Source organism: Streptomyces rhizosphaerihabitans (assembly GCF_025399795.1).
GTDB classification, from domain to species: Bacteria; Actinomycetota; Actinomycetes; order Streptomycetales; family Streptomycetaceae; genus Streptomyces; species Streptomyces rhizosphaerihabitans.
Genome location: NZ_JAODTZ010000014.1, coordinates 56,801 through 170,848, shown reverse-complemented (window position 1 = coordinate 170,848; position 114,048 = coordinate 56,801). Strand labels below are relative to the sequence as shown.

Below are 114,048 nucleotides of genomic sequence, written 5' to 3'. Positions count from 1 at the left end.
CACCACGCTCGCCTTCGCCGCCCGCCCGCCGGACCCGGCGCATGTGGGCGAGGCGATGTGGCGCGACATGTGGCTGAAGCGGCTGGAGGCGGTCGCCCCCTCTGTACACACCTGGCTGACGCACCGGACCCAGGACGCGTACTGGCGCAGCGCCTGCGTCCGCGAGGACTACGGCGCCATCCGCGCGGCGGTCCTCGCGGACGGCGGCCGGCACGACCCGTACCGCGACACGGTGCTGCGCCCGGTGGAGAACCTGCCACCGGATCGCGTAAGAGGTCTCATCGGTCCGTGGTCGCGCCGGTACCCGGACCGGGGCCTGCCGCCCGGACCGGCGATCGACTTCCTCCAGGAGACGCTGCGCTGGTGGGACCACTGGCTCCGGGACAAGAAGACGGACGTGCTCTCCGCCCCCCCTTCTGCGCTCGTACGTGATGGACGCGCACCCTCCGGCGACCGTCTACAGAGAGATCCCCGGCTGCTGGGTGGGCGACCCCGCCTGGCCCTACCCCTCGGTGACCCCGGTCGCGTACGCACTCCAGGGCGCCCCGGTGCCGGTGCGCTCCCCGCGGCACACGGGATCGACGCGGGCCGCTTCTTTCCCTTCGGCAACGACGCCGACCTGCCGCCGGACCAGCGGGAGGAGGACGCCCGGTCGGCCTGCTTCGAGTTCGAGGTGGCGGAGGAGACCTGGGTACTGGGCCGCCCACGGGTCAATCTGCGGCTGACGTCCGCGTCACCCAGGGGTCAGGTGATCGCCCGGCTGTGCGACGTGGCCCCGGACGGAGCGTCCACGCTCGTTACCCGTGGCGCCCTGAACCTGTCATCGCGCCACGGCCGCGACCAGACCGTTCCCTGGAAACCGGGCACTACGGAGAACGTGGTTTTCGACCTGCACGGCATCGGCTGCGCGTTCCCTGCGGGCCACCGCATCCGCCTGGGCGTCTCCTCCGCGTACTGGCACTGGATCTGGCCCCAGCCGGGTTCCGAGGCGGGCTTCACCCTGGACCCGATCGACAGCACCCTGGAACTCCCCGTACGGACAAGGGAGTCGGACCTCTCGATCACCTTCGGGGAGCCGGAGGAATCCGAACCTCTCGGCGTGACCGTCTCCGCGCCCCTGGACGAGCCCCGCCCGGAACGCCTGGTCCTGCGTGACGTGGCCGCGGGCACCTGGCGTCTGGAGGTGGACCCGGACCACGGCGGCACCCGCGTGTACCCCCGACGGCCTCGAATGCACGGAGGACGCACGGGAGACGTACACGATCGACGAGTCGGACCCGCTGTCCGCCCGCACCCCGACACGGACACGGACACGGACACGGATACGGATACGGATACCGGCACTGACATGCCGTCAGAACGCCGCACACCGGTGCCACGGAACGCACTTCACCCTGTCTCACCGGGACACGATCCGCGCCCACCCTGACTCGGCCCGCACTCGCCGCGGCCCGCCCCGAATCGCCCGGCCCGGCCCGCGTCCGGCCGACTCTCCAGCGTCGGACGGGCCGCACCCCCTGCGTGTCCCGCGCCACAAATCTCGCTGCGTGAGGGGCCGCCAGGCACCCTCGGGAGGCTCGGCACCCCTTGCCGCCGGAAGCGCAATGCCCGAATTACCCGGCATGCCGCCTTGATGACCCTTGGTCTCGTGAGTTGAGTCACCAGCGATCCGGGGCACCGCCTCCCGTCGCCTCCCGACCAACCCCTTCGCCAAAGGCAAGTTGAGGATCCAATTCCGCCGCAATCGGACTTTTCCCATGCGCCCTAAACAGGCGAAAGCGATCTTCGCAGCCAAATCTTGCCTTGTTCCGGACATGTGCTCTCGCATACGTTCTGGTCGATCCCGGGCAGATCGCCGAATCCTGCCGCCGCCCGGAAACCCACCCACCCACGCACGGCAGGAGCGGGGGAACCACAGGTAAGCCGCCGATCCGGACATACCGGACCGGCTAGGGGTTAAGCCGCGCCCAGAACGCGGCCGGGCATCTCCCGCCCGAACCCGACAGCTCACCTCGCAGGCGTCGGAGAGGACATTTCGTCATGCCCGTAGGCAAGCACCGCCGTACGAAGACCAACGTCATCACCCGGGGCATGATCGCCGCCGGAACGGGCGGCATCGCCCTCGCCCTCCCGCTCGTGAGCGCGACCGGCGCCCACGCCGCGACCCCGGCCCAGGCCCCCCAGCTCACGAAGGCCGCCCACACCGCGGTCATCCCCAACGTGCAGCTCATCACCTACAAGGTGATCGCGGGCGACACCCTGTCCAAGGTGGCGCAGAAGCACCCCGAGAGCGGCGGCTGGAAGAAGCTGTACACGGCGAACCGTGCGGTCATCGGCGGCAACCCCTCCCTGATCCGTCCGGGCCTGAAGCTGACCGTGGGCACGAAGAAGCTGAAGTCGACGGTCGTGAGCACGACGGCGAAGGCGACCCCGGCTGTCGCCAAGTCCACGGCGACCACCGCCACCCAGGCCTCCGTGAAGACGTACGCCAACAACCTCGACGGCTGGATCAAGCAGTCCCTGGACATCATGGCCAAGGCGGGCATACCGGGCAGCTACGACGGCATCTACCGCAACGTGATGCGCGAGTCCTCCGGCAACCCCAACGCCATCAACAACTGGGACTCAAACGCCGCCGCGGGCATCCCCTCCAAGGGCCTGCTGCAGGTCATCGACCCCACGTTCCGGGCCTTCCACGTCCCCGGCACGTCGATGGACCCCTACGACCCGGTTGCGAACATCACCGCGGCCTGCAACTACGCGGCCAAGACCTACGGCTCCATCGACAACGTCAACGGCGCCTACTGATCGCACCCTCACCTCTCGGCTTCACCCGCACCCGCCGGCGCACCCTCTCGGTGCGCCGGCGGGTGCGTTGCCGCCACTAGAAGCCGAAGAGGCGCTCCAGGACCACCGCGATTCCGTCGTCCTCGTTCGACAGGGTGACCTCGTCGGCCACCGCCTTCAGTTCCGGATGGGCGTTGGCCATCGCCACACCGCGCGCGGCCCAGTCGAACATCGGGATGTCATTGGGCATGTCACCGAAGGCGAGCGTCGCGGCCGCGGTGAGTCCGAGGTGCGCGGCCGCGAGAGCGAGTCCCGTCGCCTTGGTCACCCCGCATGGCTGGAGTTCGACGGTGCCGGGCCCGGACATGGTGACCGTCGCCAGCGAACCGACCACTCCGCGCGCCGCGGACGCCAACTCGTCGTCGGACAGAGACGGGTGACGGAGCAACACCTTGCTGATCGGCTCCGTCCAGAGGTCGTCCCGGCGCGGCACCCGCACCGCCGGCAGGGTCGGATGCGGCATCACATACCCCGGCTCGATGAGCGTCAGCCCGTCCACGCCGTCCTGGTCGACCGCCGCGTACAGCAGCCCGACCTCCGCCTCGATCTTGCCGAGCGCCGTCTCCGCCAGTTCCCTGTCCAGGGTCACCGACCACAGCATGCGGTCCGCCCCGGCGTCGTACAGTTGCGCCCCCTGCCCGCACACCGCCAGTCCCTCACCGCCGAGTTCATCGAGGAGCGGTCGCACGCGCGGTGCGGGGCGGCCCGTCACCACGAGATGCTGCGCACCCGCCTGGACCACCTTCGCCAACGCGGCGCGTGACCGGTCGGAGAGTGTGTCGTCGCCGCGCAGCAGCGTTCCGTCCAGGTCAGTGGCAATGAGTGAATATGCAGTCGGAGCGGCCATGATCCGAAGAATACGGATCGAACGACTCATCGGCCCGGCGTGAACCGGACGACGTCCGGTATCCCGTCAGCAACGCCGTTCACCGTACGGTGGTAAGCGCGTTGCGACCGCTTCGGATCACGCAAGGTCCGCTTCCGCCCACACCGACTTTCCCGCACACGACCGACCACAACACCCCAACACCGCCCCACGACAGGCCAACTCGGACACGGGCCGACTCGGTCACAGGCCGACTCAGTGACGGCGCCCACCTCGGCGGGAGTTGCCGACGAACACCGACAAGTCCGAGGAGAAACATGCCTGTTGAGTCCACCGCCTGGCTTCCTGGCCCATCCGGCGCGGTGACCCCGTTCCGGCAACATCTGCGCACCTCTGCCGAAGCCGTGATCCGGCGCTTCCCGGACTCCCTGCGGTCCGAGATCTACGTCCTCTCCTTCCGGATCTGGCGGATCGACGGCGACGAGCGCCACCCGTATGTGGCCATCGGCTACAACACCGAGACCCAGTACGGGCAGGAGGCCTGTCCGAAGGACCCGGGCGAGGCTCGCTGGAACTACGCCCTCTGGCTGCTGGACGGCTTCGAGATGCTGGGCAACATCCCCGAAGACCCCGCCGGGAGCCCGCTGTACGTGGACGAGGTCAGGGAGCTGGGGATCTGGTTCGACGGTGACTACGACTTCCTCACCATGGATCTGCCGGAGGAAAAGGAGGACGAACTGAACGCCAAGTCCGACCTTCTCCGGCTCCACTTCCACGACGCCGCCATCGGCCTTGCCCGCCGCCTCCACGCCGATGGCCTCCTCACGGAGATCTTCGGCCGCGCCCTCCCCATCGTCGTCTTCGACATGGACAGCCCCGGGTGGGAGATCGAGGCCACCGAAGCCGCCAACCCACCCGGGCCGATCGCGGACTTCACGGCCTGGCAGCGGGGTGCCATCGATGAAAGCGAGCCGAGAACCGAGGAGTCCCTCAGGGAGAAACCCTGACGGCCCGGGCGACCACCCCGACAGCCGGGCAGCGCGTCCCGAGCCGTCCCCACCCGGCAGTCAGACCCCGACCCCGACGCTCCGAAGCCGGCCCCGCCCCCGAAAGGGCAGAGCCCAGGCCCCAAGTCCGAAGAACCGCAGGCCGACCTCAGCCCGAACGGTCGGAGGCGACCCCAAGCCCCACTGGACAGAGGCAACTCCGAACCTGCCGGCGTGAGGGCGTGGACAAGGGCCAAGGCCGGAGGGGCGGAGGCCGGAGAGGCCAAGGGCCGAAGGGACCAGGGGGCGAAGGGACCAGGGGCCGGCCGACGGCACGCTCCTGGAGCACCCGGCCATGGGGCCCCACATGTCCCTCTACGGACCGGACCCACCCCGCCCGTGTCCCCCCAAAGAGCACTGAGCCGGAATTACCGTGCCCGACAGGTCAAATTCGGACATTGCAAACTCCTTAGGCCCTGCCACAGCAGGGTCACTCCCCCGTAACGTGTGCCCCGACCACATGAAACGCGTGGAACGCATGGATCACATGGCGAGTACGAATCCGAAAGCGAGGCACCAACCGATGCCCCCCTTCGATGTCCCCGAGGGCGATCCCTTCGGCCCGCACAACCTGCCGTACGGCGTGTTCTCCCTGTCCGACCCGGCCGGCGCCCCCGAACGGCGCGTCGGCGTACGGCTCGGCGACCACGTGCTCGACGCGGGCGCAGCGGCCCGGTCGCTCGGCTCCCCGTACGCCGGGCTGCTCGCGCAGCCGACCCTCGACCCGCTGCTCGCCGCGGGCCGCACCGCCTGGTCCGATGTCCGGCGCGCGCTGACGGCCTGGGTGACCGTCCCGGCCCACCGGGAGACCCTCGCTCCCCATTTCCACCCGCTCTCCGACGTGACGCTGCACCTCCCGTTCACCGTCGCGGACTACGTCGACTTCTACGCCTCCGAGAACCACGCACGGAACGTCGGCCAGATCTTCCGCCCCGACGCCGCCGACTCCCTCACGCCCAACTGGAAGCACCTGCCCATCGGCTACCACGGCCGCTCCGGCACGGTCGTGGTCTCCGGCACGGACGTCGTACGCCCGTCGGGCCAGCGCAAGGCCCCGGCGGACACCGCCCCCGTCTTCGGCCCCTCGATCCGCCTGGACATCGAGGCGGAGGTCGGCTTCGTGGTCGGCGCCCCCTCGGAACAGGGCCGGCCGGTCCGGCTGGGCGACTACCGCGACCATGTCTTCGGCCTCTGCCTCCTCAACGACTGGTCCGCGCGCGACATCCAGGCCTGGGAGTACGTCCCCCTGGGCCCCTTCCTCGGCAAGTCCTTCGCGACATCCGTGTCGGCGTGGATCACCCCGCTCGACGCCCTCGACGAGGCCCGCGTCGCACCTCCCGCCCGTACACACCCCCTCCTCCCCTATCTCGACGACGCCTCCGAGGACCCAGGCGGCTACGACCTCCGGATCTCCGTCGCCATCAACGGCCACGTCGTCTCCGAACCGCCCTTCTCCACCATGTACTGGACGGCCGCCCAGCAGCTGGCCCACATGACGGTCAACGGCGCCTCCCTGCGCACCGGTGACCTCTACGGCTCCGGAACCGTCAGCGGCCCCTCCGAGGGCGAACGCGGATCCCTGCTCGAACTCACCTGGAACGGGCGCGACGCGCTCGAACTCCCCGACGGCAAGCGCACGTTCCTGGAGGACGGCGACGAGGTCACTCTGACGGCCTGGGCCCCCGGGCCGGGCGGAACCCGGGTGGGTCTCGGCGAGGTCCGGGGCCGCATCACGCAGGCCGTCCCCCAGTAGGGGTACCGCCGGTAGGGAACACCAAGGGGAACGAGGTCCGTGTCACGGTGGCCAGGATCCTGGCCACCGTGCCGCCGCAGAGCAGGCCGGGAAGACCCCGGCGGATCGGCCGTCCGGCGCCCTTGCCCGGACCAATGAGCCGCCCGCCGTCGCGCCCGACCCGATCGGCCGGCCGCGGTACCGCCCGCCGCCGATCGGCTGCCCGCCGCCCCGCCCGGTACCGATCGGTCGCCCAGCGTCCCGCCCCGGTGTCGCTACATCCAGTCCTCGGGCTCCGGCTCCTGGTCCAGCTCGGGCCAGTCCGGGTCCGATCCCACAGCGGCCGCCGGAACCGGTGCGGCCGCGGGTCTGTTGTCGGTCGGCGGGGCCGCGGGCGTGGCACCGCCCAACGAGGCGAGCACCCCGATGACGCCTTCCCCGTACGTCGTCAGCTTCTTCTCGCCCACCCCGCTGATGCCGCCGAGGTCCTTCACCGAGGTGGGCCACACCGTGACGATCTCCCGCAGCGTGGCGTCGTGGAAGATGACGTACGCCGGGACACCCTGCTCACGCGCCTGCTCGCCGCGCCAGGAACGCAGCGCCTCGAACGCGGGGACGAGCTCGGCTGGCAGCTCGGCCGCGGCCGCCTTCGCCTTGCGCTCGCCCTTCGGTGCCGACGACCGGGACGCGGTCGGCTTCGGCGACTCCTTGCGCAGCGGCACATCGCGCTCGCGCCGCAGCACCGTTCCGCTGGCGTCGGTCAGTACCAGCGTGCCGTACTCGCCCTCGACCGCGATCAGCCCTTGGGCCAGCATCTGCCGTACGACACCCCGCCATTCGGCCTCCGCCAGCTCCTCGCCGATACCGAAGACGGACAGCTGGTCGTGGTCGAACTGGATCACCTTGGCGGTCTTGCGTCCCAGCAGGATGTCGACGATCTGGCCCGCGCCGAACTTCTGCCCCCGCTCGCGCTGGAGGCGCACCACCGTGGACAGCAGCTTCTGTGCCGCGACCGTGCCGTCCCAGGTCTCCGGGGGCGTCAGACAGGTGTCGCAGTTGGCACAGGCCGGGGTGTTCGGGTCCTGGCCGAAGTAGGCCAGCAGCTGGGAGCGCCGGCACTGGGCCGTCTCGCACAGGGCGAGCATCGAGTCCAGATGGGCGGCGGCCCGGCGTCTGAACGCCTCGTCGCCCTCCGAGCCCTGGATCATCTTGCGCTGCTGGACCACGTCCTGAAGGCCGTACGCCATCCAGGCCGTGGACGGGAGGCCGTCACGGCCGGCGCGGCCCGTCTCCTGGTAGTAGCCCTCGACCGACTTCGGCAGGTCGAGGTGGGCGACGAACCGTACGTCCGGCTTGTCGATGCCCATGCCGAAGGCGATCGTGGCGACCACCACCAGACCCTCCTCCCGCAGGAAGCGGGACTGGTGCGCGGCACGGGTGCCCGAGTCCAGGCCCGCGTGGTACGGCACCGCCTCGATGCCGTTGCGTGAGAGGAACTCGGCCGTCTTGTCCACCGAGTTGCGCGAGAGGCAGTACACGATGCCCGCGTCGCCCGCGTGCTCCTCGCGCAGGAAGGACAGCAGCTGCTTCTTCGGGTCGGCCTTGGGAACGATCCGGTACTGGATGTTGGGGCGGTCGAAGCTCGCCTCGAAGTGGCGGGCCGTGGGCATGCCCAGGCGCTGGGTGATCTCCTTGTGCGTCGCACGCGTGGCCGTGGCCGTCAGCGCGATGCGCGGGACGTCCGGCCAACGCTCGCCGAGCAGCGAGAGCGCCAGATAGTCGGGACGGAAGTCGTGGCCCCACTGGGCCACACAGTGCGCCTCGTCGATCGCGAAGACGGAGATCTTCGCGCGGGACAGCAGGTTCAGCGTGTTGTCCAGACGAAGCCGCTCCGGGGCCAGATACAGCAGGTCGAGTTCTCCGGCCAGGAACTCCGCCTCGACCACGCGCCGCTCGTCGAAGTCCTGCGTGGAGTTCATGAACCCGGCTCGCACGCCCAGCGCCCGCAGCGCGTCGACCTGGTCCTGCATGAGCGCGATGAGCGGGGAGACCACAATGCCCGTACCTGGTCTGACCAGGGAAGGAATCTGGTAGCAGAGGGACTTTCCGCCACCGGTCGGCATCAGGACGACAGCGTCACCGCCCGCCACCACATGCTCGATGATCGCTGCCTGCTCACCGCGGAAGGCGTCGTACCCGAAGACCCGGTGGAGGGTGGCCAGTGCCTCGCTCCCGCCCAGCGTCTCCGTCGCGTCCGCTTCGGTCATCACACCCGTCCCGCCCATCGTTCTGTCCCCCGTACGTCGCGCCTCGACCACTGCGTCCACGATAGGGGTCCGCGCCGACAGTCCGAGAGTTGTCCACAGGCTGCGAGGGACCGGCTTCCCTACGTACAGGGGTGCGGCGCCCGTCTCACTCCCCCGCACGGCGCGCCCAGCGCGGGTTCAACCCGTTGGCCCCGCCTGCATGGCGGCGCTTCGTGACCGAGGGCCATGCTGCTCGGGCGGGAGGAGGGGGCCCGCAGCCGACGGACCCGCGCCGTCCGTACGCCTCTCGTGTCTCTAGGAGTCTTCGCATGCCCCAGCACCCCCTCAGGACCGCCATCACCCTCATGACAGCCGCTGCCGCGTCGCTCGCCCTGTCCGCCGTGCCCGCCCCTGCCTCGGACGGCCCGGCCGACCCGAAGGAAATTCGGGACCTGACCACGGCGTACGTGGCCAGCGTCAAGTACCTCGACGAGAAGGCCGCCCTCGCCGACGGATACGTCCCCCATCAGTGCTCCACGGATCCCGCGGGACACGGCAGCATGGGCTACCACTACTTCAACGAGTCGCGCTACGGCTCGCTCGACCCGGCGAAGCCCGCGGCCCTCCTCTTCGAGGACGGGAAGGACGGGAAGCGCAAGCTGGCCGGGGTGGAGTGGATCGTGCTGGACTCGGACCAGAACATGAAGACCACCAAGGACCGGCCCTCGATGTTCGGCGGTCAGAAGTTCGAGGGTCCGATGCCGGGTCACTACCCCGGTATGCCGATCCACTACGACCTGCACGTCTGGCTCTGGAAGCACAACCCCAGCGGGCTGTTCAACCGCTGGAACCCCAGGGTGAAGTGCCCGGCCGCCCCGGCCCATTCCAGCTCGTCGGGCAAGACCCCGTCCAACTCCTCGGGCAAGACCCCGTCCGGCTCGTCGGGCACGACCCGCCCCAGCTCGTCGGGCACAGCCCACTCCGCCCACTGAGAACGGCTCGGGCCCCGCTCCCCTTGGAGGGAGCGGGGCCCGAGCCGCGCAAGGTCCTGCTCAGCGCACGAAGACCCCGGCCTGGCTCGCCAGGTTCAGGAAGTACTGCGGCGCCACGCCCAGCACCAGCGTGACCGCCACGCCCACCGCGATGGCCGTCGTGGTCAGCGGCGACGGCACGGCGACCGTCGGCCCCTCGGGCTTCGGCTCGCTGAAGAACATCAGCACGATCACGCGGATGTAGAAGAACGCCGCGATCGCCGACGAGAGCACACCGACCACGACCAGCACGCCCGCGCCGCCCTCGGCCGCCGCCTTGAACACGGCGAACTTTCCGGCGAATCCCGAGGTGAGCGGGATACCCGCGAAGGACAGCAGGAAGACCGCGAACACCGCGGCCACCAACGGGGACCTGCGTCCGAGGCCCGCCCACTTGGACAGGTGCGTGGCCTCGCCGCCCGCGTCCCGTACCAGGGTGACGACGGCGAAGGCACCGATCGTGACGAAGGAGTACGCGGCAAGGTAGAAGAGGACCGACGAGACGCCGTCCGGCGAGGTCGCGATGACACCCGCGAGGATGAACCCGGCGTGCGCGATCGACGAGTACGCCAGGAGCCGCTTGATGTCCGTCTGGGTGATCGCGACGATCGCGCCGCCCAGCATGGTGACGATCGCCACGGCCCACATGACCGGCCGCCAGTCCCAGCGCAGCCCTGGCAGGACGACGTAGAGCAGGCGCAGCAGCGCGCCGAACGCGGCCACCTTCGTCGCCGCCGCCATGAAGCCGGTGACCGGGGTCGGCGCGCCCTGGTAGACGTCCGGTGTCCACATGTGGAAGGGCACCGCGCCGACCTTGAAGAGCAGGCCCATGACGATCAGGGCCATTCCGATGAGCAGCAGTACGTCGTTGCCCATGGTGCCGGCGAGCGCCGGGTCGACGTTCGTGACCGTGCCGTCGACGACATGCGCGATCGTCGCGTACGACACCGAGCCCGCGTAGCCGTACAGCAGGGCGATGCCGAAGAGCGTGAACGCGGAGGCGAAGGCACCGAGCAGGAAGTACTTGACCGCCGCCTCCTGCGACATGAGCCGCTTGCGGCGGGCCACGGCGCACAGGAGGTACAGCGGGAGCGAGAAGACTTCCAGCGCGATGAACAGGGTCAGCAGGTCGTTGGCCGACGGGAAGACCAGCATGCCGCTGATGGCGAAGAGCAGCAGCGGGAACACCTCAGTGGTGGTGAACCCGGCCTTCACGGCGGCCTTCTCGCTGTCGCTGCCGGGCACCGACGCGGCCTGCGCGGCGAAGGAGTCGACCCGGTTTCCGTGCGCCTCGGGGTCGAGGCGCCGCTCGGCGAAGGTGAAGACGCCGAGGATTCCGGCGAGCAGGATCGTGCCCTGGAGGAACAGCGACGGTCCGTCGACCGCGATCGCGCCCATCGCCGCGATGTGTGCCTTCGTGGTGCCGTATCCGCCCGCCGCGAGCGCGACGACCGCGGCGAACGCCGCGGCCAGTGCGACGACGGCGACGAACACCTGTGCGTAGTAACGGGACTTGCGCGGCACGAAGGCCTCGACCAGAACCCCGATGACCGCCGCGCCGATGACGATCAAGGTGGGCGACAATTGCCCATATTCGATCTTCGGTGCATTGATCTTGGAGATCGGCTCGGCTGCGGTTGCCGCTGTTGTCCACAGGCTGTGGACGGCTGATGCGCTCACTTGGCCGCCTCCACCGCGGGCTGGGGGTCCGTCTTGTGTACATCTGACATGGTCTGCTTGACCGCCGGGTTGACGATGTCGGTGACCGGCTTCGGGTAGACGCCCAGGAAGATCAGCAGAGCGATCAGCGGGGCGACCACCAGGAGCTCGCGCACCCTGAGGTCCGGCATCTCGGCCACCTCGGCCTTGACCGGGCCCGTCATCGTCCGCTGGTAGAGGACGAGGGTGTAGAGCGCGGCGAGGACGATGCCGAAGGTGGCGACGACGCCGACGGCCGGGTAGCGCTCGAACGCGCCCACCAGGACCAGGAATTCACTCACGAAGGGCGCGAGGCCGGGGAGCGACAGCGTCGCGAGGCCGCCGATGAGGAAGGTGCCCGCGAGCACCGGGGCGACTTTCTGCACCCCTCCGTAGTCGGCGATCAGACGCGATCCGCGCCGCGAGATCAGGAAGCCCGCGACCAGCATCAGGGCGGCGGTCGAGATCCCGTGGTTGACCATGTAGAGCGTCGCGCCCGACTGGCCCTGACTGGTCATCGCGAAGATGCCCAGGATGATGAACCCGAAGTGCGAGATCGACGCGTAGGCGACCAGTCGCTTGATGTCCCGCTGTCCGACCGCGAGCAGCGCCCCGTAGATGATGCTGATCAGTGCCAGGACGAGGATCACGGGCGTCGCCCACTTGCTCGCCTCCGGGAAGAGCTGGAGGCAGAAGCGGAGCATCGCGAAGGTACCGACCTTGTCGACGACCGCCGTGATCAGCACGGCGACCGGCGCGGTGGCCTCACCCATGGCGTTGGGCAGCCAGGTGTGCAGCGGCCACAGGGGCGCCTTCACCGCGAAGGCGAAGAAGAAGCCGAGGAAGAGCCACCGCTCGGTGCTGGTCGCCATGTGCAGCGACCCGTTGGCCCGGGCTTGGACGATCTCCTGGAGCGAGAAGCTTCCGGCCACTACGTAGAGGCCGATCACGGCGGCCAGCATGATCAGGCCGCCGACCAGGTTGTAGAGGAGGAACTTCACGGCGGCGTACGAACGTTGGGTCGCCGCCACCGCGTCACCGTGCTCGTGGGCACGGTCCCCGAAGCCGCCGATCAGGAAGTACATCGGGATCAGCATGGCTTCGAAGAAGATGTAGAAGAGGAACACGTCGGTGGCCTCGAAGGAGATGATCACCATCGCCTCGACGGCCAGGATCAGGGCGAAGAAGCCCTGGGTCGGACGCCAGCGCCTGCTTCCGGTCTCGTGCGGGTCGGCGTCGTGCCAGCCCGCCAGGATCACGAACGGCATCAGCAGCGCGGTGAGTGCGACGAGCGCCACCCCGATCCCGTCCACGCCCAGCTGGTAACTGACCCCGAAGTCCGGGATCCAGGCGTGGGATTCCGTGAGCTGGTAACGGTCGCCGCCGGGGTCGAAACGCACCAGGGTGACCGCGGCGAGCACCAGGGTGCCGAGGGAGACCAGCAGCGCCAGCCACTTGGCGGCGACGCGCTGCGCGGCCGGCACGGCGGCCGTGGCGATCGCCCCGAGGGCCGGGAGCGCCGCCGTCGCTGTCAGGAGAGGAAAGGACATCGGTATCAGACCGCCCTCATCAGCAGGGTCGCGGCGACGATGATCGCCGCACCGCCGAACATCGAGACCGCGTAACTGCGCACATAGCCGTTCTGCAGCTTGCGCAGCCGCCCGGAGAGGCCGCCCACCGAGGCAGCCGTACCGTTGACGACTCCGTCGACCAGGGTGTGGTCGACGTACACCAGGGAGCGGGTGAGGTGCTCACCACCGCGTACCAGCACGACATGGTTGAAGTCGTCCTGGTACAGGTCGCGCCGGGCGGCGCGGGTGAGCAGGGAGCCACGCGGGGCGACGACCGGGACGGAGCTGCGGCCGTACTGGAGGTAGGCGATGCCGGCGCCGACGACCAGCAGCACCATGGTGGCCAGGGTGACCGTGAGGGCGCTGACCGGCGAGTCGCCCTCCGAATGCCCCGTGACCGGCTCCAGCCAGTGCAGGAAGCGGTCGCCGATGCTGAAGTAGGCACCCGCGAAGACCGACCCGAAAGCCAGCACGATCATCGGGATCGTCATGGACCTGGGCGACTCGTGCGGGTGCGGCTCGTGGCCGTCCGCGTCGGGCTGCCAGCGCTTCTCTCCGAAGAAGGTCATGATCATCACGCGCGTCATGTAGTACGCGGTGATCGCCGCGCCCAGCAGGGCCACGCTGCCGAGGATCCAGCCCTCGGTGCCGCCCTTGGCGAAGGCCGCCTCGATGATCTTGTCCTTGGAGAAGAAGCCGGACAGGCCAGGGAAGCCGATGATCGCGAGATAGCCGAGGCCGAAGGTCACGAACGTGATCGGCATGTACTTCCTGAGGCCGCCGAACTTCCTCATGTCGACCTCGTCGTTCATGCCGTGCATGACCGAACCGGCGCCGAGGAAGAGACCGGCCTTGAAGAAGCCGTGCGTCACCAGGTGCATGATCGCCCAGACGTAGCCGATGGGGCCGAGACCCGCAGCCAGCACCATGTAGCCGATCTGCGACATGGTCGAGCCGGCCAGCGCCTTCTTGATGTCGTCCTTCGCGCAACCGACGATCGCACCGAACAGGAGCGTGACCCCGCCCACGACGGTGACGACGAGCTGGGCGTCGGGCGCCGCGTTGAAGACGGCGGCCGAGCGCACGATCAGATACACACCCGCGGTCACCATGGTGGCGGCGTGGATGAGGGCCGAGACCGGGGTCGGGCCCTCCATCGCGTCCCCGAGCCAGGACTGCAGCGGCACCTGGGCGGACTTGCCGCAGGCGGCGAGCAGCAGCATCAGGGCGATGGCCGTGAGCTTGCCCTGGGTGGCGTCCCCGGCCACTCCCTGGTGCCCCTCGGAGCCGAGCAGGGGCCCGAAGGCGAAGGTCCCGAAGGTCGTGAACATGAGCATGATCGCGATGGACAGGCCCATGTCGCCCACGCGGTTGACCAGGAAGGCCTTCTTGGCGGCGGTGGCCGCGCTGGGCTTGTGCTGCCAGAAGCCGATCAGCAGGTACGAGGCGAGACCGACGCCCTCCCAGCCGACGTACAGCAGAAGGTAGTTGTCGGCGAGGACGAGCAGCAGCATCGCCGCCAGGAACAGGTTCAGATAGCCGAAGAAGCGGCGGCGGCGCTCGTCGTGCTCCATGTACCCGACCGAGTACAGGTGGATCAGCGAGCCGACGCCGGTGATCAGCAGGACGAACGTCATCGACAGCTGGTCGAGCTGGAAGCCGACGTCCGCCCGGAAGTCTCCGACGGCGATCCAGCTGTACAGATGCTGGGTGAAGGTCCGGTCCTCAGGACCCTTGCCCAGCATGTCGGCGAAGAGCACGGCGGCGATCACGAAGGAGGTGGCCGCGAACGCGGTGCCGATCCACTGTCCGACGGCGTCGAGCCGTCGTCCGCCGCACAGCAGGACGACCGCTCCGAGCAGAGGCGCCGCTACCAGCAGCGCAATCAGGTTCTCCACGATTCAGCGACCCCTTACAGCTTCATCAGGCTGGCGTCGTCGACCGAGGCCGAGTGGCGGGAACGGAACAGCGACACGATGATCGCGAGCCCGACCACGACCTCCGCGGCGGCGACGACCATCGTGAAGAAGGCGATGATCTGGCCGTCGAGATTGCCGTGCATCCGGGAGAAGGCGACGAAGGTGAGGTTGCAGGCGTTGAGCATGAGCTCGATGCACATGAACACCACGATCGCGTTCCGCCTGATCAGCACACCGGTGGCGCCGATCGTGAACAACAGGGCGGCGAGATAGAGGTAGTTGACCGGATTCACTTGGACGCCTCCTCCGTCTTCGTGCGCTCCAGACGCTCCTCGGCACGCTGCTCCAGCGCCTTCAGATCGTTCAGCGCTTCGGCCGACACGTCACGGATCTGCCCGCGGTCGCGCAGCGTCTTGCTGACGGTCAGCACGGAGGGAGTGCCGTCGGGGAGCAGGCCCGCGATGTCCACCGCGTTGTGCCGGGCGTAGACACCCGGCGCCGGCAGCGGCGGTACGTGCTTGCCCTCGCGCACGCGCTGCTCGGACAGCTCGCGCTGGGTCTTGGGCCGCTCGGTGCGCTCGCGGTGCGTCAGCACCATGGCGCCGACGGCGGCCGTGATGAGCAGGGCGCCGGTGATCTCGAAGGCGAACACGTACTTCGTGAAGATGAGGGCGGCGAGGCCCTCCACGTTGCCGTTCGCGTTCGCCTTCGCCAGACCGTCGAAGTCCTCGATGGAGGCGTTGCCGATACCGGCGAACAGCAGGACACCGAAGCCGAGTCCGCAGACCAGGGCCAGCCAGCGCTGCCCCTTGATGGTCTCCTCCAGCGAGTCCGCCGCGGTGACGCCGACGAGCATGACGACGAAGAGGAAGAGCATCATGATCGCGCCGGTGTAGACGACGATCTGGACGATGCCCAGGAAGTACGCGCCGTTGGCGAGGTAGAAGACCGCCAGGACAATCATGGTCCCGGCGAGGCACAGCGCGCTGTGCACAGCCTTCCTCATGAAGACGGTGCACAGGGCGCCGACCACCGCGACGGTGCCGAGGACCCAGAACTGGAAGGCCTCTCCGGTGGAGGTGGAGTAAGCGGCCAGGTCGGTCATGCTTTCTCCCCCTCTCCGGCGGCCGTACCCGAAGGCGTGGCCGAGGGGTGCAACTCGCCTTTGGAGACGGCCACCTGGCGCTCGGTACCGGGCGCGGCCTCGGTCACCAGACCCCGGTAGTAGTCCTGCTCGTCCGTGCCGGGGAAGATCGAGTGCGGTGTGTCGACCATGCCTTCCTCGAGTCCGGCGAGCAGCTGCTCCTTGGTGTAGATCAGGTTGGCGCGGCTGCTGTCGGCGAGCTCGAACTCGTTCGTCATCGTCAGCGCGCGCGTGGGGCACGCCTCGATGCACAGTCCGCACAGGATGCAGCGGGCGTAGTTGATCTGGTAGACGCGGCCGTACCGCTCGCCCGGGGAGTAGCGCTCCTCCTCGGTGTTGTCCGCGCCCTCCACATAGATGGCGTCCGCGGGGCAGGCCCAGGCGCACAACTCGCAGCCGATGCACTTCTCCAGGCCGTCCGGATGACGGTTGAGCTGGTGCCGGCCGTGGAACCGCGGCGCGGTGGTCTTCTGCTGCTCCGGGTACTGCTCGGTCAGCCGCTTCTTGAACATGGCCTTGAAGGTCACGCCGAAACCGGCGACGGGGTTCTGGAAACCCGGTTTGGTCTCCTTCGGCTCCTCAGCCATCGGACCCCTCCTTTCCGTCACGAGATCCGGTAACCGATCCATCACTCGCAGTATCGGACCCGCCACTGACAATCAGCTCCCGCTCACGGCGCGGGCGGCGCCGCGGTACCGGCGGCAGCTCCTGGCCGGGCAGCGGGGGCACGGGGAATCCACCGGCCATCGGGTCGAAGGCGGCGGGCTCGGCGGGCGTCTCCTGGGCTCCCTGCTTGTCGCGGAAGATGTCCGCCACGAACGACAGCAACAGGAGAACGAGGACGCCTCCGCCGACGTACAGGGCGATGTCCGCGAAGGCGACGTGCTCGTTGCGCAGCGTCCGTACCGTCGCGACGAGCATCAGCCAGACCACGGAGACCGGGATGAGGACCTTCCAGCCGAGCTTCATCAGCTGGTCGTAGCGCACGCGCGGCAGCGTGCCGCGCAGCCAGATGAAGAAGAACAGCAGCAGCTGTACCTTCACCACGAACCAGAGCATCGGCCACCAGCCGTGGTTGGCGCCCTCCCAGAAGCTGCTGATCGGCCACGGGGCCCGCCAGCCGCCCAGGAAGAGCGTCGTCGACACGGCCGAGACCGTCACCATGTTCACGTACTCGGCGAGCATGAAGAGCGCGAACTTGATCGACGAGTACTCGGTGTTGAAGCCGCCGACGAGGTCGCCCTCGGACTCCGGCATGTCGAAGGGGGCCCGGTTGGTCTCGGCGATCATCGTCACGATGTAGATGAGGAACGAGACCGGCAGCAGGACGATGTACCAGCGGTCGTGCTGCTGCTCGACGATCGTCGAGGTCGACATCGACCCGGAGTAGAGGAACACCGAGGCGAACGCGGCGCCCATGGCGATCTCGTACGAGATCATCTGCGCGCAGGACCGCAGACCGCCCAGCAGCGGGTAGGTGGATCCGGAACTCCAGCCGGCGAGCACGATCCCGTAGATGCCCACCGAGGCCACCGCGAGGATGTAGAGCATCGCGATCGGCAGGTCGGTGAGCTGCATCGTGGTGCGCTGGCCGAAGATCGAGACCTCGTCGTCCGCGGGCCCGAAGGGGATCACCGCGATCGCCATGAAGGCCGGGACGGCCGCGACGATCGGCGCGAGGACGTAGACCACCTTGTCCGCGCGCTTGACGATGAGGTCTTCCTTCAGCATCAGCTTGATGCCGTCGGCGAGCGACTGGAGCATCCCCCAGGGCCCGTGCCGGTTGGGGCCGATGCGCAGCTGCATCCAGGCGACGACCTTGCGCTCCCACACGATGGAGAAGAGCACGGTCACCATCAGGAAGGCGAAGCAGAACACCGCCTTGACGACGACCAGCCACCAGGGGTCGTGGCCGAACATCGAGAGGTCTTCAGCGGCGAGGTACGGCGTCATGCCTCCACCTCCTTGGGGGCCTCGGCGGCGATCGTCGCCGGGCCGATGCGGACGAGTGCGCCGGGCAGGGCGCCGGTGTCGGAGGCGACGCCCGCACCGGTCGAGTTCAGCGGGAGCCAGACCACGCGGTCGGGCATCTCGGTGATCTGCAGCGGGAGTTCGACCACTCCGGCGGGACCCGTCACGGCGAGGACGTCGCCGTTCTTGACCCCGGCCTCGGCGGCCGTGGCGGTCGACACGCGCGCGTGTGCGGCGTGCCGGGTCCCGGCGAGCGCGTTGTCGCCCTCCTGGAGGCGTCCCTGGTCGAGCAGCAGCCGGTGCCCGGCCAGTACGGCCTCACCGGCGGCCGGACGGGGCAACTGCACCCCGGTCTCCAGGGATTCGGTGGCACGCGGCCCGTCCCAGGCGCCGAGCCGGTCGAGTTCCCCGCGCGTGGTCCGCAGATCCGGCAGACCCAGGTGTACGTCCATGGCGTCGGCCAGCATCTGCAGGACGCGCGCGTCGGTGGGAGCCAGGCGCCGGGTCATCTGGTCGGGCTTGAGAGCCGCCTCGAAGGAGCGGACCCTGCCTTCCCAGTTGAGGAAGCTTCCGGCCTTCTCGGCGACCGCGGCGACCGGCAGGACGACGTCCGCGTGCTCGGTGACCTCACTGGGCCGCAGTTCGAGCGACACCAGGAAGCCCACCTCGGACAGCGCCGCACGCGTGCGTGCCGGGTCGGGAAGGTCGGTGACCTCCACGCCCGCGACCACCAGGGCCCGTAGTTCGCCGCCGGCGGCCGCCTCCACGATCTGGCCGGTGTCACGGCCGTAGCGGTGCGGCAGTTCGGAGACGCCCCAGGCCACGGCGACCTCGTCCCGCGCGCGCGGGTCGGTGGCCGGGCGTCCGCCCGGCAGCAGCGACGGAAGCGCGCCCGCCTCGATCGCGCCGCGCTCCCCTGCCCGGCGCGGGATCCACACCAGTCGGGCGCCGGTGGCGGTGGCGGCCCGCACGGCGGCGGTCAGCCCGCCCGCCACGGCGGCCAGCCGCTCACCGACGGCGATCACCGCGCCCTCGGCGCGCAGCGCCTCGGCGGCCTTGGCACCGTCGCCCTCCAGACCGACGCCGCTCGCGAGCGCGTCCAGCCACTCGGTCTCGGTGCCGGGCGCGGCCGGCAACAGCGTGCCGCCCGCCTTCTCCAGGCCGCGTGTGGCGTGCGTGGCGAGGGAGAAGGTCTTCTGCCCGTGTCCGCGCCACGCCTTGCGCAGCCGCAGGAAGACGCCGGGCGCCTCCTCCTCGGACTCGAAGCCCGCCAGCAGAACAGCGGGCGCCTTCTCCAGAGAGGTGTAGGTGACGCCCGTCCCGTCGAGGTCCCGGCCGCGTCCGGCGACCCGGGCGGCCAGGAAGTCGGCCTCCTCGGAGCTGTGCACGCGCGCGCGGAAGTCGATGTCGTTCGTGTCGAGGGCCACGCGCGCGAACTTGCTGTACGCGTAGGCGTCCTCGACAGTGAGCCGGCCGCCGGTGAGGACACCGGCCCGGCCGCGGGCCGCCGTCAGCCCCTGCGCGGCGGCTTCGAGCGCCTCCGGCCAGGAAGCGGGCTCGAGGACACCCTCGGCGTTGCGCACCAGGGGCGTGTCGAGGCGGTCGCGCTGCTGCGCGTACCGGAACCCGAACCGCCCCTTGTCACAGAGCCATTCCTCGTTGACCTCGGGGTCCGGCGCCGCGAGGCGCCGCATCACCTTGCCGCGCCGGTGGTCGGTGCGTGTCGCGCAGCCGCCGGAGCAGTGCTCGCACACGGAGTGCGAGGAGATGAGGTCGAAGGGGCGCGAGCGGAAGCGATACGCCGCCGACGTGAGCGCGCCCACCGGGCAGATCTGGATCGTGTTCCCGGAGAAGTACGACTCGAACGGGTCGCCGTCACCGGTGCCGACCTGCTGGAGCGCGCCCCGTTCGATCAGTTCGATCATGGGGTCGCCCGCGATCTGGTTGGAGAAGCGGGTGCAGCGGGCGCACAGCACGCACCGCTCGCGGTCGAGCAGCACCTGTGTGGAGATCGGGACCGGCTTCTCGTACGTCCGCTTCTTGCCCTCGAACCGGGACTCGGCCTGGCCGTGCGACATCGCCTGGTTCTGCAGGGGGCACTCGCCGCCCTTGTCGCAGACCGGGCAGTCCAGCGGGTGGTTGATGAGCAGCAGCTCCATCACACCGTGCTGTGCCTTCTCGGCCACCGGCGAGGTGAGATGAGTCTTGACGACCATCCCGTCCGTACAGGTGATCGTGCAGGACGCCATGGGCTTGCGCTGGCCCTCGACCTCGACGATGCACTGGCGGCAGGCGCCGACCGGGTCGAGGAGCGGGTGGTCGCAGAACCGGGGGATCTCGATGCCGAGTTGTTCGGCGGCCCGGATGACCAGGGTGCCCTTGGGCACGCTCATCTCGACGCCGTCGATCGTCAGCGAGACGAGATCCTCCGGCGGGACCGCCGCTTCCCCGCCTCCGGAGGGAGCGCTGGTGGTCACTGTCATGCGTTCACCTCCGTGTGCTTGTCCGCCCAGGCCGTGGACCTGGCCGGGTCGAAGGGGCAGCCGCGGCCCGTGATGTGCTGCTCGTACTCCTCGCGGAAGTACTTGAGCGAGGAGAAGATCGGCGAGGCGGCACCGTCGCCGAGGGCGCAGAAGGACTTGCCGTTGATGTTGTCGGCGATGTCGTTGAGTTTGTCGAGGTCGGACATGGCGCCCTTGCCGGCCTCGATGTCGCGCAGCAACTGCACGAGCCAGTAAGTCCCTTCACGGCATGGCGTGCACTTGCCGCAGGACTCGTGGGCGTAGAACTCGGTCCAGCGGGTGACGGCGCGGACGACACAGGTCGTCTCGTCGAAGCACTGGAGTGCTTTCGTGCCGAGCATGGAACCCGCGGCGCCCACTCCTTCGTAATCAAGAGGGACGTCGAGATGCTCGTCGGTGAACATCGGTGTCGAGGAGCCGCCCGGCGTCCAGAACTTCAGCCGGTGACCGGGACGCATCCCGCCGCTCATGTCGAGGAGTTGGCGCAGCGTGATGCCGAGCGGTGCCTCGTACTGGCCGGGACTGGCGACATGGCCGCTGAGGGAGTAGAGCGTGAAGCCCGGAGACTTCTCGCTTCCCATCGACCTGAACCATTCCTTGCCATTTTGGAGAATTGCGGGAACTGACGCGATCGACTCGACGTTATTTACAACAGTTGGACACGCATAGAGGCCCGCGACAGCAGGGAAAGGGGGACGGAGCCGCGGTTGACCACGGCGGCCTTCGAGCGAGTCGAGCAGCGCGGTCTCCTCACCGCAGATGTACGCGCCGGCGCCCGCGTGCACGGTGAGCTGGAGGTCGAGTCCGCTGCCCAGGATGTTCTCGCCGAGGTAGCCCGCCGCGTAGGCCTCACGTACGGCCTCGTGCAACCGCCGCAGTACGGGGACCACTTCACCGCGGAGATAGATGAAGGCATGCGAAGACCGGATGGCATAGCACGCGATCACAATGCCCTCGATGAGGCTGTGCGGGTTCGCGAAGAGGAGCGGGATGTCCTTGCAGGTTCCCGGCTCCGATTCGTCGGCGTTGACAACTAGATAGTGAGGTTTGCCATCTCCCTGAGGAATGAACTGCCATTTCATTCCGGTCGGGAATCCCGCACCGCCGCGGCCCCGCAGCCCGGAGTCCTTGACGTACGCGATCAGGTCGTCCGGTGACATGGCGAGTGCCTTGCGCAGGCCCTCGTACCCCTCGTGCCTTCGGTAGACGTCCAGCGACCAGGACCTGTCCTCGTCCCAGAAGGCCGACAGCACGGGTGCGAGCAGCTTTTCGGGACTCGTTTCGTTGATCTCGGCTGCCAAGGTCATCACTCCCCCTCCTCTGCCACAGGACCCGCCGGGTGGGACGGGTCGGAGGCCGACGTGTCCTGCGGCGCGTCGTGTGAGCTCGGGTGCTCGGCGGGCCGCTGGTTCTGAGGTGCCCCTCCGCCTCGCGGATGCACCACGCGCGCGGGGGCGCTCTCCCCCTTGGCCAGGCGCAGCCCCACCAGTGACGCGTGGCCCGCGCTGCCGCCGGCCTCCACCGCGCCCTCGCGCTCGTCGGGGAAGCCCGCCAGGATCCGGGCGGTGTCCTTGAAGGTGCACAGCCGGGCCCCGCGGGTCGGGTCGACGTCCACTCCCGCGCGCAGGTCGTCGACGAGACGCTTGGCCGAGTCCACGGTCTGGTTGTCGAAGAACTCCCAGTTGACCATCACGACCGGCGCGAAGTCACAGGCCGCGTTGCACTCGATGTGCTCCAGGGTGACCTTGCCGTCACCGGTGGTCTCTCCGTTGCCGACACCCAGGTGGTCCTGGAGGGCTTCGAAGATGGCGTCGCCGCCCATGACGGCACACAGAGTGTTGGTGCAGACACCCACCTGGTAGTCACCGCTCGGCTTGCGCCGGTACATCGAGTAGAAGGTCGCGACCGCGGTGACCTCGGCCGTCGTCAGACCCAGTACCTCCGCGCAGAACCGCTGTCCCGTGCGCGTGACATGGCCCTCCTGCGACTGCACGAGATGCAGCAACGGAAGGAGCGCCGAGCGGGAGTCGGGGTAGCGGGCGATGATCTCGCGCGCGTCCGCCTCCAGCCGGGCTCGGACATCGGCCGGGTAGTCGGGCGCGGGCAGTTGGGGCATGCCCAGGCTGACGCCCTCGGGGGTGGTGGTCACCGGTCGACGCCTCCCATCACGGGGTCGATGGACGCGACGGCGACGATGACGTCGGCGACCTGGCCGCCTTCGCACATGGCCGCCATGGCCTGCAGGTTGGTGAAGGACGGGTCCCGGAAGTGGACCCGGTAGGGGCGGGTGCCTCCGTCGGAGACGACGTGCACCCCGAGCTCGCCCTTGGGTGACTCGACCGTCGCGTACGCCTGTCCCGGCGGCACGCGGAAGCCCTCGGTCACCAGCTTGAAGTGGTGGATCAGGGCCTCCATGGAGGTGCCCATGATCTTCTTGATGTGGTCGAGCGAGTTGCCGAGACCGTCGGGGCCGAGCGCGAGCTGGGCGGGCCAGGCGATCTTCTTGTCGGCGACCATGACCGGGCCGGGCTGCAGCCGGTCCAGGCACTGCTCGACGATCCGCAGCGACTGGCGCATCTCCTCCAGGCGGATCAGGAAGCGCCCGTAGGAGTCGCAGGTGTCGGCGGTCGGGACCTCGAAGTCATAGGTCTCGTAGCCGCAGTACGGCTGGGACTTGCGCAGGTCGTGCGGCAGGCCCGCCGAGCGCAGGACCGGGCCGGTGGCACCGAGGGCCATGCAGCCGGCCAGGTCGAGGTAGCCGACGTCCTGCATACGGGCCTTGAAGATGGGGTTCCCGGTGGCGAGCTTGTCGTACTCGGGAAGGTTCTTCGTCATCTTCTTCACGAACTCGCGGATCTGGTCCACCGCGCCCGGGGGCAGGTCCTGGGCGAGTCCGCCGGGGCGGATGTACGCGTGGTTCATCCGCAGGCCGGTGATCAGCTCGTAGATGTCGAGAATGAGCTCACGGTCGCGGAAGCCGTAGATCATGATCGTGGTGGCGCCCAGCTCCATGCCGCCGGTGGCGATGCACACCAGGTGGGAGGAGATCCGGTTCAGCTCCATGAGGAGCACGCGGATGATCGTGGCGCGGTCGGGGATCTCGTCCGTGATGCCGAGAAGCTTCTCGACGGCGAGGCAGTACGCCGCCTCGTTGAAGAACGGCGTCAGGTAGTCCATGCGCGTCACGAACGTGGTGCCCTGGGTCCACGTGCGGAACTCGAGGTTCTTCTCGATGCCCGTGTGGAGGTAGCCGATGCCGCAGCGGGCCTCGGTGACCGTTTCGCCGTCGATCTCCAGGATGAGCCGGAGCACGCCGTGGGTGGACGGGTGCTGCGGGCCCATGTTGACGATGATGCGCTCGTCGTCGGACTTGGCCGCCGACTGGGCGATCTCGTCCCAGTCGCCGCCGGTGACCGTATATACGGTGCCCTCGGTCGTCTCGCGGGCCGAAGCGGCTGATGCCCCGGAAGGGGTCTGCGTGCTCATGAGTACGACCTCCGCTGGTCCGGAGCCGGGATCTGGGCGCCCTTGTACTCGACGGGGATGCCGCCGAGGGGGTAGTCCTTGCGCTGCGGGAACCCTTGCCAGTCGTCCGGCATCATGATCCGCGTCAGCGCCGGGTGACCGTCGAAGATCAGCCCGAAGAAGTCGTACGTCTCGCGCTCGTGCCAGTCGTTCGTCGGATAGACGGAGACGAGCGAGGGGACGTGCGGGTCCGCGTCGGGGGTGCTGACCTCCAGGCGGATCAGCCGGTTGTGGGTGATCGAGCGCAGGTGGTAGACGGCGTGCAGCTCGCGGCCCTTGTCGTGCGGATAGTGGACGCCGGAGACGCCGGTGCACAGCTCGAACCGCAGGGCCGGGTCGTCGCGCAGGGTCTGGGCGACGCGGAGCAGGTACTCGCGTTCGACGTGGAAGGTGATCTCGTCGCGGTCGACGACCGTCTTGTCGATGACGTTCTCCGGGACGAGTCCCTGTTCCTCCAGGGCGCCCTCGAGCTCGTCGGCCACTTCGTCGAACCAGCCGCCGTAGGGGCGGGTGGCCGCGCCGGGGAGCCGGATCGAGCGGACCAGGCCGCCGTATCCGGAGGTGTCGCCGCCGTTGTTGGCACCGAACATGCCGCGCTGGACGCGGATCTCCTCGCCCTTGTCGCCTCGCTGGCCGGGAAGGTTGGAGGCGCCGAGGTCCTTTTCGGGGTTGACCCCGTTGCCGTTCGCGTCGCTCACCGCAGCAGGCCCTTCATCTCGATGGTGGGAAGCGCCTTGAGCGCCGCTTCCTCCGCCTCGCGGGCCGCCTCCTCGGCGTTCACGCCGAGCTTGGAGGTCTGGATCTTCTGGTGGAGCTTGAGAATCGCGTCCATCAGCATCTCGGGCCGGGGCGGACATCCGGGCAAATAGATGTCGACCGGGACGATATGGTCGACGCCCTGCACAATGGCGTAGTTATTGAACATTCCACCTGATGACGCACAAACCCCCATGGAGATCACCCACTTGGGATTGGGCATCTGGTCGTAGACCTGTCGCAGCACCGGCGCCATCTTCTGGCTCACCCGGCCGGCCACGATCATCAGGTCGGCCTGGCGGGGTGACCCGCGGAAGACCTCCATACCGAAACGCGCCAGGTCGTAACGCCCGGCGCCGGTCGTCATCATCTCGATGGCACAGCAGGCGAGTCCGAACGTCGCGGGGAAGACGGACGCCTTGCGCACCCAGCCCGCGGCCTGCTCGACGGTGGTCAGCAGGAATCCGCTCGGCAGCTTTTCTTCGAGTCCCATGTCTTAAAGGCCCCTCAGTCCCATTCCAGGCCGCCGCGCCGCCATACGTACGCGTACGCCACGAAGACGGTGAGCACGAAGAGCAGCATCTCCACGAGCCCGAAAACACCCAGGGCGTCGAAGGTGACGGCCCAGGGGTAGAGGAAGACGATCTCGATGTCGAAGACGATGAAGAGCATCGCCGTCAGGTAGTACTTGATGGGAAAGCGCCCACCGCCGACCGGCGTGGGGGTCGGCTCGATGCCGCACTCGTACGCGTCGAGCTTGGCGCGGTTGTACCGCTTCGGACCGATCAGCGTGGCCATGACCACGGAGAAGATCGCAAAGCCTGCCCCGAGGGCTCCCAGTACGAGGATCGGCGCATACGCGTTCACGCTCCTCGCTCCTCTCAGTCGGCACTGACTGGTGGCGGTTCGGCGAGCCTGCACCCCTGCCTCGCCAGCACCGCGAACCCCGCCCGTCCTGGCGAAGATCACGGACATGTGAAGCAGGTCACAAGCCCAACTGCCTCGCATCTTATGCCCGGCGGTCTGTGATCTGCGACACGGGGTATTGCACAAGCTTTGTGATCTCCACCACCTGACGAACGATCATGAAGTCGGATGAGCGGTGATCTTCACACGCGAAGCGTCAGGTCGGTCACCAGATGTGACATTTTCGCTCATCACCGCAGGCCCAGGGGGGCATCTCAATATCAAGAGACTTCCGCTGCATGCAAATTGGTGTTGGACGCACCCTCTTGATAGAGGACTGCGTTCACACTTCAGAGGGGATCCGTGGACGGATGTGGACACGTGCACGCGTTCACGAGCGGGGGTGGCCGGGAAGCGGTCGGGGTTCACGCGCGGGACGCGACCGCCCGGGTGACCGTTCCGTGACCTGCGCCACATCTACCTATGGGTCAGATAAGCCGGGCTTGGCCATCGGCTTCAACCGGTGGTAGGTGGCGGGCAATTCGGACGTAATGCTGAAAGGCCATGATCACGGGCTTGGTGGACGGTGTCCGCAATGCCCGTTACGGCGTCAATAAAGAGTGACGCGCGACGAATTCGGCCGTCGATTGAACAACTGTGGCGCACCACACGTTTCTTGAAGGTATGAGGGAGCCCCTGGTACCGCTAGTACCCATGTCCCACACCGCACACATACGAAGCCACCGGAAGCCCCGCCGCAACGCCCCGTCGCTCGCGATGCGCGCCGGAGTTGCCGGTGGCGTCCTCAGCACGCTGGCAGTGGCCGCGGCAGCGGGCTCGGCGAGCGCCGCCGAGCCCGTGACGCAGACCATGGAACTGCCGACCCTGACGGCCGATCTGGCCACCCAGGTCGCGCAGTCCGCGGACGCCACCCAGCAGACCGCGGCCAACTACGAGTTGCAGGCGGAGCGCGACGCGGCCGCCGCCAAGGCGGCCAAGCAGGCCAAGGCCGACCTGGCCGACGCCAAGCAGAAGGCCGAGGTCAAGCAGAAGGCCGAGGCCGCACGCAAGGCCGCGGCGGCCGAGGCTGTCTCGCGTTCCTCGGCGCGGACCGTCCTGTCGACCAGCGCCTCCACGTCCACGAATGTCACCGCCCCGGCCAGCGGCAGCGTCGCGACCGTGATCGCGTTCCTCAAGGCGCAGGTCGGCGACGCGTACGTCATGGGCGGCACCGGACCCAACGCGTGGGACTGTTCCGGGCTGGTGCAGGCGGCGTTCAAGCAGGTCGGCGTCGACCTGCCGCGTGTCTCGCAGGACCAGTCGGTGTCCGGTACGCCGGTTTCGCTGTCCAATGTCCAGGTCGGCGACATCCTGTACTGGGGTTCAGCGGGTTCGGCTTACCACGTCGGTGTGTACATCGGTAACGGGCAGTACCTGGACGCGGCCAACCCCGGCAAGGGTGTCGTGATTCAGGACCTTTCGGGCTACCCGGCGACGGGCGCGGTGCGCGTGCTCTGACCCACGGGTGTCTTCCGGAGGGCCGCTTCCTGTGCGGGGAGCGGTCCTTCGGGCTGTTCGGGAGACGGTTCTCCGGGCTGTTCGGGCACGCCGCGCGACGGCATCCGCCAGGGTGGTAACCGGTGCCGGAGGGCGGCGGACCGCCGTCGGCCGCGGTGCCCGCGTACCCGAAGGAGACAGCGATGCCCCGTGTGTTCGTCCAGGGAAGCCCGGTCGACTCGTACCCGCCGCTCACGCCGGAGGCCCGGCGCGGAACCGTGCGGCGGATCACCGAGGTCGGGGAAGAGGTCCTGCACCGCCCCTGCCGGGACGTGACCGAGTTCGGTCCCGATCTCGCCGCGCTCGTCGACGACATGTTCCTGACCATGTACGTCGCCGACGGCGCCGGCCTCGCCGCGAACCAGGTCGGTGTGGATCTGCGGCTCTTCGTCTACGACTGCCCCGACGACGACGGCGTCCGGCACGTCGGCCACATCGCCAACCCGGTCCTGGAGCGGCTCGCACCCTCCGGACGCCGCCTCCTGGACGAGGGCGAGGGGTGTCTGTCCGTCCCGGGTGCCGTCGTCGACGTGCCCCGCCCCGACCGGGCCGTCGTGCGGGGCGTCGACAAGGACGGGCACCCGCTCGTCATCGAGGGCACGGGGTACTTCGCGCGCTGCCTGGAGCACGAGAGCGACCATCTCGACGGACACGTCTACCTGGACCGGCTCTCCCGGCGGGATCGCAAGGACGCCCTGCGGCAGGTGGCCGGGCGGCGCGAGCAGGTGGTGGCCCGTCGCGCCGCCAAGGAGTCGGAGCTGTCCCGGTGACCGCTCGGGCGGCCCGTCCGGTCAGGCCTTCGGGGCCACCTTCGAGAGGCCGTTGATGATGCGGTCCATCGCGTCGCCGCCCGTCGGGTCGGTGAGGTTCGCGAGCATCTTCAGCGTGAACTTCATCAGCATCGGGTGGCTCAGACCGCGCTGGGTGGCGATCTTCATGACCTTCGGGTTGCCGATGAGCTTCACGAAGGCGCGGCCGAGGGTGTAGTAGCCGCCGTAGGTGTCCTTGAGGACGCGCGGATAGCGCTGGAGGGCCAGTTCGCGCTGGCCCGGGGTGGCGCGCGCATGGGCCTGGACGATGACGTCGGCGACGATCTGGCCGGACTCCATGGCGTAGGCGATGCCCTCGCCGTTGAAGGGGTTCACCAGACCGCCGGCGTCACCCACCAGCAGCAGGCCCTTGGTGTAGTGCGGTTGACGGTTGAAGGCCATCGGGAGGGCCGCGCCGCGGATCGGGCCGGTCATGTTCTCGGGGGTGTAGCCCCAGTCCTCCGGCATCGAGGCGCACCAGGCCTTCAGGACCTCGCGCCAGTCCAGCTCCTTGAAGGAGTCGGAGGTGTTGAGGACACCGAGGCCGACGTTCGAGGTGCCGTCGCCCATGCCGAAGATCCACCCGTAGCCGGGCAGCAGACGGTCCTCGGCACCCCGGCGGTCCCACAGCTCCAGCCACGACTCCAGGTAGTCGTCCTCGTGACGCGGCGAGGTGAAGTACGTACGGACGGCGACGCCCATCGGGCGGTCCTCGCGGCGGTGCAGGCCCATCGCGAGCGACAGGCGACTGGAGTTGCCGTCCGCCGCCACCACCAGCGGCGCGTGGAAGGTCACCTCCCGCTTCTCCTTGGAGTCGGCGTCGCCCAGCTTCGCGTGCACGCCGGTGATACGGCCGGTGCGGTCGTCGACGATCGGAGCGCCGACGTTGCAGCGCTCGTACAGCCGCGCGCCCGCCTTCTGCGCCTGCCGCGCCAGCTGCTCGTCGAAGTCGTCCCGCTTCCGCACGAGTCCGTAGTCGGGGAAGGAGGCGAGATCCGGCCAGTCGAGCTGGAGGCGTACGCCGCCGCCGATGATGCGCAGGCCCTTGTTCCGGAGCCAGCCGGCTTCCTCGGAGATGTCGATGCCCATCGACACCAACTGCTTGGTGGCGCGCGGGGTCAGCCCGTCACCGCAGACCTTCTCGCGCGGGAAGGCCGTCTTCTCCAGGAGCAGGACGTCGAGTCCCGCCTTCGCCAGGTAGTACGCGGTGGTGGAACCGGCTGGCCCCGCCCCGACGACGATGACGTCGGCGGTGTTTTCGGAGAGGGGTTGGGGCTCGGTCACGGCGGGGTCTCCCCAAGACTCGAAATCAACGTGCCGACGGGCACTGGACATGGGCAGTCTATGCAGCGGTACCGATCACCCGGCTGAAGGGCTGCCCCGTGAACCGAGCTCTCCCCGATGTACGACTGCGCGTCCCCACCGACGAGGACGCTCTCGCCTGGCACCGGGTCTTCGACGACCCGGAGGTCATGGAGTTCCACGGGGGCCGCGCGGCAGAGCGGTCCGTCTACGAGGAGCTGACGGCGCGCCAGCGGCGGCACGACGCGGAGCGCGGTTTCTGCCTGTGGACGATGGTCGGCCCCGGGGACGAGGTGCTGGGCTTCACGGGCGCGCAGCCGTGGCCGCACGCCTGGGGGCCGGCCGGGCAGATCGAGATCGGCTGGCGGCTGGGGCGGGCGCACTGGGGCAAGGGGTACGTCACGGCGGCGGCACGGACCACCCTGGAGCGGGTCCGCGCGGCGGGCGTCACGGACGTCGTCGCGATGGTCGACGCGGGCAATGCCCGTTCCATCGCGGTGACGAGGCGGCTCGGCATGGAGCTCGCCGAGCGGTTCACGCTGCCCTCCTCGGCACAGGAGGGCCACCGCTACCGGCTGACCCTCTGACGGAGTCCGGGGCCGTCCCTCCGACGGGGTCCCGTATGCCTTCTCACGGAGTCCGGCAGGCCTTCTCACGGCTTCCGGCAGGCCTTCTCGCGGCTTCCGGAAGGGCGCGGGCGAGGCTTACCCTTCCGGTACCGCTGGGGGTGACGTCTGTGCGCATAACACCCAAGACACCCGAAGTGCGCGTACCGCGGCTCGTCGGTCTGATGGCCGTGGACGCGCGTGAGACGGCAGAGGCGCGAGGTGTACTGCTCGCCGCGCCCGACCGGCCCGACTTCCATCGGACGGTCGTCGACTACGTCGTACGACAATTTCCGCAGCCCGGGGCCGAAGTGCCGCGCGGAGCCGTCGTCACCGTGTGGTTCGACCTCGGGGACGCGGAGGGCGGCGCCGGAGTGCGTGAACCCCGGCCGCCCCTGCCGCCGTCGGGCGGGCTGCGCCGCGAACTCGACCAGCCCGGCGACCCGTTCGAGGTCCTCAGGTAGCAGCCGGTCCGGGCGGTCGTCCCGGCAAGGGGGCGGGCCGAGCGGTTCAGGCCTGCTTGTAGCCCCGGTGGAGGGCCACGATGCCGCCCGTCAGGTTGCGCCAGGCCACCTTCGACCAGCCGGCCTTCTGCAGCCGCTCGGCCAGTTCCGGCTGGGTCGGCCACGCTCGGATGGACTCGGCGAGATAGACGTAGGCGTCGGGGTTGGAGGAGGCGGCACGGGCGACCGGGGGCAGCGCGCGCATCAGGTACTCGGTGTAGACCGTGCGGAACGGCGCCCAGGTGGGGTGCGAGAACTCGCAGATCACGACGCGCCCGCCGGGCTTCGTCACGCGGTACAGCTCGCGGAGCGCGGTGTCGGTGTCCTGCACGTTGCGCAGCCCGAAGGAGATCGTGACGGCGTCGAACGTGTCGTCCTTGAAGGGCAGCCTGGTCGCGTCACCGGCCGTCAGCGGCAGCCAGGGATGGTTCCGCTTGCCGACGCGGAGCATCCCGAGGGAGAAGTCGCAGGGGACGACATAGGCGCCGGTGCGGGCGAAGGGCAGGGACGAGGTCGCCGTACCCGCCGCGAGGTCCAGGATCTTCTGTGCGGGGCGCGCGTCGACCGCCTTCGCGACCTCCTTGCGCCACACCCGGTCCTGGCCGAGCGACAGCAGGTCGTTCGTCAGGTCGTACCGTTCCGCCACGTCGTCGAACATCGAGGCGACTTCGTGCGGCTGCTTGTCCAGGGATGCGCGGGTCACGGTCCCATTGTGGCAGTACGGGCCGGGCGACTCTCCGGCGCCCGGCCGCAGAGGAGGGGCGCAGTCGGAAGCGCAGTCGGGGGCAGTCGAGGACACCTGCTCGGGGCGCTCCCTCCTGGTGGTTCCTCGCGCGGGATCGGAGACCGCCTTCCGCGCACGAGGAAGAGCGCCGCACCCGCCCCCGTGAACCGTGGGGAGGGTACGGCGCTGTCCGGCGGCCCTGGCGTACGCCGTCTACCTCCCGGCCGGCGAACTGGAAGCCCCCGTTGGGGGTGGCGTTGGCGGTGACCACCGAACCGGGGTCGTACGGGCCGAACTCGCTCGGCTTGACGCTGCCTCCGGCGACGGGGCTGGTGGCGAGGTCGGGAGAGACACGGTTGGTGACCGTTGAGGTGCGACAACCGGCCAGGAACTCGGCGGCCTGTGCGGCGACGGCGGCGTTGTTGTTCGCGTCACCGAGGGGCCGGCCGTTGAGCAGGTTCTCGGTGTTGGAGTACTGGTTGACGACCTGGCACGGCAGGTTGCAGGCAATGGAGCAGGCCATGATCGCGTGGTTCCGCTGGTCGGGGGTGACCCACCCGTAGTTGAAGGTACCCACGGGAGTCGTTCCCCCTGGGCCGACGCCCTCAGGTCCGGCCCCTCTGCCCGCCCTCGGGCGCTGCCCCGCTCCCGCCCTCGGGGTGGCCGTCACGGCAGAAGCCTGGGCTTCTTCCGGGCGGCCACGTCCTCGACCCAGCCGAACAGGGGGATCGCGGTCCAGATCAGCGCCCAGCCGATCGCGAACATGAACCACTGGCTCTCCAGGGGCAGCCACTTCTCGAAGGCCGGTACCTTCCAGAACTGGTCGATCAGCGGGACGGCCAGGATCAGCGCGATCTCGTGCCAGAGGTAGATCGTCACCGCACGCCCGTTGAAGATCGTCACCGTGCGGTCGAGCCGCTTGAAGCGGGCGAGCCAGGCGAAGTCGACGTCGTAGTACGCCTTGAAGTACATCAGCAGCGTCACGAAGCCCGCCGACCAGAAGGCCTGCGCGAGAGGGATCTCGTCAAGGTCGTAGGTGCCGAACTCCGCCTGGTGCGCCAGGGCGTACCAGCCGCCGTACGCGAGCGCCGCCAGCGAGGCGAGGACCACCGCGACCGGCTTCAGGCGCTGGAGCACCCCCTCGCGGTGCGCGAAGCCGACGAGCCAGCAGAAGAGATAGGTGGCGAGGTCCGTGAGGGCGCTGCCGAAGCGGTCGCCCGACGGCTGCCAGCCGTACTGGAAGACCACGATCGGGACGAGCGAGAGCAGCAGGACCGGAATCGGGGCCTTGCGGAAGGCCTTCAGGAGCAGGGGGGAGAGCAGTACGAACCAGAGGTACGTCCGCAGGTACCAGAGGATCTCCCAGGCCTGCACGCCCCACTGGCTTCCCGGCGGGTCGCCCACCGGGACGATCCAGAACACGATCTGCCAGCCCGGCATCCAGCCGTGGATCATCATCGCCATCACGACGAACAGACCCCAGAACCAGAACGGCGGCAGCAGTCGCCTCATCCGGCTTCTGACCACCTTGAGCGCGGGGCGCTCCAGGGACTTGGCCATCAGCGTGCCGGCGAGCGCGAACATCACGCCCATCGACGGGAAGACCAGGCCGGCCCAGGCCCAGCCGAAGGTGTGGTACGTGACGACGCGGACCAGGGCGACGGCGCGGAGGGCGTCGAAGTAGCGGTCGCGGCCCCCTGCTCCTTTCGCCGTCCCCGCCCCCGCCCCCGTCCCCGTCGCCGTCGCCGTCGCCGTCGCCGTCGCCGTCGGGGCAGGCTCCTCCGGTGAGTCTTCGGGAGAGTTCTCGGCAGCCGGCCGGGAAGGGGTCCGGGGAGGGTTCTCGGGACCGTACTGCCACTGTTCCTCGTACGGCACCGCCTGCTCGTACGGCATCGCCTGCTCGTACCGGACCGACCCCCCATGCTGGACCGGCTCCCCGTAGCGGACCGGTTGCTCGTAGCGGACCGGTTGCTCGTACGGGACCGGCTCCTCGTACCCGACCGGCTGCTGGTACGACACCGGCTGCTCGGGCTGCTGTCCGTACGGCACGGTCTGTCCATACGGCACGGTCTGTTCGTGCGGGCGCCCGTACCCGGGGTCGTACCCGTGTCCGGGGCCGTCCGGATACCCGTGCCCGCGCCCGTATCCTTCGTCGTACCCCTGCTGTCCCGGTTGTTCCGCGCCCCAGGTCATCTAGCTCACTCCTGCCGGGGTTCCGACCTCGCCCGTGCGCTTGAGCTTCTGCCAGCGGAGGCGGCCGCCGGTCAGGGCCGTGACGCAGGAGTGGATCAGGACCAGGTACATCATCTGGCGGTAGGCGAGTTGCTGCAGCGGCAGCATCGCGAGGTAGCGGTACTTCTCCCGGTCGAGCCGGAACGCGTAGGCCGCGCAGATCAGTTGGACCGCGAGGACGGCCAGCCAGGCGAGGAGCGCGGCCCGGAAGTCCACGAAGATCATCGAGTAGACGGTGAACACGTCGATGAGCGGCGCGAACACCGGTGTGACGATCTGGAAGAGAACCACCAGCGGCATACCCACGCGGCCGAAGCGACCCGAAGGCCCCTTGTCCGTCAGGGACTTTCGGTGCTTCCACAGCGCCTGCATGGTGCCGTAGCTCCAGCGGTAGCGCTGCGACCACAGCTGCTTGAGCGAACCGGGCGCCTCCGTCCAGGCCCTGGCGTGCTCCTGGTAGACGACCCGCCACCCCGCACGGTGCATGGCGATGGTGATGTCGGTGTCCTCGGCGAGCGTGTCCTCGCTCATGCCGCCGACCTCCAGCACCGCGTCCCGGCGGAACGCGCCGATCGCGCCGGGGATGGTGGGCATGCAGCGCAGCAGGTCGTACATGCGGCGGTCGAGGTTGAAGCCCATCACGTACTCGATGTGCTGCCAGGCGCCGATCATGGTGTTGCGGTTGCCGACCTTGGCGTTGCCCGCGACCGCCCCGATCTCCGGGTCGGCGAAGGGCTGCACGAGCTGGTGGACGGCGTCCGGCTCGAAGACGGTGTCGCCGTCCATCATCACGACGATGTCGTAACGCGCGTTGCGGACACCGTTGTTGAGCGCGGCGGGCTTGCCCGCGTTCTCCTGCCGGATGACGCGGACGTTCGGCATGCCGAGCGACTCGGCGATCTCGGACGTGTTGTCCTCGGAGCCGTCGTCGACCACGATGATCTCGATCGGATGCGTGCTCTTCGCCAGCGACTTCAGGGTGTTGGCGATGCATTCCTTCTCGTTGTACGCGGGCACGATCACGGTCACCGGCCGGGTGACCGTCGGCCCCCAGCTGAACTTGCCGCCCCGGCCGCCTCCGCGGTTGCGGTTGCGCTGCCGGTAGTGCCGGCGGGCGAGAACCAGCATCATCCCGAACCGGCCCATGACGGCGACGCCGACGACGACGAGGAACCAGGACAGCGCCGGTACGACCCATTCGGCGACCGCCACGGCGTAGACGAGCGCCTTGCCCTCGTAGAGGGTCGCGCCGGTGGCCTTCCGCTGGGCGGACTGCGCGCCGCCGCCCGCGGCGCCACCCGACGCCGAACCGGGGTCGGCCTGCTGACCGTTCGCCTGCTGCCCGTTCGCCTGCCGGCCGGGAGGGGCGGTGGAACCGGTGGCCGTTCCGCTGCCGCGGGCCTGGAACGCGGCCTGGTTCAGTTCGGCCTGGGCGCCGCTGACCGTGGTGAAGGTGTAGCCCTTCGCCTTCATCTTCTTGATGTACGCGCCGAGTGCCGCGACCGTCTGCGAGCGGTCGCCGCCCGCGTCGTGCATGAGGACGATGGCACCCTGGCTCTTCTTCGGTGTCGCCCATTGGACGATCTTCGAGACGCCCGGCTTCTTCCAGTCGTCGCTGTCGGTGTCGACGAAGACGCTGGTGTAGCCGAGGCTGCCGAGCTCCTTGTAGACGGGCCAGCTGTAGTTGTCGACGGCGCTGATCTCCGACGAGTACGGGGCCCGGAACAGCGTGGTGGTGATGCCCGCCGCGCCGGCGAGGGCCAACTGCGTCTGCTTCAGCTCACGTTGGAGGCGGGCGGTGCTCTGGTAGGAGAGGTCGACGTGGGTGAACGTGTGGATGCCGACCTCGTTGCCCTGGTCCACCAGGGTCTTCACCACGTCCGGGTAGCGGGAGATCATCGAGCCGACCATGAAGAAGGTGGCCTCGACGTCGTTCTCCTCAAGGACCTTGAGGACTTCGGGCGTCCAGCTCGCGGTCGGCCCGTCGTCGAAGGTCAGCACGATGGTCTTCTTCGGCACGGACTGGGTCTTCGCGGTGCCGTTGGCGAAGCTCAGGATGGGCCCGCCGCCGAGAATGCTGTCGGGGACCTTGTCGTAGGCCGCGCCGTCGCGGACCCGTGCGTCGTTGCCGATCTCGGAGCGCAGATAGCCGTCGAGCAGCATCACGCTGACGAGTGCCAGCAGGAGCAGCAGGGCGAGGATGACACGGGGTTTCTGCAGTGCCGCGGCCTTGCCGGCGGCCCGCTCCATCTTGGAGGGGGCGCGCCGACGGCCGCGCGTGGGCGTCGTCGTAGTCATGAGGGTGGGTGCGTCCCCGTCAGTTGGCGCCGGTGGAGGCGGACGCCCCGGCGGTTGTCGTGGGAGCGGAGGAGGGCGCGGACCCGGTGGGCGGACCCGACGGCGGGGTGCCGGTGGGCGCTCCGCCCGGGGCGCCACTGGGGGCGATGCCGCCCTGCTGCGCGCCGTAGCCTCCGCCGGGTGCGGAGCCGGCCCGGCCGCCGTCGAAGGGGAGCAGCGAGGACGGTGTCAGCGAGGTGCCCCAGCCCATGAAGGCCATGCCGAGCACGACGGCGTAGCCGAGACAGACGACGCCGACGAGCATGCCGATTCTGCTCAGCAGGCGGGCGCGGCGCCCGGAGTTGTCAACGAACACGGGGCCGTCCACGGCCCCGCTGCCGCGTTTGCGGCGGCGGCCACGCACCTGGGCACGGTTTTCGATGGCGGACTCGGATTGCATTCCCCAGACGGTAGGACGCGTTTATGTGTCAGAAACTCTGCCTTCCGTGTGAGCGGCCCATGAGGGATGCCCCAACCTGTATTTTCTCTATGAGAATCAACGAATGTCCGCACAGCTCAGGCTCGATGAGTATGGAAGATATGCGCCATTTCAAAGCCCGAATCACCCCGATTGCTGACACTATTTCCCGCGGCTCCCATACATGATCCCCATTCGGCATTCCGGTCCGGATGTGACACATTTCCAGTCGGGGAACGACCGTTTGTTTCCGTCCTGAGACAGAAATCACGAGAGCTCACGAGAGCGGGTGCGTGCACAATGCGGAGTTTCCTGAGGCCGGCCGCCGGAGTCGTCTGCCTGGTGGCCCTGGCCTGTGCGGGGTGCTCCTCGGGGGGCAAAGACGCCTCGGACGCGGCGTCCGCGCGGTCCGGCGGGACGACGGCCGCGGCACCGTCACCGAACCCGGGCGCGACACAGTCGTCGGCCACCTCGTACGCCCCGTACGTGAGCGCCACGACCGCCGCCGACACCGACTCGGCGGGCTCACCGACCACCTACAACCTGGCCTTCGTGATCTCCGACGGCAGCGGCTGCACACCGAAGTGGGACGGGATGTACGCCATCGGCGACACGGCCGTGAAGTCCCGGATATCGGCGCTCAAGAAGTCCGGGGCGAGCGTGCGGGTGTCGTTCGGCGGCGCGTCCGGCAAGGAGCTGGCGTCGACGTGCGACAACGCGGGCGACCTCGCGAAGGCCTACGGCGCGGCACTGGACGCCGCCGGCTCCGCGCAGGCGGACTTCGACATCGAGGGCACCCAGTTGAGCGACTCGGCCTCGGTCGCGCGGCGCTCCGAGGCCATCGCGCTGCTCCAGAAGAAGCGCCCCGGTCTGACGGTGTCCTTCACCCTGCCCGTGATGCCGTCCGGCCTCGACGCCGACGGCCTGGCGCTCCTGGAGTCCGCCAACGACCACTCCCTGGACGTCTCCACCGTCGACATCATGACCATGAACTACGGCAGTTCGTACGCCGACGACATGGGTGACTACGCGATCACGTCCGCCGAGGCTGCGCACGACCAGCTGAAGAAGGTGTTCGGGCTGTCGAGCGCCGACGCCTGGCAGGGGCTCGCGCTCACCTCGATGATCGGCGTCAACGACGTGGACAACGAGACGTTCGGCCTCTCGGACGCGGCGCAGGTACGGGCGTTCGCGGAGAAGGAGGGGGTGGCCTGGGTGTCGATGTGGTCGACGTTCCGGGACCGGCAGTGCGAGGAGGGCAGCGCCACGGCGGGCGGCGCGGCGACCGACTGCAGTGGCGTGAAGCAGAGTTCGGGGGCGTTCGCGAAGGCTTTCGCCGGCTGAGCCGACGACACGTGCCGTGATCAGCGGCTCCGGTACACCAGCCGCCCGCCGATCACGGTCGCCACGCAGGTTCCCGCACCGCGCCGGACCAGTTCGGCGCGGTCCGCCACGTCGAACACGGCGAACCGGGCGGGACCGCCCGGCGTCAGCCCCGGCAGCATGATCAGGGGGGTCGGGGACAGCGCCGGTGGACCCGCGAGCCGGTCCGGCCGCCGCCCCACCGCGAGACCGACCCTGCGCACCGCGTCGACCACGACTCGCGACCGCAGGTCCCCGCCCACCGCCACCGTGCCGTGCGCCAGCAACCGCTGGATCCCGCGCCGCGCGCTCGCGCCGACGCGTGCGGGATCGGCGCGGAAGATCCGCTTGGCCCGCTCCCCGCCGATGGGCTCGGTGCCGAAGCCTTCGGCCTCGCGCGGGTCCGGGTGGTACATGGCCTCCAGGAGCTCCGGGCCGTACGGGTTCAGCAGCCCCGGCGTCAGGATGCCGGGCCAGCGCCGAGCCCTCGCATCCGGGTGGGTGGCGGCCAGTTCCTCGTACGGGCCGACGGCGGCGACGGCTGCCCCGTCGACCAGGACCGAGGCCTCGGGCGACTGCTCGGCTACGTGAAGTGTCAGCACGGCGCGGCTAGTTGGAGGCCAGCAGCTTCAGCTCGGGGTGCGCCGTGCCGCCCTCGATCGCCGTCGAGGAGATGTGGGACATGACGCGCTCGTCGACCGGGTCGTTCGCCGGGTCGTCGTGGACGACGATGTGCTCGTACGTCGTGGTCCGCTGGGCGGGGACGCGGCCCGCCTTGCGGATCAGGTCGATGATCTCCATGCGGTTGGAGCGGTGCTTGGCGCCTGCGGAGGAGACGACGTTCTCCTCCAGCATGATCGAGCCGAGGTCGTCCGCGCCGTAGTGCAGCGAGAGCTGGCCGACCTCCTTGCCGGTGGTCAGCCAGGAACCCTGGATGTGGGCGACGTTGTCGAGGAAGAGGCGGGCGATCGCGATCATCCGCAGGTACTCGAAGAGCGTCGCCTGCGTGCGGCCCTTCAGGTGGTTGTTCTCGGGCTGGTAGGTGTACGGGATGAAGGCGCGGAAGCCGCCCGTCCGGTCCTGTACGTCACGGATCATCCGCAGGTGCTCGATGCGCTCGGCGTTCGTCTCGCCGGTACCCATCAGCATGGTGGACGTCGACTCGACGCCCAGCCCGTGCGCGATCTCCATGATCTCCAGCCACCGCTCGCCGCTCTCCTTGAGCGGGGCGATCGCCTTGCGGGGGCGCGCGGGGAGCAGTTCGGCGCCGGCGCCGGCGAACGAGTCGAGACCGGCCGCGTGGATCCGCTGGATGGCCTCCTCGACGCTCACCTCGGAGATCCGGGCCATGTGCTCGACCTCGGACGCGCCGAGGGAGTGGATGACCAGCTCGGGGTACGCGCCCTTGATCGCGGCGAAGTGCTTCTCGTAGTACTCGACGCCGTAGTCCGGGTGGTGACCGCCCTGGAACATGATCTGCGTCCCGCCGAGCTCGACGGTCTCCGCGCAGCGGCGCAGGATGTCGTCGAGGTCGCGGGTCCAGCCCTTGGCGGTGTCCTTGGGGGCGGCGTAGAAGGCGCAGAACTTGCACGCCGTGACACACACGTTCGTGTAGTTGATGTTGCGCTCGATGATGTACGTCGCGATGTGCTCGGTACCCGCGTACCTGCGGCGGCGTACGGCGTCGGCGGCTGCGCCGAGCGCGTGCAGCGGGGCGTCGCGGTAGAGGACGAGCGCCTCTTCCGGAGTGATCCGCCCACCCTCGGCGGCACGGTCCAGCACGGACTGAAGGTCGGCCTTCTCGATCACCGGGAGCGTCCCTTTCGTAAGGGTTGTGGACAGACTCAAACCACCCTACGCCAGCCCACCGCGCGGGCCGACGTCAGGCCGTGTAAGCCCCGATCAGAAGTCCCGCGTACGCCCCCGCGATCAGGAACGGGCCGAAGGGGATCGACGTCTTGCGCCCCGCGCGCCGCATGACGACCAGCCCCAGCCCGTACAGCCCGCCGAACAGGAACCCGGCGAAGGTTCCCAGGATCACCACGCTCCACCCGTACCAGCCGAGCACCGCGCCGAGACCGAGGGCCAGTTTCACGTCGCCGAAGCCCATGCCGTTGGGGTTGATGAGGAAGAGCACGAAGTACCCGCCCCCGAGCGCGAGCGCCCCGAACAGTGCCGTCAGCCACTCCCCCGCGTGCTCGGGCAGGGCAGCGGCCACCCCGAGCAGCGCGAGCGCCGCCACCGCGAGCGGCAGGGTCAGCGCGTCCGGCAGCCGCTGCACCCGGAAGTCGACCACGGCGAGCAGGACGCCGAGCGGCGCGAGCAGCAGCCAGACGCCCAGCTCCGGACGCGTACCCGTCGCGAGGGCGAGCCCGGCGCAGAGCAGGGTGGTGACCGGCGATACGAGGAGGACGCTCGGGCCGTACCGGGTTCCGCCCGGTGAACGAGCGAGCCCGAGCCACCCGCGCGCGGCCCCGGTGATCGGCTGCCCTTCGGGACAGCGGTCCCGCCACGGCTCGTCGGGCTCGACGGCGAAGCGGTACGCGGGCCGGGGCACCAGAAGCCCCGCCGCCGCGCCCCAGAGCGCGGCGGCGACGGTGAGCCAGAGGTCGAGATCCACGCGTTCCCCCAGGAAGATCCGTTACGACGGCCGCAGCCACAGCACCGGGCTCGGCCACGGCCGTTCGATCCCGGCCGTCCAGCACCGGCCGTCCAGCACCGGGCTCAGCCCCGGCCGGTCGGCCAAGGCCGTTCCGCCCCGGCCGATCAACCCCGGCCGTTCAGCCACCGCAGCGGGCGACCGCGTCGCCGGGGCGGCCGTGCCTCATCCCACCGCGGTCGCGCCGCTTCGCCAGGTCGGCAGCAGCTCGTCGAGCAGCGCCTCCGTCCGGGGCGGCAGCCCGCGCGCCCCGCTGCGGGCGACCAGATCGGTGGCGAGCCGCTTCAACCGGTCGCTGTCCCCCGTCGCGTGCGTCGCGCGCAGCAGCTCGTTCCAGAGCCGCTCGTCCGCCGGCGCCGAGTTCATCGACGCGTTCAGCGCCTCGATCGCCTTCTCCGCCCGGTCCTTCTCCAGATGGAACGCGGAGAGCGCGAGGCCGATGTCCGCGACGAGCAAGGGCAGCTGCGCGTCGATGATCTCGTGGGTGAGCCAGCCGTAGCGCCCTTCCGGGCGGTCGGCGAGCAGCGGGCCGCGGACCAGGACGAGCGCGTCGGTGAGCAACCGCCCGCGCACCACACGGCTGTTGACCCCCTTGCCCTGCGTCGCCTCGTGATAGAGGGAACGCAGCACGTCCAGGTCGGAGACGACGGACTTGGCGAGCGTGAGACGTCCGGTCGCGTCGGTGCCGAGGCGGGGAGTGCCGTCCGGGTCGTTGCCGAGCCAGCCGCGCAACCGCTCGACGAGCGCGTCGCGCACGTCCTCGGTGACGCCACGCGGCCACAGCGCGGCGGACAGCACGCGCGGGTGCACCCCTTCGCGGTGCAGCAGGAGCAGCGCCAGCGCCTCGTGCAGCAGCGGGCTGCGTTCGCCGTCGGGCGTCTCCAGGCCGATGATCTCGTACGGGCCCACGAGCCGCGCGTACACGGCGGGCCGCCCCTGTTCGCTGACGTCGACGAGGAACGGCGGGGAGTCCGTAGGCCCGTCGGGACCGCCCTCGGGGTCGGCCTCGACGAAGAGTTCCACGACCGCCCGCTGCTGCGCGACCGGCAGCATCTGCGCGTCGAGTTCGAGGCCGAGCAGTGGCGCGAGCAGCTTGCCCTCGCGGGTGATCTCCATCTCCCAGGCGGCGCCGGGCAGTTCGCCGGACTCGGTACCGACGAGGTAGCCGATCCCCAACCGCCCGGCGTCGGCGGCCAGTTCTGCGAGCTTGAGGGCATCCTCGGTGGAGGGTTCGGCGGCCAGCAGCACGAGGTGCGGGGCCCAACGGGTGTGCTGGGCCGGTCCGGTGCGGCCGGTGAGCACGGAGTCGTGTCCGGCGGCCCCCAGCGCGCCGCGCCGCTGCCGTGTCTCCGCCTCCATGGTCTCGACGAGCGCCTCGATGTCGTCGAGGTGGCGCAGCCGGTTGGGCGCGAGCGGCGTCAGGTCCTCACCGAAGCCGACGAGCGTGATCGTCATGCGGTCCGACCAGCCGTTGGTCGCCAACTCGGCGGCGACGGAGGCGAAGACGCCCGCACGGTCGGTCGCGCTTCCGCTCAAGGAGACCATGCCGGGCACGGACTCCAGATTGAGCAGCAGCCGCGAGTCGTCCATGGTGCCGAGGCTGACGAGGCCGGGGTAGGGGGCCGCGGTGTCGACCTCTTCGTACCGCTCGGCGTCGGCCCGTGCCAGCATCCAGAACGTCTGGTCCTGGCCGAGCTGCCACGGCGCGGGCGGCTTTCCGGCCGGCTGGGCGAGCTGGAGGTGCAGATCGCCGTTGCCGCCGAGCCAGGCCGCGTACACGGTCGGCAGCGGGCGCGACTCGGCGGCGAGAGTGGCCGCGAGTCCGCGCAGGGACAGGTCGAGGAGGCGTACGCCCTCGGGGTCGGCGCCGACGAGCAGCGCGTCCTGGGCGTCCGCGGCGGACCCGGTCGGAACCGGCGGCTCCATGCCGCGCCGCCCACCGACCGCGCCGAGCGCCGACTGCCACAGGGCCTGGCGGCGGCGTCGGCCGAGGGCACCGAGGAGGCCCGCGGCGAGGAGGGGCGCGCCGACGAGGGCCTCGGGCAGCCCGAACCCGCTCTCCCCGAAGGTCCGCGAGTCGCGCCCGTCCTGCGAGCCCTGTCCGCTCTGCTGCGTCTGTTCGCCCTGCCGGCTCTGTTCGTTCTGTTCGTTCTGCGCGTTCGATGCGGCTTCGGAGGAGGCGTGTTCCCGCTGCCGGCTGTCGTCGCCGCCGCGGTCGTCACCGACCCGCTGCTGGGGCACATGAATGTGCGCGGTGTCCCGGTCGCCCTGGTCGTTCTGCCGGTTGCTGCCGCCGGCCTGTTTGCCGCCGGCCTGCTGGTGGTCACCGGTCCTGGAGTAGTCGTGGATCTGCTGCTGGACCTGCTGCGGGATCTCGGCCGCCGCGTCGGGCATCTCGACGAGCTCGCCGCCGTGGGCGTCGCCGGGCATCTCCATGATCCAGCCGGGCCGGATGAGGCTGGCCTCGGACAGCTTGGACCCGTCGGGCTGCGTACGGTCCTTGTTGAGCTGGTAGATCTCCTTGTACCGGCGCCCGTCACCGAGGTGCCGCTGTGCGATCTCCCAGAGCGAGTCGTGGTGCCGCCCCTCGGGGGGCTGGATCCGGTAGTACTTCGTGTCGCCGTGCTGGACGGAAGCGCCGCTGTCCGCCTCGGACGCCGCTTGGGACGCGGCGTCGGCCGCCTGTTCCGCGACCGCGGCGGCGCCCGCGGCGGCCTGCTCCCGCTGCTGCCCGAACAGCCCGCCGGGGGTCTGCTGCGCGGCGGCGACGGAACCGTGCTGGTTGCCCTCCAGGCTCTGGCCGAGCTGCGAGAGGCCCGGCGTGAAGCTCGCGGCGGCGGCGCCGACGAGCAGGAGCGCCGCGACGAGCTGCCGGGCCAGCAACTGGCTCGGCCCGGCGCCCGGTACGCGGTTCGGCAGCCCGACGCCCGACAGCGCGGCCTTCATCTCGACGAGCACGCAGGCGGTGAACTGCGCCCACGCGAACCACACGATGACCGTCAGCACATGGATGAACGTGCCGACGGTGATCTCCTGCTGGAGCCAGTCCCACGAGGGCGCTCCGTGCGGCAGCGGCCACCCCACGGCGACGACCAGCGCGCCGGGCACGCCGACGAGCAGCACCAGCAGGGCGGCGAACGCCCCGAACGCCTTGACGAAGTCCCCGAACGTCCGACGACGCCGGGGCAGGGGCTGCGGCGTCCGATTCCTCGGACCAGGCGAGCCGCCCGTCGAACTGGAAGTGGTGCGTCGCGCCATGGCGGGTGTCCTGGGGTCGTATGGGAAGGGCGTGAGTTCGGGGGTGAACCGAGCCTACTGAGAGTCTAAGGAGGGTGTCGAAGGCCGGGCAGGGGGTGCCGGGCAGCAGCCGTCCCTTTCGTCACCAACCACCCCGTAGAACCGAGTTGCCGTCCCGCCCGGCGTTCCCCCGACGGCCGCCACCCTTCACAACACCCGCAGAACGATCCCCGCAATCCCTGCACATTCACCCCGTTGGCGCCCCGGGACCGTGACCGTCAACGTGCCCCTGATGACTTCGCTTCCTCTTGAACGCCCGGCACACGTGTCCCACTGAGGGGGATTCACCCCCTCACATCGACCGACCTCGGCGGCGTCGGCGGATCAGGACCGGTCGTCGGCGAACAGATCCTCCGCGGTCTCCGCGTTCACCGCACGCCTCGCCCAGGTGTTTCGAGCTGCTCCAGGTCGGTGCTCGCGTGGACGCGCTCACGGACCGCGCCCGAGACGGGATGCCGCGCCACCCGAGAATGCGCAGCGTCATCTCGGCGTGGGACTCGGCACGACCCTCCTCCCGGCCTTCCTCCCGCACCTGCTCGGCAACCGGGTGCCGGAAGAAATAGTGGATCGCGGCCATCAGGTCCCTCCAGATCTGCTTCGCCTGGGGATCGGCCAGGCACGAGTCGACGAACTGCACGAAGACCGCCATGCCAGCAGCGCGGGGCCCTTCTGGAAGATCCGGTGCAGTGCTTCGTGCGACGAGCTGACCATCGGCTCTTCCTTCTGTCCGACGTGATCAACGATTACGCCGCGGCCAGGTCACACCACACGTACTTGCCGGTGTCGCCGCCCTGACGCAGCGGATGCCAGCCCCAGTCGTCGGCGCAGGCCCGGACGAGGACGAGACCCCGGCCCGCTTCCGCCTCGCCGGAGGCCGCCTCCACGTCGTACGGCGGCGGCACCGGGTTCGCGTCCCACGCGCCGATCCGCAGCACCCCGGCCCGCCAGTGCAGCCGCAGGGCCGCCGGCCCCTTCGTATGCCGTACGGCATTGGAGACCAGCTCCGCCGCCATCAACTCGGCGACGTCCACGAGACGGATCAGCCCATGCAGGGTGAGGATCAGGCGAACGGTACGGCGGCAGACGGTGACCGCTCGGACGTCCTGCGGGATGTGCAGTGTGTAGTTCCAGGGTTCGGTTTCGGGCATGCGTGAACTCCATTCTTGACATGAGGAGTTGACCGAGGCCGGCAGTACCGGGCGGTGGCAGTGTCACAGCCGTCGTGGCAGGACGGAGTGGTGCGCTTCCGGAGCCCAGGGGTGCCACAGAGTGACCTTCGCGTCACCGACGGTAGACCTAGTTATTTAGATTTCACAAGGCGGTCGCGTAATCTGCCCCCGAACGAGTCGCGCTCACAGGCGCGTTGAGAGGGGAACTCGATGGCATTGAGGCGGGACGCAACAGCACGCCAGATGCGCCTGGCGGCCGAACTGCGCCGACTCCGGGAAGCGGCCGGCCTTGCATCGCGAGAAGCGGCCGCACTGCTCGGAGTGAGCCCCGCGCAGATCAGTCAGATCGAAGCCGGCCTCGCGGGCGTGAGCGAGAAGCGGCTACGCCGGCTCGCGGCACAGTACGTCTGCACAGACGAAGTGTTCGCGGAAGCCTTGGTCGCCATGGCCACCGACCGGACACGCGGGTGGTGGGAGCCGTACCGCGGCTTGCTGCCCACACCGTTTCTCGACCTCGCCGAGCTGGAGCACCACGCGGCATTCCTTCGGGACGTTCAGTTCCTCTACATTCCCGGCCTTCTCCAGACGGAGCAGTACGCCCGCGCGGTCTTCTCGTACCGCGTACCTGAACTTCCCGCAGAGGAGGTCATGTTGCGTGTGCGGCACCGCATGCAACGCAAGGCGCTGCTCGAAGGCCCCACGCCCAAACGGTACGACGGCGTCGTCCACGAGGCGGCACTGCGCATCATGGTCGGCGACCGTGCCACCTCAAGGGCCCAACTCGCCCATGTGCTGGACCTCTCCGAAGCCGAGCACATCACCGTGCGCGTCATCCCCTTCGACCTGGAGGGGTTCGGTGGCGCCACGAGCGCCATGACCTACGCGGGAGGACCGGTGCCCAAGCTGGACACCGTCGTGCGCGACGCTCCCCAGGGCGCCACATTCATCGACTCCGAAGCTCAGCTCAACGCCTACCGCACGCTCTTCCATAAGGTCGAGGAAGTGTCGCTGGACGCCGACCGGTCTCGCGACTTCATCCACAGGTTGGCGAAGGAGCTGTGAGAGGTACCCATGAGCACCCCTGACAACTGGCAGAAGTCGTCCTACTCGGGGCCGGGCGACGGCGACTCCTGCGTCGAGCTCGCCTCCACCCCCGTAGCGCTCCACCTCCGTGAATCCGACGCCCCCGGCACCGTCCTGACCACCACCCCCGCCCCCGTCGGCCACCTCCTCCAAGCCATACGCACCGGAACGGTCACCGCGCCCCGGACGTAACAACCCTTCGACGAAGCCTCGTTCGGCGTTCCACCAGCAACGATCAACGCGATACGTTCACACGTACGTTCTGATGCAGAGGTTGCAGGTGTTACGGGGGAACACGTGTCGAACAGGCCGGCCGACTGGCACATACTCGACCTGGATCACGACCCGACTCCGGGCGACCCGCAGCGGGTGCGCAAACTCGCGGGCTCGCTGCACGACTTCGCCGACGACGTCGCGGACATCCTGCGGGACGTCAAGGGGTTGGCGAACGACGACGCGGTTCTGAAGTGGGCGGGCAAGACGGCGGATGCCTTCGCGTCGGAGTTCGAGGACGTCCCAGGCCAGCTCAAGAAGCTCAAGAAGTCCTACGACATCGCGGGCGACGCGCTCGCCTCGTACTGGCCGGACCTGGACGACGCCCAGCAGAAGGCGGACAAGGCGCTGCGCGACGGCCGCAAGGCCCGCCAGGAACTGTCCACGGCCAGGACCGCGCTCTCGGGTGCCGACGACTGGGTGCACACGGCCACCGCGAAGGCCGACTCCTACGACCCCGACAAGCACCGCGGCAAGAACGTGCCCCCGCCGGACGAGGCCGACGTCCGGCGCGCGACGCGTGACGCCCAGCACGCCAAGGAGCGGCAGACCACCGCCCAGAAGGACGTCGACGACGCCCAGGGGCTGCTGGACGCGGCGAAGAAGCTCGCCGCCCACGCGAAGGGGCTGCGCGAGGACGCCGCCCGCCGCACGGTGAAGAAGCTTCACGAGGCGTCCGACGCCGGTATCCACAACCGCCACTGGTGGGAGGAGCCCGTCGACTGGGTCTCCGACCACTGGGACGAGATCGTCACGGTGTGCAAGTGGGTCGTGACGATCGTCGGCATCATCGTGATGATCGTGGGCGGCCCGCTGGGCTGGCTGGTCTTCGCGGCGGCCCTCGTCGTCCTCGCGGACACGATAAGAAAGATGCTCAACGGCCAAGCGGGCTGGGGCGATCTGATCTTCGCGGTCCTCGACTGCATCCCCGCCACCAAGGGCTTCACGAGCCTCGCCAAAATGGGCAAACTCTGGAAGCTGGGCGGCCTGCGCGCACTGGGCGGCGCCTTTATGAAGGGGATCGGCGGGGGGCTGCTGAAGACAGCCCGGAACCTCAGATCGGGCGAGGCCCTCCGGGGTATCTACCGGCCGTTCAAGGGGTCCACGCGCCTCTTCGGGGGCACGATCCCCTACCGCGAACTGTCCCCCAAGGCACGCCAGCTCGCCAAAGCACTGACACGCGGCCCCGTGCGCATCCACCCCAACGAAGTGAACGTCTCGCACATGGCCGAACTCCAGAAGTTCCACGGTGTCGAGCATGCCGTGGTCCAGAATCCGGCCGGTGAACTGCGACTGTTCCAAGGGACGGAATATACGACCAGGGTTCCCGATGAACTAGCCGACGACGGATACAAGTTCATCGCCCACACGCACCCCGAGGACCGAATACCCGGACCTCCGGACCATTTGGAAGCCGCACGCAACACCAGGAACAGCATGAGCCGCGACCTGGACAACAAGATGAGTTCCCACATGGAAGTCGTGATCAGCCGGGACGGAAATCTGAGATTCTTCGACAACAACGGGGTGTTGGAGCTGCCTCAAGGAACCTATCCCCCTGGCGGACCCATCAGTGACCGGGGCGGGCTTGTTCCTGTGCCCGGCATATAGTCCAAGCACTCGGTGAAGCAGGATCCCGAGACCTGACCAGCAGGAGAACCATGCCCGACATCAACCTTTGCCAGATCTGCGGTGAAGCGGCTCCCCCGATCGACGGCCAGTGCGGAGAGATCATCGGGTACCGCCTGGTTCGGGACCCCTGGTCCGGTTCTCCCTCCTTCCTCGACGGTAATCTCCACTTCTCATGCCTTGAGCAGTCGGATGAACGTGATGAGTTCCACGCGGAGTTCGTCCACCTCATTCAGGCCGGGCATGAGGAGATCCGCGGTCTGGAGCCATCGCATCCGCCCTTGACAAGGATGGGCCTGAGCATGGTTCCTGTCTTCTCGGGAGACGAGTGCGACATTTTCCAGAGCCGGCTGTCCGATCGCTGGATGCTCGTGAAGAAGACCGGTCCGTGGTTCGGCTTCGGCCTTCCTCAGCTCCGGGCCATCGGCTCGGGCGAGATTCCGGTCTCGGCTTCCGAGGTGACCCGATACCGGCTTCCCGTCGACCTTGGAGACAAGGTCGGCAGGTATGGACTTTCCGAACTTCTGGAGTCCCTCGGGGTGGCGCACCGGTACGCCGACGCGGCTGAACTGGCCCGCGTGAAATACCGTTTCCGCGACTACTACGCGCCGAAGAGGCTCATCGACTACGTAGCCGTGGCGCCCCTGCCGCTACCCGAGGAAGCCCGAACCTTCCTCGCCGCCCACGCGAAGACGTACACCCCCGTCACGTTCGACGAAGGGGACGCGTGATCGAGTACGCACACAGTGAAGGCCCTTGGGCCGAGACCGCGGTGACGCTGGTCGTCCGCAAGCAGGACCTGGACGCCGATCTCGTGACCCGGACCGTCTCGCTCCCTCCGACGTCGGTCCGGAGGCCGGGAAGCAATCACCGCGATCGGGTGTCACCGCCCCAGGACGGACTGTGGGCACTCCAGGTGCACGACAGAATGCCGGGAGGACTGAGTGATCAGCTCCGCACCCTCATGAACGTGGTCGAGCCCCGCTCCTCCTCACTGGCCGAACTGACCTCCCAGGGCTACGACATCCACCTCGACCTCTTCGGATTCGTCGGCCGTGGTGCCACGTTCGTACTGTCCCCCGAGATCATCCAGAGGGCGGCCACCCTCCGCGTTCCCGTCACGGTCACGACCAGCATCAGCGATCGGTGAGAAGCCGCCATGGAACTGTTCGCTTCATGCACGACGGACGCAGCTCCTCCCACTCGATCGGAGGGCCTCCTGGACTGGTTGCCCGCCCCGGATGGATCCCACCGAGAGCCCCGAGGGCAGGGAGGGGACGGAGGAGCTCGGACGGTTCGCCCCGTAGGGTTCTTTTCCGAACTCGCCCCGGGGTGGGGACTGCCTCTTGACGGACTCATGCGGGACTCCGTACATCCGACCGGAGAACCGGACGAGGCGAAGATCATCGCGTATCTCAGAAGTGGTACGGGGATCTGGAGTGAAATGAGCGCGGGCCCCGACGTCCTGGACCCGAATGCTCCCGACCTGTCCGGCATCGGATCGCTCTACACCGACGGAACCTGGCTGTGGCGTCAAGACCTGCCCTACTACCTCGGCGAGTATCACGTCTCCCTGCCCTCGGATTTCGTCGCGCACGTCAGGAACGCCCACCACCAAGTTACCGAAGTACCTGAAAAGCGACTTGTGGAAATCCTGACGCAGGATCTCGGAATCGACATGGACTGAGCAGTCTCCGACCATGGACCATACGAATGAAGTCACCTCCCGCCAAAGGAATCTGAACTTGACCGCGCGCTCCGACGACTTGGAAACCCTGGGCCTGTCGACGGGTTTCTCACTGGCCGTTCCGGACTCCTGGTGGGAGTTCGACATCCGCCCGGAAGGCCTGGAAGCAACCGTCCGCGGGCTCGTCGACGAGCGGGTCCGCGCTGTCCCCGAGCTCGCCGACTACCGTGCCGACCTGGCCGCCATGCTCCGCAAAATGGCCAAGGACGCGTACGACTCCGGGGCTGTGTACCTGGGCTGTATGGCGGAGAACTTCGAGGGCGTGCCGCTGTCGGCGACCGTCACCGTCTCCGTCCTGGGCGCCAAGAACAAGCAGGGCATGGTGCTGTCCACCGACCCGCGGGCCATCGCCGAGAACCTGCGGACGATCACGCCCCGCCGCGAGGGCGACGCCTGGCGCACGGTCACGACCGTCGACATTCCCGAAGTCGGTCCGGCCGCCCGGACGTTCGGCGTCGAGGACGTCCTCGTCGCGCAGGGAGACACCCGTACGCTTCGTATGGCGCTGACCCAGACGTACATCCCGGTCCCGGGAACCACCGACCAGGTCGTTCTCGTCTCCGGAGCCAGCCCGGTGCTGGATCTCGCCGAGGCGTTCCACGACATCTTCGACGCGGTGACCGGCACGTTCCGGTTCGTCTGACCGGGACTTCAGAACTCAAGGAGGGGGAACCGACATGGGCAGTGGCGGCAAGAGCGACCTCGCGCTCCCGCTGAGCGAGCTGGAGGACTACGGCGGGCGGCTGCGGGACATCAAGACCCGGCTGAACCACACCAAGAAGCTCTTCGAGTCCTACAAGGACGACCTCGGCGACCACACCGTCTACGACGCCCTGGACGACTTCGAGTCCGGCTGGGAGGACGGCCGTGAGGACATCGGCCAGGCCCTCGACGCCCTCGCGAAGATGTCCGACGCCGTCGTCCGCGAGTTCAAGAAGCTCGACGACGACTTGGCCAAGCAAGTGCGGGACGGCGTGAAGCATGAGGACGACAAGGGGGGCCAGACGGGCGGGGCCAAGTAGCGGCCGCCCTCAGCCCGCCTCGTTCTCCGCCACCGCCCGCTCTCAGCCCACCTCGTTCTGGGCCACCGCGCTGCCGTGGACGGTCACGTCGCCGCCGTAGAACATTCCTGTGAAGACCGGCGAATACGTCAACTGGACCTCGACCTCGACCTGTTCGGCGTCGGCCGTCACGCAGTGGGTGGCGGCGATGTCGGCGCCGGACATGCCCATCTCACGGGCGAACGCCTTCACCCTGGCCCCGCAGTTCTCGAAGTTGATGGGCGCCGGACCGTTCTGGTTCTCGTAGAGGGATTCGAGGTCTATGTCCTGGGCGGCGTAACGGGCCGCCTGTTCGGCGATGTCGGCGGCACGCTCCCGCTTGGAGATCGACATGCCGCCGTCGATGACGAAGGCCGAGAGCGACAGGAAGACGAGCGCGAAGATGATGACCGCGCCGGCGCCCGAGCCCCGGTCGTCCAGGCGTGCGCGGCGCACCGCGACCCAGCCGCGTACCGCAGAGGGCATCCTCATGCCGTCCTCCGGAACGGGTCGAGCGGTGAACTGAAGCTGGCCTGAAGGGTGGTGGGCACATCGAGGCCGATCATCGCGAGGCCGCGCACCTCGCAGCTCACCTCGACGGTGAACAGCGTGTCCGGTACGAAGCCCGCGCTGGTCTGCGTCACGGTCACCGGGCCCGAGCAGACGTCTCCGAGGTCGGCCTCGGCGGCCTTCCTCGCCTCGGCGATGGCCGTCGCGTGGTCCTTCTGGATCGAGCCGGCCCGCGCGGCGTCCCGGGCGGCACCGTCCAACGCGCCACGCCCGTCCACCAGTTGCCCGAAGGCCACCAGGACCAGAATGAAGAGGATCATCACCGGGGCGAGGATGACCACCTCGATGGTGGACAGCCCCCGGTCGCGCCGGCAGCCGGACACGCGATGCCGAAGGACGGTGAACAGGGCCCCTCCTCCCATCAGTTCTCCTCCTTCACGAACCGCTCCACCGGGCCCGACGACTGCGCGTGCACCCTCAGGTCCAGTCCCGGGAAGACCGCGGGAACTCTCGCCGTGATCTCGACGCCCACGGTGTTCGGCTCCGGCTGGAGCATCGTCACGTCCGGGGACAGCACCAGCTTCGGGCCGAGCTGTCGGATGTAGCTGTCGACGACGTCGCCCGCCTCGCCGCGCCACGCACCGGGCTGCGCGTCGGCGGTGGCACGGGCCTTGCGGGCACCCGCCTGAGCCGCCGCCTGAGCCACATGGTCCGCGAAGAAGTACAGCGCGAACTGCACCGTCGCGAAGATCATGAAGAAGAGCACCGGAGTGAGCAGCACGAACTCGATCGCGGTCATGCCGGAGTCACCGCGGGCGGAGGCTGCCTCCACCCTGCGGCGCACCCAGCGACGTACCCCTCGACGTTCGCGCACTCGCATCCCCGTATGAACTCGGCAGGTCTCGTGAACTCAGCAGGTCTTGCCCGCGTCGGCGCCCTTGATGCAGTCGCCGACCTTGTTGGCGCCGTCGCTCAGCGCCGCGTTGATGATCGCGGCGACCACGCCGACGATGGCGACGACGACGGCGGAGATGATGACCCACTCGACCGCGGACGCACCCCGGTCGAGTTCGCCGGAGCGGGCACGCTGCACCCGGCCCTGGAGGAAGGTGATCAGGAAGTCCACCCCCGGGATCCCGGTGCTGAAGTTCCGTCCGTTCATGGTGAGTTGTCCTCTCGAAGGATAGTGGTGGTCGACCGGTGACGCTTCGGGCACCGGGGACGATCAGACCTGGAACACGCGCATCGCCGCCGGGAAGATCAGGAACACCAGGAAGCCCGCGCACAACAGCAGTTGGGCGACCAGCATCGACTGCGACTTCTCGCCCGCGCTGCCCTCGATCTCGGAGAGCTCGCGGTGCCGCATCGTCTCGGCCCGCGATGCCAGCGACTCCCGCACCTTCGCGCCGTCGTCCGCGACCAGCGCCAGCGAGGCGGACAGGTCCTTGAGCTCCTCGACGCCGAGCTCCTCGCCGAGCGAACCCAGCGCCTGCCACTGGCTGATGCCGGTGATCCGGGCGTCGGCGAGCGCGTTGCGGATGCGCTGTGTGGCCCAGCCGTCGGAGATCTCCGCGGCGGCCATCAGCGCCTCGGGCAGACCGCGGCCGCCGGCCAGGCTCATCGACACCAGGTCCAGATACGCGCCGATCACGCGCCGCAGGTCGCGCCGCTTGTCCACCGCGTCCCGGCGTACCTCCAGATCGGGGAGGAAGAAGAAGACGATCGCGAAGAGCAGCGCCAGCCAGACCGGGATGATCGGACTGCGGCCCACGCCGAGCGTCCAGACCACGGCGAAGAGGAACGGGCCGAAGAAGACACCGGCGGCGGCCAGCAGCACCTTCGTCGCCAGGAACCTCTCCCAGCTCCGGTCCAGGACCGCCAGATCGGCACGCAGCGAGCGCTGCTCCCAGCCCTGCTGGAGATAGAGCTCGGCGACACGGGCGCCCACTTGGGCGCGCAGGCTGCCGAACCGCCCGGTGTCCTGCTGCCCGCGGTGCGCGGACTCGTACGCCGCCCCGCGCGCCCGCATCGCGTCGATGCGGGCGACCTGCGCGATCGCGCTGCGCTTCGACGGCATGAGCGCGCGGACGAGGGCGTAGACGCCCAGGCCCAGGACGGCGCCGATCAGGATCGGCATGGTCAGGTTCATCGGCGTACCGCCTCATCCCCAGGAACCGGCGTACGGGGGCGCACGAACCGCACGGACGACTCGTCCCGTACCAGGAACCGCTCCGGCGTCTCGATCGTGGACAGCTTGCGCAGCCACCAGAAACCCAGCCCGAACAGGCCGCACACACAGGTGAGTACGAGCTGTCCGACCGCCGTGCCGTACGGCTCGACGAACTGACGGTTGAAGATCGACAGCCCGAGGACGAAGGCGATGGACACCGCGACGACGATCTGCACGGAGCGGCGGGTCGAGGCGCGCTGGGCCATCACCCGCTGCCGCATGTCGACCTCCTCGCGCGCCGACTTGGCGAGCGCGCCCAGCACTTGGCGCAGACCGGGGCCGCGCAGCCGTGCGTTGAGGATGAGCGCGGCGACGATGATGTCCGCGGACGCGTCGTCGATCTCGTCGGCCAGCTGCTGCAGGGCCTCGGGCAGTGGTGTCCGAGAACGCAGCCGGTCCACCAGCGCGTCCAGGTGGGGCCGCAGTACGGGGGCGGAGGCGCGCGCCGAGGCGGGGATGGCCTGCTCCAGGCCGACCGCGCCCGCGATGGTGTCGCGCAACGACTCGGTCCAGGACGCCAGCGCCTCCACCCGGCGCATCGCGGCCCGCTCCTCCGAGGCACCGCCGAAGAGCTTGTCCCAGAAGAAGACGAGGATGCCGGCCGCGATACCGGCGACCGCCCAGCGGGTGAGGAGGAGGACGACGAGACCCGCGATGGCGGCGATCGAACCGCGCTGTCCGGCGAAGCGGATCAGCTCACTCGCGCGCCGGCTCGCCTTCTGCTTCTCGTGCTCGGGCTTGGCGGGCAGTCCGCGTACGGCGACCGCGAACAGCGCGAGTCCGCCGCCGACGGCGATCCCGCACGCCAGCGCGTACAGCACGGGCAGGGAGAACAGTCCGCCCATGGAGCCGAGCGAGTCGAGCGCCGCCAGCGACGTCCTGCCCGTCGCGGTCTCCGACGTCATTCTGGACGCCATGGCCGATGTCATGCCGGACGTCGTGCCCGATGCGATGTCGGAGGTCATGCCCGATGTGGCGCCGGACGTCAGGTTCGATGTCATGGCCGATGCCATGTGGTGGGTCATCGTCATCACCAATTCCCGCTGCCGGGCAGCCGGTAGCCCTGCGCGACGAGTTCGTCGAGGCAGGCGATGGGCGCGTGCGGGACGATCCGGCCGTCCGGGGCCTCGGCGAACACCTCGCTGGACAGCACCCGCCCGTCGACGCCGTTGACCTCGCGCACGGAGGTCACCATGCGCTGGAGGCGGCCGCCGGACTCGTAGTCGTTGCGCCGCTGGATGAAGACCACGAAGTTCACCGCGCCCGCGATGAGCATCTGACTCGCCTCGATGGGCAGTCGCTCGGTCGCCTGGAGCGCGTACGTGGAAATACGGTTGAAGACCTCGCTGGAACTGTTCGCGTGGATCGTGGAGAGCGAGCCGTCGTTGCCCTGCGACATCGCGTTGAGCATCGTCACGATCTCGTCGCCGAGGACCTCGCCGACGATGACGCGCGAGGGGTTCATACGGAGCGAGCGGCGGACCAGCTCGGCCATGGTGATGGCACCTTGGTCCTCCGAGTTGGGCAGGCGCTCCTCGAAGGCCACCACGTTCGGGTGCAGATCGGCGAAAGCGTCGAGGCCGAGTTCCAGGGCGCGTTCGACGGTGATGAGACGCTCGTACGGCGGGATCTCGTTGGCGAGGGCGCGCAGCAGCGTCGTCTTGCCCGCGTTGGTGGCTCCCGCGATCATGATGTTCTTGCGGGCCCGGACGGCGCAGGCGAGGAAGTGCGCGACCTCGGGGGTCAGTGTGCCGTTGCCCACGAGGTCGGACATGAAGACCTTGCCCATGCGCGCGCGGCGGATCGACAGGGCCGGCCGGCGGGTCACGTCCATGACGGCGGAGAGCCGGGAACCGTCCGGCAGCCGCAGGTCGAGCTGCGGGTTGGCGGAGTCGAAGGGCCGGGACGACAGACCCGAGTACGCGCCGAGGACCTGGATCAGCTCGATGAGTTCCTCGTCGGTCTCGGCGACGGAGTCGCCCTTCGTCTCCCGGCCGTCCGCGTAGCCGATGAAGACCTGGTCGTACCCGTTGATGTCGATGTTCTCGACTTCCGGGTCGTCCAGCAGCGGCTGGAGCCGGCCGACGCCGAAGAGCGCGGCGTGCACGGCGGCCGCGTACTGCTCCTCGGTCTCCGCGTCGAGCGGGGTCCGGCCGAGGTTGATCTCGGTGCGGGCGTGGTCCTCGAGTATCTGGGCGATGACGGCGCGGGCGTAGTGCCGTTCGTCCTCGTTGGACATCGGGGTGACACCGCGAACCTGGTCCTCGCGGCGCTGTTCGGAGATACGGTCACCGGCGTCCTGCCGGAACCGCTTGACCAACTGGTGGTCGACGGCGGTCACCGGCCGGCCCCGGCAGCGGGCTGCCCGTGCGCCCCTTGGGGTCCGTCGGCGGGTACGGCCCAGGCGGCGCCGTACTGCTGGTACAGATCCGCGGTCACCTTGCGGGCCGAGCGGATGAGCAGCGACTTGTCGAGGCGTCCGCGTCTGCGTCCGGCCAACTGGTCGGCGCCCGCCGGGTCGTCGGCGAGCGTGCCCACGACGCGGGCGCCGGTCTGGGCCGCCACGAGCATGTCGTTGACCTGGTGGACGAGCTTGGCGGAGTCGCCCGGGTCGGCGACGAGGACGACGCCGATGAACGGTGTGGCGAGACCGGCGGCGCCGCGCGGGCCGCCGTGCAGCTTGGCGGAGAGGGTGGCGGCGCGGTCCCGGACCCGCGCGATGGCCTCGGGTTCGGTGCGGGAGAGCAGGAGCACCAGGGCCGCGTGCGGGAAGAGCTCGACGGCCGGGGTGTCTCCGCTGATCCGTCCGCAGTCGGCGATGACGTCGGCCGGCGCGTTCGGGGAGTCGGCGAGCTGCGCGAACGCCCGGCCCAGGGTGGGCCAGAGTCCGGCGAGACCGGCGGCCTGCTCGGCGATCCCGAGCCCGACGAGGACTTCGAGTCCTCCGCTCAACGGCTGTACGTGATCCCAGAGTTGGTCGGGCACGAGACCGCGCCGGGCGGTCGCCGCGATCGACAGCATGCCGGTGTTGGGGTTCAGCGGGCCGCCGTGGGCCGCCGCACTGCGGTACACGAGATCGCCGCCGGCCGGGTCGGTCTCGGCGAGCAGGACCCTGCGGGGCCAGACCGCCGAGAGCGCCACCGCGGCGGTGGTGACTCCGGGGGAACCCTTGTCTGCGGCGAGGGCGATGAGCGCCATGTCCGTCTACTCACTCGCCTCTAGTTGCCGGGGACGATGACGAGGGCGACCTGACCGGCCGATGCGGCATCGGTGATGGACGCGGCCTGACCGCTGTCCACGATGAGGGTGACCGGCAGGTTCGTGCTGCTGATCGTGCTGTCCTTCTCGTCCTGGACGTAACTGACCTTCGCCCGCTCGACGATGGGAGTGTTGTCCGCGCTCGACGAGCTCGAACCCGACGAGCTCGACGATCCGCGGCTGCCGCTGGATCCGCTGTCGCCGACGCGGTAGACGGCCACCGTGTCACCGGACTTGATGCCCGCGGGGTACTGGCCCTCCTTGAGGGACACACCCACGGAGGCCTTGCCCGCCGGAATGGTGGCACCTTCGGCGAACATCTCGCCGATGACGACCGTCCCCTTGTAGATCGGGGACTTGGCCTTGAGCTTCTTGAGCTCTCCGAGCTGGTTCCACTTGACGTAGTTGATGGAGGAGTCGGCCGCCACCAGCACGGAGACCACGTGATTGCCCACGGAGTCACCGGCCTGGATGTCGCTCGTCACCTTCACGACCTCGACGCGGTCCCCGGCACGCAGCACCAGCATGGTGGCGCCCAGCGCGCCGACGAGGATGAGGAGCACCGCGAGAGCGGCCAGCGCGGGTTTGCGCTCGCGAGGCGGCGTGGGAAGACGCTCACCCATCGCCGGGTGAGCCGACGTGGCGGAACGGTTGTTGCCCGCCCCCGTACGCTCTTGGATCTTCACGCAACCGCTCCCCGTACACCCAAGAAAATGTCTGTCAATTCACGCGCCAAACAGGACACTTCGCTCCTGCGCCCCCTTACGGGACGTACCGTGCGACCTGGCCGAACAGCCAGCGCCGGAGCGAGTGTCAAGCCATGGCACCGTATCAGCCGCGCATAAGCCCCTCAAGGCGCCTCAAGGCCCCTGAAGCGCAGCCGACTCGACGTTATCGACGCGCAACGGAAGCCTTCCGGTTCCCTGTTGGGCCCGGCGATCAGCCGGGCCGCCGGACTGTGCGGCAGCGAATCTCTGACGTGCTCATTCCGGACGGTTCGTCACCGGGTGTACACGATGCCTGCACGAGGTGCTTACGGGTGAGGCGGGAGGGATGTGATCTTTCAGCCACACGGGGGACCCGGCCGCGCTGCGGCGCGGACGCCGAAGCCCCCTGAACGGTGGCCGTGACCGGGCTCAGAACCCCCAAGGGGCGGGATGGGGTGTGGCGGCCGGGTCCTCGGACCAGATCAGGCGGGTCTCCAGGTCGTCGCCGAGGAGTTCGGTCAGCCGGTCGGCCGCCCAGCCGTTCCACTGGACCCCGACGGGGAACTGCGGCACACGGAAGGAGGGCAGGGCGAGCGGCAGTGCGTCCGGGCGGAAGACGGTCTTCTGCATCTCGCCGGTCGCCTTCTTCGGCTGCGACGACTTCCGGCTGTCCACGCAGTCGACGACCTGGTCCACGAGGTGGAGGAGGTACGCGTCCGCGGGAGTCCCTTCGACGCGGACCGGCAGCAGGCTGCCCGACTTCTCCAGGTCGTCCCGCAGCCGGTCCGCGAGCCGGCCGCCGAGGATCGGAGCGCCTGGACAGTCGGACGCGAACTCGGCCCTGCGGGCCTTCGGGTCGCCCGTCCACTCCGCCGCGAACGCGGTGGGCCGCGGCACCCGATCGCCCTGGAACTGCCAGCGCTTGAGGTCGATGAGTGAGTCGTCCGGACGGAGCGTGCGCAGTTCCCGCATGCTCGGCATCAATCGGTACACGGCCAGGGGCTTCGCGTTCATGAAGGACATCATCACGCCGTCCAGTGGGCGGTGCTCGGCACCGCGGTGGTGACGCCGGCCGGCTCGGACTCGATCTGCCGACCGATGCTGCACAGTTCCCTCCGGAGCACCGTGCGGATCGCGCGGTCCCCGAAGCCCCGGGCGACGCGGTCCGCGACCACGTTGTGCAGGTGGCCACTTCGTGACGCAGGGGGCTACTGGTCCGCGAAGCGGAACGTCGAGGTGACGGCGTCGAAAATGTCGAAGAAGGAGTCGGCGAGGTCGAGGACCTGGCTGCTGCCGGCGACCAGGGCGACCTTGCCCTGCTGGCCGGGCACGGGGATGAACGTCTGCATGAGCACCGCGCGGATCGTGCGCTGGAGGCTGTCGTCCGGGATGACGATGTCCTCGATGCCGTACGTCCGCGCGGCGGGACCGACGCCGGGTATCTCGACGGTGGTCACCTTGCGCCAGGCGTCCCCTTCCTTCTTCGCCTCCCGCGTGGCGAGTTGGCCCGCCATCGTCTGGGGGTCGGTGGAGAGGGGCTCGCCTGTCTGCGAGCGGCCGCCGACGATCGAGACGGTGACCGAGCCGGTGATCGGGGTGTCGCCGCCGAAGGACTCGGCCATGCAGCCGCAGTACAGGGCACCGGACTTCCAGGCGTCGGCCGAGGCCTTGCGCAGGAAGCCGATGTAGGTGTCGCGGTACGGGGCCAACTCCGGTCGCTGGTCGATCCGTTCGCTCACCATCCGCCGGATCGAGTCGTCCCGCGACTCCGGCCGCACGTCGAACTCCCACCACGACTCCGGCACCTTGATGCGAAATCCGCCGCGCTCGACGGTGAGCGTCTCGATGTAGCGGGCCATGGCGTGTCCCCCGGGGGTCGTGGTTCGTCCTTCTGTTCGGCCTGTTCGGCACTGGTCAGCCTACGAGGTGAGGGCGCGCCGGGGGCGCGAGGAGGTTCGGCACGGGGAGTCGTGGGGTCGGCTGTGACGTAGCTCGCGCGAAGGCGCACAGGCTTGGTCCGTACGGGAGTTACCTGCGTCCCTGTGACCCCTCGCGGCGAACGGGTGCGGGAGAGCGGCCCGTTGATGTGATCGGTGGCACGCTCGAAGCCGAGAAGGAGCCGCCTTGATTCATATTCCTCCCAGAACATCCACATTCTCGGAGACCTCCCGCCTGGCGAAACCAAGAGCCCCACGGATACCGTCATTGCCCTTGACTGACTTCGCTCAACCGATGTCTCACGGGGAGTCCACTGTGAAGCGCCGCTCTTTGCCCGTTGCTGCCGCGTTCGCCGCGACAACAGCCCTGCTCCTGACGGCCTGCGGCGGCGGAGGTGACAGCTCGAAGGGGAACGACAAGATCACGGGGGCGGACACCGGCGCCACGAAGACGTCGGCTTCGCCGAGTGCGAGCGACACGACCAGTCGCCCCAGGATCACCCTTCCGAAGGATCTCAGCGACAGGTTCGAGAACTGGCGGACCGGCGACGGCGCCAAGGACGCGGTTCTCGCCGACGTCGAGCGCAGGGTCGATACGACCAACTACGCCATCACTGAAGGCAACGCCCAACTGCCCGCCCTCGGCTTCTACTACACCGGCACCGCCCTGGCCGATGCCCGGGACTGGGTCACGTCCATCGTGAAGGACGGCTACTCGATCACCGGGGTCAACCGTTACTACAACGCGAAGGTCGATGTCTTCGACTCCGCCTCGGCAGGCGTCGTGTACTGCGAGGACCAGTCCAAGGCCTTCGCCAAGAACCGGAAGTCGAGCAAGGTCTACAAGACGGGCGTGACCGACAAGTCGTACGTCCTCTACGCAACGCGACTCGAGAAGAATAAGCAAGGCGTCTGGCAGACGACCAAACTCACGTCGCAGAGGGGGCACAAGTCGTGCACGCCGTAGCCGTCTGCAGGCGATTTCTCGCGATCGGCGCTGTCGCGGGGGCGATCGCATGGGTGCCGGGAACCGCCTCAGCCGACTGGCCCCCGAGCGCTGGCACTCAGGGCGACACCAAACAGAGCGGCCACGCCGATGCCGGAACCCTCGTCTCGAAGGTGACCTACTCCGGCTCGGTACGCCCGCGGGGCAGCAAGAGCGGCACGGTTCAGCCCCTGGGCAACTGGACTCCGCCGGCGTGTTGGTATGAGCCCCGCTCTGTCGCCGAGTTCAAGAAGTACGTCGAGACGATGTACGAGGAGACGATCAACGCCCCCGGCCAGGCTAATTATGCGAAGACCGCAGTCGGTCAGTTCCGGGAGATCTACAAGGACGGCAAGTACAAGGACTACAACGGGGACAAGGCCGATGAGGGGAACTGGTGGGTAGCCGTCCAGAATCCCGACCGCCTCGACGACCCCGCGAGCATGGAATGCGGTGAATTGCCCTTCTGGGTAGCGAACAACGACGATCCCGGCGTCCCCCAGGCCGTCACTCCCAAGATCCTCGCCGAAGCCGCCTACAACGCGATTCAGCTCCCCGACACCAAAGTCACCCTCGCCCCCAAGAACATCACCAAGGTCAATCTCCCGACCTGGGCCTGGCTCGACAAGGCCACGTTCAAGGACGTGTCCGTCACCGCGGCGCTCGACGTCGCCGGGCTCAACATCTCGGCAACGACCACCGCGAAGCCCGTCTCACTCAAGCTGGAGCCGGGTACGAGCGACGCCGAGACCTATCCGGCTTCTGGTGAGTGCCTGTTGAACAACGACGACTCGATCGGTACGCCGTACGCCAAGGGCGAGGCCGGGCAGACACCACCGTGCGGGATCAAGTACCTGCGCTCGTCCGGCGACGGGACGTACAAGCTCCGCGCGACCATCACCTGGGACGTGAGCTGGACCGGCACCGGCGGTGCCGGCGGCGATCTTCCCGACGGTACCTTCGGGACGACCCAGGACATCACCGTCCAGGAGATCCAGTCCGTCAACCGATGACGGAGGCCGCCTGCGAGCGGCGTACCGCGGACGGCCCACCACGGGCGGGCTGTCCGCGGCGGGCCGGATCGAAGGGCGGCCGGCGGAAGGCTCAGCTGGCGGACGTCACCGTGATCGTCTCCGCGAGGCTGTCCGTCAGGGCGCACAGGGTGTCGGTGTGGGCGAGGGCGCGCCAGGAGGTGAGCAGGACGAGGCCCCATTTCCCGTCCGGGCAGATGCCGTAGGCGCAGGTCTCCAGAATGGTGCCCGTTCCGTCCCGGTCGGGCTCCTGGACGTACGCGTGCCGGACGCGGACCGCTGGACCGGCCGGCAGCGTGCGCCGTTCGGCCTCGGGCGGACGGAACGAGAGGTCCGTAGGCGTGGCGAGATAGCGGTGGAGCAGGTCGACGGTGACGGCCGGGTACGTCTCGTCGGCGACGAGCGGGGACAGTTCGATGCGGGCCAGCTCCCCCAGCCGGGGTTCGGGGACGTACGAGAGCGCGACGATCGGTGCACGGCCGCGCGCGTCGGCCGCCGCCTCGCCCAGTTCGGCGGCGAGCGCCTCGATCAGCCTCGCGTCGTCGTCCCGGCCCACGCGGAGACGGGCCGCGTCCACCGCCCAGGCGTCCAGGTCGACCGGGCCGCGCACGGGGAGGGACACGGCGGCGTCGGGCGCCTGCATATGGACGGTGGACTCGGAGTACTCGGGCATCAGGCCATCCACTGGAGTGTGCGGGCGATCGAGTCGAAGAGCGTCACCAGCGCGTCCGCCAGCGGCTCCATCGGGGTGGAGAAGGAGAGCAGCAGACGCTGGTCGCTGTTCGGCACGGCGAGGTGGACGTCCAGGTGTGTGACGGTGAGCCTGTTGCCGTCCGGGTCGTCGGGCGCGGGGCCACGGCGGTAGCGGTGGCGTACGGCCGGGCCCGCGGGAAGGCCGATCGTGGTGACGTCGGCGCCACGGGCCGCCAGTGAAACGGCCGTGTCGGACAGGTCTCCGTGGGCGGCGCCGGGCGGTCGCCGAAGGAGAGTCACGACCAGTCCGGCGGACACCGGGACCTGACCGATGACCTGGTTGACGAGGTACATCTCCACCCCGCCGTTCGCGTGCGCGGCCTCGGCCTGCTCCCGGATCCGTTCCGCCAGCGCAGCTTTGAGCTGCGGGGTCGCCCGCGTCCCGCGCAGCCCGCGGTTGACGAGTTTGTCGATGCGGTGGGGCCAGCGGCCGGGGTCGAGAACGACGCGCTCCCAGCCTTCGGGGACGGCCAGACGGTAGTCGGAAGGAGGTGCGAGTGCCGGGACCGAGGCCGGTGTCGGGCTCGGCTCCGCCTCGGGTGCCGTGCTGTTGTCCGATGGTCCGCTCATGCCGCTCTCCCGCCCGTCCGCTCCCCGCGGGGCTGGTTGGTCCGCGGCCCCCGCCCCAGGGCCACGGCGCTCGCCGGAGCCAGGATCAGAACAACGGCGGCACCCAGGGCGACGATTCCGCCCGCCGTGCCCCCGATCTCGGGCTTCGTCCCCAGGAAGGGCCGGTAATGCCCCGCCGGATCGACGACGGCCGTGTCCTTCAGGCCGACCCGGTCGGCACAGTTCTCCCTGTTGCCGAGCACTCGTCGGACGGAACCGTCCCTCAGCCGGACCCGGCAGTAGGTCTCCCGGGTCCCGTGGGTCCACTGATGGAGCGGCTCGGCGATCGTCACCGGCTGCTCGACCCCGCGGAGCCTCAAGTACCACTGCTGGGTGCCGAAGGAGCCGGCGATCACCAGGACGGCGTACGCCGCCACCGTGATCCACCGCAGCGCGAGTCCGCCGCGCGACTCACGGGTCCTGAAGGCCGCGAACAGGACGCCCAGTCCGCAGACCGCTCCCACCAGCAGTGCCGTCTCGTGCAGCGCGAGGGTGGAGAGTCCGGTCAGCACCACCCCGGTGACGGCCGCCACGGACAGCAGCGACCACGGCCGTACGGCGGTCCGCTCGGCCGGTCCCTCGTCGTCACCGGGACGCCGTGTCCGCGGTTCAGTGGTGAACTCGGAGAGCACACCGCGAACTTGCCGCATGCCGCCGTCGCGGGCGGCCATACGGCGCAGTTCCGGCAGCCCCATGCCGATCTGTTCCAGCGTCCGCCGCCCGTCCTCCGGCAGCCGCGCGAACAGGTCGTCGACGGACTCCTCTTCCTCGTTCACCACTTGATCCTCTGTTCCGCGGAGCGGCCCGCGTTGTCCCCGCCTCGGGAGTTGTCGCCACCGTCCGGCTCAACCACCCGCGTGCCACGTCCAGTTGTAGAACGGGATGCCGCCGGCGCCGATCCCGGGAATCTCCTTCAGCCCGCTCAGGAGGTTCGGGCCGGTGGCCTTCGACTCCCCCGCGCCGACCGGTGCCAGGTTGGACCAGCCGAGCGTCAGCGGCAGGGTCTGGCTGCCGATGTAGAGGGCCTTGCCGAATCCCGCCATGGTCTTGAACGAGGAACCCGAGATCTGCGCCAGCTTGGGCGCGCCCTCCGCGAGGAGGCTTTCCTCGCCCGGGAGTTGACCGGCTGCCACCCGGATGTCGTCGACGTACGCCTTGACGTCCAGCGACTCCTTGACCACCGACCGCATGCGCGGCAGGAGTTCGGCCGGCCCCTCGGCCAGCGCCCTGCCGATCTGGCCCGGCTTGACCCCGTTGAGGGCTTCGGCGAGGCCGCGGGCCGCCGCGGGGTTCAGACCCACCTCCCGCGCCAGGCCGACGTCCTTGAGAGCGGAGGCTCCGCGCGCGGCGACGGCCGCCTCCTTGGCCGTGGTTCCGAGCAGGCGTCCGGCGCCGAAGGACAGTACGCCGATCGCGTCGATGGCGACGTCCAGCCAGGTGCCCTTGCCGTCGAGGGCGGAGATCGTGTCGCAGACCAGGGCCACGACCGAGGCGATCAGGGCCAGGGCGGCGAGTACTTCGCCGAGTACCGGCACCCAGCTCAGGACCAGGGCCAGCACACCGAGGACGGCCGCCGCGACTCCGGCCCAGTGCCCGATGTCCGCGACCCAGTCCTTCCAGTTGTCCCACCAGTGGTGCTGGGGATCTTTCAGCCCGTCGTGCTCCACGGCGTCATGGATGGCCGACTTGGCATACCTGGCCTGGGTGTCCCGGTACGACAGCGCCTGGCGGAGGTCGTTCTTGGCGTCCTCCAGGTCCGTGTCGGCGCACTCCTTCTGCTTGTCCAGCCTTTGCTTGTCCGGGTGGTCGTCGGGGCCCGGATGCCGGTCCAGCTGCTTCTGGCAGTGACTGCGGTCCGCGTCGGCGGCCTTGGCCTTCTTCAGGGCGGCCCGTACGAGGTTCTGCGCGTGGTCGAGCGCGGTGGCCCAGTCCGCGTGCTGGTGCCCGTCGGCGGGGGCAGCACCCACCTGGGAGCCCAGGGCTTCGGCGGCAGCCGCGTAGCGCTCGTGCGACTTGGTGAGGAGGCCGACCGTTTCCCCGGTCTTCTTCTGGAACTCACGGCCCGCGTCCGAGTCCCAGCCGTTGCCGTCGACCAGGTTGTGCAGCTTGGTGGCCTGCTCCTGGATCAGCGCTGCGGTGTCGGCGATGCGCTTGCCGAGCCGGGCGACCTCGTAGGGGTCACCCGGGGTGAATTCCTTGTCGTCGTAACGGGCGGTCTGCCAGTCGACGCCGGAGAAGTCGTCGCTCACCTGCCGCTGCCGCCTTTGCCGTCCTGGGACTTGAGCAGCGCGTCGGCGAGATGCTGGTCGAGGCCGTCGTACGCCTTGGCGGCCTCCTCGGCCGTCCTGCCGAGGAACTCCAGACCGTCGCAGAGCACTTTGCGCTTCTTCTTCCAGTCGTCCGCGAAGGCGTCGAGCGCGTCGGCCACCTCACCCGAGCCGATCTCGGCGTCGTAGGAGTCGACCAGATCCTTGGCGTGCTCGAAGTGCGTCTTCAGCTTCGCGACGGAGCGGCTGATGTCCCGCAGTTCCGTCGTGGACACCGCGATGTGATCCGCCACTGCCACCCCCGTGCGCCTGCTGCCCGACAACCACCGTGGCCGCCCCGTCCTGCACACCCGCCTCGCGGCGGCCGCCCTCCACCCTCTTGCACAGGTTTTCGAACCGGCAACCAATGGAGAGCAAAGGGACCATACAGAACGCCTCATCCCGACACGCCTTGTCCCGGACGCCCTCATCAGTTCCTGGTCACCCACGGTTCCCCGCCCGATCCCCGGAGACGGCCGAAGTCGTGGATCACATGATCCAGCGCAGGGATCCCGCGATCGAGGTGCACAGCCGCTCCATGGGACCGACGACGCCGGTGAGCGGCACCACGAACCCGAGGACCAGATATCCCGTCGCTCCCGGCATCCGGACGTACAGGTCCAGGGTGGTCCGTGTGCGGATCCGGACGGTTTCACCGGCCGGGAGAGCGACGATCGAGATCTCGGCGCCGCGCCCGCTCCGCTGCTCCATCGCCTCGAACGAGGCCAGGAGATCCTGGGGCGCCGGAGAACCGGGACGGGGAATCAGCGACACCACGAGCGAGACGGGCATGATGCTGCCGTCGTCCAGCTCCGGCCGCAGAAAGAACTCCAGGGCGCCGTTCGCCACCGCGGATTCGGCGGTGTTGCGCAGGCCGGCCCAGGCCTCCTGCTTGGCCTGCGCCGGTACGTTCCTGCCCTCCGCCCGCAGGTCCACGAAGGTCTTCAGCTGTCCGCGCCAGCGGTCCTGGCCCAGGTCGATCCTGAACCACTCGCGCGGAACGAGCAGTCGGTAGTCCTTGGGCGGAGCCGATACGTCCGGTCCGGTCGTCATCCCGGCATCACGACCGGCTCACCCTCGGTGTCGAACAGGCGCACACTCTTCACGACCCCGGCGAACATGGACGAGAACACCTCCCACCCTCCGGGGGTGGGAGTACCCATTTCGAGCACCACGGCGGTCCCGTTCGTCAGCGGGACCTGAACCTGGATGAACGACGTCCGGACCGGCTCGTCCTCGCCCGACGCGGTGAGACTGCCGTCCAGGCTCCCCTTCCGGTCTCCGATGCAGCAGACAGCCGGGCCGCACGGCAGCTCGATCTCACTGACCTGCCCGATACCGAGGTGCCGCAGCGAAGAGCCCATGAATCCAACAGGGTTGGGTCCTGCATCGGGGTCGAGGTCGATCATGCTGACGGTCACCGTCGCCGTACACCGTGCGCCCTCCACCTCGGTGAGAACGAACCCCGCGTACTGAACTCCGGCTTCCACGAAGGAGTCGTAGTGAGCGGCACACATGACGGCCCACTGCAGTTGTACGTCAAAGTCGGCTTCCGGCATCGCGCTGCGCGCGAGTTCCATCAACTGCTCGGCGGTCTGGTCCAGATCCTCCGCGTCCAGCGGAATCTCGAAGAAGCCGTCCGGCATGATCCACCGGACGTCCAGGCCGTTCCCGTCGGCCGAACCCCGGAGTTCGCCCTCAACTGATATCGCGGTCATGACCGGTCTTCTCCATCCGGAAATCTCACTTCGCCCGCGTCGGGACGGTACGTTGCGGCGAAGGGGTACGGACCGTAGTGCGGATAGTGCGCCGGAATGTCCGCTCCCCCTCTACGGGCGGCATGTGCCACGTCACGGTACTTCCGAGCCCTCGCCCGCAGATTCTGCCGGGCGGGGTCCCCCCAATGAGCCACCGCGGCTCGAATCCACAGACCCGACAGAACCATCACGGCCGTTCCGGTCACGGCGAGATAGATCAGCTGAGCTCTGCCCGACTCCCAGTACTGCGCCACGCCGCCCCAGTACACAGCGGCGCCGAAACCGACGAGTGCGAGCGGAACCCCGGTCCGGAAGCCGGCGTCGAACATCTCCTGCTCGTCCTGGTGCCGAAGCCGCAGCATCCTCAGAACAGCCGCGTCGTCCAGAAAGTCGAAGCCGACTTCCCGGCTCGCTTCCTCCGCCAGCCTCCGCGCGCCCGGAACCGCGGCGATCACCTCGCCGGGCACCAGCCGAGCCGGCTCCGCACCTCTGCGGCCGATGAAGTCCCACTCCCCCAGTTCGCTCGACTCACTCACGTCCGCCACTCCTCTCGTACGGTGCCCACCGGAGACACGGGGCTATGCGGCCAGCGCGGCATGGAAGGGCTTCGGCGAGGCGCCGGGGGAAGGACTCGGTGTGGGCATCGGCGTCGGCGAGGGCTTCTGGGCGGGCGGCTGATATCCGGTCGTCCCTCCGTTCTCCCCGCTGAACATCCGGTGCAGGGCGCTCGCGAGACCGGTTCCCTTGATGGCGGCCGTGATCTCCTTGCCGCCCATCGGGACGAATTTCTCCGGAAGGCCCGAAATACCGAGTTTCTGGCCCAGCTTGAGCCCCCCGGCCAAGGTCTTGTTCGTCAGCGTCACGCTCAGGCCGTTGAGGAAGTTGTGGCCGATCCCGTCGACGGCGGCGATGCCTCTGAACGACCCGAAGGTGCCGAGTTTGCCGAACGCCCGCAATTTCGCCGCGCCCTTGAGGCCCACCAGGGCCCGGAAGCCCTTGAGGGACCCCAGTCCAGGAAGGATGCCCAGGGCGTCGGTGCCCAGCTTCAGCCAGCTGACCTTCCCGCCCCGCACAGACATGTCGTAGGCGTGGCCGGCCAGAGCCGCGGCGCTGGAGAGGACGGCGAGCGTCGCGAAGATGGGCACCAGGAACTCCAGGGGCGGGACGAACGCGCAGACGACCGCCAGCACCGAGAAAATCGCCGAGAGGTTGGAGAACGTATCCGCCCAGTCGGCAAGCCAGTTCATGAATCCGCCGGGATCCCGGACGGCATCGTGGTGGACAACGTCCCTGATGTGCCGCGCCGCACGGTCTCCGGCGTCGTCGAAGATGTCCCGGGCGTCCTTCACCTCCTTGCGCGCCTGTCCGATCCTGCCCAGCGCTTCGTTCTGCTTCTTCTTCCAGCGTTCGTATTCGGGCCTGTCCGCCTCCGGGATCTCGGTGACAAGGTGCTTGTCCGTGAACTTCTTCACCTCCCGCTCCGCCAGGTCGTGGTCGTCCTTGGCATCCCGGTAGTCCGCCAGCGCCTTGTCGGCCTTCTGCTGCGCCCGGTGCAGCTCTCCGGCGAACTCCTTCGACTCCCCGTCGACGACCTTCTCGCCGAGCGCGTTCGCGGCCTCGTCGTACCGCTCGAACGCCTTCTTCAGCCGGTCACCCGCGCCGTCGGCCACTTCGTTGAAGGCGCGCCCGGCATCGCTGTCCCACCCGTCCACGGAGGACAACGCCTTGATGACTCTGGCCTGTTCATCGATCATCTCGGCCGTCTCGCGCAACTTGCGCCCGAGCGCCGCCACTTCGTGGGGGTCGCCCGGTGTCGGGTCTTCGTCCCACAGGGGCGGCCAGTCGCTGGATCGCCTGCTCACTGCTTGCTCTTCCCCTTCGCTCCCGAAATGGCCTTCGCCAGTTCGTGGTCGATCTCCTCATACTTCTGAGCCGCGACCGACGTGGCTTCGGCGAGCTTCTTTATTTCCTTCATGAGTTTCTTGCGCGTCTTCTTCCATGTGCCGCCGAAATCATCGAAGGCATCCTTCAAACCACCATGTCCGAGTGCGTCGTTGTAACCGTCCGCCGGATTTCCGTGCTGCTCGAACTCACGGTGGATCTTTCCCAGCGAACGCGAACAGTCCTTGATCAGGTCCAGGTCGTAAGCAGTCCTGTCACCCATTGACGAATTCCCCCATCGTGAACATGAGACACTGCTGCGATACTTCGCCCCGCAGTCAGCGAGGAAGGTGGGACGCGTTGTCCAGGAGCAGCGACCGCACAGCACGCAACCGCCTCGGCGTAGTTCCGGACGCCGGTGCGTGGTGCGCGATAGGCCGGATTCCGGAGCCTCCCCCGGGCGTTCACCAGGCCGCCGGAGAGGGACCTTTGCGGCCGGCGTTCCTGCCGCCGCTCGGCATGCTCGGCGCCGTTCTCGTCGCGCCGCTCATGCCCATCGCCATGCTGTTCAGCCTTCTCGCCTCCGGCGAGGAGGCTCTCAAACGCCTCCTGTCGACGAAGGAGGAGCGCGACCGTGCCCGCGCCGAGGACCTGGACCTCGACAGTCGGGACAAGGCCATCGCCGAACAGGGGCTCGACGCCACCTTCGACGGCGACTGGAACAAGGCCGCGGGCCAGTTCTTGTTGCGCTGGTACGGACATTCCTCCCACCATCAACGTTTCGTCCTGCTGACGGAGGGCCGCATCGTGCTGGCGGCCCCGCCCAAGCGCGTGTCCGTCCGCAGGGAGGACCGCATGCGCGTCGTAGCCGAGATCCCCGCGGGTACGGCGGTCATCGAGGACCCCCTGCCCGCGTACGACAACCGGAAGTTGCGTGTGCGCTTCACGGACGGCTCCTGGCTGATGCTGACCACCGAAGAGCAGCGCAGCGAACTCCACACGCACCTGATGCGGCAGTCGCGGGCCGCGGGTTCCGGCGTCCTCGACGTCTGAAACGACGGTGCGATGGGACACGGCATGTGCCCCACCGCACTCAAGCGGCACACTGACCGCGAACCGTCCTAGCCCTTGACACCCTTGGCCAGCTGATCATCAAGGTCCTCGTACGCCTTCGCGGCGTCCTCGAGGAACTTGGCCATGCCCTTGAGGCCCTCAAGGGTGTCCTTCATGCCCTTGGTGAACTCCTTGAAGGAGTCGTCGAAGGCCTGGGAACCCTTGGACGTCGTGTAGCCGTCGGCGACGAGGCCGTCGATGTAGCTGTCGAGGCCGTGGAGCTTGTCCTCCATCTTCTCCTTCTCGTGGCCGAGTCGCTTAGCAGCGTGCCGCATCTTCTCGTAAGTGATGTCTGCGTCTTTGCCGCCGGCCATGTGGCGTCCTCCATGCTTCAACTCGCCGCAGGGCCAACCCCCGTGGCTCCTGATGCGGATGGTGCGACCGTCCGCATTGAGCAAGCAGCTTACTTACGACGCTTGCAGCAGCACACCCCGGTTCTGTCACGAGCCCGCACCAAGGACGGTGTACGGCACCGGCCTTCGTGGTTCCCTCACACGGGCCGTTGCCTGCGGGAAGCGGTGAGCGGCTATCGTCGAGAGCACTGTGGCCCGCGTTCCGGAAGCGGCCTTCGGTACCTGGGGGAGTGACGAGCGTGCGGCTGACTCTGACCGTCGTCGACCCGCTCGGCGGCGCCACCGCCGACGTGGTTCTTGATGCGGATCCCGAGTCCTCGGTGGGGGACATCGCCAAGGAGCTGGCGGAGCACGTCGGTTACGACGGTGGCGCGCAGATCATTCCGCTCGGGCACCACCGGGGGGCCGCGGGCGGCGGCGCGCCCGTCGTGTACGTCGACGGGTATCCCGTCGATCCGGCCGCGACCATCGGCACCTCGCCGCTGCGCGAAGGTGCCGTCGTCAGCCTGCACGACCCCGCCGGATGCCTGCCCGGCGAGCCGACCGGACTGGTCGAACTGCGGGTGGCCGGCGGTCCGGCGGCCGGTGCCGTGCACCGGCTCGGGATCGGCCGGTACGACATCGGCGCCGGGGCGGCGTCGTACGTCCGGATCGACGATCCCGAACTTCCGCAAAGGGCACTGGCGTTGTCAGTTGCAACGGACGGAACGTGTCGTGTCACCGTGCACGGGGAGAAGGAGGGCGTCACCCTCGACGGCGGGTCCTTCGAGGAGCGCGAGGACGACGAGTGGCCGCTCGGCAGCCAGGTCGCCGTCGGCAACACCCTTCTCCAGCTGGACCGTTACACAGTGCCCGACGCCGCGCTCAAGTGGTCCGACGACGGCGCCGGACTCGACTACAACCGGCCGCCGCGGCTGCGTCCGCCGGAGCGTGAGACGAAGTTCCGGCTGCCGAACCCCGTACGGGACTACGAAGCCCGGCCGCTGCCCTGGCTGATGGCGCTGACGCCGTTGGTCAGCGCCATCGTCATGGTGCTGGTCTTCGGTCGCTGGTACTACATGATCATGGCTCTGATGAGCCCGTTGATCATGCTGGGCAACTACTTGATGGACAAGAAGCAGGGGCGCAAGTCCCATGCCAAGCAGGTGAAGGAGTACAACGAGCACAAGGCGCGGATCGAGAAGGACGCCCAGGAGGCGCTGCTCGCCGAGCGGCTCGACCGGCGTCGGGCGATCCCCGATCCGGCCACCGTGCTGTCCCTGGGAACCGGACCGCGCACCCGGCTGTGGGAGCGTCGGCGCACCGACGCGGACCATCTGCTGCTGCGGGTCGGCACGGGCCGACTGCCTTCCGAAGTGGTCCTCGACGACCCGGAGCAGGACGACCACAAGCGCCAGGTCACCTGGACCATCGAGGACGCGCCGGTCGCACTCCCGCTGGGCGAGCGCGGTGTCATCGGCATCGCGGGGCCCGGTGACTCGGCCCAAGCCCTTGGCCGCTGGGCCGTCGCGCAGACCGCGGTGCTGCACAGCCCGCTGGACGTCCAGTTCTACGTCCTGACGGAGAACAGCGGCCAGGAACGCTGGGACTGGGTGCGCTGGCTGCCGCACAGCAGGCCCGCCGGCGCCCAGGACGCCAACGTCCTCATCGGCACGGACGCCGAGACCGTCGGCGCCCGCATCGGCGAGCTGACCCAACTCCTCGACGCCAGGCAGAAGGCCGCCAAGCAGAACGGCAACAAGGCCTCGTTCAGCGATCCGGACATCATCGTCGTCTGGGACGGATCCCGGCGGCTGCGGTCCATGCCGGGAGTGGTGCGGCTGCTGCGCGAGGGCCCGGCCATGTCCATGTACGCGATCTGTCTGGACGCCGAGGAACGGTTCCTGCCCGGCGAGTGCCAGGCCATCGTCATCGCGGAACCCAGGCCCGAGGAACACGCGACCGCGCAGCAGCCCGCCGGCACCGCGCCCACCGCCCCCGGCGGCTTCCCCTCCTTCCACGCCTGGCACGCCACCGAGGCCGACGACTCCGCCACCGGTACACACAAGGCCCTCGAGCTGCGACTGCGGGTCCAGCAGACGGGCATCGCCCGGGTACGGGACGTACGGCCGGACTTCGTGACGGCCGCCTGGTGCTCCCGGCTCGCGCGCGCCCTGTCCGCGCTGCGCGACATCAGCGGCGAGACCGAGGACTCGGCCCTCCCGGGTGCCAGCCGGCTGCTCGACGTACTGCAACTGGAGCCGCCGACCGGTGACGCGATCAGCGCGCGCTGGCGGATGGGCGGGCAGTCGACGACCGCGGTCGTCGGCGAGTCGTACGACGGTGCGTTCGGCATCGACATGCGGCGCGACGGCCCGCACGGTCTGATCGCCGGTACGACGGGTTCCGGCAAGTCGGAGCTGCTCCAGACCATCGTGGCGTCGCTGGCCGTGGCCAACACCCCCGAGAACATGACGTTCGTCCTCGTCGACTACAAGGGCGGCTCGGCGTTCAAGGACTGCGTCAAACTCCCGCACACCGTCGGCATGGTGACCGACCTCGACGCCCATCTCGTCGAGCGGGCCCTGGAGTCGCTGGGCGCGGAGCTCAAGCGGCGCGAGCACATCCTCGCCGCCGCCGACGCCAAGGACATCGAGGACTACCAGGATCTCGTACGCCGTGACCCCTCGCACGCGCCGGTGCCCCGGCTCCTCATCGTCATCGACGAGTTCGCCTCCATGGTGCGCGACCTGCCCGACTTCGTCACGGGCCTGGTCAACATCGCCCAGCGGGGCCGTTCGCTCGGCATCCACCTGCTGCTCGCCACCCAGCGCCCGAGCGGTGTCGTCTCGCCGGAGATCAGGGCCAACACCAACCTCCGCATAGCGCTGCGCGTGACCGACGGCGGCGAGTCGAGCGATGTCATCGATTCCCCCGAGGCCGGGCACATCTCCAAGAGCACGCCGGGCCGCGCGTACGTCCGTCTGGGGCACGCCTCACTGGTGCCGTTCCAGTCCGGCCGCGTCGGTGGCCGCCGGCCCGGGGCCGCCGATCCGGCGGCGCTCGCGCCCTGGGCCGGACCGCTCGGCTGGGCGGACCTCGGGCGGGCCGCGCTGGTCAAGCCGAAGGCCGAGCAGCGCGAGGAGGAGGAGATCACCGACCTCAAGGTGCTGGTGGACGCGGTGCGCGAGGCCAACCATTCCCTCGGCATCCCGCCCCAGCACAGCCCCTGGCTGCCCGCCCTCTCCGAGACCCTGCTGCTCGACGAGGTCCAGGTGCCCGCGTTCGCGGGCAGTCCGGGCAAGCTGCCGCCCGCCCCCTACGGGGTCGAGGACCTGCCCGCCGACCAGGCCCGCCGGCCCGTCGTGGTGGACTTCGCCTCCTTCGGTCATCTGCTCATCGGCGGCGCTCCGCGCAGCGGCCGCTCACAGATCCTGCGGACGATCGCAGGCTCGCTGGCCCGCACCCACTCGGCGGCCGACGTGCATCTGTACGGCATCGACTGCGGCAACGGCGCGCTCAACGCGCTGACCCGGCTGCCGCACTGCGGCGCCGTCGTCGGCCGCAACCAGACCGAGCGCGTGGTCCGCCTCATGGCCCGCCTCAAGGGCGAACTGACGCGCAGACAGGACCTGTTGGCCGACAAGGGCTTCGCGGACATCGGCGAGCAGCGGGCCGCGGAGCCGGAAGGCGAGCGGCTCCCGCACATCGTGGTGCTGCTCGACCGGTGGGAGGGCTGGCTGCCGACGCTCGGCGAGTACGACCACGGAGATCTGACCGACCAGCTCACCGCGATGATGCGCGAGGGCGCGAGCGTCGGTCTGCACATGGTGATGACGGGCGACCGTCAGATCCTCTCCACCCGGATCGGCTCGCTCACCGAGGACAAGTACGCCCTGCGGCTCGCCGACCGCTCCGACTTCTCGCTGATCGGCGTCAACGCCCGCAAGATCCCCGAGGAGATCCCGCCCGGCCGCGGCTACCGCAACGAACACGGCACCGAGACCCAGTTCGCCCTGCTCACCGAGGACTCCACCGGCCAGGGCCAGGCCGCCGCGCTCGCGGCGATCGGCGAGGCCGCCGCGGTCCGCGACGCCGGACTCCCGCGCGCCCGGCGTCCGTTCCGGGTCGACGTGCTGCCCACCCGGATCGGCTTCACCGACGCCTGGGAGATGCGCGACCCGGACGCCTCCCGCTCCAAGCTGTGGAGCCTGGTGGGCATCGGCGGCGACGACATCATGGGCTTCGGCCCGGACCTCTCCCGGGGCGTGCCGACGTTCGTCGTCGCGGGCCCGGCGAAGTCCGGCCGCAGCACCACGCTGCTGAACATGGCCCGGTCGTACCTGGCCCAGGGCGTACGCCTGGTCGTCGCCGCGCCGCGTCCGTCGCCGCTACGTGAACTGGACGGCCAGGACGGGGTGTTGAGGGTCTTCGACGAGGACGACATCGAGAGCGACGACCTGCGCGAGGCCATCGACTCGGCGACGCCCGAGGAGCCGATCGTGGTGCTGGTCGACGACGGTGAGGTCCTGGAGGACTGCGACGCCGAGACGGTCTTCAAGCGGATCGTGCAGCGTGGCGCCGAACGCGGTCTCGGACTGGTCATCGCCGGTGACGAGGAAGACGTGTGCAGCGGGTTCTCCGGCTGGCAGGTCGAGATGAAGAAGGGCCGCCGCGGCATCCTGCTCTCTCCGCAGGACTCCTCCGCGGGCGAGCTGATCGGCATCCGTACGAACCGGAGCATGGTCGGCGGACCGATCGCCCCCGGCAAGGGCCTTCTGCACCTCGGCGACGGGGAGCCGCTGACGGTGACGACACCTGTGTGACCCGCCGGGCCGGGCAAGCGAGAACACGAGGACCACGAAGACGAGGAAGCGGAAGCAGGCCGAAAGAAAGAGGGGGGCAGGTCCGGTGAGCGGATCGGCGAAGCCGAAGCGGCGGAGGGCGGCCGGGGCTGCGCTGCGCTACGAGCAGGTGCGGCGGCGGCCGTCCGCGTGGCAGCAGGTGAAGAAGAAGGCGCCCCGAGGGGAGTCGTTCCTCGGCTGCCTGTTCCTGCTGGCCGCCATGGCGGCGTTCGTCGGGTTCGCGCTCATGGTCGGGACCTGGGGATCCGAGCTCTGGGGCCATGTCGCCCCCGCCTCGCCCGGCGGCGGATACGGCTTCGCGGCCGGTGCCGGCGCCCTCCTGCCACTCGGGTCGGCCGCCGTGATCGCGACTCTGACTCGGATGAACTGGAAGAGGAGCCCTCTCCGCTCGCTGGGCTGGGCGGCCGCCTCTCTGCCCGGAGTCGCCGCCTTCTTCGTATGGGCGGTGGTCTTTTTCGCGAGCTTCCGCCCCAAGCACCGACGCGACTGGGACTCCGAGTGCTACAGCCGGGGCAACCCCTGCTGGGTCCACGTGGAGTACCCCTGGGTCTGGGCCGCCGGCCTGCTCTCGACGGTGCTCGTCGCCGCCGCGCTGATCACCGTGCTCATCAGGGTCGCGAACGCCCGCGAGAAGGCCCCGTCCACCTGAGCCCCGCGCCTCCCGTCTCCGCTCTGAACCCGTCCCCTGCCCGGCGTCCTGTGGCCGGCCGGCGCCTCTGTCGCCCCGTGTGACGCGGATCACGGGAACCCGGGGTGCCTGGATCGTCAGTTAATGAAGGTGAGCACTGACATGCGTACCCGGATACGTGCCGGGGATCCGAGCGCGTTCGCCGAGCTGTACGACAGCTACGCACGCGCCGTCTACAACCACGCCTTCCGCCTCACCGCCGACTGGTCCGCGGCGGAGGACGTGATGGCCGAGACCTTCATGGAAGCGTGGCGGCTGCGTGACCGGGTCAACGCCGAGGGGGGCAGCCTGCGGCCGTGGCTGCTGGGCGTGGCGATCAACATCGCCCGTGGCCACCATCGCAGCAACCGGCGTTACCGGGCGGCGGCGAACGCCGCCGCGGAGGCCGAGACGGCGCTGCCCGACCACGCCGACGAGGTGGCGGGCCGGCTCGACGACCGACTGCGTATCGCCGCTGCCCTGCGCGCGCTCGCCGCACTGCGCAGACCCGAGCGCGAGGTCCTGACGCTGTGCCTCTGGGAGGGGCTGGAGTACACGGCCGCGGCCGAGGCGCTCGGCATCGCCGTCGGAACGGTGCGCTCGCGCCTCTCCCGGGCACGCGCCAAGCTGCGCAAACTCACCGAGGCCGAACTCGACGGCCGACCCGCCGCCCGGGCGGCGCCGGTCCCGTACACGGACCACCGCACCGAAGAACGCGCGGGAAATCCCGTACGAGGAAATCGGGAACTCGGCCGGCCGGATCGACAGACAAGAGGAGAACACATCCACTCGATCCGGCCCGTATCGGAAGGAAATCGATGAAAGCGACCCAGTCCCGGCAGAGTCCGGCCGAGTGGGAGGAGAGCACGCCTCTCCTCCCGCAGACTGCGCGCGATCTCCCGGCGGGCCGTCACCAGTTCCACAAGGAGCGTTTGATGGCCCACATCCAGCAGGACACCCAGCGGGACGCGAGCACCACGAAGGCCGCCCCCGCCCTGCCGAAGCCCCGAGGACTCCGCCTGCTGCGCCCGGCTTTCGTGCTGCCCGCGATGGCGCTGACCGCCGCGGTCGTCGCCGGAACGCTGCTGATCGACAGCGGCGTGCACAGCGATGGTCTCGCCACCGGACCCGCGGCGGTCATCCCCGTCGGCGCCACGACCACCAAGGGCCTGCCGCAGCTGATCGACCAGGTCTCACTGGCGGCGGCCGAGGAGACCCACCCCACGGTCGAGCCCGGTCAGTACGTCTACACCGAGTCCCAGGGTTCCGGCACCTTCGTGAAGACGGACGGCGGCAAGGGCAGCCTCGTCAGCTACGCGCTGCACCGGCGCCAGGTCTGGCAGTCCGCCGACGGCACCAAGGGCTGGCTGATCGACGCGGCCGTCAACGACAGCTCCGATGGCGAGACGCTGAGCCTGCCCGACGAGCAGGGCAACACCCCCGAGGCCGGCCTGAACCACCCGTCGTACGACTTCCTGGCCCGGCTGACCACCGACCCCGACGAGCTGCTGAAGCTGATCTACAAGGAGACCTCGACGCAGGGCAACACCCCCGACCAGGAGGCGTTCACCACGATCGGTGACCTGCTCGGCGAGAGCTACCCGCCCGCGAAGCTCTACTCGGCCCTGTTCAAGGCCGCCGCGAAGATCCCGGGCGTGGTCGTGGTGAACGACGCCAAGGACGCGCTCGGCCGCTCGGGCGTCGCGGTGGCGCGGCTGGACGAGACCAGCGGCGAACGCGAGGAGTGGATCTTCGACAAGAAGACCCACGGCTTCCTCGGCGAGCGGACCGTGCAGGTCAAGTCGGTCACCCAGGACGGCGTCGTCATCAAGCCCGGCACCGTCCGCGGCATCAGCGCCATCACCAAGCGCGCGATCGTCGACGGCATGAAGCAGACGCCCGGACAGAAGGGCTGAGGTCCCGCCGCCACAGGCTGAGACCCACCGCTGCCGACCGGTCTTCGTGGCCGCCGTCCCAGGACGGCGGCCACGGGGCTGTGCGGGGCACTAGCCGACCTTCGTCATCCGGGCCACCGGGTCCCCCGCCTCGGCGTTGTCCGAGTCGTAGGTGAGGACGCTGCCGGCGGGAGTCAGCCGGACCTCGTGCCGGCCCTTGGTGCAGACGTCGCGGTTGGACTCCGCGGCCACGCCCGTGGCGACGAGCTGCTTCTTCGTGACCTTCTTGAGGATGAGGACGTCGTCGCAGATGCCACCGATCTGGTCGGTCTGCCGGAAGGTGCCCAACTCCTGTCCCACGGCGGCCTGGTGGACGGTGACGCGGAAGGTGCCCATCGGGAGGGTGCCGTTGAGGGCGAGGCCGTCGCCCTCCCAGGTGCCGAGGTAGGAGGCCGGGATCGTGGACTGCTGCTCGCCCGGGTCCGGGGTGCTCGCCGACGGCCCCGGTTCGGGGGCGCTCGCGCTCGTCGACGGACGCGTGCCGGGAAGGGTCTCGCTCGCCCTGGCCGTCGGGCTGCCGCCCGACGCGCTGCTCCGGTCGTCGCCGCCCGGCAGCAGGTCGAAGAGGAACGCCGAGCCCACGGTCACCGCGGCCAGCGCTCCCGCGACCGCCAGCGCGACCGTGCAACTCATCCTGCGGCCCCGCCCGTCGGCCCCGGGCGCGGAGGTCGCCGCCACGCTGACGGAGACCTTGCCCGGCCGGTCGTACGGCTGCTCCTTCGGCGGCGCCCCTTCGCGGTGGACGGCGTCCTGGGGCCCGGCGGCCCGGCTCTCGCGCTGACCGGGTACGTACGTGGGCATCCGAGGCGGCGGCCCGAAGCCCTGCGGGGGCGGCCCGAAGCCCCCGCTTGTTCCCGGCACCCCGGCCGCCTCGCCGAAGGCGGCATCCCCCGACGCCACCTCGCCGGACGGGCCCGGTCCGGAACCGGCACCCTTCCCGGTGGCCGGGCCGGCCTCCACCGAGGGGCTGCTGAACCCCACCGGCCCGGAGGGCGCGGAATCCGCGGTCCCCGTCGCCTCAAGATTCAGCAGCTGTACGGCACTTCGGCTCACCCGCTCGACCAGGGAGCCCGGCAGCCAGCCCGCCGACACCAGCCCGGCGGCGCCCTGCGGTGCAAGCCGGACGGCCACCTCGTCCGGAGTGGGCCGCGCCACGGGCGACTTGGCCAGGCAGGCCGCCACCAGCTCGCGCAACTCGCCTTCCAGGGAGTCGAGTCGCGGCTCCTCGTGCACCACCTTGTAGAGGAGGGAGGCGGAGGAGTCGCCAGGGAAGGGGGGCTGTCCGGTGGCGGCGTACGCGATGACCGCGCCGAGCGAGAAGACGTCCGCGGCTCCCGTGACGCCCTTGCCGAGGATCTGCTCGGGGGCCATGTAGCCGGGGGAGCCGACCGAGACCCCCGTCGAGGTCAGGGAGGCGGTGCCGTCCGTGGCCCGCGCGATGCCGAAGTCGATCAGCAGCGGGCCGTCGAGGGTGAGCAGCACGTTGGATGGTTTGACGTCACGGTGGACGAGGCCCAGCGCGTGGACCGCCGTGAGCGCCTCGGCCAGACCGGCCCCGAGAACGCGCGCGGAGTGGACCGGCAGCGGTCCGCCGTCCGCGACGGCGCCCGTCAGTGAGGGGCCGGCCGCGTAGGCGGTGGCGACCCAGGGGACCGGTGCCTCGGGGTCCGCGTCCAGGACGGGGGCCGTCCAGGCACCGCCCACCCGACGCGCGGCCTCGACCTCGCGGCGGAACCGGGCGCGGAACTCCTCGTCGAGCGCGAAGTGCGGATGCACGATCTTGACCGCGACCGTACGCCCGCCCGCGCTGCGTCCCAGATACACGCGTCCCATGCCGCCGGACCCCAGCCGGCCGAGCAGCCGGTAGGGCCCCACGACCGTGGGTTCGTCGACTCCGAGCGGCTGCATGGCACTCACGGCTCACTCCTCCCCCGTACACACTGCCCAGCAGCGTAGTGCCGTGCGCGCCCGGAGCCGCGTGACGGTCGCCCCGTATCTGCCGGCGCGTGCCCGTCAGACTCGTGACGACCGGCGCCTCACGGCTGGAGGAGCCGTACGTTCACGTCCGCCGGGAACCCGGTGGTCGAGCCGACCCGGCGCGCGAACTCCCGTACGGCCTCCAGTTGCGGGCCGCCGAAGCGGAAGTCGAGCGTCGTGAAGTACTGCTCCAGGACGGCCTCGTCGAAGGCCTCCCACCGGGCCGCCTGCTCGGCGACCTTGGAGACCTCGTCGAGGGAGAGGTCCCTGGAGGCGAGGAAGGCCTGGTGCACCTTGCGGGTGACGAGCGGCTCGCGCTCCAGGTAGTCGCGCCGGGCCGCCCACACGGCGAAGACGAACGGCAGGCCCGTCCACTCCTTCCACAGGGCGCCGAGATCGTGCACCTGGAGACCGAACTTCGGTCCGTCGAGCAGGTTGGCGCGCAGCGCCGCGTCGCCGATGAGGACGGCGGCGTCCGCCTCCTGCATCATCAGGCTCAGATCGGGCGGGCACGTGTAGTACGAGGGCTGGACCCCGACCTTCTCGGCCAGCAGCAGCTGCGCGAGCCGCACCGAGGTGCGCGAGGTCGAGCCGAGGGCGACGCGGGCGCCGTCCAGCTGGTCGAGGGGAACCTGCGAGACGATCACGCAGGACATCACGGGGCCGTCGCAGCCGACCGCGATGTCGGGGAAAGCGACAAGGTCGTCGGCGTGCTTGAGGAACTCGACGAGCGTGATGGGCCCGATGTCGAGATCCCCCCGCACCAGCTGCTCGCTGAGCTTCTCCGGGGTGTCCTTGGTGAGCTCGAAGTCGAGGAGCGTGCCCGTTCTCGCGAGCCCCCAGTACAGGGGCAGGCAGTTCAGGAACTGGATGTGGCCGACGCGCGGCCGGGTGCGAGAATTGTCCACATCGCGAGGCTAGACCCCGTGCGCTGCGGTCCAGGCTTCAGGGTCGGCGTGTGCTGGTGGAAACCATCCGGACCCCTCGTGTCAACTGTTGTGACACCACGAAGTCAACGCACGTCAGACCCCTCGCCCGCACGGGCCACCCTTCCGAATGACGTGATCTTTGCCTCTATTGCTTTCGGCTGCCTGCGTGCTAGGCTCGCCGCAAGTTGCAGTTTGGTTTCCCTTGCAGTACAGAGCCTGCGGAGCATGTGACCGCGGGCTCTCGTCGTTTTCAGACGTATGCAGTTGTTTACACAATCGCAGGTTCTGGAGCAGGGCAACCCTTTGGGCCCAAGGAGGGCTTATGGCTACCGGAACCGTGAAGTGGTTCAACGCCGAAAAGGGCTTTGGTTTCATTGCCCAGGAAGGCGGCGGCCCGGACGTCTTCGTCCACTACTCCGCGATCAACGCGAGCGGATTCCGCTCTCTCGAAGAGAACCAGTCGGTTTCCTTCGACGTCACGCAGGGTCCGAAGGGCCCGCAGGCGGAGAACGTCACCCCGCTCTAAGCCTTCGGCTCCATGAGCCCAATGCTTTGATCCGGAACGGATAGCAGTACCCAAGGAGCCCCGCGTCAGCCGGTCGCGGGGCTCCTGCCTTTTCCCGGCGCCCCGCCCGCCTTCGCGCCTCCCGTCACAGCATCCGCGCTTCACACGTGTTGCATCACGAGCACGAACGTCGTCCCGGGTTCCAGCGCCTCGTACGCGTGCGGCACATCGCCCCGGTACGCCATGTAGTCACCGGGGCCGAGCTCGACCGCCTCACCGCGCGGGCCCGCCTTCAGCCGCCCCGCGCCCACGATCAGATGCTCGACGCTCCCGGGAATGTGCGCTTCGGATGCGCGCGCCGCGCCCGGCTCCACCCGCAGGTGGTAGATGTCGCGCCGGGCTCCCGGCGGACTCGCGGAGAGCAGCGTCGCCGCGTAGGCCGCCTGCTCCGAGTGGACCGTCGGCCCCTCCCCCGCACGGATCACCTGGACCGCCGGGCTCGGCGGCTCGACCAGCGCGCTGAACGGTACGCCCAGCGCGACACCCAGCGCCCACAGCGTCTCCATGCTCGGATTGCCGCTCGCCGCCTCCAGCTGGGACAGCGTGGACTTCGCGATCCCGGCACGTTTGGCCAGCTCGGACAGGGAGAGGCCGGCCCGCGCGCGTTCACGGCGCAAGGAGGCGGCGATCCAGTCGAGAGGCAGGCGGGCCGGAGGGACACCGGTGCCGTCATCGGTCATGTCGTTCTCTCCATCGGTCCGAACGTTCGCCTTGACGAACATGGCGCTTGCTGTTCATTGTAGAAAACATGCGTTCGCCGTTCCGAACACCGCCGCTCCGAACACCACTCCTGACGCATGACTCGCGTCTGCTGCGGGACGTGGCCCTCGTCTGTCTGGCCGGCGGGGTCGTCGGCGTCTCCTTCGGGGCCATCGCCGTCGCGGGCGGGCTCCCGGTCTGGCTGCCGGTGGTGATGTCGCTGCTGGTGTACGCGGGCTCCGCCCAGTTCAGCGCCGTCGGCATACTCCTCGCCGGGGGCGGGCCGTTCGCCGCGGCGGCCACCGGACTGCTGCTCAACACCCGCACGGCGGCCTTCAGTCTCGCGGTCGCCGACGTCATCGGGCGAGGCCGCTTCACCCGCTGGATCGGCGCCCACCTCGTGACCGACGAGACGGTCGCCTTCACCCTCGCCCAGCCGGACCCCGCCCGCCGCCGGGCCGCCTTCTGGATCTCGGGGCTCGGCCTCTACGCGTCCTGGAACCTGTGCGTCCTGCTCGGCGCCCTCGCCGGGAGCGCGCTGGGCGACACCGGACGCTACGGACTCGACGCCGCGTTTCCCGCGGTGCTCGTGGCACTGGTCCTGCCCGCACTGCGCGGGGACACCGGCGTACGACGCGCCGCGCTCGCCGGAGCCGCCGCGGCCCTGGCACTGACGCCCTTCGTCCCGGTGGGGGTGCCCGTACTGATGGCCCTCACCGGACTGCTGCTCCTGGGCGGGCGGACGGCATGAGCGGCACGGCACCGGCCCTGGCCGCCGTCCTCGCCCTCGCCCTCGGGACGTACGTCTTCCGGCTGACCGGGCCGCTGCTGCACGGCCGGGTCGAACTCTCCGCCCGGGTGCGGAGGTTGCTGTCCGCGGGAGCGGTGGTCCTCCTTGTCGCGCTGCTCGCCACGGGCGCGCTCACCGAGGCCCGCGGATTCGCGGGATGGGCCCGGCCCGCCGGGGTACTGGCGGGCGGCGCACTGGCCTGGCGAAGGGCCCCGTTCGTGCTGGTCGTCCTGGGAGCCGCGGCCACGACGGCGGCCCTGCGCATGGCCGGGGTCGGCTAGGGCACGACAAGACGAGGGAGTCCACGACAGGGCAGGGCAGGGCAAGGCGGAACTGAGCAGGGCGGAGCAGAGCAGGTCAAGGGTGCCGCCTCTCTCGGCTACGTCGCGTACAGGGCCTCTATCTCCCTGCTGAAGTCCTTCTCGATCGCCGCGCGCCTCAGCTTCATCGAGGGCGTCAGATGACCGGACTCCTCGGTGAAGTCGACGGGCAGGACGGTGAAACGACGGATGGATTCGGGGCGCGAGACGAGTTTGTTGGCCTCGTCGACGGCACGTTGCAGGATGGCCAGCAACTCGGGGTCGTCCATGACGAGTTCGGCAGGAACCGGGTGCCTGCCGTTCATCCGGCGCCAGTGGGTGATGCCCTCGGGATCGAGGGTGAAAAGGGCGGAGACGAACGGGCGCCGGTCGCCCAGGACCATGCACTGGGCGATCAGCGGATGGGAGCGGAGCCAGTCCTGCAGAGGCGCCGGGGCGACGTTCTTGCCGCCCGCGGTGATCAGGATCTCCTTCTTCCGGCCGGTGATGGCGAGGTAGCCGTCCGCGTCCAGTTCGCCGATGTCTCCGGTCGCGAACCAGCCGTCCGGCGCCGCGTCGACGACCCCGCCCGCGTGCGGGTCCCAGTAGCCGCGGAAGACCTGTCCGCCGCACAGCAGCACCTCTCCGTCGGCGGCGATCCGCACCCGGGTACCGGGCAGGGGCCGGCCCACCGTGCCGAGGCGCGGCTTGTGCGGGGGTGTGACGGTCGCGGCGGCCGTGGTCTCCGTCAGGCCGTACCCCTCGAAGATCTCGATTCCGGCACCGGCGTAGAAGGCGGCGAGCCGGCGGCCGAGCGGGGAGCCGCCGCAGATGGCGTGCCGGACCCTGCCGCCGAGGGCGTTGCGGATACGGCGGTAGACCAGGGGGTCGTAGAGGGCCCGGGCCGCGCGCAGGGCCCGGCCGGGACCGGGACCGGTGCCGTGCTGCTTGGCCTCGACGGCCTCGCCGTACTTCTGGGCGATCCGCGCCGCCCGGTCGAAGGACGAACCGCGGCCCATCCGTTCGGCCGTGGCGCGGCCGGTGTTGAAGACCTTCTCCAGGACGTACGGGATGGCGAGCAGGAAGGTCGGTCTGAACGAGGCCAGGTCCGCGAGGAGTTCGTCGGTCTGCAGGCTCGGGGCGTGGCCGAGTTTCACCCGCGCGCGCAGACAGGCCACGGCCACCATGCGGCCGAAGACATGCGAGAGGGGGAGGAAGAGAAGGGTGGAGGCGGGCTCCTGGGTGCGGGCCTTGAAGATCGGGTAGAGCAGTTCCACGGCGTTGTCGACCTCGGCGAAGAAGTTGCCGTGGGTCAGGACGCAGCCCTTGGGGCGGCCTGTGGTGCCCGACGTGTAGATGAGGGTGGCGAGCGTGTCCGGGCCCAGCACCCCACGCCGTACGGCGACTTCCTGGTCCGGGACATCGCGGCCGAGTTCCGCGAGGCGCTCCACATGACCCTTCTCGAAGACCCACATGTGCCGCAGATCGGGGATGTGCTCCCGCTCGGGCCCGAGCGACGCGGCCTGCGCGACGGACTCCACGGCGAGCGCGACGGCCCCCGAGTCCTGGAGGATCCAGCGGGTCTGGAAGACGGAGGAGGTCGGGTAGACGGGCACGGTGACCAGGCCCGCGGCCCAGGCGGCGAAGTCGAGGAGGGTCCACTCGTACGTCGTCCGGGACATGATGGCGATCCGGTCGCCCGGCACCAGCCCCTCCGCGATCAGCCCCTTGGCCACCGCCAGGACCTGCTCGGCGAACTCGGCGGCGGTCACGTCCGTCCAGCCGTCGCCGTCCGGCGTCTTCCGGCTGAGGACCGGCTCCAGCGGGGCGGCGGCCGCGTTGTCGAACGGGATGTCCGCGAGGGAGCCGTGCGTCACCCGGCCCGCGATCGGCGGCACCGCGACCTCGCGCACGACACCGTCCAGCCGCCTGATCTCGGGCTCCGGAAGGGGAGGTGCGGAGTCGGGGAAGTACGGGCTGGACACGGGGCGGCTCCTTGTCGGCCGGAGGCCGGGGCGGGTGCAAGGCGTGTACGGGCTCGGAGGAGCGCGGGGCGCGAATCCTGATACGGCCGTGGGGAGTAGGGGGTTCAGGGGTCTCGGCAACCCGGTGAGACGGGGATCCTACGGCGCCGAAGTGTGGGGTTTGTGGCGCTTTGCGGCAGGCAAGGTGCGGGTTACCCGGGGTAGCTGTGGCTCCCCCGGGCAGGACAGTTCGGGGTGACGGCACCCCTCCCACTCCGACCACCCAGGGTGGCCGTGGCACCTCCGGCAAGGCGGTCCGGGGCGACGGCACCCCTCCCGCTCCGACCACCCGGAGCGGCCGACGCGCCTCCGGCAAAGCAGTCCGGGGCAGCCGCGACTCCTCTCGCCCGGCGGCCCGGCGTCGGTGGCCCCCGGCGGGCCGGTCGACCGTGACGCACGGACACCCGGCACGCCGGGGCAACCCGACTCGCCGCGACTCCCCATCGAGCCCCCCTTCCGGAGATTGCGGGTACCCATCTCGACCTGCTGCCCGCCCTCACATACCCTTACCCCCGGTAACTTACTCCAGAGTAAATTCGTGTCCGAGCCGGGACACCGAGAGCCGCACCCTCCCCACCCGCCTGGAGACCTCGATGCGCACTCAGCCTCCCGTCCGCCCCGAGCCCCGGACCCGCACCCTCGCCGCTCCCCCCTCCCTCGTTCCGCTGCTGGCCCGCGGCGCCCTGCTCTCCCCCTTCAAGCGCCCCCGCCCGGACTCCCCCGTCCCCGCCACCCGGCTCGTCCTCTCCGGCGTGCGGGTCGACCTCGCCCATCTCGCCGCGTACGAGCGGGTGTGCGGGTTCGCGACCGGCGCGGACGCCCTGCCGGTCACGTATCCGCATGTGCTCGCCTTTCCGCTGGCGATGCGGATCATGGCGGGGCGCGCGTTCCCGCTGCCGCTGCTCGGGCTGGTGCACACGTCGATCGAGATCACCCAGCACCAGGAGTCCGCCGCGACCGCGGAGTACGAACTCGGTGTGCTGGTCGAGAAGTTGGTGCCGCACCGACGGGGCACGGAGGCGATCGTGCTCACCGAGGCGCGGGCCCACGGCAGGCTCGTGTGGGAGTCGAGGAGTACCTACCTCGCCCGGCACAGGCCCCGGGACCCGGGCCAGGACCGGACCCCGCGGAACGCCTCGCGAGAGGCCCCGCCCGAAACCCCGTGCCGCGCCGCACGACGCACCGCTCCTCGGGCCGCCTCGCGAGCGGCCGTGCACAACGCCCCGCCGGCCCCTTCGCCCGAGGGACCGAAGCCGCTGCCCGCCGTCGCCGAGTGGTCCCTCGCCCGGGACGTCGGCCGCCGCTACGGCGCGGTCTCCGGGGACCGCAACCCCATCCACCTGCACCCCCTCACCGCCCGCCTCTTCGGCTTCCCGCGTGCCATCGCGCACGGCATGTGGACCGTCGCCCGCTGCCTCGCCGAGTACGGGCCGCAGCAAGCGGTGGGAGTGCGGGCCGAGTTCAGGGCCCCGGTGCTGCTGCCCAGGACGGTGACGTACGCCGCGCGGGGCCCGTCGTTCGAGCTCCGCTCGGGCGGGCGGGTCCATCTGACCGGCGACGTACGGCCGCTGCACGCATGAAGCGGGCGCGCCGCCCCGCGTCGCCCCGGGGTGGACGGCACGGCAGGGCAGGGCAGGGCATAGGCAAGGCAGATCCGTGCGCCGCCGCCCGTGATCGGGTCGCCACGCCGGGCGCGGCGGGGCGGCTGCCCGCGCTGCGGCCGTGCTGCTCACCGCAGCGCGCGGGGGCGTATCCCGGCTGCATCCTGGAGTGCAACGGCCTCGACGAGCAGGGCAGGCCACCGGCCCTGCCTCCGGGCGGGGGCGGAACGGACCCGCTGCGGGCGGTCGTCCGGCGGGCCGCGCGCGGCAGTGCCCGGTCCCTCCACCGCGTGGCCGCGAGAGGGTCGCCCCCAGCACTGCGCCACCGGCGGCGGGGGCGTCGAAGTTGCGGAGGGCGGCTTCGAAGGCCGGAACCACCCCTCCCGGCACGGAGAGAACCCCGCGCCGGCCGGGTGCGTCAGACCTCCGCGGCGGCCTGGGGCGGAATCCCCGCGGCCGGCGGGGACCACGGGCGGCCCTGCATCATGGTGCCGAGTCCCGCCCAGGCGAAGTTCATCAAGGTGGCGGCGGCCTGCCGGGCCGAGACGCCCGGGGTGGCGTTGGCCCACGCGGCCAGCGACTCGGCGGCGCCGACCAGTGCCTCCGCGAGCCCCGCGACCTCCCGCGCCGGCAGCGACGGGTCACGGTGCGCCTCCCGCGCGGCGACGACGATCAACTGCGTGACGAACTGGACCAGTTCCTCGCGCATCGCGAAGACCTCGGCGGCGAAGGGCTCGCCGTGGGTGCGGGCCTGGAGGTGCAGCACCGCCCAGCCGTCCGGGTTCTCCGCGGTATGGGTGAAGAAAGCCCGCAGCCCTTCCCAGAGTTGACGGTCGGCCGGCAGCCCGGGGCGGACACCGGCGCGGACGGCGGCGGTGAGCGCCTCGGCCTCACGCCGGATGCACGCGGTGAACAGGTCTTCCTTCGAGTTCAGGTACAGATACACCAACGGCTTGGACACGCCCGCCAGTTCGGCGATCTCGTCCATCGACGCGGCCCGGTACCCGCGCTGCCCGAAGGTCCGTACGGCCGCGTCCAGCATCTGCTGTTCGCGTACCGCGCGCGGCATCCGCTTGTTCTTCACAGCACCCATGCGCCAAGCGTACGATCGGCCGCCGCCGGGCCGGGCGCGCAGGAGTGTCAGGAGGCCTGGTTCGGGGCGCCTTGGGCGGTCTCGTCCAGGACGGCGTCCTCCTGGTTGCGGTTGCGCTCCAGGTTGGCCCGGGCGCGGTCCACGCGGGCGACGACCTGGGCCGAGGCGCGGTCGCGCTCGCCGCGCAGGACGACGAAGCTGATCGGCGCGGAGATCACCAGGGCCAGCAGCACGACCCACATGTAGTTGGAGTCGCCGAGGCCGCGCGGGGCGATGCCCGAGTAGACGAGGCCCCAGACGACCACGAGGCAGCCTACGAAGATACCGAGGCGCATCAGTGTGTAGCGGAACATCTCAATCCACTCTTCCGTTCCGAACGCTCCCAAAGAACTCCGTCCAGTGAAGCACGCCAGGAGGGCGATCTTGCAGGGGGGCCTCGGTCGCGGAGCAGAGGGAGACCTCGGTCGCGGAACGCAGACGGCAGACGGCAGAGGACAGACGGCAGACGGCAGACGGCAGACGGCAGAGGGTCCTCAGTCGCGGAGTGCGAGGGGCAGCAGCATCGTGATGTCGTCGCGTTCGTCACCGGGCGCCACGCGGATCGCGCCGGGCACCCGCCCGACCTCCTTGTAGCCGCAGGAGGCGTAGAAGCGCTCCAGCCCCTCACCGCCCCGGCAGGTCAGCCGGATCGCGTCGATGCCGTCGAGACCGCCCGCGGCGTTCTCGACGGCGGCGAGCAGGTCCCGGCCGTACCCCTTGCCCTGGTGCCGGGGATGCACCATCACGGTGTACAGCCAGACCCAGTGCCTCATCAGCCGGTGGGTGTTGTACGTGAGGAAGGCGGTCGCGGCGACGCCGCCCTCCTCGTCCCTGCCGACCAGGAGCCGGGTGCGGCCCTCCGCCATGGCGACGAAGTGCTTGACGAGTTCGGGGCGGACGTCGCCGGCGGCCACCGGCGGCACGAAGCCGACGGAGCCGCCCGCGTTCGACACGTCCACCCAGAGGTCGACGACACCGTCCCGGAGCTCGGGGGTGACGGCCGGATCCAGTTCGAAGACCAGCGCCACGTCAGACCCGCATGGGCTGCGGCGACTCGCGCCGCGCCGGGTCCGGTCCGTCGTACTCGCGGATGATCTCGTACCGCGTGTTGCGCTCGACGGGGCGGAAGCCGGCGTCGCGGATCAGGTCGAGCAGGTCGTCGCGGGTCAGCTTGTTCGGTGTGCCGTAGTTGTCGGCGTCGTGCGTGATCTTGTACTCGACGACCGATCCGTCCATGTCGTCGGCGCCGTGCTGGAGCGCGAGCTGGGCGGTCTGGACGCCGTGCATGACCCAGAAGACCTTGACGTGCGGGACGTTGTCGAAGAGCAGCCGGGAGACCGCGAAGGTCTTCAGGGCCTCGGCGCCGGTCGCCATCTGGGTACGCGCCTGGAGGCGGTTCCTGACCTTGCCGTCCTTCATGTCCACGAAGTCGTGCTGGTAGCGCAGCGGGATGAAGACCTGGAAGCCGCCGGTCTCGTCCTGGAGTTCACGCAGCCGCAGCACGTGGTCGACGCGGTGGCGGGGCTCCTCGATGTGCCCGTACAGCATCGTGCACGGGGTCTTGAGACCCTTCTCGTGCGCGAGGCGGTGGATGCGCGACCAGTCCTCCCAGTGGGTGCGGTGGTCGACGATGTGCTGCCGGACCTCCCAGTCGAAGATCTCCGCGCCGCCGCCGGTCAGCGACTCCAGACCGGCCTCGATCAGCTCGTCGAGGATCTCCGAGGCGGACAGCCCCGAGATGGTCTCGAAGTGATGGATCTCGGTGGCCGTGAACGCCTTGAGCGAGACCTCCGGGAGAGCCTTCTTCAGCTCGCTGAGCGAACGCGGGTAGTAGCGCCACGGCAGGTTCGGGTGCAGGCCGTTGACGATGTGCAGCTCGGTGAGGTTCTCGCCCTCCATCGTCTTGGCGAGGCGGACGGCCTCCTCGATGCGCATCGTGTACGCGTCCTTCTCGCCCGGCTTGCGCTGGAACGAGCAGTACGCGCAGGACGCGGTGCACACGTTCGTCATGTTGAGGTGACGGTTGACGTTGAAGTGGACGACGTCGCCGTTCTTCCGCGTGCGCACCTCGTGCGCGAGCCCGCCGAGCCACGCCAGGTCGTCCGACTCGTACAGCGCGATGCCGTCCTCGCGGCTGAGCCGCTCACCGGCCCGGACCTTGTCCTCCAGCTCGCGCTTGAGCCCGACATCCATGCGATTACCTCTCCCTGTGACGAAACGCTGCCAACCGTACTCCCCCGCCTTCCGGCGGAAGGCCCCCCATCAGGGCCTTCGCACCCCGGGGTGTGCCTAGTCCTCCTCGGGCAGCTCTCCGACCCGGTTCTCCCACTTCGTGGAGAGCACGATCGTCGTACGGGTACGGGAGACGCCCTTGGTCCCGGACAGGCGCCGGATGGTCTTCTCCAGTCCGTCGACGTCGCTGGACCGCACCTTGAGCATGAACGAGTCGTCGCCCGCGATGAACCAGCAGTCCTCGATCTCGCCGAGGTCGCGCAGCCGCCGGGCCACGTCCTCGTGGTCGGCGGCGTCGGAGAGCGAGATGCCGATCAGGGCGGTGACGCCGAGGCCGAGCGAGGCCGAGTCGACCGTCGCGCGGTACCCGGTGATGACGCCGGCCGCCTCCAGCCGGTTGATGCGGTCGGTGACACTGGGTCCCGACAGACCGACGAGGCGCCCCAGCTCCGCGTAGGAGGCCCGGCCGTTCTCCCTGAGGGCCTGGATGAGCTGCCTGTCCACCGCGTCCATGCGATCGAAGCCTTCCACTGAAAAGGTCTGAGAAGTCTTGAGGTGTTGCGAGGTGCTGCGAGGTGCTGCGAGGTCTTGCGAGAGGTCTTGAGATGTCCGAAAGTTTCGGAAAGCCTGAAAAGCCCTGAACTGTCTGGTGGTGCCCGGTGCTTCGTGCGCGTGCGTCAGGTGGTGTCGCCCCGGGAGCCGCTCCCGAGTTCGCCCTTCCACCTGCGGTACAGGTTGTGTTCGACAGCCACCGCGTCGAGGACCCGCCCGGCGACGAAGTCCACCAGGTCCTGGATGTGCGTGGCTCCCGCGTAGAACGCCGGCGACGCGGGCAGCACGGTCGCACCCGCGTCGGCCAGGGAGACCAGGTGCCGCAGCGTCTGCCCGTTCAGCGGGGTCTCCCGTACGGCGACGACCAGCCTCCGCCCTTCCTTGAGGGTGACGCTCGCGGCCCGCTGCAACAAATCCTTGGAGAGGCCGAGGGCGACTCCGGCCACGCAGGCGGTGGACGCGGGCACGATGAGCATGCCCTTGGCCGGGTACGAGCCCGAGGAGGGCCCCGCCGCCAGGTCGCCCGCGCTCCAGTGCCGTACGCCGTCGAGATGCTCCTCGAAGGCGTCGAAGGTGCCGGGCTTGCCGTCGGCGCCCCGCGCCAGCCATTCGCGCAGGTCGCCCTGCCAGTGGGCGTCGCGGAACGGGAGGCCGGTCTCGTCGAGCAGCGTGAGCCGTGAGGCCCTGCTGACGACCAGGTCGACGCTCTCCCCGGCTTCCAGCAGCGAACGCAGCACCGCGGCCGCGTACGGCGTACCGGACGCGCCGGACACCCCCACGATCCAAGGCCGGCGCTGCGTCTGTCCTGGCTTCATGATGTCGAGCCTATCCGGCCACCGCCCATGGTCAGACCGTCAGCCCGCGCACCAGCAGATCGAGCAGGGCGCACACGAACAGCGCGATACCGATGAAGCCGTTGACCTGGAAGAACGCCCTGTTCAGCCGGGTCAGGTCGTGCGGCTTCACGATGGAGTGCTCGTACAGGAACGCTCCCGTGACGATCACCAGGCCCAGCCAGAAGAAGGCTCCCGCGCCGGTGGCCACCCCGTACCAGACGAAGAGCGCCGTCGTCACCGCGTGGCAGCCTCGCGCACCCCGGATCGCCGCCGGGATGCCGAAGCGCGCCGGAAACGACATCACACCGATCTCGCGGTCGGTCTCGACGTCCTGGCAGGCGTAGATCAGGTCGAAGCCGCCGATCCACACGCCGACCGCGAGACCGAGGACGACGGCGTCCCAGGACCAGGTGCCGGTGACGGCGATCCAGGCGCCGATCGGCCCCATCGCCTGGGCGAGACCCAGGATGGCCTGCGGGAAGTTCGTGAACCGCTTGCCGTACGGGTAGACGACCATCGGGATGACCGCGATGGGCGCCAGCGCCAGGCACAGCGGGTTGAGCAGGGCGGCGGCGGCGAGGAAGACCACCAGGGCGACCAGCGCGCCCGTCCAGGCGTGCTTCACGCTCATCGCGCCGGTGACCAGTTCACGATGGGCCGTACGGGGGTTGCGGGCGTCGATCTCGCGGTCGATGATCCGGTTCGCCGCCATGGCGAAGGTGCGCAGGCCCACCATCGCGACGGTGACCAGGAGCAGCTTTCCCCAGTGGATGTTCTTGTCCCACGCGAACATCGCCGTCAGCGCGGCGATGTAGGCGAAGGGGAGTGCGAACACCGAGTGCTCGATCATGACAAGGCGCAGGAACGCCTTGGTGCGGCCCGGCTGCGGAAGCGCCGCGGAAGCTGAACTCACAGCCCGTACTCCTTCCAACGGCGGTCGACCTTCGCCGCCGTCTCCGGGTCGGACAGCACCATCTCGGGCCAGCCGCCGTCCCGGGTGTAGCCCTCCTCGGGCCACTTCTTCGTCGCGTCGATGCCCGCCTTGCCGCCCCAGAACTGCTGGTAGGAGGCGTGGTCGAGGTGGTCGACCGGGCCTTCGACGACGGTGAGGTCACGTCCGTAGTCCGTGTTGCCGAGCGCGCGCCACGCCACCTCGTGCAGATCGTGGACGTCACAGTCCGCGTCGACGACGATGATGAGTTTCGTCAGGGACATCATGTGCGCGCCCCAGACGGCGTGCATCACCTTCTGGGCGTGCTTGGGGTACTTCTTGTCGATCGCGACGATCGCGCAGTTGTGGAAACCGCCGGCCTCCGGCAGGTGGTAGTCCACGATGTCCGGCACGATGATCTTCAGCAGGGGCAGGAAGAACCGCTCCGTCGCCCGGCCGAGAGGCCCGTCCTCCGTCGGGGGCCGCCCCACCACGATGGACTGGAGCAGCGGCCGCCTCCGCATCGTCACGCAGTCGATGGTCAGCGCCGGGAACGGCTCCTGGGGGGTGTAGAACCCGGTGTGGTCGCCGAACGGCCCCTCGGGCAGCATCTCGCCCGGCTCCAGCCAGCCCTCGAGGACGACCTCGGCGTTCGCGGGCACCTGGAGCGGCACGGTCTTGCAGTCGACCATCTCGATCCGCTTGCCCTGGAGGAACCCGGCGAAGAGGTACTCGTCGATGTCACCGGGCAGCGGGGCTGTGGAGGCGTACGTCACGGCGGGCGGGCACCCGAAGGCGATCGCCACCGGCAGTCGCTCGCCCCTGCGGGCCGCCACCTGGTAGTGGTTCCGGCTGTCCTTGTGGATCTGCCAGTGCATGCCGATGGTGCGCTTGTCGTGGCGCTGGAGCCGGTAGAGGCCGAGGTTGCGGATGCCGGACTCGGGGTCCTTGGTGTGGGTGAGCCCGAGGTTGAAGAAGGAGCCGCCGTCCTCGGGCCAGGTGAACAGGGCGGGCAGGGCGTCGAGATCGACGTCGTCGCCCCGCAGCACCACCTCCTGCACCGGCGCGTCCTTGACCTTCTTCGGCGGTACGTGCGCCATCGCGCCGAGCTTCCCGAAGGCCTCGCGCACTCCCACGAAGCCGTGCGGCAGCTCCGGCCTGAGCAGTCCGCCGATCTTGTCGGAGATCTCGGCGTACGACTTCAGGCCAAGAGCCTTGAGCAGTCGCCGGTCGGTGCCGAAGACGTTCATCGCGAGCGGCATAGCCGACCCGCGCACGTTCTCGAAGAGCAGCGCGGGGCCGCCCGCCTTCTGCACCCGGTCGACGATCTCCCCGACCTCCAGGTACGGATCCACCTCGGCCTTGATGCGCTTGAGGTCGCCCTCGCGCTCCAGCGCCCTCAGCAGGGAGCGAAGATCGTCGTAAGCCATGTGTCCAAGTATCGGCCACCCGCTACCCTGTGCCCGTCACCGGGGGGCCCGTGCCGCCCCGCCACCGTTCACTGGGGGAACGTTCGGCCATGCTCAGGTATCTGCCGTTTCTGCTGGTCCTGGCGCTGATGATCTACGCCTTCATCGACTGCCTGAACACGCCGGAGGAGGAGGTCAGGGGCCTGCCCAAGCTGGCCTGGGTCTTCATCATCCTGCTCTTCGGCGAGATCCTGGTCGGTCCCGTCGCCTGGCTCATCGCGGGCCGCGCCCGCAGGGATCCGGCCGGAGGTGCCACTCCCTCCGAGTGGCACCGCAACCACCGGACGACATTCGTCGCTCCCGACGACAACCCCGAGTTCCTCAACTCGCTCAAGGCCGAGAACCGCAAGGACGAGTCCCTTCTGAAGGACTGGGAGGCCGACCTGCGGCGCCGCGAGGACGAGCTGAAGCGGCGCGAGGAACAGAGCAGGTCCGACGAAGAGTCCTGACGACGTGGAACTACGCCTGCTGGTGACCTTCGAGAAGGTCGCGACCGTCCTGAGCTTCACCCGGGCCGCGGCCGAGCTGGCGTACGCGCAGTCCAGTGTGACCAGCCAGATCCGCGCCCTGGAGACCTCGCTCGGCACCGAACTCTTCGACCGGCTGGGCAGCAGGATCCGGCTGACCGAGGCGGGCGAACGGCTGCTGCCCTACGCCCGGCAGATCATCGAACTGACCGACGAGGCGCGGGCCGCCGTCGTCGGCGCCGAGGAGCCCTCCGGGGCGCTCACCGTCGGCACGATGGAGTCCCTCACGTCGTACCGGCTGCTGCCGCTCCTCGAGTTCTTCCACCACCGCCACCCCCGGGTGCGGCTGTCACTGCGCACGACCATCGGCGACGAGACCCGCCGGGCACTGCGCCAGGGCACGTACGACGTCGGCTTCCTGATGGAGGAGGAGACCGAGCACGCGGGTCTGGAGGTCGCGGTTCTCTCGGTGGAGCCACTGGTGCTGGTCGCCGCACCCGGCGGTCCGCTCGTCGGTACGGCGCCGGCCACGGCCGATCTCGCAGGCTGCTCGCTGCTCGCCACGGAACCCGGCTGCGCCTACCGGGACTTGTTCGAACGGGAGCTCAACTCCCGCGTCCCGGACGGCTCCCCCGTCGACTTCATGGAGTTCGGCACGATCGAGGCGACCAAACGGGCAGCGGCGGCCGGCCTCGGGATCGCATTGCTGCCCGAGGTGACGGTCGCCGCTGAACTGGAGCGGGGCGAGCTCGTACGGCTGGACTGGGAGCCGCCGTTCACGCTTTGGACGCAACTGGCCTGGCGAGCCGGGAAGCGGCTCCCGTCCCATGCGCGGCTGTTCGTGGAGCGGGCCCGGCAACTGGTGTCCGAGGAGTCCGGCCCGCAGGGGTGACCGAAGCGGCCTCGGCGATCCGGCGGGCCATGATGCTCCTGGCGCTCTCGGTGTTCCTGGGAAGCGTCACCTTCAGGCTGGCGGTCACGATCAGCGGGACGCCGAGGGCCTGGACGAGGTCGATGTGATGGCCGTACACCGCCCAGTCCATGACCATCGCGACGGCCGGGTAGGTGAAGGCGAGCACGGCGATCTTCGCGGTCGGGAGCTTGGCGTACGCGGCGTACATCAGGACGTACATCAGCCCCGTGTGGACCACTCCGAGACCGACCAGCCAGCCCCAGTCCGCGCCGGTCCCGCGCATCGCGCCGAAGTCGGTGAAGGGAAGCAGCAGCGGGATGCCGACGAGGACCTGGACGAGTGCGATGAGGTGCGGCCGGACGCCGGTGATGCGCTTGGTGACCAGGGTGGACAGCCCGTAGAGGAGCGCGGCGAGGAGTGCCTGTCCGACGCCGGTGAGATACGAGCCGCCGTTCGTGAAGTCGGCCGGGGAGACGCCCGAGACGAGGATCAGCCCGGCGAAGGCCAGCGCGATCCACCCGGCCTTGGCGGCCGTGAGCCGCTCGCGGAAGAGCAGGGCACCCAACAGCACCACGTAGAACGGCTGGGTGTGGTAGACGACGGTGGCGACGGAGATCGAGGTGTTCTCGTACGACTGGAAGAGCAGGACCCAGTTGAAGACGATGAACACCCCGCCGAGCGCGGCGAGTCCGAGCGTGCGCGGGGTGAAGCCGTGGCCCCGGAAGTATCCCCGGGCCAGCGCGTAGCCGCCGAGGGCGAGCGCCCCGAACAGGACGCGGAAGAAGACGACGTTGAAGGGCGAGGCGCCGGACTCGACGACGAAGACGCCGAGGGTGCCGGAGAGCATCATGGCGGCGGTGAGCTGGACGGCGCCCTTGTTCTCGGCGTTCGCGACTGCGGTGGCGGAGGTCATGCCCCGAAGGTAGGAGCGGGGACCGCCTGCGGGCCACGGTCCACTGGGGCGTCCTGCCGATGCCCCCATCGGCACCGCCGATGCGTACCGGCCGGCCGGCGGGCGGGGACCGGCCGGACGCGACGCACCGGTGCTGAGCGGATGGCAGGAAGTCCGCTGCCGATCCTTTTGCCTGATGGCTTCGTGCCCGGTCGGGGCACCACGGGATCAGCGACGGACTCCGCCGGGTCCGCTCGGCGGAGGACAAGGCCGGGTCCGCTCGGCGGAGGACAGGAACGGCTGCCTCGGCGTCAGGCTCCGGCCTGGAGGCGGAGGCCCGCCAGAGTCAGGTCCAGCCCGGCGAGGAACTGCTCCTTGTCGTCGTGCCCGTCGAACTCCTCGACGATGTCGTGCACGAACGGGAACTCCTCGGCGTCGAGCGCACGCCACGTCTCGGTGTAACGACCGAGGAACTCGTCGCGGTCCACGAAGCCGTCGAACACCTCCTGGGGCGGCTCCTGCCCCAGGTCGGCAGCGTTGCCGACCACGACGCCCACGATCGCCGACACGGCGTGGAACCGCTGCAGCGGCGTGAGGTCGAGTCGAAGCGTCTGCTGCCCCAGCTTCTCGAAAAGCCGCAACGAGTTGCCCTGGACGTCGGTGCGGCGCATGAAGTGCGCACCCAGCCACGGCCGGTCCACGATCGCGTCGAACAGAGTGACGGCCATCACGCGCAGGTCGTCGATCGGGTCGTCGCTGCCGGTCCGCCCTTCGACGGCGGTCAGCACCCCGCCGAGCACGTGGTCGATGGCGCGGTCGAGCAGGTCGTCCTTGCCCGAGACGTACCAGTAGATGCTGCCGACGCCGGTGCCGAGCCGGGTCGCGAGGGCGCGGAGGGTCAGCGCCGGCTCGCCCGCCTCGTCGAGCAGGGCCACGGCCGCGCCGAGAACGGCCTCGATGGAGTGCGAGGCCCGTTGACGTCCTCGGGAAGGGCGATCGGCGGGTCGTGGTCGCGGGCCTGTCATGGCATCCATCCAATCACAGCTTGCGCAATTATCGAACCTCGTTCTATGGTCGAACACCGTTCCATTGCCGAACGTCGTTCTATAGCCGACGGCGTTCCGAGAGGAGGCCCGCCATGACCACGACCGCCATAGCGCCCGCCGCGTCGCGCACCTATCCGTCCCTGCGCGCGGCATGGATTCCCCTGGCCGCGCTCTGCCTGGCCTTCTTCGTCGAGATGGTCGACAACACGCTGCTCTCGATCGCGCTGCCCACGATCGGCCGGGACCTCGACAGCAGCACGACCGCGCTGCAGTGGGTCACCGGCGGGTACTCGCTGACGTTCGGCGGCCTGCTGCTGACGGCAGGATCGATGGCCGACCGGCTCGGGCGCCGACGTGTGCTGCTGGCCGGCCTGGCGGTGTTCGGTCTGCTGAGCCTGGCCGTCGTCGCGGTCACCACCGCGGGGCAGCTCATCACCTTGCGGGCCGGCCTCGGCATCGCCGCGGCGGCCATGGCCCCCATCACCAACTCGCTGGTCTTCCGGCTGTTCGACGACAAGGCGCTGCGGATGCGCGCGATGACCCTGATGATCGTCGTCGGCATGTCCGGCTTCGTCCTCGGCCCGCTGCTGGGCGGCACCGCCCTGGCCCACTTCCGGTGGCAGTGGCTCCTGGTCGTCAACGCCCCGATCGCGCTGATCGCGGCCATCGGCGTCCGTCTCGGCGTCCCGGCCGACCGGCCGCAGGACCTGACCCACGACAAGCTCGATCTGCCGGGCGCCGGCTTGAGCGTCACCGCCATCGGCCTCGCCTGCTACTCGCTGACCAGCGGCGTCGAGCACGGCTGGCTCTCCGCGACCACACTCGCGTCGGCCCTCGGTGCCATCGTTGCGGGGATCGCGTTCGTGTGGCACGAGCGCCGCAGCGCGTCGCCGATGCTGGACCTCCGCCTCTTCTCCAACGGGCCCGTCCGCGGTGCCGCCATCGCGCAGATCGGCACGGCCATCGCGATGGCCGCCGTGACGTTCGGGCTGATCCTCCACTTCCAGTACGCCTACGGGTGGAGCCCCGTACGGGCCGGCCTGGCGAACCTTCCGCTCATCGTGACCATGATCGTCGCAACCCCCCTGTCCGAGTGGCTCGCGGGAAGGTTCGGCCACCGCATCGCCTGCCTGGTCGGCGCGGCCTGCCTGGCCGGCTCACTGGCCGGCCTGTCCTGGGGCGTCGACCACGGGTACGGCGCCATCGCGGCCTGCATGGTCGTGATGACCGTCGGACTGCGCACCGTCATGACGATCTGCGCCATCGCGCTCGTCGACGCGATGCCGGACAACCGCACGTCGATCGGCACGGCGCTCAACGACACCGCCCAGGAGGTCGGAAGCAGCATCGGCACTGCCGTGGTCGGCACCCTCATCGCCGCACTGGTCACCACCCGGCTGCCCGCGGGCACCTGGAGCGACGCCCTGGTGGCGTCGTTCTTCCACTGCGAGCGGATCACCTACGCCGTGCTGGCGGTCGTCGTCGGCCTGATCACGGCCGGCGGGGCACTCACGCTCACCGACTCCCACGCCACCGAGGAGCCCGCCTGAGACGTCCGAGCCGGGGTTTCGAGTGCCACCGTGCACGGCCGGGACCGTCGCCGAGACCGCTCAGCGGGGCGGCTCCTCACGCAGGACGAGGTCGAGGAGGCCCGGGAAACGGGCGTCGAACTCCGGCCGGCGGAGCCGGTTGACGCGCCTGGAGCCCTCGTCGCGCTGCTCGACGAGACCGGCGCCGCGCAGCACGGCGAAGTGATGACTGAGAGCCGCCTTGCCGACGGGCACGTCGAAGCTGCCGCAGCTACGGGTCCACTCCGCGGATCCCGCCAGCTCCCTGACGAGCTGGATCCGCACAGGATCGGCGAGGGCGGCGAGGGCGGCCGGGACGGGGACTTCGTCGGGATGGGTGTGCCCGGGCGCCGCCCGGTGACTGGTCCGCTCCGCCACGCCGGCCTCCCTGGGTTTTCCGGATCCACTTGCCGAGTGTTCGATGAAAACCATACACTCCCGAGTGTTCGCTTTTCATTGAACAGTGGGTGCGGGTGCCGGCTGTTCTGCCGGGCGTCAACCGGAGGTGTGCCATGCGTACGGTCGAATTCCAGGAGTACGGCGGTCCCGAGGTCCTGCGGGTCGTGGAGGCGAAGGTCCCCGAGCCGGGCCCGGGGCAGGTGAGCATCGACGTGGCCTACGCGGGCGTGAACTTCGCCGACCTGTTGGCGAGGTCGGGGGGCTACCGCGTGCCGCGTCTGCCGTTCGTGCCGGGACTCGAGGTCTCGGGCCGGATCCGGGCCGTCGGTCCGGACGTCACGGGACTGCGGGTGGGCCAGGAGGTCGCGGCACTGACGGAGGGCGGGGCGTACGCGGAGGTCACCGTGGCCGATGCCGTGACGGTCTTCCCGCTGCCCGACGGAGTCGACCTGCGTACCGGCGCCACCCTCCCCACCGTCCTGCCCACGGCGTACGCCCTCCTGTACACCGTGGGCCGGCTCCAGCCCGGCGAGACGGTGCTCGTCCAGAGCGCGGCGGGCGGCGTGGGCACGGTGCTGGGCCAGTTGGCGAAGGCGGCCGGGGCAGGGGCGGTGTACGGCGTCGTGTCCAGCGCGCCGAAGGCCGAGTACGCCCTCGGCCACGGCTACGACGAGGTGTTCGTGGGGTCCTTCGAGGACGAGGTCCGCGCGGCGACCGCCGGCCGCGGAGTGGACCTGGCCCTGGACCCGGTGGGCGGCGAGACCCTGCGCGGCAGCCTCGCCTCGCTCGCCCCCTTCGGCCGCCTGGTCTCCTTCGGCAACGCGAGCTCGGCGGAGCCCTGGACGGTGGGCCAGCCGGAGCTCTACCCCACCGGCCTGTCGGTAGCCGGGTTCTCGATCCTCGGCCTGGCCAGGACGGCCCCGAACGCCCTCCGCGACATCGCCTCGCGCGCGTTCGCGGCGGTGGCCGACGGCACCGTGACCCTGCCGGTGACGGCGGAGTTCGACCTGGAGGCGGCCGGGGAGGCCCACGCGCTGATGGGGTCGCGGACGAGCACGGGGAAGCTGCTGCTGCGGGTGGCGGATTCCGATCGGTCACGCCCGTGAGTGCCGGACCCCCGGTCTACCCTGCACCGCCATGACGACTCGCCTCCACGCCACCCGCGCCTCCTACGACACCGTCGCCGCGAGCTACGCCGAGCTGCTCAAGGACCAGTTGGGCAGACCGCTGGACATCGCGATGCTGGCCGCGTTCGCCGAGCGGGTGCGGGCCGACGGGGGCGGGGCCGTGGCGGACCTCGGGTGCGGGCCGGGGCGGGTGACCATCCATCTGGAGAAGCTCGGGCTGGACGCGTTCGGGATCGATCTGTCTCCGGAGATGGTGGCGGTGGCCCGCAAGGCCCATCCCCATCTGCGGTTCGAGGTCGGCACGATGACCGGCCTCGACCTCGGGGACGGCACGCTCGCCGGAGCCCTCGTCTGGTACTCCACCGTGCACACGCCGATCGACGAACTGCCCGTGATGTTCGCCGAGTTCCACCGTGTCCTCGCCCCCGGCGGCCATCTGCTCATCGCCTTCAAGGTCGGTGCCGAACGCGTCCGCCTGGAGCACGCGTACGGCCATGACGTCGACCTCGACGTCCACCGCTTCCCGCCCGAGCGGGTCGCCGAACTCCTGCGGAACGCGGGCCTGTTCGAGGTCACCCGCCTCGTCCGCGAGGCCGAGACCCAGGAGAACACCCCCCAGGCCTTCATCCTGGCCCGCAGGCCGGAGAGCGGCTGATCCGCGCCGCCTCGGGGCGAACCCCGCGCGGCAGGAGGGTGCTTCCCCGCGTTGCCCTCGTGTTCCCGCCGCACGGGACTGGAGTCCCGCGGGAGAGTGGGGACCATGGAGCGCATCGATCAGGCACAGGCCCGCGCGTGGCTCGCCACCGCCCTGGCCGAGGCCCGATGGGGCTCGCCGAGGGCGGTATCCCCATCGGGGCGGCGCTGTACGGCGCGGACGGCACCCTTCTCGGCCGCGGCCACAACCGCCGCGTCCAGGACGGCGATCCCTCGGCGCACGGCGAGACGGCCGCCTTCCGCGACGCGGGACGGCAGCGGACGTATCGCGGTACGACCATGGTGACCACCCTGTCGCCCTGCTGGTACTGCAGCGGGCTGGTCCGGCAGTTCGGCATCTCCCGGGTGGTCGTCGGCGAGGCGGCCACCTTCCACGGCGGCCACGACTGGCTCGCCGAGCACGGCGTACAGATCGTGCTGCTCGACGATCCCGAGTGCACGGCGTTGATGCGCACCTTCATCAAGAACAACCCGGCGCTGTGGAACGAGGACATCGGTGAGTGACCCGAGGGCGGGGGCGATTCCCGCGGATACAGCCGCTCCGACGGACCCGGGCGGCCCCACGGACCCGGCCGCGCCCACGGACCCGGGCACTCCCGCGGACCCGGGCACTCCCGCGGACGCCACCGCGCCCACGTCCCCGGCCGCTCCCGCGGACGCGGCCGGGGACGGCCGAGGCACGGCGACCGACCCCGGCGCGGCGGTCGCCCCGACCGGTCCCGGCGCCCCTGCCGCTTCCCGCATCCCCACCGTCGACCTGGGCCCCTGGCTCTCCGGGGACCCCGACGCCCGCGCCGCCGTCGCCCGCACCGTCGACGACGCCCTGCGGACCGCCGGCTTCCTGCTCGTCACCGGCCACGGCGTGGACCCGGAACTGCGCCGCCGCCTGAGGGACGCCGCCCGCACCTTCTTCGTGCTGCCCGCCGGGACGAAACAGCCGTACGCCGCCCGCGTCGGCGGGCGCGGCTGGCTCGGGCCGGGCGCCGAGGCCAACGGCTACTCCGAGGGCACCGAGACCCCGCCGGACCTCAAGGAGTCACTGACGTTCGCGACGCGCGAGCCGTTCGAGGACCCCGAGACCGACGCGGAGTGGTACGCGCCCAACGTCTGGCCCGCCGAGACCCCGGAACTGCGCGAGCTCTGCGAGGAGTACCTGACGGCGATGGGCGAGCTGGAGAACCAGCTGCTGGAGCTGCTCGGCCAAGCGCTCGGCCTCCAACCGGACTTCTTCACCCGGCACATGGACCACCCGACGTACGGCTTCAACATCAACTGGTATCCGGGCACGGAGGTCGTCGGCGAGCCGCGGCCGGGCCAGTTCCGCATCGGACCGCACACCGACTTCGGCACCGTCACCATCCTCGACCGGCAGTCCGGCAAGGGCGGGCTCCAGGTCTTCACGGACGAGGACGGCTGGCAGGACGCGCCTTTCGACCCGGCCGCGTTCACGATCAACATCGGTGATCTCATGGCCCGTTGGACCGGCGACCGGTGGCGCTCGGGACGCCACCGGGTGCTGCCGCCACCGGCCGACGCGCCCACCGAGGAGCTGATCTCGCTGGTGTACTTCGGCGAGTGCACACCGGGAACCCGGGTCGAGTCGGTGCCCGCCCCGGTGGGCCGCGTCACGTACGAACCCGTCGACTCCCATGTCTATCTGCGCCAGAAGCTCGATTCGATCACTGTCGATTGAACGGCGGAACATTTCCGTAAGCAAACGGACGCCGAGCGGACGCCGAACGGCCTATCCCGAACCAACTCACCTTTCCTCACTTGTTGTTGATACACCTCACAGCAGCACTTCGGACCGGACCGCGGACCAGGGGGAGATGCGGTGCACACAGAGCTGCACAGTCGGGGTTCGCTGTTCGACACCGATCCGCCCGGACTCGCGTCACGACTGGTCGGTCTGCGTCCGCACCAGCTCGGCACCACACCGTACGAACACCCCGTGGAGCCGCCTTTCGTGGTCTTCGCGGGCGGCCGGGGGCAGGGCAAGACCGCCGTGCTCCTCGCCCTGCGCGACGCCTATCGCGGGCACACCCCCATCGCCCTGATCGACGGCGAGGAACGGCAGTTCACCGCGCCGCCTCCCGAACGTCCGGCGCAGTCCTGGTCGCCGGCCGGGCAGGCGCTCACCACGGCCGCGGAGCAGCTCGCCGAACCGGTCAAGGGCGCCGGAAGGATCGCCTTCCCGCGGCTGTCGTCGGGGCTGCTGGCCGTGGCGGCGGGCGGCTGGGGCAACCGCGACGTGCCGCGCATCCGCCTGGAGGCGGAGCGGATCCTGCTGCTCAACGAGGCCGACTCCTGGCTGCCGGGGTTCGCGGGGCGCTGGATGAGCAAGGTGATCTCCAGGCTCGTCGCGTCGATGAGCGGGACGGGTCCGGTGGTGGAGCCGATCATCGAGGCGACCCTGGAGGCGTTCACGGAGGGCGTCTCCCCGGCCCACCGCCGGCTGCGCAGGGCCGCCACCTGGTACCGGGACTACCCGAACGCGCAGGGCAGCCCCAAACTCGCACTGATCCTGCTCGCCCGGCACTTCCGGGCGGGCGGCGACGCACGCAGGCACGCCGAACGCCATCTCGTACGGGCGCTGCTGGCCGACCTCGACGAGGCGTACGCGGGGGTGGTGCAGCGCTCGCAGCGGCGCGGACGTCCGGTCCTGTTGATCGACAACGTCCAGGAGCCCGCGGGCCTCGGGCTCCTGGAGCCGGTCCTGCGTGACCGCGCCGACGGCATCGGGGACCAGGCCGTGTTCTTCGCCGCGCTACGGGGCTACGCGCATCCGGCGCTGCGCAACGCGGGCCGGCTCGCCCTGCCCGAGGCGGCCCGGGAGACCGGCTGGCGGCCCGGCACCTCGCCGTCCTCACGGGCCCTGCTCGTCTCGCTGCCACCACTGCCCCCGACGGCGCCCCGCACCTCGTGACCCCTCCCCGTGCCCCTCCTCCTGGACGAATCCGCGGACCGGAGCGAGGGCACTCGGGGGCGTGGCCGGTGCGTCGAGAGGTCCCGCCGACGCGCGTACGACGAAGGCCGGCCCCGGTGACACAGGTCACCGGGGCCGGCCTTGGCGCGTCCGGACGGGTCAGACACCCGCGTAGGAGTGCTTGCCGCCGACGAAGATGTTGACACCGTAGTAGTTGAACAGCCAGCACCCGAAGGCGATCAGGGCGATGTAGGCGGCCTTGCGGCCCTTCCAGCCGGCCGTGGCCCGCGCGTGCAGGTGGCAGGCGTAAGCGACCCAGGTGATGAACGCCCAGGTCTCCTTGGGGTCCCAGCCCCAGTAGCGGCCCCAGGCGTCGCCCGCCCAGATCGCGCCCGCGATGATCGTGAACGTCCACAGCGGGAAGACGGCGGCGTTCACGCGGTAGGAGAACTTGTCGAGCGAGGCCGAGGCGGGCAGCCGCTCCATGACGGAGGTGGCGAACCGGCCGGGCTGTCCGCCGTTCACGAGCTTGTTCTCGTAGGAGTCCTTGAAGAGGTACAGGATCGTGCCGACGGCGCCCACGTAGAAGACGGCGCCGCACAGGATCGCGGTCGACACGTGGATGTACAGCCAGTACGAGTGCAGCGCGGGAACCAGTTGGTCGCTCGCGGTGTACAGGACGGTGACCGCGAGACCGAGATCGAGGAGGACCGTGGTGATCAGCGGGAGGCCGAGCCAGCGGACGTCCTTCTTCAGCGCGAGCAGGACGAGGAAGACCGCGACGGCGACGGTGGAGAAGGTGATGTTGAACTCGTACATGTTGCCCCAGGGGGCACGCCCCACCGACATGGCGCGGGCGACCACACCGGCCGCCTCGACGGCCCAGGCCAGCACGCTCAGGGACACGGCGATACGCCCGTAGAGGTCGCCCTGCTCGTCCCCGCCGTGCGCACCGGGCCCGTCGGGCACGTCCCGCGCGCCCGCCGCGGACCGGGTGACGACCTTCGGCCGCTCCAGCACGGCGGTGCCGCCGGCCTTCTGCACGGTGACCTCGGGGGCCGCCGTCGCCGTCTTCGCGCCGTTCGCGGTGAGCGCGTTGGCGGTGCGGGCGACCTTGCTGCGGCTGCCGAAGAGCCACTCGGCGATGTAGGCGAAGAAGGCCAGGGTGTAGACGGCCATCGCGGAGTAGATCAGCGTGTTGCTGATGTTGGCGAGGTGTTCGTTGGTCGCGGTGGCCAGATCGGTCACGGCGCCCAGGTCGTGTGCGGTGGCGAGCGTCACTGCTTCTTGGACCCTTCAGCGGCGGGTACGGGGGGTTCGGCGTCGGCGTCGGTGGGTGCCGCGTCTTCGTCGGGCTTGGTGGGTGCCTGTTCGTGCACGAGCGCGGCCAGGTCGCCGAGCTCCTCGGGAAGCTTCGCGGACTCGCTGCGGCCGAGCCCGGCCATCTCGACGACGGTGACACCGTCGGGGCCGGTGGTCGCCCGCACCCAGACCCGGCGGCGCTGGATGAACAGCGACCCGGCGAGTCCGAAGATCGCGGTGAACGCCCCGGCCAGCGCCCAGTCACTGCCGGGCTGCTGGGTGACCTGGAAGTTCGCCCACTCCTTGATGTCCTTGTCGAAGGTGATCGAACCGGCGCCGTCCGGCAGGGTCATCGTCTCGCCGGGCCGCAGCCGCGACTTGACGATCTCGCCCTTGGCGTCCTTGAACTGCTTCATGTGGGTGGTCTCGAGCTGGTACACGTTCTGCGGCAGGCCCGCATCGACCCCGAGGCTGCCGTGGAAGCCGCTCAGCGCGAGCACCGGGTAGTCGAGCGCGGGGAACTGGGAGAACATGTCGCCCTTGCCCGCCCCGGCGAAGGTCGGCACGAAGAAGGCGGAGAAGCCGAGCTGTTCGCTCTTGCCCTGCGCGTTCCTGTAGCCGTCCATGACCTTGACGGCGCCCTGCGAGGTGACGTTGGAGTCGAGCGGCAGCAGGGGCACGGCGTCGTGGAAGACGACGTTGCCCTTGCCGTCCCGGACGGTCACGGTGGGCGCGTAGCCATGGGCGGTGAGATAGACCTTCGTGTCGCCGATCACCAGCGGCTCGTTGACCTTGACGAGCGTCTTGCGGTCTTTGCCGTAGGCGCCGACGCTGTAGGTGACGGCCGCCTGGTACGTGCGGGGCGTGCCCTTGTTGGGGCCGGTCCGCTCGTAGGTGCCGGTGAAGTTCTTCAGGTCGAAGCTGAACGGCGTCAGGTCGTCGGTGCTGAAGAGGTTGCCGGACTTGAAGTCGTCGTAGGACAGCAGTGTGTTGGAGAAGCCGTCGCCCTCGACGATCAGCTTGTCGCCCTCGGACTTGAAGAGCTGGCCCCAGGCGAAGGCGACGAGCATCACGATCAGCGCCATGTGGAAGAGCAGGTTGCCGGTCTCGCGGAGGTAGCCCTTCTCGGCGGCGACGGCGTCCTTGTCGACGTGCGCCCGGAACCGCTTCTCCTTGAGCACCTTCAGCGCGATCTCGCGGACCTGCTCGGGCTCCGCCGCGGTGCGCCAGGTCGTGTACGCGGGCAGCCGGGTGAGCCGCTTGGGGGCGCCCGGCGGACGGCCGCGCAGCTGCCCGACGAACTGCCAGGTGCGGGGCACGATGCAGCCGATGAGCGAGATGAACAGCAGGATGTAGATCGCGGAGAACCACGCCGAGCTGTAGACATGGAACAGGCCGAGCCGGTCGTAGAGCGGACCGAGCACGCTGTGCGCGTCCTTGAATTCCTGCACCTTCGCCGCGTCGGTGCCGGACTGCGGGATCAGCGATCCGGGGATGGCGCCGAGCGACAGCAGGAAGAGCAGGATCAGCGCGACCCGCATCGACGTGAGCTGGCGCCAGATCCAGCGGGCCCAGCCGGTGACCTCGCGGCCTGTCCAGGCGATCCATCCCAGGGCGCCGGGGGTGCGCGCGCCGCCGAAGGAGCCGGGCACCGCCGTCTCCACGGGCGCGGTGGACAACTGCGACCCGGCCTCGCCGAGTTCGCCGTCGGCGCTCACCCCGATGTGCCGCTTGGTGCTCGCCGGGTCCGGCGTGCCGTCGTCCTCCGGCGTCGCGGCGGACTCGGACGTGTTGCCGGTGTCGGTCGTGCTCATGGATCAGATCCCTACCGTGAAGCCGTCGGACCAGGTCTGCGCCTGCTGCACGATGCCGTCCCAGGCACCGGTCAGCAGGAGAAGCCCGGTCACGATCATCATTCCGCCGCCGATCCGCATCACCCAGGCGTAGTGACGCTTCACCCAGCCGAACGCGCCGAGCGCCTTGCGGAAGGCGACCGCGGCGAGGACGAAGGGCACTCCCAGTCCGAGGCAGTAGGCGACCGTCAGTATGGCCCCGCGCCCGGCGCTCGCCTGGTCCATGGAGAGCATGTTGACGGAGGTGAGTGTCGGGCCCAGACACGGCGTCCAGCCGATGCCGAAGAGCGCGCCCAGTATCGGCGCCCCGGCGAGCCCGGTCACCGGCCGCCGGTGGAAGCGGAACTCGCGCTGGGTGAGCCAGGGCATCAGCCCCATGAAGAACACGCCCATCGCGATCATCAGCGCGCCGAGGATCTTGCTGAGGATGCCGTTGTACTCGTGCAGCGTCGAGCCGAAGTACCCGAACAGCGCCCCGCCGGAGACGAACACGGCGGTGAAGCCGAGCACGAACAGACTGGCCCCCGCGACCATCCGCCCCCGTCTGGCCTCCGCCAGATCCGTGCCGCTGACTCCGGTGACGTACGACAGATAGCCGGGTACGAGCGGCAGGACGCAGGGCGAGAAGAAGGAGACGAGCCCGCCGAGCACGGCGAGCGGCAGCGCGAGCAGCAGGGCGCCGCTGTAGACCGTGGTGTTCATGCCGGTCGAGGCGGCGAGATTCGTGGACGCCAGGAGAAGGGACACGCCGGTCACTTCTCCGCGAGGATGGGGTCGAGCATCTCGTGCAGCTTGTCTTCGCTGAGCGCCTGCAGCGTGCGGGCCGCGATCTTCCCGTCCCGGTCGATGATGAGCGTCGAGGGGATCGTCTGCGGGTTGAGCGTGCCCTTCTTGAAGCGGAGCATCAGCTTGCCCGTCGGGTCGTACAGGCTGGGATACGTGACCTTCTGCTCCGTCTCGAAGGCCTTCGCCAGTGCGGTGCTGGCGTCACGCGTGTTGATGCCGACGAACTGCACGCCCTGTCCGGCGGTCTCCTTGGCGACCTTGACGAAGTTCGGCGTCTCGGCGCGGCACGGCGGGCACCAGGAGCCCCACACGTTGAGGACGACGACCTTGCCCTTGTAGTCCGCGACGTCGAGCTGCTTGCCGTCGACGGTCTTGCCGGAGAGGTCCGGGACGGCGTCCCTGGACCCCTTGGCGACCGTGGAGATGCCGTCCTTGCCGGAGACGTAGTTGCTGTTGCCCGAGCCGCCGGAGGTGCCGCCGGATCCGCACGCGGACAGGACGAGCGCGGCGACGGCGGCCCCTGCGGTGTACAGGGTGGCGCGGGTGCGGTTCGGGCGCTGGTCTGCGCGGCAGGCGGCACTCATGTGAAAAGTTTCGCATGCCCGTTTCGGGGATCTTCCGCACCCCCCTTGCGGGTGGAAACCCGCATTTCAGGCGGCCTGCCCCCGAAGGAAGGAGTGCCAGCCTCCGTCCGGCCGCTCCGCCACGTCCATCGACTGGAGCTTCGCCAGCACCTCGGGCCGCTGCACATCCAGCCAGTCCACGAACTGACGGAAGGAGACCATGCGCACGTCGGCGCCCTTCTCCTTCTCCCGGGCGACGTGGGTGAACACGTGCTCGACGGCGTCCATGTAGATGCCGCCGTTCCACTCCTCGAAGTGGTTGCCGATGAAGAAGGGGGCACGATTCGTCTCGTATGCCCGCTTGAATCCGGAGACATACGATTCTGCCGCCTGGGTGCGCCAGCCCGGGTAGTTGTACGAGGGCGCCCGGGTGGAGTTGACGGACTGGTTGGCGAGGATGTTGTAGTCCATCGAGAGGACCTCGAAGCGGTGCCCGGGGAAGGGCATCGCCTGCAGCGGCAGGTCCCACAGCCCCTCCTTCTTCTGCGGCCAGCGCTGGACACCGCCGGGCGAGGAGGCGTCGTAACGCCAGCCGAGCTCCTTGGCGGCGGGCAGCAGGTTGTTCTGGCCGAGCAGGCACGGGGTGCGGGCGCCGATGAGTTCCTTCTCGTAGTCGAAGGGCAGCGGGGGCAGATCGGTCCAGCCCGTGTTGGTGCGCCACTCGGTGACGAAGGACTTGGCCTGGTCGATCTCGCTGCGCCACTGCCGGGACGTCCAGTTGCCGACCGAGCCGGAGCCGCCGCAGAAGTGGCCGTTGAAGTGGGTGCCGATCTCGTGGCCGTCGAGCCAGGCCTGACGGACCAGCTTCAGCGTGGAGCGGACGTGCTCGTCGCTGAGATATCCGATGTCCGAGGCGCCGCGGGGGTTGTTCGGCGGGTCGTACACGCGCTTCTTCGACTCGGGCAGCAGATACAGCCCGGAGAGGAAGAACGTCATGTGCGCGTCGTTCTGCTTGGCGAGCTGGAGGAAACGGTCGAAGAGACCGGTGCCGACCTCTCCGGCGCCGTCCCAGGAGAAGACCACGAACTGCGGCGGGGTCTCACCGGGTTCGAGCGGTACGGGTGCCTCCGGCTGGCGCGGCTGCTTGCCGGTGTAGGCGGTGGACCCGTCACCGATGAGACGCGCGGCCGGCTTCTTCGGGGCGCCGGGCCGGCCGGTTCCGGCCGAGGCGGAAGGGTCAGGATGCCGCTTGGCTTCCTTGCCCGAGGTGGTACCGCACGCGGCGAGTCCGAGCGCTGTCGCCGCACCCGCACCGAGGCCGATCATTCCCCTTCGGCTGACGTCGCGCATACGGTCCTCTTTTCATCGCACCCTCTCAGCTGACTCTCAGCTTGTATCCCATGAGAGGGCGCGATGAAGACGGGGGTTCCGTTTAACGCGCGCAGATTTATATGATTTTACGAAGATGCGCCCATTTGGCCCGACTCTTCGCTTTTACCCGTCAGGCCCCGAACGCCTTGGTCTTTCCCTTCACCGGCTTGGCGCCCGCGAGGAGATGAGCCGGAACCAGATCGCGCGCGGGCTCGGTGTAGCCCACGGACACGATCTTGTCGCCGCGGTAGGTGAAGGTCGTCAGGGACGCCAGGGTGCACTGCCGCTTGCGCGGGTCGTGCCACAGCCGCCGCTTCTCCGCATAGCTGCGGACGATCCAGATCGGCAGCTGATGGCTCACCAGCACCGCCTCGTGGCCGCGCGCGGCGTCCTTGGCTGCGTCCAGCGCCCCCATCATCCGGACGACCTGGTCGACGTACGGCTCGCCCCACGACGGCTTGAACGGGTTGACGAGGTGCTTCCAGTTCTCCGGCCGCCGCAGCGCGCCGTCCCCGACACCGAAGGTCTTGCCCTGGAAGACGTTGTCGGCCTCGATGAGCCGCCCGTCCGTCGCCAGGTCGAGTCCGTGGGCCTTCGCGATCGGCGTGGCCGTCTCCTGCGCCCGCTCCAGCGGCGAGGCCACGACATGCGTGACATCGCGCGAGGTGAGGTGTTCGGCCACCCGGTCGGCCATCTGCCGTCCGAGCTCGGACAGGTGGTAGCCGGGCAGCCGCCCGTAGAGCACCCCGTCCGGGTTGGCGACCTCGCCGTGGCGCATCAGGTGAACGACGGTGATGTCGTCGTTGCCGGTGCTGCCGTTGTCGCCGGTCGTACCGATGGTCTCGCTCATGCCGTGGCCTCCGCCGCTGCCCGCGCCGCCGCCGGAAGGGCGTCGGCGATCCGCTGAACCGCCTGGTCGTCGTGGGCCGTCGACACGAACCACGACTCGAACGAGGACGGCGGCAGGTACACGCCCTGCGCCAGCATCGAGTGGAAGAACGCGTTGTAGCGGAAGGACTCCTGCGCCTTCGCACCCTCGTAGTCGCGCACCTCACGCCCCGTGAAGAAGACGGAGAACATGTTGGAGGCGGTCTGCAGGCGGTGGGTCACACCCTCCTTGGTGAGCGCCTCGCCCACCAGCGTCCGGATCCGCTCCGACACCGCGTCGACCTTGTCGTACGCGGCCTGGTCGAGCAGCCGCAACTGCGCGAGCCCGGCGGCGGTGGCGACGGGATTGCCCGAGAGCGTGCCCGCCTGGTACACCGGTCCGGCCGGCGCAAGGTGCGCCATGACGTCCTCACGGCCACCGAACGCGGCGGCCGGGAAGCCGCCGCCCATCACCTTGCCGAAGGTCATCAGATCGGGGCGCACGCCGTCGATCCCGTACCAGCCGGCCCTGCTGGTGCGGAAGCCGGTCATGACCTCGTCGGAGATGAAAAGGGCGCCGTTCTTCGCGCAGGCGTCCTTGAGGCCCTGGTTGAAGCCGGGCGCCGGAGGCACCACACCCATGTTGCCGGGCGAGGCCTCGGTGATCACACAGGCGATCTCACCGGGGTGCGCGTGGAACGCGGCCTGCACGGCTTCGAGATCGTTGTAGGGCAGGACGATGGTGTCGGCGGCCTGGGCGCCGGTGACACCGGGCGTGTCGGGCAGCGCGAAGGTGGCCAGCCCGCTGCCCGCCGCGGCGAGCAGCGAGTCGACGTGCCCGTGGTAGCAGCCGGCGAACTTGATCACCTTCGACCGCCGGGTGAACCCGCGGGCCAGCCGGATGGCCGACATGGTCGCCTCGGTGCCGCTGGAGACGAGCCGGACCTGCTCGACGGGCTCGACGCGGGCGACGATCTCCTCGGCGAGGGCGACCTCTCCCTCACCGGGCGTACCGAAGGACGTACCGCGTGAGACGGCCTCCTGAACGGCGGCGATGACCTCGGGGTGGGAGTGCCCGAGGATCATCGGACCCCAGGAGCAGACGAGGTCGACGTACTCACGGCCGTCGGCGTCGGTCAGATACGGGCCGGTACCGGACACCATGAACCGGGGCGTACCGCCCACGGCGCGGAAGGCGCGCACCGGAGAATTCACGCCACCTGGCGTGACGGCCGTCGCACGGTCGAACAGCGACTGCGAGGCTGGGGCTGCATAGGGATAAGGCAGTTCGGTCATGACCTGCGACGTCTCCGACTCCGGGGGGCTAGTGACCTCCTCAGGGTAGGCCAGGGGCTGCGGGGAGCCGTGAGGGGAAGTCCGGGGGAGCCGTGAGGGGAAGAACGGGGCACCGTGAACGGATGAAGCCGACCCGACGTACGGCTCCACACAGGAATGATCCCGGCCATCGCGGAGCCGGTGTGACGGAGCCCGGTACGACAAACGGGTTCCTTCCTCCGGCCATCTGCGAAACTGGGCCACGAACGGACAGCTCACATGAACGACGGTGTTCAGGGGCCGCGAAGATCCCGCGGACAGGTGTTTCGGCGCACGTTTCGGCGTGCGACCGTGGGGGAGGTCACTGTCACGATGATCGGGTTGCGTGGCGGGGGTCTCGCGACTTAGAAAAGCAGTCGGGTGGAGATATGCATCGCGGTGGCGGACTGGGCGAGGGGACCGATGACCTCAACCCTCGGCGTGCCCGGCGGGGGAAGCACCGGCGCGAGGCGGAGGAAGCTGCCGGGAGAGCGGGACAGGCACAGGGATCGCAGAGCGAGCCCGAACGGATCGATCGCGCGGTCGAACGACTGCGAGCGGAGAGCGGGAATGGTGGCCGAGTGGGGGTGACGTACAAATATTTCGGCGCGCCGGACGGCGCGACGGCGGCCCGGGTCCCGATCTCGATGCGCCCCGAAGAACTCGGCGGCGACGAGCTCGGCATGAACGGCATGTTCACCAAGATCAAGCCGGAGACGATGGCCGCGATGGTCCTCACCGGCATAGAAGGCGTTCCCCTGCACAAGGTGCCGCCGCTCGAACTGGTCGTTCTGCATCCCGACTACGCCGTGGTCAAGCTCCCGATGACGGTCGTCGACCCACTGCGCGGCATAGGCGAGGAGGCCGTCGGCGCGGCCGCCTTCATCTGGTCCACCGTCCCGGACCGGGGCGGCCCACGGGACGCCTTCAACGTCTATCAGCTGCTGCACGAATGGCAGGACTTCTCGCACCGGCTGCACGAGGCGGGGCATCAGCCCTATTGCCTGGTGTGGCCCTGAGCACTGAGCCCGACCACGCTCAGGCAGGCCGCGCTCGGAGAAGGTCCGCCGGACCGTGGCCGTCGTCGAGCCCCGGGCAGCCGGTTCCGCCGCGTGATACCGCGACCACCGCCACCGGACCGGGGTCGGGTGTGAGCGCGCCGCGGCGGCGCAGGAGCGCCGACAGGTTGATCGCCCACGTCGCCGGCGCCCCCGGCAGAGACTCGATCGCCCGCGTCGCCGGGGCCGACGGCAGAGACTCCTAGAGTCCGCCCGCGACCCGCAGCACCGCGCCCGTCGTGTACGAGGCGTCGTCCGACAGGAGCCAGGCCACCGCGCCCGAGATCTCCTCCGGCCGGCCAGCGCGGCCCATCGGGATGCCCGCGGCCACCCGGGCCGGGCGCTGCGGGTCCTCGTGGAAGTCGGTCCAGACCGTGCCCGGGGCGACGCAGTTCACCCGGATTCCGTCGGCCGCCACCTCCTTGGACAGGCCGATGGTGAGGGCGTCGACGGCCGCCTTCGCGGCGGCGTAGTGGACGTACTGGCCCGGACTGCCGAGGGTCGCCGCGGCGGACGAGATGTTGACGATCGCGCCTCCGCCGGCCGCGGTCATCTCCCGTACGGCGCGGCGCGCGCAGAGCAGATAGCCGAGGACGTTGACCGCGAGGGCCTCCCGCATGCCGTCGGGGTCGGCTTCGGCCAGCGGCCCGTTGGGTCCGCTGACACCGGCGTTGTTCACCAGTGCGGTGACCGGGCCGAGTTCGGCGGCCGCCGCGTCGAAGAGCCCGTCGACGGCAGTGGGGTCGGAGGTGTCCACGGCCACCGGCAGAGAGCGCCGGCCCGCCTCCGCGACGGCGTCCGCCACCGCCTCGGCCGCCGCGCGATCGGACCGGTAGCCGATGACGACGTCATGGCCCTCCAGCGCCAGCCGTCGGCAGACGGCGGCACCGATTCCGCGGCTGCCGCCGGTCACCACCGTGATCTTCCGCCTGTTTTGCATGATCGCCTCTCATGTTCACGCAAACGATCAGTGTGCCAGGAGACGGCCGGGAACCAGGGGCGGCCGGTCGGAGTGGGGGCTTCGGCGGCAGGTGACGGGCGCCCGGCGGCCGACCGCCAGGGCAGCAGGCAGCCAGATGGCGGCTGCACCCGAGTTCGGCTCCCGTCTCCCGCGTCCGGGGACACCCTGAGTCGCCGGAGGACACGACTCGCTCATGAATCGCCCATGGCTCTCCAAAGGACAAGAGCCGCCGGGACACCGGGATCTGACGCCGAGCGACCCCCGCTGCTCATCCGGGCGAAGCAGACGTGTCGCCGCCGATCGGGTCATGCGTGGGGCTCCGCACAGGGCCGCCGGACACCGAGCGAACACGGTGAATCAGCAGGTCAGAAAGGTCGGCCCGCCCGCGGACGGTCGTCACGGCGACCAACGCGGCGGGCCTCGGCAGTGGGCCGGGTGAGCTTCCCGGGTGGTGCGCTTTGCACATCGGATTGACGGTGGATCACATCGGGCCGGGTTTTTGT

The 114,048-nt window shown here is 69.7% G+C and carries 108 protein-coding genes, 4 pseudogenes and 1 riboswitch (1 of these 113 running past the window's edge); of the genes and pseudogenes, 38 read left to right on the top strand and 74 right to left on the bottom strand.

Annotated elements, in window-relative coordinates; translation table 11 throughout:
* Positions 1–1,346, top strand: a pseudogene (locus tag N4G66_RS16945) (CocE/NonD family hydrolase) (its annotated part extends 517 nt beyond the left edge of the window); the annotation flags it as partial.
* A 529-nt stretch (positions 1,347–1,875) separates the two neighbouring features.
* A riboswitch (cyclic di-AMP (ydaO/yuaA leader) is annotated at positions 1,876–2,036 on the top strand.
* Between the two features lie 4 nt (positions 2,037–2,040).
* Positions 2,041–2,808, top strand: coding sequence for a transglycosylase SLT domain-containing protein (locus N4G66_RS16940; RefSeq protein WP_261704939.1), 768 nt, complete (start codon positions 2,041–2,043; stop codon positions 2,806–2,808).
* A gap of 76 nt (positions 2,809–2,884) precedes the next feature.
* Here the strand turns inward: N4G66_RS16940 and N4G66_RS16935 are convergent, their stop codons facing one another.
* Entirely contained in the window at positions 2,885–3,694 is an 810-nt protein-coding gene (locus N4G66_RS16935; RefSeq protein ID WP_261704938.1) for an HAD family hydrolase, read from the bottom strand.
* A 296-nt stretch (positions 3,695–3,990) separates the two neighbouring features.
* Between N4G66_RS16935 and N4G66_RS16930 the strand changes: the two genes are divergently transcribed.
* The gene (locus N4G66_RS16930; protein WP_261704937.1) at positions 3,991–4,680 is read left to right on the top strand and encodes a hypothetical protein; all 690 of its coding nucleotides are present in this window, start codon (positions 3,991–3,993) and stop codon (positions 4,678–4,680) included.
* A gap of 562 nt (positions 4,681–5,242) precedes the next feature.
* On the top strand, positions 5,243–6,472 hold the full coding sequence (gene fahA / locus N4G66_RS16925) for a fumarylacetoacetase (protein WP_261704936.1): 1,230 nt from the start codon (positions 5,243–5,245) through the stop codon (positions 6,470–6,472).
* A gap of 254 nt (positions 6,473–6,726) precedes the next feature.
* On the opposite strand, the gene recQ is transcribed toward fahA, so the two are convergent.
* Complete coding sequence (gene recQ / locus N4G66_RS16920; protein WP_261704961.1) at positions 6,727–8,736, bottom strand: DNA helicase RecQ; 2,010 nt, start codon at positions 8,734–8,736, stop codon at positions 6,727–6,729.
* 290 nt (positions 8,737–9,026) lie between these two features.
* Here recQ and N4G66_RS16915 point away from each other — a divergent pair, with 290 nt between their 5' ends.
* Positions 9,027–9,689, top strand: coding sequence for a hypothetical protein (locus tag N4G66_RS16915; RefSeq protein ID WP_261704935.1), 663 nt, complete (start codon positions 9,027–9,029; stop codon positions 9,687–9,689).
* 60 nt (positions 9,690–9,749) lie between these two features.
* Here the strand turns inward: N4G66_RS16915 and nuoN are convergent, their stop codons facing one another.
* Genes nuoN through N4G66_RS16845 form a run of 14 tightly spaced genes read right to left on the bottom strand, consistent with a single transcriptional unit; the run spans position 9,750 to position 25,701 of the window.
* On the bottom strand, positions 9,750–11,408 hold the full coding sequence (nuoN, locus tag N4G66_RS16910; RefSeq protein WP_261704934.1) for an NADH-quinone oxidoreductase subunit NuoN: 1,659 nt from the start codon (positions 11,406–11,408) through the stop codon (positions 9,750–9,752).
* Entirely contained in the window at positions 11,405–12,976 is a 1,572-nt protein-coding gene (locus N4G66_RS16905; protein WP_261704933.1) for an NADH-quinone oxidoreductase subunit M, read from the bottom strand. Before N4G66_RS16905 ends, nuoN begins: the two co-directional genes overlap by 4 nt.
* 5 nt (positions 12,977–12,981) lie before the next feature.
* Positions 12,982–14,895: an NADH-quinone oxidoreductase subunit L gene (nuoL, locus tag N4G66_RS16900; protein WP_261704932.1), complete on the bottom strand. Its 1,914-nt coding sequence runs from the start codon at positions 14,893–14,895 to the stop codon at positions 12,982–12,984.
* Between the two features lie 14 nt (positions 14,896–14,909).
* The gene (gene nuoK, locus N4G66_RS16895) at positions 14,910–15,209 is read right to left on the bottom strand and encodes an NADH-quinone oxidoreductase subunit NuoK (RefSeq protein ID WP_261704931.1); all 300 of its coding nucleotides are present in this window, start codon (positions 15,207–15,209) and stop codon (positions 14,910–14,912) included.
* On the bottom strand, positions 15,206–16,021 hold the full coding sequence (locus N4G66_RS16890; RefSeq protein ID WP_261704930.1) for an NADH-quinone oxidoreductase subunit J: 816 nt from the start codon (positions 16,019–16,021) through the stop codon (positions 15,206–15,208). The genes nuoK and N4G66_RS16890 overlap by 4 nt, the downstream gene beginning before the upstream one ends.
* Positions 16,018–16,647, bottom strand: a complete 630-nt coding sequence (gene nuoI / locus N4G66_RS16885; RefSeq protein WP_261704929.1) for an NADH-quinone oxidoreductase subunit NuoI — start codon at positions 16,645–16,647, stop codon at positions 16,018–16,020. The genes N4G66_RS16890 and nuoI overlap by 4 nt, the downstream gene beginning before the upstream one ends.
* Positions 16,640–18,013 (bottom strand): NADH-quinone oxidoreductase subunit NuoH, encoded by a 1,374-nt coding sequence (gene nuoH / locus N4G66_RS16880; protein WP_261704928.1) that lies wholly within the window; start codon positions 18,011–18,013, stop codon positions 16,640–16,642. Before nuoH ends, nuoI begins: the two co-directional genes overlap by 8 nt.
* Positions 18,010–20,514 (bottom strand): NADH-quinone oxidoreductase subunit G, encoded by a 2,505-nt coding sequence (locus tag N4G66_RS16875; protein ID WP_261704927.1) that lies wholly within the window; start codon positions 20,512–20,514, stop codon positions 18,010–18,012. Before N4G66_RS16875 ends, nuoH begins: the two co-directional genes overlap by 4 nt.
* Positions 20,511–21,863, bottom strand: a complete 1,353-nt coding sequence (gene nuoF / locus N4G66_RS16870; protein WP_261704926.1) for an NADH-quinone oxidoreductase subunit NuoF — start codon at positions 21,861–21,863, stop codon at positions 20,511–20,513. The genes N4G66_RS16875 and nuoF overlap by 4 nt, the downstream gene beginning before the upstream one ends.
* Entirely contained in the window at positions 21,860–22,702 is an 843-nt protein-coding gene (nuoE, locus tag N4G66_RS16865; RefSeq protein ID WP_261704925.1) for an NADH-quinone oxidoreductase subunit NuoE, read from the bottom strand. The genes nuoF and nuoE overlap by 4 nt, the downstream gene beginning before the upstream one ends.
* Positions 22,699–24,039 carry an NADH-quinone oxidoreductase subunit D gene (locus N4G66_RS16860; RefSeq protein WP_261704924.1) on the bottom strand — a complete coding sequence of 447 codons (1,341 nt, stop codon included), beginning with the start codon at positions 24,037–24,039 and terminating at the stop codon, positions 22,699–22,701. The genes nuoE and N4G66_RS16860 overlap by 4 nt, the downstream gene beginning before the upstream one ends.
* The gene (locus N4G66_RS16855; RefSeq protein ID WP_261704923.1) at positions 24,036–24,776 is read right to left on the bottom strand and encodes an NADH-quinone oxidoreductase subunit C; all 741 of its coding nucleotides are present in this window, start codon (positions 24,774–24,776) and stop codon (positions 24,036–24,038) included. Before N4G66_RS16855 ends, N4G66_RS16860 begins: the two co-directional genes overlap by 4 nt.
* Positions 24,773–25,327: a NuoB/complex I 20 kDa subunit family protein gene (locus N4G66_RS16850; protein WP_003998928.1), complete on the bottom strand. Its 555-nt coding sequence runs from the start codon at positions 25,325–25,327 to the stop codon at positions 24,773–24,775. The genes N4G66_RS16855 and N4G66_RS16850 overlap by 4 nt, the downstream gene beginning before the upstream one ends.
* 14 nt (positions 25,328–25,341) lie before the next feature.
* Positions 25,342–25,701, bottom strand: coding sequence for an NADH-quinone oxidoreductase subunit A (locus tag N4G66_RS16845; protein ID WP_037627175.1), 360 nt, complete (start codon positions 25,699–25,701; stop codon positions 25,342–25,344).
* A 723-nt stretch (positions 25,702–26,424) separates the two neighbouring features.
* Here N4G66_RS16845 and N4G66_RS16840 point away from each other — a divergent pair.
* Entirely contained in the window at positions 26,425–27,258 is an 834-nt protein-coding gene (locus N4G66_RS16840; protein WP_261704922.1) for a C40 family peptidase, read from the top strand.
* Between the two features lie 182 nt (positions 27,259–27,440).
* Entirely contained in the window at positions 27,441–28,067 is a 627-nt protein-coding gene (def, locus tag N4G66_RS16835) for a peptide deformylase (protein WP_261704921.1), read from the top strand.
* A gap of 21 nt (positions 28,068–28,088) precedes the next feature.
* On the opposite strand, the gene N4G66_RS16830 is transcribed toward def, so the two are convergent.
* Positions 28,089–29,390 carry a geranylgeranyl reductase family protein gene (locus N4G66_RS16830; protein WP_261704920.1) on the bottom strand — a complete coding sequence of 434 codons (1,302 nt, stop codon included), beginning with the start codon at positions 29,388–29,390 and terminating at the stop codon, positions 28,089–28,091.
* Positions 29,391–29,488: 98 nt separating this feature from the next.
* On the opposite strand from N4G66_RS16830, the gene N4G66_RS16825 reads away from it, so the two are divergent.
* Positions 29,489–29,995 (top strand): GNAT family N-acetyltransferase, encoded by a 507-nt coding sequence (locus tag N4G66_RS16825; protein ID WP_261704919.1) that lies wholly within the window; start codon positions 29,489–29,491, stop codon positions 29,993–29,995.
* Positions 29,996–30,144: 149 nt separating this feature from the next.
* Positions 30,145–30,477, top strand: a complete 333-nt coding sequence (locus tag N4G66_RS16820) for a PASTA domain-containing protein (protein ID WP_261704918.1) — start codon at positions 30,145–30,147, stop codon at positions 30,475–30,477.
* A 46-nt stretch (positions 30,478–30,523) separates the two neighbouring features.
* On the opposite strand, the gene N4G66_RS16815 is transcribed toward N4G66_RS16820, so the two are convergent.
* The 5 genes and pseudogenes from N4G66_RS16815 to N4G66_RS16800 form a co-directional block, all read right to left on the bottom strand.
* Positions 30,524–31,219 carry a demethylmenaquinone methyltransferase gene (locus tag N4G66_RS16815; protein ID WP_261704917.1) on the bottom strand — a complete coding sequence of 232 codons (696 nt, stop codon included), beginning with the start codon at positions 31,217–31,219 and terminating at the stop codon, positions 30,524–30,526.
* Positions 31,220–31,466: 247 nt separating this feature from the next.
* Positions 31,467–31,763: pseudogene (locus N4G66_RS45915) on the bottom strand (InlB B-repeat-containing protein); the annotation flags it as partial.
* A 143-nt stretch (positions 31,764–31,906) separates the two neighbouring features.
* Positions 31,907–33,433, bottom strand: a complete 1,527-nt coding sequence (locus N4G66_RS16810; RefSeq protein ID WP_261704916.1) for an acyltransferase family protein — start codon at positions 33,431–33,433, stop codon at positions 31,907–31,909.
* Positions 33,434–35,770 carry a bifunctional polysaccharide deacetylase/glycosyltransferase family 2 protein gene (locus N4G66_RS16805; RefSeq protein ID WP_261704915.1) on the bottom strand — a complete coding sequence of 779 codons (2,337 nt, stop codon included), beginning with the start codon at positions 35,768–35,770 and terminating at the stop codon, positions 33,434–33,436. It abuts the gene before it with no gap.
* A gap of 19 nt (positions 35,771–35,789) precedes the next feature.
* Complete coding sequence (locus N4G66_RS16800) at positions 35,790–36,209, bottom strand: hypothetical protein (RefSeq protein ID WP_261704914.1); 420 nt, start codon at positions 36,207–36,209, stop codon at positions 35,790–35,792.
* Between the two features lie 318 nt (positions 36,210–36,527).
* Between N4G66_RS16800 and N4G66_RS16795 the strand changes: the two genes are divergently transcribed.
* Positions 36,528–37,571 carry a chitinase gene (locus N4G66_RS16795; RefSeq protein ID WP_261704913.1) on the top strand — a complete coding sequence of 348 codons (1,044 nt, stop codon included), beginning with the start codon at positions 36,528–36,530 and terminating at the stop codon, positions 37,569–37,571.
* Positions 37,572–37,591: 20 nt separating this feature from the next.
* Here N4G66_RS16795 and N4G66_RS16790 read toward each other — a convergent pair whose 3' ends face one another.
* The 6 genes and pseudogenes from N4G66_RS16790 to N4G66_RS16765 all read right to left on the bottom strand — a co-directional run bounded on the left by N4G66_RS16790 (position 37,592) and on the right by N4G66_RS16765 (position 44,693).
* Positions 37,592–38,191 (bottom strand): imidazolonepropionase-like domain-containing protein, encoded by a 600-nt coding sequence (locus N4G66_RS16790; protein ID WP_261704912.1) that lies wholly within the window; start codon positions 38,189–38,191, stop codon positions 37,592–37,594.
* A gap of 7 nt (positions 38,192–38,198) precedes the next feature.
* The gene (mqnC, locus tag N4G66_RS16785) at positions 38,199–39,398 is read right to left on the bottom strand and encodes a cyclic dehypoxanthinyl futalosine synthase (RefSeq protein ID WP_261704911.1); all 1,200 of its coding nucleotides are present in this window, start codon (positions 39,396–39,398) and stop codon (positions 38,199–38,201) included.
* 73 nt (positions 39,399–39,471) lie between these two features.
* Positions 39,472–40,209 carry a prepilin peptidase gene (locus N4G66_RS16780; RefSeq protein WP_261704910.1) on the bottom strand — a complete coding sequence of 246 codons (738 nt, stop codon included), beginning with the start codon at positions 40,207–40,209 and terminating at the stop codon, positions 39,472–39,474.
* Between the two features lie 204 nt (positions 40,210–40,413).
* A complete protein-coding gene (locus tag N4G66_RS16775) occupies positions 40,414–43,506 on the bottom strand; it encodes a BTAD domain-containing putative transcriptional regulator (protein ID WP_261704909.1) in 3,093 nt (1,030 codons plus the stop codon).
* Positions 43,507–43,869: 363 nt separating this feature from the next.
* Positions 43,870–44,191, bottom strand: a pseudogene (locus N4G66_RS16770) (hypothetical protein); the annotation flags it as partial.
* Positions 44,192–44,288: 97 nt separating this feature from the next.
* Positions 44,289–44,693 (bottom strand): ATP-binding protein, encoded by a 405-nt coding sequence (locus tag N4G66_RS16765; RefSeq protein WP_261704908.1) that lies wholly within the window; start codon positions 44,691–44,693, stop codon positions 44,289–44,291.
* Positions 44,694–44,924: 231 nt separating this feature from the next.
* On the opposite strand from N4G66_RS16765, the gene N4G66_RS16760 reads away from it, so the two are divergent.
* The 8 genes from N4G66_RS16760 to N4G66_RS16725 all read left to right on the top strand — a co-directional run bounded on the left by N4G66_RS16760 (position 44,925) and on the right by N4G66_RS16725 (position 50,468).
* On the top strand, positions 44,925–45,776 hold the full coding sequence (locus N4G66_RS16760; protein WP_261704907.1) for a helix-turn-helix domain-containing protein: 852 nt from the start codon (positions 44,925–44,927) through the stop codon (positions 45,774–45,776).
* A 9-nt stretch (positions 45,777–45,785) separates the two neighbouring features.
* Entirely contained in the window at positions 45,786–45,989 is a 204-nt protein-coding gene (locus N4G66_RS16755; RefSeq protein WP_261704906.1) for a DUF397 domain-containing protein, read from the top strand.
* Positions 45,990–46,094: 105 nt separating this feature from the next.
* Positions 46,095–47,681 carry a putative T7SS-secreted protein gene (locus tag N4G66_RS16750; protein WP_261704905.1) on the top strand — a complete coding sequence of 529 codons (1,587 nt, stop codon included), beginning with the start codon at positions 46,095–46,097 and terminating at the stop codon, positions 47,679–47,681.
* A gap of 50 nt (positions 47,682–47,731) precedes the next feature.
* Complete coding sequence (locus N4G66_RS16745; protein WP_261704904.1) at positions 47,732–48,430, top strand: hypothetical protein; 699 nt, start codon at positions 47,732–47,734, stop codon at positions 48,428–48,430.
* Positions 48,427–48,849: a DUF4279 domain-containing protein gene (locus tag N4G66_RS16740; RefSeq protein ID WP_261704903.1), complete on the top strand. Its 423-nt coding sequence runs from the start codon at positions 48,427–48,429 to the stop codon at positions 48,847–48,849. The genes N4G66_RS16745 and N4G66_RS16740 overlap by 4 nt, the downstream gene beginning before the upstream one ends.
* A 207-nt stretch (positions 48,850–49,056) precedes the next feature.
* Complete coding sequence (locus tag N4G66_RS16735; RefSeq protein WP_261704902.1) at positions 49,057–49,386, top strand: hypothetical protein; 330 nt, start codon at positions 49,057–49,059, stop codon at positions 49,384–49,386.
* 58 nt (positions 49,387–49,444) lie between these two features.
* Complete coding sequence (locus tag N4G66_RS16730) at positions 49,445–50,089, top strand: hypothetical protein (protein WP_261704901.1); 645 nt, start codon at positions 49,445–49,447, stop codon at positions 50,087–50,089.
* Positions 50,090–50,123: 34 nt separating this feature from the next.
* A complete protein-coding gene (locus tag N4G66_RS16725) occupies positions 50,124–50,468 on the top strand; it encodes a hypothetical protein (protein WP_261704900.1) in 345 nt (114 codons plus the stop codon).
* A gap of 42 nt (positions 50,469–50,510) precedes the next feature.
* On the opposite strand, the gene N4G66_RS16720 is transcribed toward N4G66_RS16725, so the two are convergent.
* The 12 genes from N4G66_RS16720 to N4G66_RS16665 all read right to left on the bottom strand — a co-directional run bounded on the left by N4G66_RS16720 (position 50,511) and on the right by N4G66_RS16665 (position 59,050).
* Entirely contained in the window at positions 50,511–50,972 is a 462-nt protein-coding gene (locus N4G66_RS16720; RefSeq protein ID WP_261704960.1) for a TadE/TadG family type IV pilus assembly protein, read from the bottom strand.
* Positions 50,973–50,974: 2 nt separating this feature from the next.
* On the bottom strand, positions 50,975–51,418 hold the full coding sequence (locus N4G66_RS16715) for a TadE/TadG family type IV pilus assembly protein (protein ID WP_261704899.1): 444 nt from the start codon (positions 51,416–51,418) through the stop codon (positions 50,975–50,977).
* Positions 51,418–51,876 (bottom strand): TadE family protein, encoded by a 459-nt coding sequence (locus N4G66_RS16710; RefSeq protein ID WP_261704898.1) that lies wholly within the window; start codon positions 51,874–51,876, stop codon positions 51,418–51,420. Before N4G66_RS16710 ends, N4G66_RS16715 begins: the two co-directional genes overlap by 1 nt.
* Positions 51,877–51,906: 30 nt before the next feature.
* Positions 51,907–52,158, bottom strand: coding sequence for a hypothetical protein (locus N4G66_RS16705; protein WP_028805786.1), 252 nt, complete (start codon positions 52,156–52,158; stop codon positions 51,907–51,909).
* A 63-nt stretch (positions 52,159–52,221) separates the two neighbouring features.
* Positions 52,222–53,145: a type II secretion system F family protein gene (locus N4G66_RS16700; protein ID WP_261704897.1), complete on the bottom strand. Its 924-nt coding sequence runs from the start codon at positions 53,143–53,145 to the stop codon at positions 52,222–52,224.
* Positions 53,142–54,071, bottom strand: coding sequence for a type II secretion system F family protein (locus N4G66_RS16695; RefSeq protein WP_261704959.1), 930 nt, complete (start codon positions 54,069–54,071; stop codon positions 53,142–53,144). Before N4G66_RS16695 ends, N4G66_RS16700 begins: the two co-directional genes overlap by 4 nt.
* Positions 54,072–54,256: 185 nt before the next feature.
* Positions 54,257–55,567 (bottom strand): CpaF family protein, encoded by a 1,311-nt coding sequence (locus tag N4G66_RS16690; protein WP_261704896.1) that lies wholly within the window; start codon positions 55,565–55,567, stop codon positions 54,257–54,259.
* Positions 55,564–56,424, bottom strand: coding sequence for a hypothetical protein (locus tag N4G66_RS16685; RefSeq protein WP_261704895.1), 861 nt, complete (start codon positions 56,422–56,424; stop codon positions 55,564–55,566). The genes N4G66_RS16690 and N4G66_RS16685 overlap by 4 nt, the downstream gene beginning before the upstream one ends.
* Before the next feature lie 20 nt (positions 56,425–56,444).
* Entirely contained in the window at positions 56,445–57,170 is a 726-nt protein-coding gene (locus tag N4G66_RS16680; protein WP_261704894.1) for a hypothetical protein, read from the bottom strand.
* Positions 57,171–57,620: 450 nt separating this feature from the next.
* The gene (locus N4G66_RS16675) at positions 57,621–58,205 is read right to left on the bottom strand and encodes a hypothetical protein (protein ID WP_261704893.1); all 585 of its coding nucleotides are present in this window, start codon (positions 58,203–58,205) and stop codon (positions 57,621–57,623) included.
* A gap of 11 nt (positions 58,206–58,216) precedes the next feature.
* The gene (locus tag N4G66_RS16670) at positions 58,217–58,366 is read right to left on the bottom strand and encodes a hypothetical protein (RefSeq protein ID WP_261704892.1); all 150 of its coding nucleotides are present in this window, start codon (positions 58,364–58,366) and stop codon (positions 58,217–58,219) included.
* 33 nt (positions 58,367–58,399) lie between these two features.
* The gene (locus N4G66_RS16665; protein ID WP_261704891.1) at positions 58,400–59,050 is read right to left on the bottom strand and encodes a hypothetical protein; all 651 of its coding nucleotides are present in this window, start codon (positions 59,048–59,050) and stop codon (positions 58,400–58,402) included.
* Between the two features lie 394 nt (positions 59,051–59,444).
* Here N4G66_RS16665 and N4G66_RS16660 point away from each other — a divergent pair, with 394 nt between their 5' ends.
* Together N4G66_RS16660 and N4G66_RS16655 are read left to right on the top strand one after the other, a co-directional pair.
* Entirely contained in the window at positions 59,445–60,095 is a 651-nt protein-coding gene (locus tag N4G66_RS16660) for a hypothetical protein (protein WP_261704890.1), read from the top strand.
* Positions 60,083–61,126 (top strand): hypothetical protein, encoded by a 1,044-nt coding sequence (locus N4G66_RS16655; RefSeq protein ID WP_261704889.1) that lies wholly within the window; start codon positions 60,083–60,085, stop codon positions 61,124–61,126. Before N4G66_RS16660 ends, N4G66_RS16655 begins: the two co-directional genes overlap by 13 nt.
* A 91-nt stretch (positions 61,127–61,217) precedes the next feature.
* Here N4G66_RS16655 and N4G66_RS16650 read toward each other — a convergent pair whose 3' ends face one another.
* The 10 genes from N4G66_RS16650 to N4G66_RS16605 all read right to left on the bottom strand — a co-directional run bounded on the left by N4G66_RS16650 (position 61,218) and on the right by N4G66_RS16605 (position 68,733).
* A complete protein-coding gene (locus tag N4G66_RS16650) occupies positions 61,218–61,817 on the bottom strand; it encodes a hypothetical protein (protein WP_261704888.1) in 600 nt (199 codons plus the stop codon).
* Entirely contained in the window at positions 61,817–62,467 is a 651-nt protein-coding gene (locus tag N4G66_RS16645) for a hypothetical protein (RefSeq protein WP_261704887.1), read from the bottom strand. Before N4G66_RS16645 ends, N4G66_RS16650 begins: the two co-directional genes overlap by 1 nt.
* Positions 62,464–63,282, bottom strand: coding sequence for a hypothetical protein (locus tag N4G66_RS16640; protein ID WP_261704886.1), 819 nt, complete (start codon positions 63,280–63,282; stop codon positions 62,464–62,466). Before N4G66_RS16640 ends, N4G66_RS16645 begins: the two co-directional genes overlap by 4 nt.
* Positions 63,283–63,351: 69 nt before the next feature.
* Positions 63,352–64,755, bottom strand: coding sequence for a hypothetical protein (locus N4G66_RS16635; RefSeq protein ID WP_261704885.1), 1,404 nt, complete (start codon positions 64,753–64,755; stop codon positions 63,352–63,354).
* Positions 64,752–65,072, bottom strand: a complete 321-nt coding sequence (locus N4G66_RS16630; RefSeq protein WP_261704884.1) for a hypothetical protein — start codon at positions 65,070–65,072, stop codon at positions 64,752–64,754. Before N4G66_RS16630 ends, N4G66_RS16635 begins: the two co-directional genes overlap by 4 nt.
* Positions 65,073–65,301: 229 nt before the next feature.
* Positions 65,302–65,865 carry a hypothetical protein gene (locus tag N4G66_RS16625; protein WP_261704883.1) on the bottom strand — a complete coding sequence of 188 codons (564 nt, stop codon included), beginning with the start codon at positions 65,863–65,865 and terminating at the stop codon, positions 65,302–65,304.
* Positions 65,862–66,530 (bottom strand): hypothetical protein, encoded by a 669-nt coding sequence (locus N4G66_RS16620; protein WP_261704882.1) that lies wholly within the window; start codon positions 66,528–66,530, stop codon positions 65,862–65,864. The genes N4G66_RS16625 and N4G66_RS16620 overlap by 4 nt, the downstream gene beginning before the upstream one ends.
* Positions 66,527–67,105, bottom strand: a complete 579-nt coding sequence (locus N4G66_RS16615) for a hypothetical protein (protein ID WP_261704881.1) — start codon at positions 67,103–67,105, stop codon at positions 66,527–66,529. The genes N4G66_RS16620 and N4G66_RS16615 overlap by 4 nt, the downstream gene beginning before the upstream one ends.
* A gap of 42 nt (positions 67,106–67,147) precedes the next feature.
* Positions 67,148–68,431 carry a putative T7SS-secreted protein gene (locus tag N4G66_RS16610; RefSeq protein WP_261704880.1) on the bottom strand — a complete coding sequence of 428 codons (1,284 nt, stop codon included), beginning with the start codon at positions 68,429–68,431 and terminating at the stop codon, positions 67,148–67,150.
* Positions 68,428–68,733, bottom strand: a complete 306-nt coding sequence (locus N4G66_RS16605; RefSeq protein WP_261704879.1) for a hypothetical protein — start codon at positions 68,731–68,733, stop codon at positions 68,428–68,430. Before N4G66_RS16605 ends, N4G66_RS16610 begins: the two co-directional genes overlap by 4 nt.
* Before the next feature lie 206 nt (positions 68,734–68,939).
* Between N4G66_RS16605 and N4G66_RS16600 the strand changes: the two genes are divergently transcribed.
* A complete protein-coding gene (locus N4G66_RS16600; RefSeq protein ID WP_261704878.1) occupies positions 68,940–69,503 on the top strand; it encodes a hypothetical protein in 564 nt (187 codons plus the stop codon).
* Between the two features lie 68 nt (positions 69,504–69,571).
* Here N4G66_RS16600 and N4G66_RS16595 read toward each other — a convergent pair whose 3' ends face one another.
* Complete coding sequence (locus N4G66_RS16595; RefSeq protein ID WP_078943692.1) at positions 69,572–69,877, bottom strand: WXG100 family type VII secretion target; 306 nt, start codon at positions 69,875–69,877, stop codon at positions 69,572–69,574.
* Positions 69,878–70,155: 278 nt separating this feature from the next.
* Between N4G66_RS16595 and N4G66_RS16590 the strand changes: the two genes are divergently transcribed.
* From N4G66_RS16590 to N4G66_RS16575, 4 genes are all read left to right on the top strand, one after another.
* Positions 70,156–74,721 carry an FtsK/SpoIIIE domain-containing protein gene (locus N4G66_RS16590; protein ID WP_261704877.1) on the top strand — a complete coding sequence of 1,522 codons (4,566 nt, stop codon included), beginning with the start codon at positions 70,156–70,158 and terminating at the stop codon, positions 74,719–74,721.
* An 85-nt stretch (positions 74,722–74,806) separates the two neighbouring features.
* On the top strand, positions 74,807–75,409 hold the full coding sequence (locus N4G66_RS16585) for a hypothetical protein (RefSeq protein ID WP_261704876.1): 603 nt from the start codon (positions 74,807–74,809) through the stop codon (positions 75,407–75,409).
* A gap of 141 nt (positions 75,410–75,550) precedes the next feature.
* The gene (locus tag N4G66_RS16580; protein ID WP_261704875.1) at positions 75,551–76,249 is read left to right on the top strand and encodes an RNA polymerase sigma factor; all 699 of its coding nucleotides are present in this window, start codon (positions 75,551–75,553) and stop codon (positions 76,247–76,249) included.
* Positions 76,246–77,343, top strand: a complete 1,098-nt coding sequence (locus tag N4G66_RS16575; RefSeq protein WP_261704874.1) for a CU044_5270 family protein — start codon at positions 76,246–76,248, stop codon at positions 77,341–77,343. Before N4G66_RS16580 ends, N4G66_RS16575 begins: the two co-directional genes overlap by 4 nt.
* A 90-nt stretch (positions 77,344–77,433) precedes the next feature.
* On the opposite strand, the gene N4G66_RS16570 is transcribed toward N4G66_RS16575, so the two are convergent.
* Positions 77,434–79,290 (bottom strand): serine/threonine protein kinase, encoded by a 1,857-nt coding sequence (locus tag N4G66_RS16570; protein WP_261704958.1) that lies wholly within the window; start codon positions 79,288–79,290, stop codon positions 77,434–77,436.
* 128 nt (positions 79,291–79,418) lie between these two features.
* Positions 79,419–80,267, bottom strand: coding sequence for a menaquinone biosynthetic enzyme MqnA/MqnD family protein (locus tag N4G66_RS16565; protein WP_261704873.1), 849 nt, complete (start codon positions 80,265–80,267; stop codon positions 79,419–79,421).
* 343 nt (positions 80,268–80,610) lie between these two features.
* On the opposite strand from N4G66_RS16565, the gene N4G66_RS16560 reads away from it, so the two are divergent.
* Positions 80,611–80,814, top strand: a complete 204-nt coding sequence (locus N4G66_RS16560) for a cold-shock protein (protein WP_010986243.1) — start codon at positions 80,611–80,613, stop codon at positions 80,812–80,814.
* A gap of 140 nt (positions 80,815–80,954) precedes the next feature.
* Here N4G66_RS16560 and N4G66_RS16555 read toward each other — a convergent pair whose 3' ends face one another.
* A complete protein-coding gene (locus tag N4G66_RS16555; protein WP_261704872.1) occupies positions 80,955–81,533 on the bottom strand; it encodes a helix-turn-helix domain-containing protein in 579 nt (192 codons plus the stop codon).
* Positions 81,534–81,601: 68 nt separating this feature from the next.
* Between N4G66_RS16555 and N4G66_RS16550 the strand changes: the two genes are divergently transcribed.
* Together N4G66_RS16550 and N4G66_RS16545 are read left to right on the top strand one after the other, a co-directional pair.
* A complete protein-coding gene (locus tag N4G66_RS16550; protein WP_261704871.1) occupies positions 81,602–82,303 on the top strand; it encodes an AzlC family ABC transporter permease in 702 nt (233 codons plus the stop codon).
* The gene (locus N4G66_RS16545) at positions 82,300–82,623 is read left to right on the top strand and encodes an AzlD domain-containing protein (protein WP_261704870.1); all 324 of its coding nucleotides are present in this window, start codon (positions 82,300–82,302) and stop codon (positions 82,621–82,623) included. Before N4G66_RS16550 ends, N4G66_RS16545 begins: the two co-directional genes overlap by 4 nt.
* A 98-nt stretch (positions 82,624–82,721) precedes the next feature.
* Here N4G66_RS16545 and N4G66_RS16540 read toward each other — a convergent pair whose 3' ends face one another.
* Positions 82,722–84,626, bottom strand: a complete 1,905-nt coding sequence (locus tag N4G66_RS16540; protein ID WP_261704869.1) for an AMP-dependent synthetase/ligase — start codon at positions 84,624–84,626, stop codon at positions 82,722–82,724.
* A gap of 632 nt (positions 84,627–85,258) precedes the next feature.
* Here N4G66_RS16540 and N4G66_RS16535 point away from each other — a divergent pair.
* Entirely contained in the window at positions 85,259–86,245 is a 987-nt protein-coding gene (locus N4G66_RS16535; protein WP_261704868.1) for a MaoC family dehydratase, read from the top strand.
* Positions 86,246–86,684: 439 nt separating this feature from the next.
* Here N4G66_RS16535 and N4G66_RS16530 read toward each other — a convergent pair whose 3' ends face one another.
* From N4G66_RS16530 to N4G66_RS16495, 8 genes are all read right to left on the bottom strand, one after another.
* Positions 86,685–87,359 (bottom strand): TetR/AcrR family transcriptional regulator, encoded by a 675-nt coding sequence (locus tag N4G66_RS16530; protein WP_261704867.1) that lies wholly within the window; start codon positions 87,357–87,359, stop codon positions 86,685–86,687.
* A gap of 47 nt (positions 87,360–87,406) precedes the next feature.
* Entirely contained in the window at positions 87,407–87,712 is a 306-nt protein-coding gene (locus tag N4G66_RS16525) for a DUF4229 domain-containing protein (protein WP_261704866.1), read from the bottom strand.
* 180 nt (positions 87,713–87,892) lie between these two features.
* A complete protein-coding gene (locus tag N4G66_RS16520; protein ID WP_261704865.1) occupies positions 87,893–88,426 on the bottom strand; it encodes a GNAT family N-acetyltransferase in 534 nt (177 codons plus the stop codon).
* A gap of 1 nt (position 88,427) precedes the next feature.
* Positions 88,428–89,591 (bottom strand): aminofutalosine synthase MqnE, encoded by a 1,164-nt coding sequence (gene mqnE, locus N4G66_RS16515; protein WP_261704864.1) that lies wholly within the window; start codon positions 89,589–89,591, stop codon positions 88,428–88,430.
* A gap of 96 nt (positions 89,592–89,687) precedes the next feature.
* Complete coding sequence (locus N4G66_RS16510; RefSeq protein WP_261704863.1) at positions 89,688–90,143, bottom strand: Lrp/AsnC family transcriptional regulator; 456 nt, start codon at positions 90,141–90,143, stop codon at positions 89,688–89,690.
* Positions 90,144–90,307: 164 nt separating this feature from the next.
* Positions 90,308–90,997, bottom strand: coding sequence for a UbiX family flavin prenyltransferase (locus N4G66_RS16505; protein WP_261704862.1), 690 nt, complete (start codon positions 90,995–90,997; stop codon positions 90,308–90,310).
* A gap of 31 nt (positions 90,998–91,028) precedes the next feature.
* Positions 91,029–91,931: a menaquinone biosynthesis prenyltransferase MqnP gene (mqnP, locus tag N4G66_RS16500; RefSeq protein ID WP_261704861.1), complete on the bottom strand. Its 903-nt coding sequence runs from the start codon at positions 91,929–91,931 to the stop codon at positions 91,029–91,031.
* Positions 91,928–93,379 (bottom strand): menaquinone biosynthesis decarboxylase, encoded by a 1,452-nt coding sequence (locus N4G66_RS16495; protein WP_261704860.1) that lies wholly within the window; start codon positions 93,377–93,379, stop codon positions 91,928–91,930. Before N4G66_RS16495 ends, mqnP begins: the two co-directional genes overlap by 4 nt.
* Positions 93,380–93,468: 89 nt before the next feature.
* Here N4G66_RS16495 and N4G66_RS16490 point away from each other — a divergent pair, with 89 nt between their 5' ends.
* Both N4G66_RS16490 and N4G66_RS16485 read left to right on the top strand, forming a co-directional pair.
* Positions 93,469–93,867 carry a PLD nuclease N-terminal domain-containing protein gene (locus N4G66_RS16490; RefSeq protein ID WP_261704859.1) on the top strand — a complete coding sequence of 133 codons (399 nt, stop codon included), beginning with the start codon at positions 93,469–93,471 and terminating at the stop codon, positions 93,865–93,867.
* A 4-nt stretch (positions 93,868–93,871) separates the two neighbouring features.
* Positions 93,872–94,777 (top strand): LysR family transcriptional regulator, encoded by a 906-nt coding sequence (locus N4G66_RS16485; protein ID WP_261704858.1) that lies wholly within the window; start codon positions 93,872–93,874, stop codon positions 94,775–94,777.
* Here N4G66_RS16485 and N4G66_RS16480 read toward each other — a convergent pair.
* On the bottom strand, positions 94,662–95,711 hold the full coding sequence (locus N4G66_RS16480) for a DMT family transporter (RefSeq protein WP_261704857.1): 1,050 nt from the start codon (positions 95,709–95,711) through the stop codon (positions 94,662–94,664). The two genes, N4G66_RS16485 and N4G66_RS16480, sit on opposite strands and share 116 nt — an antisense overlap.
* 290 nt (positions 95,712–96,001) lie before the next feature.
* Positions 96,002–96,649 carry a TetR/AcrR family transcriptional regulator gene (locus tag N4G66_RS16475; RefSeq protein WP_261704957.1) on the bottom strand — a complete coding sequence of 216 codons (648 nt, stop codon included), beginning with the start codon at positions 96,647–96,649 and terminating at the stop codon, positions 96,002–96,004.
* Positions 96,650–96,828: 179 nt separating this feature from the next.
* Between N4G66_RS16475 and N4G66_RS16470 the strand changes: the two genes are divergently transcribed.
* Positions 96,829–98,286 (top strand): MFS transporter, encoded by a 1,458-nt coding sequence (locus N4G66_RS16470; RefSeq protein WP_261704856.1) that lies wholly within the window; start codon positions 96,829–96,831, stop codon positions 98,284–98,286.
* Between the two features lie 60 nt (positions 98,287–98,346).
* Here N4G66_RS16470 and N4G66_RS16465 read toward each other — a convergent pair whose 3' ends face one another.
* The gene (locus N4G66_RS16465; protein ID WP_261704855.1) at positions 98,347–98,682 is read right to left on the bottom strand and encodes an ArsR/SmtB family transcription factor; all 336 of its coding nucleotides are present in this window, start codon (positions 98,680–98,682) and stop codon (positions 98,347–98,349) included.
* Between the two features lie 134 nt (positions 98,683–98,816).
* On the opposite strand from N4G66_RS16465, the gene N4G66_RS16460 reads away from it, so the two are divergent.
* The 5 genes and pseudogenes from N4G66_RS16460 to N4G66_RS16440 all read left to right on the top strand — a co-directional run bounded on the left by N4G66_RS16460 (position 98,817) and on the right by N4G66_RS16440 (position 103,470).
* Positions 98,817–99,809 carry a quinone oxidoreductase family protein gene (locus tag N4G66_RS16460; protein WP_261704854.1) on the top strand — a complete coding sequence of 331 codons (993 nt, stop codon included), beginning with the start codon at positions 98,817–98,819 and terminating at the stop codon, positions 99,807–99,809.
* Positions 99,810–99,840: 31 nt separating this feature from the next.
* Positions 99,841–100,485, top strand: coding sequence for a class I SAM-dependent DNA methyltransferase (locus N4G66_RS16455; RefSeq protein WP_261704853.1), 645 nt, complete (start codon positions 99,841–99,843; stop codon positions 100,483–100,485).
* A gap of 105 nt (positions 100,486–100,590) precedes the next feature.
* Positions 100,591–101,048 (top strand): annotated as a pseudogene (locus N4G66_RS16450) (nucleoside deaminase).
* A 238-nt stretch (positions 101,049–101,286) separates the two neighbouring features.
* Positions 101,287–102,237 carry an isopenicillin N synthase family dioxygenase gene (locus tag N4G66_RS16445; protein ID WP_261704956.1) on the top strand — a complete coding sequence of 317 codons (951 nt, stop codon included), beginning with the start codon at positions 101,287–101,289 and terminating at the stop codon, positions 102,235–102,237.
* A 141-nt stretch (positions 102,238–102,378) separates the two neighbouring features.
* Entirely contained in the window at positions 102,379–103,470 is a 1,092-nt protein-coding gene (locus N4G66_RS16440) for a hypothetical protein (protein ID WP_261704852.1), read from the top strand.
* 159 nt (positions 103,471–103,629) lie between these two features.
* Here N4G66_RS16440 and ccsB read toward each other — a convergent pair whose 3' ends face one another.
* The 7 genes from ccsB to hemL all read right to left on the bottom strand — a co-directional run bounded on the left by ccsB (position 103,630) and on the right by hemL (position 111,508).
* Positions 103,630–104,751 carry a c-type cytochrome biogenesis protein CcsB gene (gene ccsB, locus N4G66_RS16435; protein WP_261704851.1) on the bottom strand — a complete coding sequence of 374 codons (1,122 nt, stop codon included), beginning with the start codon at positions 104,749–104,751 and terminating at the stop codon, positions 103,630–103,632.
* A complete protein-coding gene (gene resB, locus N4G66_RS16430; protein WP_261704850.1) occupies positions 104,748–106,586 on the bottom strand; it encodes a cytochrome c biogenesis protein ResB in 1,839 nt (612 codons plus the stop codon). Before resB ends, ccsB begins: the two co-directional genes overlap by 4 nt.
* 3 nt (positions 106,587–106,589) lie before the next feature.
* Positions 106,590–107,327 carry a cytochrome c biogenesis CcdA family protein gene (locus N4G66_RS16425; RefSeq protein WP_261704955.1) on the bottom strand — a complete coding sequence of 246 codons (738 nt, stop codon included), beginning with the start codon at positions 107,325–107,327 and terminating at the stop codon, positions 106,590–106,592.
* A 50-nt stretch (positions 107,328–107,377) separates the two neighbouring features.
* Complete coding sequence (locus tag N4G66_RS16420; protein ID WP_261704849.1) at positions 107,378–107,995, bottom strand: TlpA family protein disulfide reductase; 618 nt, start codon at positions 107,993–107,995, stop codon at positions 107,378–107,380.
* Between the two features lie 66 nt (positions 107,996–108,061).
* Positions 108,062–109,324: a hypothetical protein gene (locus N4G66_RS16415; protein ID WP_261704848.1), complete on the bottom strand. Its 1,263-nt coding sequence runs from the start codon at positions 109,322–109,324 to the stop codon at positions 108,062–108,064.
* A gap of 151 nt (positions 109,325–109,475) precedes the next feature.
* On the bottom strand, positions 109,476–110,195 hold the full coding sequence (locus tag N4G66_RS16410; protein ID WP_261704847.1) for a histidine phosphatase family protein: 720 nt from the start codon (positions 110,193–110,195) through the stop codon (positions 109,476–109,478).
* Complete coding sequence (gene hemL / locus N4G66_RS16405) at positions 110,192–111,508, bottom strand: glutamate-1-semialdehyde 2,1-aminomutase (protein ID WP_261704846.1); 1,317 nt, start codon at positions 111,506–111,508, stop codon at positions 110,192–110,194. Before hemL ends, N4G66_RS16410 begins: the two co-directional genes overlap by 4 nt.
* 599 nt (positions 111,509–112,107) lie before the next feature.
* Here hemL and N4G66_RS16400 point away from each other — a divergent pair.
* Positions 112,108–112,545 (top strand): hypothetical protein, encoded by a 438-nt coding sequence (locus N4G66_RS16400; protein WP_003974483.1) that lies wholly within the window; start codon positions 112,108–112,110, stop codon positions 112,543–112,545.
* 241 nt (positions 112,546–112,786) lie between these two features.
* Here the strand turns inward: N4G66_RS16400 and N4G66_RS16390 are convergent, their stop codons facing one another.
* Positions 112,787–113,524, bottom strand: a complete 738-nt coding sequence (locus N4G66_RS16390; RefSeq protein ID WP_261704845.1) for an SDR family NAD(P)-dependent oxidoreductase — start codon at positions 113,522–113,524, stop codon at positions 112,787–112,789.
* Positions 113,525–114,048 lie beyond the last annotated feature (524 nt).

Coding starts and splice junctions, on each gene's coding strand:
- N4G66_RS16675 (WP_261704893.1), bottom strand. CDS start 58,205: ATGAACGCGAAGCCCCTGGCCGTGTACCGATTGATGCCGAGCATGCGG.
- N4G66_RS16555 (WP_261704872.1), bottom strand. CDS start 81,533: ATGACCGATGACGGCACCGGTGTCCCTCCGGCCCGCCTGCCTCTCGAC.
- N4G66_RS16495 (WP_261704860.1), bottom strand. CDS start 93,379: ATGGCTTACGACGATCTTCGCTCCCTGCTGAGGGCGCTGGAGCGCGAG.
- N4G66_RS16735 (WP_261704902.1), top strand. CDS start 49,057: ATGCGGGACTCCGTACATCCGACCGGAGAACCGGACGAGGCGAAGATC.
- N4G66_RS16470 (WP_261704856.1), top strand. CDS start 96,829: ATGACCACGACCGCCATAGCGCCCGCCGCGTCGCGCACCTATCCGTCC.
- N4G66_RS16775 (WP_261704909.1), bottom strand. CDS start 43,506: ATGGCGCGACGCACCACTTCCAGTTCGACGGGCGGCTCGCCTGGTCCG.
- N4G66_RS16705 (WP_028805786.1), bottom strand. CDS start 52,158: ATGAACGGACGGAACTTCAGCACCGGGATCCCGGGGGTGGACTTCCTG.
- N4G66_RS16455 (WP_261704853.1), top strand. CDS start 99,841: ATGACGACTCGCCTCCACGCCACCCGCGCCTCCTACGACACCGTCGCC.
- N4G66_RS16530 (WP_261704867.1), bottom strand. CDS start 87,359: ATGGGTGCTGTGAAGAACAAGCGGATGCCGCGCGCGGTACGCGAACAG.
- nuoI (WP_261704929.1), bottom strand. CDS start 16,647: ATGGCTGAGGAGCCGAAGGAGACCAAACCGGGTTTCCAGAACCCCGTC.
- N4G66_RS16570 (WP_261704958.1), bottom strand. CDS start 79,290: ATGCAGCCGCTCGGAGTCGACGAACCCACGGTCGTGGGGCCCTACCGG.
- hemL (WP_261704846.1), bottom strand. CDS start 111,508: ATGACCGAACTGCCTTATCCCTATGCAGCCCCAGCCTCGCAGTCGCTG.
- N4G66_RS16695 (WP_261704959.1), bottom strand. CDS start 54,071: ATGGGCGGACTGTTCTCCCTGCCCGTGCTGTACGCGCTGGCGTGCGGG.
- N4G66_RS16390 (WP_261704845.1), bottom strand. CDS start 113,524: ATGCAAAACAGGCGGAAGATCACGGTGGTGACCGGCGGCAGCCGCGGA.
- N4G66_RS16575 (WP_261704874.1), top strand. CDS start 76,246: ATGAAAGCGACCCAGTCCCGGCAGAGTCCGGCCGAGTGGGAGGAGAGC.
- nuoH (WP_261704928.1), bottom strand. CDS start 18,013: ATGACGCCGTACCTCGCCGCTGAAGACCTCTCGATGTTCGGCCACGAC.
- N4G66_RS16720 (WP_261704960.1), bottom strand. CDS start 50,972: ATGCCCTCTGCGGTACGCGGCTGGGTCGCGGTGCGCCGCGCACGCCTG.
- N4G66_RS16525 (WP_261704866.1), bottom strand. CDS start 87,712: ATGTTCCGCTACACACTGATGCGCCTCGGTATCTTCGTAGGCTGCCTC.
- N4G66_RS16415 (WP_261704848.1), bottom strand. CDS start 109,324: ATGCGCGACGTCAGCCGAAGGGGAATGATCGGCCTCGGTGCGGGTGCG.
- N4G66_RS16580 (WP_261704875.1), top strand. CDS start 75,551: ATGCGTACCCGGATACGTGCCGGGGATCCGAGCGCGTTCGCCGAGCTG.
- N4G66_RS16700 (WP_261704897.1), bottom strand. CDS start 53,145: ATGAACCTGACCATGCCGATCCTGATCGGCGCCGTCCTGGGCCTGGGC.
- N4G66_RS16535 (WP_261704868.1), top strand. CDS start 85,259: ATGCGCACTCAGCCTCCCGTCCGCCCCGAGCCCCGGACCCGCACCCTC.
- N4G66_RS16595 (WP_078943692.1), bottom strand. CDS start 69,877: ATGGCCGGCGGCAAAGACGCAGACATCACTTACGAGAAGATGCGGCAC.
- N4G66_RS16550 (WP_261704871.1), top strand. CDS start 81,602: ATGCGTTCGCCGTTCCGAACACCGCCGCTCCGAACACCACTCCTGACG.
- N4G66_RS16560 (WP_010986243.1), top strand. CDS start 80,611: ATGGCTACCGGAACCGTGAAGTGGTTCAACGCCGAAAAGGGCTTTGGT.
- N4G66_RS16545 (WP_261704870.1), top strand. CDS start 82,300: ATGAGCGGCACGGCACCGGCCCTGGCCGCCGTCCTCGCCCTCGCCCTC.
- def (WP_261704921.1), top strand. CDS start 27,441: ATGCCCCGTGTGTTCGTCCAGGGAAGCCCGGTCGACTCGTACCCGCCG.
- N4G66_RS16915 (WP_261704935.1), top strand. CDS start 9,027: ATGCCCCAGCACCCCCTCAGGACCGCCATCACCCTCATGACAGCCGCT.
- N4G66_RS16625 (WP_261704883.1), bottom strand. CDS start 65,865: ATGACGACCGGACCGGACGTATCGGCTCCGCCCAAGGACTACCGACTG.
- N4G66_RS16765 (WP_261704908.1), bottom strand. CDS start 44,693: ATGCCCGAAACCGAACCCTGGAACTACACACTGCACATCCCGCAGGAC.
- N4G66_RS16650 (WP_261704888.1), bottom strand. CDS start 61,817: ATGCCCGAGTACTCCGAGTCCACCGTCCATATGCAGGCGCCCGACGCC.
- mqnE (WP_261704864.1), bottom strand. CDS start 89,591: ATGGATGTCGGGCTCAAGCGCGAGCTGGAGGACAAGGTCCGGGCCGGT.
- resB (WP_261704850.1), bottom strand. CDS start 106,586: ATGAGCACGACCGACACCGGCAACACGTCCGAGTCCGCCGCGACGCCG.
- N4G66_RS16890 (WP_261704930.1), bottom strand. CDS start 16,021: ATGACCGACCTGGCCGCTTACTCCACCTCCACCGGAGAGGCCTTCCAG.
- N4G66_RS16605 (WP_261704879.1), bottom strand. CDS start 68,733: ATGGGTGACAGGACTGCTTACGACCTGGACCTGATCAAGGACTGTTCG.
- N4G66_RS16755 (WP_261704906.1), top strand. CDS start 45,786: ATGAGCACCCCTGACAACTGGCAGAAGTCGTCCTACTCGGGGCCGGGC.
- N4G66_RS16710 (WP_261704898.1), bottom strand. CDS start 51,876: ATGCGAGTGCGCGAACGTCGAGGGGTACGTCGCTGGGTGCGCCGCAGG.
- N4G66_RS16850 (WP_003998928.1), bottom strand. CDS start 25,327: ATGGGACTCGAAGAAAAGCTGCCGAGCGGATTCCTGCTGACCACCGTC.
- N4G66_RS16930 (WP_261704937.1), top strand. CDS start 3,991: ATGCCTGTTGAGTCCACCGCCTGGCTTCCTGGCCCATCCGGCGCGGTG.
- N4G66_RS16665 (WP_261704891.1), bottom strand. CDS start 59,050: ATGGCCCGCTACATCGAGACGCTCACCGTCGAGCGCGGCGGATTTCGC.
- N4G66_RS16875 (WP_261704927.1), bottom strand. CDS start 20,514: ATGACAGTGACCACCAGCGCTCCCTCCGGAGGCGGGGAAGCGGCGGTC.
- N4G66_RS16860 (WP_261704924.1), bottom strand. CDS start 24,039: ATGAGCACGCAGACCCCTTCCGGGGCATCAGCCGCTTCGGCCCGCGAG.
- N4G66_RS16940 (WP_261704939.1), top strand. CDS start 2,041: ATGCCCGTAGGCAAGCACCGCCGTACGAAGACCAACGTCATCACCCGG.
- N4G66_RS16805 (WP_261704915.1), bottom strand. CDS start 35,770: ATGACTACGACGACGCCCACGCGCGGCCGTCGGCGCGCCCCCTCCAAG.
- fahA (WP_261704936.1), top strand. CDS start 5,243: ATGCCCCCCTTCGATGTCCCCGAGGGCGATCCCTTCGGCCCGCACAAC.
- N4G66_RS16685 (WP_261704895.1), bottom strand. CDS start 56,424: ATGGCGCTCATCGCCCTCGCCGCAGACAAGGGTTCCCCCGGAGTCACC.
- N4G66_RS16935 (WP_261704938.1), bottom strand. CDS start 3,694: ATGGCCGCTCCGACTGCATATTCACTCATTGCCACTGACCTGGACGGA.
- N4G66_RS16510 (WP_261704863.1), bottom strand. CDS start 90,143: ATGGACGCGGTGGACAGGCAGCTCATCCAGGCCCTCAGGGAGAACGGC.
- N4G66_RS16840 (WP_261704922.1), top strand. CDS start 26,425: ATGAGGGAGCCCCTGGTACCGCTAGTACCCATGTCCCACACCGCACAC.
- N4G66_RS16420 (WP_261704849.1), bottom strand. CDS start 107,995: ATGAGTGCCGCCTGCCGCGCAGACCAGCGCCCGAACCGCACCCGCGCC.
- N4G66_RS16795 (WP_261704913.1), top strand. CDS start 36,528: ATGCGGAGTTTCCTGAGGCCGGCCGCCGGAGTCGTCTGCCTGGTGGCC.
- N4G66_RS16725 (WP_261704900.1), top strand. CDS start 50,124: ATGGGCAGTGGCGGCAAGAGCGACCTCGCGCTCCCGCTGAGCGAGCTG.
- N4G66_RS16745 (WP_261704904.1), top strand. CDS start 47,732: ATGCCCGACATCAACCTTTGCCAGATCTGCGGTGAAGCGGCTCCCCCG.
- N4G66_RS16460 (WP_261704854.1), top strand. CDS start 98,817: ATGCGTACGGTCGAATTCCAGGAGTACGGCGGTCCCGAGGTCCTGCGG.
- N4G66_RS16810 (WP_261704916.1), bottom strand. CDS start 33,433: ATGACCTGGGGCGCGGAACAACCGGGACAGCAGGGGTACGACGAAGGA.
- N4G66_RS16645 (WP_261704887.1), bottom strand. CDS start 62,467: ATGAGCGGACCATCGGACAACAGCACGGCACCCGAGGCGGAGCCGAGC.
- N4G66_RS16905 (WP_261704933.1), bottom strand. CDS start 12,976: ATGTCCTTTCCTCTCCTGACAGCGACGGCGGCGCTCCCGGCCCTCGGG.
- N4G66_RS16410 (WP_261704847.1), bottom strand. CDS start 110,195: ATGAGCGAGACCATCGGTACGACCGGCGACAACGGCAGCACCGGCAAC.
- N4G66_RS16760 (WP_261704907.1), top strand. CDS start 44,925: ATGGCATTGAGGCGGGACGCAACAGCACGCCAGATGCGCCTGGCGGCC.
- N4G66_RS16480 (WP_261704857.1), bottom strand. CDS start 95,711: ATGACCTCCGCCACCGCAGTCGCGAACGCCGAGAACAAGGGCGCCGTC.
- N4G66_RS16800 (WP_261704914.1), bottom strand. CDS start 36,209: ATGCAATCCGAGTCCGCCATCGAAAACCGTGCCCAGGTGCGTGGCCGC.
- N4G66_RS16490 (WP_261704859.1), top strand. CDS start 93,469: ATGCTCAGGTATCTGCCGTTTCTGCTGGTCCTGGCGCTGATGATCTAC.
- N4G66_RS16715 (WP_261704899.1), bottom strand. CDS start 51,418: ATGGGAGGAGGGGCCCTGTTCACCGTCCTTCGGCATCGCGTGTCCGGC.
- N4G66_RS16425 (WP_261704955.1), bottom strand. CDS start 107,327: ATGAACACCACGGTCTACAGCGGCGCCCTGCTGCTCGCGCTGCCGCTC.
- N4G66_RS16505 (WP_261704862.1), bottom strand. CDS start 90,997: ATGAAGCCAGGACAGACGCAGCGCCGGCCTTGGATCGTGGGGGTGTCC.
- recQ (WP_261704961.1), bottom strand. CDS start 8,736: ATGGGCGGGACGGGTGTGATGACCGAAGCGGACGCGACGGAGACGCTG.
- N4G66_RS16620 (WP_261704882.1), bottom strand. CDS start 66,530: ATGACCGCGATATCAGTTGAGGGCGAACTCCGGGGTTCGGCCGACGGG.